At 61.1% G+C, this 113,719-nt stretch carries 103 protein-coding genes and 17 pseudogenes (2 of these 120 only partly in view); 74 read left to right on the top strand and 46 right to left on the bottom strand.

All coding sequences use genetic code 11. The annotated features are described in order from the left end of the window. On the top strand, positions 1-554 hold the 3' portion of the coding sequence (locus B0G76_RS26635) for a tyrosine-type recombinase/integrase (protein ID WP_120295145.1). The gene continues 433 nt to the left of window position 1, outside the view; the window shows 554 of its 987 coding nt (coding positions 434-987); its start codon lies off the left edge, out of view; the stop codon is at positions 552-554. A 439-nt stretch (positions 555-993) separates the two neighbouring features. On the opposite strand, the gene B0G76_RS26630 is transcribed toward B0G76_RS26635, so the two are convergent. Both B0G76_RS26630 and B0G76_RS26625 read right to left on the bottom strand, forming a co-directional pair. Next, positions 994-2,199, bottom strand: a complete 1,206-nt coding sequence (locus tag B0G76_RS26630) for an IS91 family transposase (protein WP_120295144.1) — start codon at positions 2,197-2,199, stop codon at positions 994-996. 8 nt (positions 2,200-2,207) lie between these two features. Next, the gene (locus tag B0G76_RS26625; RefSeq protein ID WP_120295143.1) at positions 2,208-3,086 is read right to left on the bottom strand and encodes a site-specific integrase; all 879 of its coding nucleotides are present in this window, start codon (positions 3,084-3,086) and stop codon (positions 2,208-2,210) included. 198 nt (positions 3,087-3,284) lie between these two features. On the opposite strand from B0G76_RS26625, the pseudogene B0G76_RS26620 reads away from it, so the two are divergent. Next, positions 3,285-3,761 (top strand): annotated as a pseudogene (locus tag B0G76_RS26620) (transposase); the annotation flags it as partial. Between the two features lie 40 nt (positions 3,762-3,801). On the opposite strand, the pseudogene B0G76_RS26615 reads toward B0G76_RS26620, so the two are convergent. The 3 genes and pseudogenes from B0G76_RS26615 to B0G76_RS26605 all read right to left on the bottom strand — a co-directional run. Next, a pseudogene (locus B0G76_RS26615) lies at positions 3,802-3,938 on the bottom strand (IS110 family transposase); the annotation flags it as partial. Positions 3,939-4,119: 181 nt separating this feature from the next. Then, entirely contained in the window at positions 4,120-4,512 is a 393-nt protein-coding gene (locus B0G76_RS26610) for a cupin domain-containing protein (RefSeq protein ID WP_120295142.1), read from the bottom strand. 2 nt (positions 4,513-4,514) lie between these two features. Next, the gene (locus B0G76_RS26605; RefSeq protein WP_120295141.1) at positions 4,515-5,105 is read right to left on the bottom strand and encodes a LysE family translocator; all 591 of its coding nucleotides are present in this window, start codon (positions 5,103-5,105) and stop codon (positions 4,515-4,517) included. A gap of 101 nt (positions 5,106-5,206) precedes the next feature. Here B0G76_RS26605 and B0G76_RS26600 point away from each other — a divergent pair, with 101 nt between their 5' ends. Further along, a complete protein-coding gene (locus B0G76_RS26600; protein WP_120295140.1) occupies positions 5,207-6,097 on the top strand; it encodes a LysR substrate-binding domain-containing protein in 891 nt (296 codons plus the stop codon). Between the two features lie 37 nt (positions 6,098-6,134). Here B0G76_RS26600 and B0G76_RS44930 read toward each other — a convergent pair. Continuing rightward, a pseudogene (locus B0G76_RS44930) lies at positions 6,135-6,248 on the bottom strand (LysR family transcriptional regulator); the annotation flags it as partial. Between the two features lie 34 nt (positions 6,249-6,282). On the opposite strand from B0G76_RS44930, the gene B0G76_RS26590 reads away from it, so the two are divergent. Continuing rightward, positions 6,283-6,741, top strand: coding sequence for a TrbI/VirB10 family protein (locus B0G76_RS26590; protein ID WP_120295139.1), 459 nt, complete (start codon positions 6,283-6,285; stop codon positions 6,739-6,741). Here the strand turns inward: B0G76_RS26590 and B0G76_RS26585 are convergent. Beyond that, entirely contained in the window at positions 6,735-7,100 is a 366-nt protein-coding gene (locus tag B0G76_RS26585) for a helix-turn-helix domain-containing protein (RefSeq protein ID WP_120295138.1), read from the bottom strand. The genes B0G76_RS26590 and B0G76_RS26585 overlap by 7 nt on opposite strands. A gap of 85 nt (positions 7,101-7,185) precedes the next feature. On the opposite strand from B0G76_RS26585, the gene B0G76_RS26580 reads away from it, so the two are divergent. Together B0G76_RS26580 and B0G76_RS26575 are read left to right on the top strand one after the other, a co-directional pair. Then, a complete protein-coding gene (locus B0G76_RS26580) occupies positions 7,186-7,920 on the top strand; it encodes an SDR family NAD(P)-dependent oxidoreductase (protein ID WP_120296830.1) in 735 nt (244 codons plus the stop codon). A gap of 72 nt (positions 7,921-7,992) precedes the next feature. Next, positions 7,993-8,592, top strand: coding sequence for an NADPH-dependent F420 reductase (locus tag B0G76_RS26575; RefSeq protein WP_120295137.1), 600 nt, complete (start codon positions 7,993-7,995; stop codon positions 8,590-8,592). 243 nt (positions 8,593-8,835) lie between these two features. Here B0G76_RS26575 and B0G76_RS26570 read toward each other — a convergent pair. Then, positions 8,836-9,415: pseudogene (locus tag B0G76_RS26570) on the bottom strand (TetR/AcrR family transcriptional regulator). Between the two features lie 17 nt (positions 9,416-9,432). On the opposite strand from B0G76_RS26570, the gene B0G76_RS26565 reads away from it, so the two are divergent. The 5 genes and pseudogenes from B0G76_RS26565 to B0G76_RS44145 form a co-directional block, all read left to right on the top strand. After that, positions 9,433-10,170: an NADPH-dependent F420 reductase gene (locus B0G76_RS26565; protein WP_120295136.1), complete on the top strand. Its 738-nt coding sequence runs from the start codon at positions 9,433-9,435 to the stop codon at positions 10,168-10,170. Positions 10,171-10,223: 53 nt separating this feature from the next. Then, positions 10,224-11,165, top strand: coding sequence for an SDR family oxidoreductase (locus tag B0G76_RS26560; protein WP_120295135.1), 942 nt, complete (start codon positions 10,224-10,226; stop codon positions 11,163-11,165). A 202-nt stretch (positions 11,166-11,367) separates the two neighbouring features. Continuing rightward, positions 11,368-11,988, top strand: coding sequence for an NADPH-dependent F420 reductase (locus B0G76_RS26555; protein WP_120295134.1), 621 nt, complete (start codon positions 11,368-11,370; stop codon positions 11,986-11,988). A 171-nt stretch (positions 11,989-12,159) separates the two neighbouring features. Next, positions 12,160-12,342 (top strand): annotated as a pseudogene (locus B0G76_RS26550) (LysR family transcriptional regulator); the annotation flags it as partial. Then, positions 12,341-12,493, top strand: a pseudogene (locus B0G76_RS44145) (DDE transposase); the annotation flags it as partial. The pseudogenes B0G76_RS26550 and B0G76_RS44145, both read left to right, overlap by 2 nt. Positions 12,494-12,534: 41 nt before the next feature. Here B0G76_RS44145 and B0G76_RS26540 read toward each other — a convergent pair. Next, positions 12,535-13,308, bottom strand: a complete 774-nt coding sequence (locus tag B0G76_RS26540) for an SDR family oxidoreductase (RefSeq protein ID WP_120295133.1) — start codon at positions 13,306-13,308, stop codon at positions 12,535-12,537. 129 nt (positions 13,309-13,437) lie between these two features. Here B0G76_RS26540 and B0G76_RS26535 point away from each other — a divergent pair, with 129 nt between their 5' ends. Then, positions 13,438-14,022, top strand: coding sequence for a TetR/AcrR family transcriptional regulator (locus B0G76_RS26535; protein WP_259460741.1), 585 nt, complete (start codon positions 13,438-13,440; stop codon positions 14,020-14,022). A 116-nt stretch (positions 14,023-14,138) separates the two neighbouring features. On the opposite strand, the pseudogene B0G76_RS26530 reads toward B0G76_RS26535, so the two are convergent. Continuing rightward, positions 14,139-14,966: pseudogene (locus B0G76_RS26530) on the bottom strand (ISL3 family transposase); the annotation flags it as partial. A 51-nt stretch (positions 14,967-15,017) separates the two neighbouring features. Here B0G76_RS26530 and B0G76_RS26525 point away from each other — a divergent pair. After that, the gene (locus B0G76_RS26525; RefSeq protein ID WP_120295131.1) at positions 15,018-15,797 is read left to right on the top strand and encodes an IS6 family transposase; all 780 of its coding nucleotides are present in this window, start codon (positions 15,018-15,020) and stop codon (positions 15,795-15,797) included. 3 nt (positions 15,798-15,800) lie between these two features. Continuing rightward, the gene (locus tag B0G76_RS26520; protein WP_409076764.1) at positions 15,801-17,033 is read left to right on the top strand and encodes a Tn3 family transposase; all 1,233 of its coding nucleotides are present in this window, start codon (positions 15,801-15,803) and stop codon (positions 17,031-17,033) included. Between the two features lie 173 nt (positions 17,034-17,206). Here B0G76_RS26520 and B0G76_RS44140 read toward each other — a convergent pair whose 3' ends face one another. Next, on the bottom strand, positions 17,207-17,818 hold the full coding sequence (locus tag B0G76_RS44140; RefSeq protein WP_259460739.1) for a hypothetical protein: 612 nt from the start codon (positions 17,816-17,818) through the stop codon (positions 17,207-17,209). Next, positions 17,802-17,915, bottom strand: coding sequence for a Mu transposase C-terminal domain-containing protein (locus tag B0G76_RS44925; RefSeq protein ID WP_409076763.1), 114 nt, complete (start codon positions 17,913-17,915; stop codon positions 17,802-17,804). Before B0G76_RS44925 ends, B0G76_RS44140 begins: the two co-directional genes overlap by 17 nt. Before the next feature lie 664 nt (positions 17,916-18,579). On the opposite strand from B0G76_RS44925, the gene B0G76_RS26500 reads away from it, so the two are divergent. The 5 genes and pseudogenes from B0G76_RS26500 to B0G76_RS44135 form a co-directional block, all read left to right on the top strand. Then, positions 18,580-19,776 carry an IS4 family transposase gene (locus tag B0G76_RS26500; protein ID WP_120289567.1) on the top strand — a complete coding sequence of 399 codons (1,197 nt, stop codon included), beginning with the start codon at positions 18,580-18,582 and terminating at the stop codon, positions 19,774-19,776. Between the two features lie 693 nt (positions 19,777-20,469). Beyond that, complete coding sequence (locus B0G76_RS26495; RefSeq protein WP_183082232.1) at positions 20,470-21,168, top strand: fumarylacetoacetate hydrolase family protein; 699 nt, start codon at positions 20,470-20,472, stop codon at positions 21,166-21,168. A gap of 219 nt (positions 21,169-21,387) precedes the next feature. Further along, positions 21,388-21,837 (top strand): Rieske 2Fe-2S domain-containing protein, encoded by a 450-nt coding sequence (locus tag B0G76_RS26490; RefSeq protein ID WP_259460738.1) that lies wholly within the window; start codon positions 21,388-21,390, stop codon positions 21,835-21,837. A gap of 54 nt (positions 21,838-21,891) precedes the next feature. Continuing rightward, entirely contained in the window at positions 21,892-22,530 is a 639-nt protein-coding gene (gene maiA, locus B0G76_RS26485) for a maleylacetoacetate isomerase (RefSeq protein ID WP_120295127.1), read from the top strand. 983 nt (positions 22,531-23,513) lie between these two features. Next, positions 23,514-24,313, top strand: a pseudogene (locus tag B0G76_RS44135) (methyl-accepting chemotaxis protein); the annotation flags it as partial. A gap of 363 nt (positions 24,314-24,676) precedes the next feature. Here the strand turns inward: B0G76_RS44135 and B0G76_RS26470 are convergent. Continuing rightward, complete coding sequence (locus B0G76_RS26470; RefSeq protein ID WP_147394088.1) at positions 24,677-25,843, bottom strand: LysR family transcriptional regulator; 1,167 nt, start codon at positions 25,841-25,843, stop codon at positions 24,677-24,679. Here B0G76_RS26470 and B0G76_RS26465 point away from each other — a divergent pair. The 4 genes and pseudogenes from B0G76_RS26465 to B0G76_RS26450 all read left to right on the top strand — a co-directional run bounded on the left by B0G76_RS26465 (position 25,818) and on the right by B0G76_RS26450 (position 29,744). Beyond that, a complete protein-coding gene (locus B0G76_RS26465; protein ID WP_183082150.1) occupies positions 25,818-26,459 on the top strand; it encodes a dienelactone hydrolase family protein in 642 nt (213 codons plus the stop codon). The two genes, B0G76_RS26470 and B0G76_RS26465, sit on opposite strands and share 26 nt — an antisense overlap. A gap of 34 nt (positions 26,460-26,493) precedes the next feature. Continuing rightward, positions 26,494-27,066: a cupin domain-containing protein gene (locus B0G76_RS26460; protein ID WP_120295123.1), complete on the top strand. Its 573-nt coding sequence runs from the start codon at positions 26,494-26,496 to the stop codon at positions 27,064-27,066. A 70-nt stretch (positions 27,067-27,136) separates the two neighbouring features. Continuing rightward, positions 27,137-28,474, top strand: coding sequence for an MFS transporter (locus B0G76_RS26455; protein ID WP_120295122.1), 1,338 nt, complete (start codon positions 27,137-27,139; stop codon positions 28,472-28,474). 170 nt (positions 28,475-28,644) lie between these two features. Continuing rightward, positions 28,645-29,744 (top strand): annotated as a pseudogene (locus tag B0G76_RS26450) (porin). A 287-nt stretch (positions 29,745-30,031) separates the two neighbouring features. Here the strand turns inward: B0G76_RS26450 and B0G76_RS26445 are convergent. After that, complete coding sequence (locus tag B0G76_RS26445; RefSeq protein ID WP_120295121.1) at positions 30,032-30,709, bottom strand: TetR/AcrR family transcriptional regulator; 678 nt, start codon at positions 30,707-30,709, stop codon at positions 30,032-30,034. A gap of 312 nt (positions 30,710-31,021) precedes the next feature. Between B0G76_RS26445 and B0G76_RS26440 the strand changes: the two genes are divergently transcribed. The 14 genes from B0G76_RS26440 (at position 31,022) to B0G76_RS26370 (ending at position 46,338) form a co-directional block, all read left to right on the top strand. After that, positions 31,022-31,432, top strand: coding sequence for a Zn-ribbon domain-containing OB-fold protein (locus B0G76_RS26440; protein WP_183082149.1), 411 nt, complete (start codon positions 31,022-31,024; stop codon positions 31,430-31,432). After that, on the top strand, positions 31,429-32,601 hold the full coding sequence (locus B0G76_RS26435) for a thiolase family protein (protein ID WP_120295119.1): 1,173 nt from the start codon (positions 31,429-31,431) through the stop codon (positions 32,599-32,601). Before B0G76_RS26440 ends, B0G76_RS26435 begins: the two co-directional genes overlap by 4 nt. 3 nt (positions 32,602-32,604) lie before the next feature. Further along, positions 32,605-33,471 (top strand): xanthine dehydrogenase family protein subunit M, encoded by an 867-nt coding sequence (locus tag B0G76_RS26430; RefSeq protein ID WP_120295118.1) that lies wholly within the window; start codon positions 32,605-32,607, stop codon positions 33,469-33,471. 7 nt (positions 33,472-33,478) lie between these two features. Further along, positions 33,479-36,403 carry a molybdopterin-dependent oxidoreductase gene (locus B0G76_RS26425; RefSeq protein WP_120295117.1) on the top strand — a complete coding sequence of 975 codons (2,925 nt, stop codon included), beginning with the start codon at positions 33,479-33,481 and terminating at the stop codon, positions 36,401-36,403. Positions 36,404-36,412: 9 nt separating this feature from the next. After that, positions 36,413-37,675 carry a CaiB/BaiF CoA-transferase family protein gene (locus B0G76_RS26420; RefSeq protein WP_259460737.1) on the top strand — a complete coding sequence of 421 codons (1,263 nt, stop codon included), beginning with the start codon at positions 36,413-36,415 and terminating at the stop codon, positions 37,673-37,675. 14 nt (positions 37,676-37,689) lie between these two features. Further along, positions 37,690-39,255, top strand: a complete 1,566-nt coding sequence (locus B0G76_RS26415) for an alpha/beta fold hydrolase (protein WP_183082148.1) — start codon at positions 37,690-37,692, stop codon at positions 39,253-39,255. Then, entirely contained in the window at positions 39,243-39,896 is a 654-nt protein-coding gene (locus B0G76_RS26410; RefSeq protein WP_120295114.1) for an SRPBCC family protein, read from the top strand. The genes B0G76_RS26415 and B0G76_RS26410 overlap by 13 nt, the downstream gene beginning before the upstream one ends. A 149-nt stretch (positions 39,897-40,045) precedes the next feature. After that, a complete protein-coding gene (locus B0G76_RS26405) occupies positions 40,046-41,332 on the top strand; it encodes an MFS transporter (protein WP_120295113.1) in 1,287 nt (428 codons plus the stop codon). Between the two features lie 158 nt (positions 41,333-41,490). After that, positions 41,491-42,636 carry a porin gene (locus B0G76_RS26400; RefSeq protein ID WP_120295112.1) on the top strand — a complete coding sequence of 382 codons (1,146 nt, stop codon included), beginning with the start codon at positions 41,491-41,493 and terminating at the stop codon, positions 42,634-42,636. Positions 42,637-42,664: 28 nt separating this feature from the next. Then, positions 42,665-43,048, top strand: a complete 384-nt coding sequence (locus tag B0G76_RS26395) for a BON domain-containing protein (RefSeq protein ID WP_120295111.1) — start codon at positions 42,665-42,667, stop codon at positions 43,046-43,048. Positions 43,049-43,163: 115 nt separating this feature from the next. Further along, the gene (locus B0G76_RS26390; RefSeq protein ID WP_120295110.1) at positions 43,164-44,195 is read left to right on the top strand and encodes an XdhC family protein; all 1,032 of its coding nucleotides are present in this window, start codon (positions 43,164-43,166) and stop codon (positions 44,193-44,195) included. A gap of 571 nt (positions 44,196-44,766) precedes the next feature. Then, entirely contained in the window at positions 44,767-45,405 is a 639-nt protein-coding gene (locus B0G76_RS26385; RefSeq protein WP_120295109.1) for an FMN-binding negative transcriptional regulator, read from the top strand. Between the two features lie 11 nt (positions 45,406-45,416). Then, complete coding sequence (locus tag B0G76_RS26380; protein ID WP_120295108.1) at positions 45,417-45,635, top strand: hypothetical protein; 219 nt, start codon at positions 45,417-45,419, stop codon at positions 45,633-45,635. Between the two features lie 313 nt (positions 45,636-45,948). Further along, positions 45,949-46,338, top strand: coding sequence for a cupin domain-containing protein (locus B0G76_RS26370; protein WP_120295107.1), 390 nt, complete (start codon positions 45,949-45,951; stop codon positions 46,336-46,338). 316 nt (positions 46,339-46,654) lie between these two features. Here B0G76_RS26370 and B0G76_RS26365 read toward each other — a convergent pair whose 3' ends face one another. Then, entirely contained in the window at positions 46,655-47,017 is a 363-nt protein-coding gene (locus B0G76_RS26365; RefSeq protein ID WP_120296827.1) for a BON domain-containing protein, read from the bottom strand. A 236-nt stretch (positions 47,018-47,253) separates the two neighbouring features. Between B0G76_RS26365 and B0G76_RS26360 the strand changes: the two genes are divergently transcribed. Further along, positions 47,254-48,513, top strand: a complete 1,260-nt coding sequence (locus tag B0G76_RS26360) for an MFS transporter (RefSeq protein WP_183082147.1) — start codon at positions 47,254-47,256, stop codon at positions 48,511-48,513. A gap of 202 nt (positions 48,514-48,715) precedes the next feature. After that, positions 48,716-49,510 (top strand): IclR family transcriptional regulator, encoded by a 795-nt coding sequence (locus B0G76_RS26355; RefSeq protein ID WP_120295105.1) that lies wholly within the window; start codon positions 48,716-48,718, stop codon positions 49,508-49,510. Positions 49,511-49,550: 40 nt separating this feature from the next. On the opposite strand, the gene B0G76_RS26350 is transcribed toward B0G76_RS26355, so the two are convergent. After that, positions 49,551-50,120, bottom strand: a complete 570-nt coding sequence (locus tag B0G76_RS26350; protein ID WP_259460736.1) for an acyl-CoA dehydrogenase C-terminal domain-containing protein — start codon at positions 50,118-50,120, stop codon at positions 49,551-49,553. Between the two features lie 168 nt (positions 50,121-50,288). Next, positions 50,289-50,504: an energy transducer TonB gene (locus tag B0G76_RS44130; protein ID WP_259460870.1), complete on the bottom strand. Its 216-nt coding sequence runs from the start codon at positions 50,502-50,504 to the stop codon at positions 50,289-50,291. On the opposite strand from B0G76_RS44130, the gene B0G76_RS44125 reads away from it, so the two are divergent. Next, the gene (locus B0G76_RS44125) at positions 50,473-50,640 is read left to right on the top strand and encodes a hypothetical protein (RefSeq protein ID WP_259460891.1); all 168 of its coding nucleotides are present in this window, start codon (positions 50,473-50,475) and stop codon (positions 50,638-50,640) included. The genes B0G76_RS44130 and B0G76_RS44125 overlap by 32 nt on opposite strands. 363 nt (positions 50,641-51,003) lie before the next feature. Here the strand turns inward: B0G76_RS44125 and B0G76_RS26335 are convergent, their stop codons facing one another. The 4 genes from B0G76_RS26335 to B0G76_RS26320 all read right to left on the bottom strand — a co-directional run bounded on the left by B0G76_RS26335 (position 51,004) and on the right by B0G76_RS26320 (position 55,074). Then, complete coding sequence (locus B0G76_RS26335; protein WP_120295102.1) at positions 51,004-51,402, bottom strand: biopolymer transporter ExbD; 399 nt, start codon at positions 51,400-51,402, stop codon at positions 51,004-51,006. Then, positions 51,399-52,043, bottom strand: a complete 645-nt coding sequence (locus B0G76_RS26330) for a MotA/TolQ/ExbB proton channel family protein (RefSeq protein ID WP_120295101.1) — start codon at positions 52,041-52,043, stop codon at positions 51,399-51,401. Before B0G76_RS26330 ends, B0G76_RS26335 begins: the two co-directional genes overlap by 4 nt. 21 nt (positions 52,044-52,064) lie before the next feature. Further along, complete coding sequence (locus B0G76_RS26325) at positions 52,065-54,413, bottom strand: TonB-dependent receptor (RefSeq protein ID WP_120295100.1); 2,349 nt, start codon at positions 54,411-54,413, stop codon at positions 52,065-52,067. A gap of 199 nt (positions 54,414-54,612) precedes the next feature. Further along, on the bottom strand, positions 54,613-55,074 hold the full coding sequence (locus tag B0G76_RS26320; RefSeq protein ID WP_120295099.1) for a Fur family transcriptional regulator: 462 nt from the start codon (positions 55,072-55,074) through the stop codon (positions 54,613-54,615). Between the two features lie 88 nt (positions 55,075-55,162). Here B0G76_RS26320 and zigA point away from each other — a divergent pair, with 88 nt between their 5' ends. From zigA to B0G76_RS26290, 6 genes are all read left to right on the top strand, one after another. Further along, on the top strand, positions 55,163-56,389 hold the full coding sequence (gene zigA / locus B0G76_RS26315; RefSeq protein WP_120295098.1) for a zinc metallochaperone GTPase ZigA: 1,227 nt from the start codon (positions 55,163-55,165) through the stop codon (positions 56,387-56,389). A gap of 171 nt (positions 56,390-56,560) precedes the next feature. Further along, positions 56,561-57,583, top strand: coding sequence for a GTP-binding protein (locus B0G76_RS26310; protein ID WP_120295097.1), 1,023 nt, complete (start codon positions 56,561-56,563; stop codon positions 57,581-57,583). Between the two features lie 257 nt (positions 57,584-57,840). Beyond that, on the top strand, positions 57,841-58,782 hold the full coding sequence (locus B0G76_RS26305; protein WP_259460735.1) for a metal ABC transporter solute-binding protein, Zn/Mn family: 942 nt from the start codon (positions 57,841-57,843) through the stop codon (positions 58,780-58,782). A gap of 5 nt (positions 58,783-58,787) precedes the next feature. Continuing rightward, positions 58,788-59,609 (top strand): metal ABC transporter ATP-binding protein, encoded by an 822-nt coding sequence (locus B0G76_RS26300; RefSeq protein ID WP_220700777.1) that lies wholly within the window; start codon positions 58,788-58,790, stop codon positions 59,607-59,609. Between the two features lie 3 nt (positions 59,610-59,612). Then, positions 59,613-60,527: a metal ABC transporter permease gene (locus B0G76_RS26295; RefSeq protein ID WP_259460734.1), complete on the top strand. Its 915-nt coding sequence runs from the start codon at positions 59,613-59,615 to the stop codon at positions 60,525-60,527. 2 nt (positions 60,528-60,529) lie between these two features. Continuing rightward, positions 60,530-61,366: a metal ABC transporter permease gene (locus B0G76_RS26290; protein ID WP_120295093.1), complete on the top strand. Its 837-nt coding sequence runs from the start codon at positions 60,530-60,532 to the stop codon at positions 61,364-61,366. Positions 61,367-61,668: 302 nt separating this feature from the next. Here the strand turns inward: B0G76_RS26290 and B0G76_RS26285 are convergent, their stop codons facing one another. Further along, on the bottom strand, positions 61,669-62,025 hold the full coding sequence (locus B0G76_RS26285) for a hypothetical protein (protein WP_120295092.1): 357 nt from the start codon (positions 62,023-62,025) through the stop codon (positions 61,669-61,671). 548 nt (positions 62,026-62,573) lie between these two features. Further along, a pseudogene (locus B0G76_RS26280) lies at positions 62,574-62,777 on the bottom strand (IS3 family transposase); the annotation flags it as partial. A gap of 23 nt (positions 62,778-62,800) precedes the next feature. Here B0G76_RS26280 and B0G76_RS26275 point away from each other — a divergent pair. From B0G76_RS26275 to B0G76_RS44120, 3 genes and pseudogenes are all read left to right on the top strand, one after another. Further along, a complete protein-coding gene (locus B0G76_RS26275; protein WP_120295091.1) occupies positions 62,801-63,070 on the top strand; it encodes a DUF5372 family protein in 270 nt (89 codons plus the stop codon). Positions 63,071-63,355: 285 nt separating this feature from the next. Beyond that, positions 63,356-63,634, top strand: a pseudogene (locus B0G76_RS26270) (IS6 family transposase); the annotation flags it as partial. A 585-nt stretch (positions 63,635-64,219) separates the two neighbouring features. Further along, positions 64,220-64,786 (top strand): annotated as a pseudogene (locus tag B0G76_RS44120) (reverse transcriptase domain-containing protein); the annotation flags it as partial. On the opposite strand, the gene B0G76_RS26260 reads toward B0G76_RS44120, so the two are convergent. Then, positions 64,682-66,493 carry a recombinase family protein gene (locus B0G76_RS26260; protein WP_259460733.1) on the bottom strand — a complete coding sequence of 604 codons (1,812 nt, stop codon included), beginning with the start codon at positions 66,491-66,493 and terminating at the stop codon, positions 64,682-64,684. The pseudogene B0G76_RS44120 and the gene B0G76_RS26260 sit on opposite strands and share 105 nt — an antisense overlap. Continuing rightward, positions 66,490-66,675 (bottom strand): hypothetical protein, encoded by a 186-nt coding sequence (locus B0G76_RS42545; RefSeq protein ID WP_147394087.1) that lies wholly within the window; start codon positions 66,673-66,675, stop codon positions 66,490-66,492. Before B0G76_RS42545 ends, B0G76_RS26260 begins: the two co-directional genes overlap by 4 nt. 137 nt (positions 66,676-66,812) lie before the next feature. Between B0G76_RS42545 and B0G76_RS44115 the strand changes: the two are divergent. The 4 genes and pseudogenes from B0G76_RS44115 to B0G76_RS26240 form a co-directional block, all read left to right on the top strand. Beyond that, a pseudogene (locus B0G76_RS44115) lies at positions 66,813-67,082 on the top strand (reverse transcriptase domain-containing protein); the annotation flags it as partial. A gap of 36 nt (positions 67,083-67,118) precedes the next feature. Beyond that, positions 67,119-67,775, top strand: coding sequence for a group II intron maturase-specific domain-containing protein (locus B0G76_RS26250; protein ID WP_259460869.1), 657 nt, complete (start codon positions 67,119-67,121; stop codon positions 67,773-67,775). A gap of 114 nt (positions 67,776-67,889) precedes the next feature. Further along, positions 67,890-68,069, top strand: a pseudogene (locus B0G76_RS26245) (DDE-type integrase/transposase/recombinase); the annotation flags it as partial. A gap of 75 nt (positions 68,070-68,144) precedes the next feature. Further along, on the top strand, positions 68,145-68,408 hold the full coding sequence (locus B0G76_RS26240) for a hypothetical protein (RefSeq protein WP_147394086.1): 264 nt from the start codon (positions 68,145-68,147) through the stop codon (positions 68,406-68,408). Between the two features lie 794 nt (positions 68,409-69,202). Here the strand turns inward: B0G76_RS26240 and B0G76_RS26235 are convergent. Then, the gene (locus tag B0G76_RS26235) at positions 69,203-69,904 is read right to left on the bottom strand and encodes a YoaK family protein (protein ID WP_120295087.1); all 702 of its coding nucleotides are present in this window, start codon (positions 69,902-69,904) and stop codon (positions 69,203-69,205) included. A gap of 385 nt (positions 69,905-70,289) precedes the next feature. Here B0G76_RS26235 and B0G76_RS26230 point away from each other — a divergent pair. Then, a pseudogene (locus B0G76_RS26230) lies at positions 70,290-70,541 on the top strand (IS6 family transposase); the annotation flags it as partial. 276 nt (positions 70,542-70,817) lie between these two features. On the opposite strand, the gene B0G76_RS26220 reads toward B0G76_RS26230, so the two are convergent. From B0G76_RS26220 to B0G76_RS26160, 13 genes are all read right to left on the bottom strand, one after another. Continuing rightward, positions 70,818-71,285 carry a hypothetical protein gene (locus B0G76_RS26220; protein ID WP_259460732.1) on the bottom strand — a complete coding sequence of 156 codons (468 nt, stop codon included), beginning with the start codon at positions 71,283-71,285 and terminating at the stop codon, positions 70,818-70,820. Between the two features lie 105 nt (positions 71,286-71,390). Beyond that, the gene (locus tag B0G76_RS26215; protein WP_120295085.1) at positions 71,391-72,608 is read right to left on the bottom strand and encodes a hypothetical protein; all 1,218 of its coding nucleotides are present in this window, start codon (positions 72,606-72,608) and stop codon (positions 71,391-71,393) included. 15 nt (positions 72,609-72,623) lie between these two features. Beyond that, positions 72,624-73,460 carry a hypothetical protein gene (locus tag B0G76_RS26210; RefSeq protein ID WP_259460731.1) on the bottom strand — a complete coding sequence of 279 codons (837 nt, stop codon included), beginning with the start codon at positions 73,458-73,460 and terminating at the stop codon, positions 72,624-72,626. Between the two features lie 179 nt (positions 73,461-73,639). Then, positions 73,640-73,960 carry a type II toxin-antitoxin system RelE/ParE family toxin gene (locus B0G76_RS26205; protein ID WP_120295083.1) on the bottom strand — a complete coding sequence of 107 codons (321 nt, stop codon included), beginning with the start codon at positions 73,958-73,960 and terminating at the stop codon, positions 73,640-73,642. Next, positions 73,957-74,226, bottom strand: coding sequence for a type II toxin-antitoxin system ParD family antitoxin (locus B0G76_RS26200; protein WP_120295082.1), 270 nt, complete (start codon positions 74,224-74,226; stop codon positions 73,957-73,959). Before B0G76_RS26200 ends, B0G76_RS26205 begins: the two co-directional genes overlap by 4 nt. A gap of 171 nt (positions 74,227-74,397) precedes the next feature. Further along, entirely contained in the window at positions 74,398-74,583 is a 186-nt protein-coding gene (locus B0G76_RS26195) for a hypothetical protein (RefSeq protein ID WP_183082146.1), read from the bottom strand. A gap of 111 nt (positions 74,584-74,694) precedes the next feature. Further along, complete coding sequence (locus B0G76_RS26190; RefSeq protein WP_120295081.1) at positions 74,695-74,949, bottom strand: hypothetical protein; 255 nt, start codon at positions 74,947-74,949, stop codon at positions 74,695-74,697. A 72-nt stretch (positions 74,950-75,021) separates the two neighbouring features. Beyond that, a complete protein-coding gene (locus B0G76_RS26185) occupies positions 75,022-75,729 on the bottom strand; it encodes an ABC transporter ATP-binding protein (RefSeq protein ID WP_120295080.1) in 708 nt (235 codons plus the stop codon). Beyond that, positions 75,716-76,480, bottom strand: a complete 765-nt coding sequence (locus B0G76_RS26180; RefSeq protein WP_120295079.1) for an ABC transporter ATP-binding protein — start codon at positions 76,478-76,480, stop codon at positions 75,716-75,718. Before B0G76_RS26180 ends, B0G76_RS26185 begins: the two co-directional genes overlap by 14 nt. Further along, on the bottom strand, positions 76,473-77,483 hold the full coding sequence (locus tag B0G76_RS26175) for a branched-chain amino acid ABC transporter permease (RefSeq protein WP_120295078.1): 1,011 nt from the start codon (positions 77,481-77,483) through the stop codon (positions 76,473-76,475). The genes B0G76_RS26180 and B0G76_RS26175 overlap by 8 nt, the downstream gene beginning before the upstream one ends. Positions 77,484-77,491: 8 nt before the next feature. Next, a complete protein-coding gene (locus tag B0G76_RS26170) occupies positions 77,492-78,355 on the bottom strand; it encodes a branched-chain amino acid ABC transporter permease (RefSeq protein WP_409076762.1) in 864 nt (287 codons plus the stop codon). 356 nt (positions 78,356-78,711) lie between these two features. Then, positions 78,712-79,803: a porin gene (locus tag B0G76_RS26165; protein WP_120295076.1), complete on the bottom strand. Its 1,092-nt coding sequence runs from the start codon at positions 79,801-79,803 to the stop codon at positions 78,712-78,714. A gap of 483 nt (positions 79,804-80,286) precedes the next feature. Continuing rightward, complete coding sequence (locus B0G76_RS26160; protein ID WP_120295075.1) at positions 80,287-81,198, bottom strand: LysR family transcriptional regulator; 912 nt, start codon at positions 81,196-81,198, stop codon at positions 80,287-80,289. 137 nt (positions 81,199-81,335) lie between these two features. On the opposite strand from B0G76_RS26160, the gene B0G76_RS26155 reads away from it, so the two are divergent. Beyond that, positions 81,336-82,433, top strand: a complete 1,098-nt coding sequence (locus B0G76_RS26155) for a tartrate dehydrogenase (RefSeq protein ID WP_120296823.1) — start codon at positions 81,336-81,338, stop codon at positions 82,431-82,433. A 91-nt stretch (positions 82,434-82,524) separates the two neighbouring features. Next, on the top strand, positions 82,525-83,820 hold the full coding sequence (locus B0G76_RS26150; protein WP_120295074.1) for an MFS transporter: 1,296 nt from the start codon (positions 82,525-82,527) through the stop codon (positions 83,818-83,820). Positions 83,821-83,959: 139 nt separating this feature from the next. Here B0G76_RS26150 and B0G76_RS26145 read toward each other — a convergent pair whose 3' ends face one another. Further along, on the bottom strand, positions 83,960-84,244 hold the full coding sequence (locus tag B0G76_RS26145) for a hypothetical protein (protein WP_120295073.1): 285 nt from the start codon (positions 84,242-84,244) through the stop codon (positions 83,960-83,962). A 312-nt stretch (positions 84,245-84,556) separates the two neighbouring features. On the opposite strand from B0G76_RS26145, the gene B0G76_RS26140 reads away from it, so the two are divergent. Further along, positions 84,557-85,687, top strand: a complete 1,131-nt coding sequence (locus B0G76_RS26140; RefSeq protein WP_120295072.1) for a VIT1/CCC1 transporter family protein — start codon at positions 84,557-84,559, stop codon at positions 85,685-85,687. Between the two features lie 75 nt (positions 85,688-85,762). Here B0G76_RS26140 and B0G76_RS26135 read toward each other — a convergent pair whose 3' ends face one another. Beyond that, entirely contained in the window at positions 85,763-86,089 is a 327-nt protein-coding gene (locus B0G76_RS26135; RefSeq protein WP_120295071.1) for a hypothetical protein, read from the bottom strand. 779 nt (positions 86,090-86,868) lie between these two features. Here B0G76_RS26135 and B0G76_RS26130 point away from each other — a divergent pair. From B0G76_RS26130 to B0G76_RS26115, 4 genes are all read left to right on the top strand, one after another. Next, positions 86,869-88,047, top strand: a complete 1,179-nt coding sequence (locus tag B0G76_RS26130) for a glycine betaine/L-proline ABC transporter ATP-binding protein (protein ID WP_120295070.1) — start codon at positions 86,869-86,871, stop codon at positions 88,045-88,047. After that, positions 88,040-88,942, top strand: coding sequence for a choline ABC transporter permease subunit (gene choW, locus B0G76_RS26125; RefSeq protein WP_120295069.1), 903 nt, complete (start codon positions 88,040-88,042; stop codon positions 88,940-88,942). The genes B0G76_RS26130 and choW overlap by 8 nt, the downstream gene beginning before the upstream one ends. 7 nt (positions 88,943-88,949) lie before the next feature. Further along, positions 88,950-89,948 carry a GlxA family transcriptional regulator gene (locus tag B0G76_RS26120; RefSeq protein WP_120295068.1) on the top strand — a complete coding sequence of 333 codons (999 nt, stop codon included), beginning with the start codon at positions 88,950-88,952 and terminating at the stop codon, positions 89,946-89,948. Positions 89,949-90,070: 122 nt separating this feature from the next. Further along, complete coding sequence (locus B0G76_RS26115) at positions 90,071-91,006, top strand: choline ABC transporter substrate-binding protein (protein WP_120295067.1); 936 nt, start codon at positions 90,071-90,073, stop codon at positions 91,004-91,006. A 127-nt stretch (positions 91,007-91,133) separates the two neighbouring features. On the opposite strand, the gene B0G76_RS26110 is transcribed toward B0G76_RS26115, so the two are convergent. Next, positions 91,134-92,216, bottom strand: coding sequence for a GlxA family transcriptional regulator (locus tag B0G76_RS26110; protein ID WP_120295066.1), 1,083 nt, complete (start codon positions 92,214-92,216; stop codon positions 91,134-91,136). 303 nt (positions 92,217-92,519) lie between these two features. On the opposite strand from B0G76_RS26110, the gene B0G76_RS26100 reads away from it, so the two are divergent. The 7 genes and pseudogenes from B0G76_RS26100 (at position 92,520) to B0G76_RS26070 (ending at position 101,175) form a co-directional block, all read left to right on the top strand. Then, a complete protein-coding gene (locus B0G76_RS26100) occupies positions 92,520-93,914 on the top strand; it encodes an L-serine ammonia-lyase (protein ID WP_120295064.1) in 1,395 nt (464 codons plus the stop codon). A gap of 73 nt (positions 93,915-93,987) precedes the next feature. After that, positions 93,988-95,232: a sarcosine oxidase subunit beta family protein gene (locus tag B0G76_RS26095; RefSeq protein WP_120295063.1), complete on the top strand. Its 1,245-nt coding sequence runs from the start codon at positions 93,988-93,990 to the stop codon at positions 95,230-95,232. A 37-nt stretch (positions 95,233-95,269) separates the two neighbouring features. Next, positions 95,270-95,596, top strand: coding sequence for a sarcosine oxidase subunit delta (locus B0G76_RS26090; protein WP_120295062.1), 327 nt, complete (start codon positions 95,270-95,272; stop codon positions 95,594-95,596). Next, a complete protein-coding gene (locus B0G76_RS26085; protein WP_120295061.1) occupies positions 95,593-98,595 on the top strand; it encodes a sarcosine oxidase subunit alpha family protein in 3,003 nt (1,000 codons plus the stop codon). The genes B0G76_RS26090 and B0G76_RS26085 overlap by 4 nt, the downstream gene beginning before the upstream one ends. Continuing rightward, positions 98,585-99,241 (top strand): sarcosine oxidase subunit gamma, encoded by a 657-nt coding sequence (locus tag B0G76_RS26080; protein WP_120295060.1) that lies wholly within the window; start codon positions 98,585-98,587, stop codon positions 99,239-99,241. The genes B0G76_RS26085 and B0G76_RS26080 overlap by 11 nt, the downstream gene beginning before the upstream one ends. Positions 99,242-99,305: 64 nt before the next feature. Beyond that, on the top strand, positions 99,306-99,569 hold the full coding sequence (locus B0G76_RS44105; RefSeq protein ID WP_120296821.1) for a hypothetical protein: 264 nt from the start codon (positions 99,306-99,308) through the stop codon (positions 99,567-99,569). A 186-nt stretch (positions 99,570-99,755) separates the two neighbouring features. Further along, positions 99,756-101,175 (top strand): annotated as a pseudogene (locus B0G76_RS26070) (MFS transporter). Between the two features lie 15 nt (positions 101,176-101,190). Here the strand turns inward: B0G76_RS26070 and betA are convergent. The 3 genes and pseudogenes from betA to betI form a co-directional block, all read right to left on the bottom strand. Beyond that, positions 101,191-102,877 (bottom strand): annotated as a pseudogene (gene betA, locus B0G76_RS26065) (choline dehydrogenase). Positions 102,878-102,889: 12 nt separating this feature from the next. Continuing rightward, positions 102,890-104,359: a betaine-aldehyde dehydrogenase gene (gene betB, locus B0G76_RS26060; protein WP_120295059.1), complete on the bottom strand. Its 1,470-nt coding sequence runs from the start codon at positions 104,357-104,359 to the stop codon at positions 102,890-102,892. A 30-nt stretch (positions 104,360-104,389) separates the two neighbouring features. Beyond that, positions 104,390-104,977: a transcriptional regulator BetI gene (betI, locus tag B0G76_RS26055; protein ID WP_120296819.1), complete on the bottom strand. Its 588-nt coding sequence runs from the start codon at positions 104,975-104,977 to the stop codon at positions 104,390-104,392. 252 nt (positions 104,978-105,229) lie between these two features. On the opposite strand from betI, the gene fdhA reads away from it, so the two are divergent. Then, entirely contained in the window at positions 105,230-106,429 is a 1,200-nt protein-coding gene (gene fdhA, locus B0G76_RS26050) for a formaldehyde dehydrogenase, glutathione-independent (RefSeq protein WP_120295058.1), read from the top strand. A gap of 81 nt (positions 106,430-106,510) precedes the next feature. Here the strand turns inward: fdhA and B0G76_RS26045 are convergent, their stop codons facing one another. Beyond that, positions 106,511-107,509 (bottom strand): GlxA family transcriptional regulator, encoded by a 999-nt coding sequence (locus B0G76_RS26045; RefSeq protein ID WP_120295057.1) that lies wholly within the window; start codon positions 107,507-107,509, stop codon positions 106,511-106,513. Between the two features lie 430 nt (positions 107,510-107,939). Here B0G76_RS26045 and B0G76_RS26040 point away from each other — a divergent pair, with 430 nt between their 5' ends. The 5 genes in view from B0G76_RS26040 to B0G76_RS26020 are tightly spaced (at most 44 nt apart) and all read left to right on the top strand, a layout consistent with a single transcriptional unit that may run on beyond the window. Next, positions 107,940-109,214: a serine hydroxymethyltransferase gene (locus B0G76_RS26040; protein ID WP_120295056.1), complete on the top strand. Its 1,275-nt coding sequence runs from the start codon at positions 107,940-107,942 to the stop codon at positions 109,212-109,214. An 18-nt stretch (positions 109,215-109,232) separates the two neighbouring features. Next, a complete protein-coding gene (locus B0G76_RS26035; RefSeq protein ID WP_120295055.1) occupies positions 109,233-110,204 on the top strand; it encodes a dipeptidase in 972 nt (323 codons plus the stop codon). A 44-nt stretch (positions 110,205-110,248) separates the two neighbouring features. Then, a complete protein-coding gene (locus B0G76_RS26030) occupies positions 110,249-110,785 on the top strand; it encodes a DUF5943 domain-containing protein (protein WP_120295054.1) in 537 nt (178 codons plus the stop codon). A gap of 40 nt (positions 110,786-110,825) precedes the next feature. Continuing rightward, complete coding sequence (locus B0G76_RS26025) at positions 110,826-112,889, top strand: NADH:flavin oxidoreductase (protein WP_120295053.1); 2,064 nt, start codon at positions 110,826-110,828, stop codon at positions 112,887-112,889. Between the two features lie 2 nt (positions 112,890-112,891). Beyond that, positions 112,892-113,719 carry the start of a (Fe-S)-binding protein gene (locus B0G76_RS26020; protein WP_120295052.1) on the top strand. 1,086 nt of this gene lie beyond the right edge of the window, so 828 of the gene's 1,914 nt are visible here — the first part of the coding sequence; its start codon is at positions 112,892-112,894; the stop codon falls past the right edge of the window.

Genomic DNA, 113,719 nt, shown 5'->3' with positions numbered 1-113,719 from the left:
GTGACTACGCGATGCTACTGGTCGCGGTGCAAACCGGTTTGCGAATCTCAGAGGTGATCGGCCTGCTACGGACTGACGTTCACCTCGGCGCTGGCGCACATGTCGCCTGTCAGGGTAAGGGCCGAAAGGATCGCATCACACCCTTGAGCGTCCCTGTGGCTAACGTGCTGCGCGTATGGCTTGCCGAGTGTGAAGCCAATCCAGCTGCGCGGTTGTTCCCAACGCGCACCGGTACACCTCTCAGCCGAGACGCGATTGAGCGCCGTATCACTCTCCATGCAGCTAAAGCATCCACTGCGTGTGCGACTTTGGCAAACAAGAACGTTACTTTCCATGTGCTTCGACATACGGCTGCGATGCGGCTTCTGGAAGCGGGAGTCGATCCCACGATAATCGCTCTATGGCTAGGCCATGAATATGTCGACACCACTACCTACCTTCATGCACATCTAGGCATCAAGGAGCAAGCTCTCGCCCGGGCCCGAATGCCGAACGCGAACCCGGCCCGGTATCGTCCCTCCGATCCACTTCTCACCTTCCTGGAATCGCTCTGATTATGCCGATTCCTACGCCGCGTTCACCGCCAGCACCGCCGCATTGCGGCTGCACACCGGCGTAATCCGGAGGTCGGCATAAGGCAGAGATTTTTTTGGTTGGCGGTCGCGGCAACCAGCGCATCGACATGTCGTCGAACCTGATCCGCGACCGGTAATCAAAAAAATGTTTGTGCTAAACCGCTCCACAGGCGGTGGCCGCTATGGGCATTGAATGACCGCCGCGGTAATTTGTGATGTCTTGCAGGGGCGATCACACACGGACTTCCGGCGAGAGTGGGAAGCATCACGTGTAAAGGACGCGGGAATGTGCGCGTGAACCGGCAAATCATCCGCCATTTTGGAGTACGCTGGTGCGCGAGCAGATCGAAGGCACGAGTGCAGCCGCGTTGACCTCGTCAGGAAAGGCGAACGTGTACGGAAACAGGTGCGGTGGCAACTAGCGCGCATGGGTGGGACCTGGCGGGGCTCGTGGAAGGCTGCCGGGTATGTCTTCGATGCGGAGCATGTGTCCCTTGCCACATACGGGACAGTCGCGCAGTGACTTGCCGGTGAGTCGCTGGTAGCGGTCACGGTAGTCTTCCCGGGGCTCGGCTGCGGCAGCGGCGGGAGCCTCGACACCGAGCAGCTGCCTGCAGGTGGCGAGCTTGTCGGCACGGTGGCAGTTGGCGAGCCACCCGTAGCTGCGAATGCGCTTGAAGCCGTCAGGCAGCACATGCAGCAGGAAACGACGGATGAACTCGTCGGCCGTGAGCGTCATGGTCCTTTGTCTGGGCTCGTGCCGGTAGTCCTTCCAGCGGAACTGCACGGTGTGCCCGTCGAAGGCGAGCAGCCGGTTGTTGGAGATGGCGACGCGGTGGGTGTAGCGGCCCAGGTAATCGAGCACGTGTTCGGCACCGCCAAAGGGTGGCTTGGCGTAGACCACCCACTCCGCCCGTGCCGCGGGTGCAAGCCAGGTTGCGAATTCGACGGGATCGCTCAGGGATTCGAACTGACCGTGCAGGCGCAGCCCGCCGGCGTCGTAAGCGCGGCGCAGCTGTTCGAGAAACAGGCGGCGAAAGAGCCGTGACAGGACCCGCACGGACAGGAAGAAGCCGGGACGGCAGGCGATCCAGCGCTCGCCGTCCGGGGAGATGCCGCCGCCCGGCACAACGCAATGCACATGAGGGTGATGCTGCAGATTCTGTCCCCACGTATGCAGGATCGTGAGGAAGCCGATCTCGGCGCCTAGGTGCTTCGGATCGGCGGCGATCGTGCGCAACGTTTCGGCGCTGGCGCGAAACAGCAGATCGTAGAGCGTCCTCTTGTTCTGGAACGCGAGAGCGGCGATGGATTCCGGAAGTGTGAAGACGACATGGAAATACTCGGTCGAGGGGAGGAGCTCCGCATGCCGGCGTTCGAGCCATTGCGCGCGGGCGAGTGACTGGCACTTCGGACAGTGCCGGTTACGACATGAGTCGTAACTGATGCGCTGATGGCCGCATGCATCGCACTGCTCGAGATGGGCACCAAGCGATGCGGTACGACACAGCTCGATGGCACTCATCACGCGTCGCTGCACACGACTGAGCCCCTCGGCATGGGATAGCCGGAAACTGGGCCCACACTGGCGGAAAATGTCCGCCACTTCGAGCGCCGGCCGCATGACTGCGCTCAGAAGTACTCGGGCGCAGGTGGCGGGGATGGAACGGGTGCAGGGTGCGGCAGCAGGTCGAAGGGACTGGTGGTGGCGCACACGGTGCTGGTGGCCACCTTCAGGTACCGGGACGTTGTCGATAGGGATCTATGGCCCATCAGCAGCTGGATCCGGCGCACGTCAGTACCGGCTTCCAGCAGATGCGTGGCGAACGCGTGTCGCAAAGAATGGGGTGTCACGGGTTTGGTGATGCCGCTGCGCTTGCGTGCAAGCTCGCATGCGTCGCCCACGGCATGGCGGGTGATGGGCCGCCCCGGAATGCTGCCTGGAAAGAGCCATTCCTTCGGATGGGCGTCCTGCCAGTACAGCCTCAGGATCTCGAGTAGCCTCGTCGAGAGCATTACATAGCGATCCTTACGGTTCTTCCCCTGGTTCACACGAATAACCATGCGCTTGCTGTCGATATCGGTGACCTTCAGATGCACGACTTCCGACACCCGCAGTCCGGCGGCGTACGCGGTCATCAGGATGGTGCGGTGCTTGAGACTGGCGACCGACTCGAAGAAGGTGGTGATCTCCTCCAGGCTGAGGACGACGGGCAGTCGGAACGGCTTCCTGGGCAGGGGAAAGTCCTCGTCACTCCAGTCGCGCTTGAGCGTCACGCGGTAAAGAAAGCGCAGTGCACCGATCGTTGCGCCGAGACTGGCGGGTGCCAGCTTGCGCTCTTCGAGGAGGTAGACGAGCCAGGCCCGGATCTCGTCGGGACCCAGCAGTTCGGGCGAGCGGCGGAAGTGCCGGGCGAAACTGCGTACCTGAATCAGATAGGACTTCTGGGTATTATCCGCAAGGTTGCGGATCTGCATGTCATGCAGCATGCGTTGGCGCAGTGGTGTCATGGCGAGCCTCCTGGAAGCAGTGGGTGGAATGCCCAACCGGGCGTTCACATACTGCTCCTGGCGACACCGCTCACCACCTCGCTGGGGTTCAGCGTCAGACAACCCTCTTCATCAAACGTCAGCCATAGACCTGTGCCCACCTCCCCCTACCGCGTCAGCGGTTTAGTACAATGGAACTTAGGCCGATATCGGCCTAAGTTCCACAAGATGGGCAACGTGCTCAATGCGCTGCCGAAATCGCAACAGGCACGCGCGAAGGCCGATATGCAGGGCATCTGGATGGCGGCCACGCGCGCCGAAGCATATGCGGCGTTCGACCGGTTCGTGTCGATCTATGCGGCAAAATATCCGAAGGCGACGGAAACGCTGAAGAAGGACCGGGAGAGCCTGTTAGCCTTTTACGAATTCCCAGCCGAACATTGGCAGCATTTGCGGACCACGAATGCGATCGAGTCGACGTTCGCGACCGTGCGCCACCGGACGACGCGTACGCGCAACTGCGTGTCGCGACCGACCTTCCTGGGTCTGGCATTCAAACTGATCGAGGAAGCCGAGAAAACCTGGCGCCGCATCAACGGCCCTGAACAGATCAAGCTGTTGCGGGAAGGCATTGCCTTCAGGGACGGCGAACCGGTGCAAGACGATCAACCCGGTCAGCAGAAACTCGCCGCCTGACGTCGCCGGCTATCAACCGCTCATACACCAGACTTGACCGTATCTCGCGATGATGGCCTTTACCTACGTCAACGCCAACGAAGACGTCGACGGAGTTATGTTGTTGGTTTTCTTGCATCGAAGTGTTTATGCAGATTGAGCTGGTTGGCCTGCAACATCGGTGGCAAGTCTCGGCATCCACGTTACGGACGGCCTCAAGATATCCTGGCCGAGCCCCTATTAGCGATCACCAGCCACCCACCAGGCCCGGTGACAACACCCCCCGGATCATGACTGCGACTGGGGGCGAGAATCATGCCGGGCCTGGCTGGCCAAATCCTCAATTATCGAGGAGTGAAGATAGTAACGGGGAGTGAATTCAGAGTGATCCGCGTAACTGCTCTTCGATCGTCCTCGTCGAGGGTGATTCCACGTGCCCCGTATGCTTTGTCTGCACGGGCTCGATCAGCACGATCCAGCATTCGTCGTCTGCGACTGGATTGTGCAGCGTGCCGCGCGGCACCACGTGCATCGAGCCCGCGGGCAGATCGACGACACGCCCGCCCTCATATTCGATCTTCAGATGTCCGCGTACGACGAAGAACAGCTCGTCCTCGTGCTCGTGGTCGTGCCACACGAACTGCCCACGCACTTTCGCGACCTTCACGTACTGATCGTTGACCTGAGCGACGACTTTCGGCGACCAATAGTCGGACACGTCGACGAACGCAGCTTCAAGGTCGAACGATTCGGCAAACGGATGGGACGACATGCTTATCTCCAGATTGGAATAAGAGAGGCGGCGAGCAGCGCGCCCATCGCGAGATTGAGAATGCGCCAGTGGCGCGGCGTTCGAAAGAACCGCGCTAGCAGCACGCCGAGCGCGCACCAAAACGCGAGCGACGCGCACGCAGCAACGCCAAACGCGGTCCCGAGCAGCATCGCGAGTCGGCCCGGATTGCTCGCGTGCAGCGCGAACGACGCCGCCGCGCCGACCGTCATCGCCCAGCCTTTCGGGTTGAGCCAGAGCAGCAGCAAGCCGTTGACGAGCGTAACCGGGCGCGCGGGACCGTTGGCTGCGCTTGGCGGCCCGCTGCGCACGACGCGCCACGCGAGCCACAACAGGTACGCCGAGCCGAGCGCCTTGACCGCCGTTTGCAGCGACGGCAGCGCGAGCAGCAGACCGGCCAGCCCAAGCGCGGCGACCGCAGCGAGCGAGGCGAGGCCCATTGCGATGCCGAGCATCAGCGGAATCGAGCGTACGAAGCCGAAGCGTGCGCCCGAAGCGGTGGCGAGCGTGGTTGCGCCACCTGGCGTCGCGGTCGAGACGGCGACGAAAAGCAGAAGCGGCAGGAGCGAGGTCATCGGCGCACATCCGGGTGAGTGAGATCTGCACTGTACGGATCGCCAACACATCGTGAAAGGTAATAATATTGATGCGATCCATTATGCGGAATAATGCATAGATGAGCCGAAACCTCGACCTCGATCTGATCCGTACCTTCGTTGCCGTCGCCGATAACGGCAGCATGACGGTCGCTGCGAATCTGCTGCACATGACGCAAGGCGCCGTGAGCCAGCAGGTGAAGCGTCTCGAAGACGTACTGGATTGCCTTCTATTCGTGCGCAAGACGCGCAAGCTGGAGCTTTCGCGCCAGGGCGAGCAGTTTCTTGTGAATGCGCGCAAGCTGCTGCGGCTGAACGACGAAATCTGGGCCGACATGATCGACCGGCCGCTGCGCGGCGCCCTGCGTGTGGGTGTGCCATACGATCTCGTGATGCGGCTCGCGCCGGCGCTGAAGGCATTCGCCGAGGCGCATCCACACGTCGACATTTCGCTGGTATGCGCGGCGTCACCGGAACTGCGCAAAGCGGTCGATAGCGGTCGTGTGGACGTGTCGTTGGTCGAATCCGTCGCGAGCGAAGCCGAAGGCGACGTGGTCCGCATCGAGCCGCTGGTGTGGGTCAACGGGCGCGGCAGCGACGCGTGGCGGAAGCGGCCATTGCCGCTGTCGATGGTGGACGAGCGTTGTGCGTTCCGACCGGTGGTGCTCGGCGCGCTCGCGAACGAGGGCATCGCGTGGCGCACGGTGTTCGAGAGCGGCAATATCGAGGCAACCGCTGCGACGGTACGCGCGGGCCTCGCGGTCACGACCTGGCTCGTCTCCACGGTGCCGGCCGATCTGGAAACGCTCATGCCTCAAGCAACCGGCCTGCCCACGCTGCCCCCGTTCGCAATCTGCCTGCGATTGCCCGCGACGGCTCAACCGGCGGCGCAGGAATTCGCGCGCCACGTACGCGAATCGATGTCGAACGACGCAGGTACTCGACACACGCGACGGGCGAACATTGCGTGACGTACCGCGTTCGAAGTGCCTTCCGGACGTCGCGGCTCTACAAGCGCTGGGGCAGCGCAGCCGCAAAAAAATCGGTGACCCGGCGCACGCGCGCGGGCACGAAACGACGCCTCGGCCAGACTATACTCACATCGCGGGCGTCCCGGATGTTCGTTTGAATCCGTCTCGTCAAGAAGGGGCGGTGAATTCGAAGTTCAACAACGTGCCGTTCTTGCAGGTGCCAGCTATCGCAGCCGCAAGCGACGAACGGCGAAAACTACAGCTCGCAACAGATCGTCGCCAGCTCGCTCGGCCTGCAGCTCGGCCAGCTCGGGATGCAGCTCGCGCAACGCGGGCTCGACATTCAGCCGACGCTTGAAATCCGTCCGGGCTACCGCTTCAACATCATGGTCACGAAGGACGTAGTTACCGGCTACGGCTGCGCGTCTTGCTCTGCCTGTCGGCCGGGATCGAGCCGGCCGCCCACTTCGGGAGCTGCTGGGCGAGGAAGCGGGTCTGCTCGTTTTCACACGAAAACAGGAGGCCTGACGAGATCGCTGCCACAAAACATGGGCCAGAGCTCCCAAACCGGGCATCCTGACAGTTTGATCGGACGTATTCGACCTGCCGCGCTCCCACGACTGCGGGGGCGTCCGTCTCAGTAGGGCAAAGCGTCGCGCTTGGCGAAGATGCTTGCTATTTCCGCCGAGTTCTCGGTTCCCCAGGTACACAGCGGGACGATCGCGTCGGCCAGGCTGCGACCGAGCGGGGTCAGCGCGTAGTCCACACGCGGCGGCACCTCCTTGTAGTCGGTCCGCGCCAGCACGCGATCGGCCTCCAGATCCTTCAATTGCTGGATCAGCACCTTGTCGCTGACGCCCTGGGTCAAGCGCTTGAGCTCGCCGTAGCGCTTCGGGCCGTCGCGCAGGAAAAACAGGACCAGCGGTTTCCACTTGCCCGAGATGATGCGGAGCGTAGCGTTGAGCCCGCAGCCGGTATCGCAGATTTGAGAGGGCGTCGTCATATTCTAGTACTCACCAAAAAGTGCATACTTGTCCTAAGGTAATCGAGACTGGATACTTGTGCAACCCCAACCAAGGATGCACGACATGACCAGACTGAATGGAAAGACCGCCGTGATCACCGGTGGTGCTACCGGCATCGGCTTCGCCGCGGCAAAGCGCTTCATCGACGAGGGCGCCTTCGTCTTCATCTTCGGCCGCCGGCAGGAAGCGCTCGACGCCGCTGTGGCCGACCTCGGGCCCAATGCCCGCGCGGTGAAGGGCTCGGTCTCCGATCTTGCCGACCTCGACCGACTCTACTCGGCGGTGAAGGCCGAGCGCGGAACCCTCGACATCGTCTTCGCCAATGCCGGGGCGGGCAGCCAGCTTCCGCTCGGCAAGATTACCGCCGAGCACATTGACGAAATCTTCGACACCAATGTGAAAGGTTCGATCTTCACGGTCCAGAAGGCGCTGCCGCTGATGGGCCAGGGCGGTTCGATCATCCTGACCGGATCGAGCGCCGGCACCACGGGCGCCCCGGCGTTCAGCGCCTACAGCGCGAGCAAGGCGGCAGTGCGCAACCTCGCGCGGACCTGGGCGGAGGACCTGAAGGGCACCGGCATCCGGGTAAACGTGCTGTCGCCCGGGCCGACGGCGACCGAACTCGCGAAGGAAGCGCTGGGCGAGGAGGGCATGAAGGCCTTCGCCTCGATGAATCCGCTCCAGCGCATGGCTGATCCGGCGGAGCTCGGGGCGGCGGCTGCCTTTCTCGCGTCGCCGGACAGCAGTTTCATGACCGCCAGCGAAGTCGCCGTTGACGGCGGCCTTGCGCAAATCTGACGCGCTACGCCCGGCCGGTCACTCCATTCAATATTTGGAGCCCGTAGGGCGTGGGAAACCGAAGGAGAATATATGAGCTACGCAATTATCGGCTTCGGCAAGATCGGCCACGCTCTGGCCAAGGCATTTGCCCGCAACGGCATCGAAGTATCCGTTGCAACCACGCGCGACCCGGAAAGCTTTGCATCCGATGCGGCCGCGATCGGACTCGAGATCATTCCCAAAAAACTGGCGGACGCCGTCAAGGCGGACATCATCTTTTTGGCTGTCCGTTTCGAGTCGCACCCGGATGTCGCGAAGTCGCTCCCCACCTGGCAGGGGAAGACCATCATCGATGTGACCAATGCCTATGGCGTGCCCCCTGAGGAACTGGGAGGACAGCCTTCCTCCAAGGTCATCGCGCTGGCCTTCACTGGCGGTAGACTGGTTAAGGGCTTCAATCATTTGGCCGCCGCGGTCCTTGCCCAGGACCCGGCCGTACATGGTGGCAGGAGAGTCGTGTTCCTGGCGAGCGACGATGACGGCGCCGCAGCGGAGATTGGTGCGCTTGCGGAAAATCTCGGTTTCTCGCCGATCAAACTTGGCGGGCTTTCGGAAGGCGGACTGCTTGTGCAGGCGCGCGGAAATAGCTGGGGTCAACTGATCTTTAAGGACTTGGTCAAGTTCGACTAATGAATCCTGATCGCAAATTTCGATGTGATCCTGCCTATTTGGCAAAACTGGGCGTCGTGGACAAAGGGCAGCCACGGTTTGATTGAAGCGAGGGCGACGCGGGCGGTCGAGGTCTGCTTCCGCCCCATAGCGAACTATGCCGGTGAACTGATCACCGCCGGCCGGATGATCATCCGGCGTCGGTTCTGCTGATCATCCAGGTCGGTTTCTGCATCGGCAATAGCCATCTGAAGCCGATCTGATTCAACACGTTGTCTTCTTGACATCGTTGCTAGGCCGATTTGTCAGGATGGCGCCCGTAATAACGTGAACCAGATGATCGGCCCGTGGCGCGAATGAGGGCAGGTCGACGAGCCAGCCGAGCGCCGCCATCAGGCCGAACAGGTCGTCCCCCATTGATATCGGTGCGCGCCATACCTTCGGCCTGAACACGGAGCAGTAGCCGCGCGCTCGCTGAGTGCACCGCTGCGCATGAAGCATAAAGAGCGGAGTCCGGGTTTGTGTGGGCGGCCGCCATCAAGGCGACAACACCCCTATAGCTCTGGGCGAATGCCACCCATTCGCGAAACCAAGATACGAGCGCTTCGTCAGGTGGCTGTGACCTTTCGAGTTCGTCTGCCTCCTGCGTCAGTGCGTCCAGATTCGTACACAGCAACGCTTCGAACAAGGCTTCTCGCGTCGGAAAGTGACGAAGCAGCGTGGCCAACCCGACATCAGCCCGACGGGCGATATCGCGCATCGACGCATCGGCACCATGCTCGGTGACGACCTCACGCGCGACCGCGAGGATGTGGCTGTAATTTTTTTTTGCGTCGGCTCGCATGGGTTGCCTCTTGACAAATGGATCGCTGGTCCATATATTTGGATCACCGATCCATATGGTACAGCAAGCCGTACGATTTGGAGAGTACGAGCACCACCCAACTCACGAAGAGACTGCGCATGAGCACTATCAGCATCATCGGATCAGGCGGCATGGCTGCTGCGATCGGCGGCCTTGCCGTCGAGGCCGGACACACGGTCGAGGTGATGAGTCGCGACGCCGCGAAGGCACGGGCGCTGGCCGAGCAGCTCGGAGCTGGCGCGACGACAGGGACGTTCGGCGCCGCCCCGGCCGGGGACATCGTCATCCTGGCGGTTCCCTACTCAGCCGTTCTCGACGCGGTCAAGCAGTACGGCGAAGAGCTGGCAGGCAAGCTACTCGTCGACATCACCAACCCCATCAGATCCGACTTCACGGGCTTCTTAACCCCTGAGGACACTTTCGGCGCGCAGGAGATCGCGAAGGTCGCCCCTGCCGATGCAGATATCGTCAAGGCGTTCAACACCCAGTCCTCCCACGTCCTGGCTGCCGGTCCAGTCGAGGGCCACCCATTGGACGTGTTTCTTGCCGGGGACGGTGCACAGGCGAAGGCACGCGTATCGGCGTTCATCGACAGCCTCGGACTGCGCCCGATGGATGCCGGGCAGCTGGTCATGGCGCGGACGCTGGAGCACGCCTGCATGCTGTGGCTGGGCCTCATGACCCACTCCGTCAAACACACCAACTTCTCGCTCGGCATCCGCCTGCTCGGCTGAACGCACCGCTACCACCACTTCTCGCACCACATCAACTTACAGGGAGCAGCAACGTGCACGTTTTCGTCACTGGCGGGACCGGCCATTCCGGTCCGTACATCATCTCCGAGCTCATCGCCGCCGGCCACGAGGTCAGCGCCCTGGCCCGGTCGGACGCGGCCGCGGCTGCGGTCTCCGCGCTCGGCGCGAAGGTCCGTCGCGGCAGCCTCGAGGATCTCGACGGGCTCAAGATGGCCGCCGCGGACTCCGACGGCGTCATCCACGTCGCGCATAGGCAAGACCTGCTGCCCACCGGCGGGATCGCCGCCGTCGCCGCCGCGGAGGTCCCGATCATGCTCGCGTACGGTGAGGCCTTGGCGGGAACCGGAAAGCCGCTGGTCGTGTCGGGGAGCATCGGCTCGCCCGGGTGGGAAAACCTGGGCCGGCCAGCCACCGAGGAGGACCCGACCCTTCCCGGCGGCGATGAGTACAAGGGCACCCTGCGGGTTCGTAACGTCGTGGAAACCACCGTAATCGGCCTCGCCGAGCGGGGCGTGCGGTCTTCGATCGTTCGGATTCCTCCCATCATGCACAGCACGACCGACAATGCCGGCTTCCTCCCGTTGTTGATCGGGCTCGCGAAGGAGAAGGGCGTCATCGGCTACCCCGGAGACAGCGCGAACCTGTGGTCGGCCGTGCACGTCCGCGACCTCGCCTCCTTGTTCCGCCTGGCGCTGGAGAAGGGGCCGGCTGGCAAATATTGGCATGCGGTCGGCGACGAGGGTATCTCGTTCCGCGAGATCGCCGAGGCCATTGGCAGCCGTCTGGGCCTGCCCGCCGTGAGCATTCCTGCGGACGTCCTGATGCTGCCGGGATACTTTGGGTTCCTCGCGAATTTGGTCACGCTGGACCTCCCGGCGTCCAACCTCATCACCCGCCAGACCCTCGGCTGGGAACCCGCTCAGCCCAGCCTGCTCGCCGATTTGGACAACGGCCATTACTTCCCTGCCGGCTGATGAACTGACGGCAGAGAGCCGGGTCGCAACGAGTCCGGCGGACAGCAATGTCGCGATGCCGTGGTCCGTTCGCCCCAAGACTCTTTCGAACTGGGCATGCCCTGAGGGAAGCCGCACGCGGCTTGGCACACACGGAATATCAACCGGGGGACGCCCCGTTTAAGGACTACCAGCAATACCCCAACTCACGAGGAAACTGCACATGAGCACCATCAGCATCATCGGATCAGGAAGCATGGCCGCGGCGATCGGCGGCCGTGTCGCCAAGGCTGGACACACCGTCGAGGTGGTCAGCCGCGACCCCGCCAAGGCGCGGGCGCTGGCCGACCACCTCGCAGCCGGAGCGACCACAGGGACGTATGGCGCCGTGCCGGCGGGCAACATCGTCATCCTCGCTGTGCCGTACTCTAGTGCGGCGGCGGCGGTGGCCGATTACGGGAACGCGCTCGACGGCAAGGTAATCATCGACATCACCAACCCGGTCGCCCCCGACCTCTCGGGCCTCGTCACCCCCCACGGCAGTTCTGGTGCGCAGGAGACCGCCAAGGGCGTCCCCGCCGGCGCGCATGTCGTGAAGGCGTTCAACACCATCTTCGGTCACGTACTTGCCAAGGGTGGACGCCTCGACGCGTTCATCGCAGCCGACGATCCGGAGGCCAAGGCGCGCGTCTCAACTTTCCTCGAAAGTCTCGGGCTGCGTCCGTTCGATGTCGGCGGTCTGCAGATGGCCCAGACGCTGGAGGCGCTTGGCCTGATGATGATCGGCCTGGCCCGAAACGGCGCCGGCACCTGGGACCTCGCCTTGAACATCGATCTTGGCTGAATCACCGACGCCACGTCCTCACCGGCAGGTCCACAACACCACTGGGAGCAAGTCATCTCCAAGGCTGTGATCGCAATTTGATTGACCGAGGCGGAGGGCATTTCCTCCGAACGAGTGCCTGACAAACGACTTTCTCTGATCGACGGCGCGACAGTGTGACTGGAAATCAGGATGGACATACGCCACCTACGCTGTTTCATTGCGGTCGCCGAAGAATTGCATTTCGCGCGAGCCGCGGAGTGACTGCACATTGAGCAGTCTCCGCTATCGCGGGCGATCAAGGAGTTGGAAGAAGACCTCGGCGTTCAGCTCTTTGTGCGTACTACGCGCGGCACTCGCCTGACTCGTGCGGGCATTGGCCAAGCTCCCCGCCGTTCTCAAACGGCTGCGTGAGCACCTCAAGCGGCTCATCAACGTAAAACGGCCCGACCGCAAATGCGATCGGGCCGTCAAGTCCCGTCCTGCTCGTTATGCCGTTCGATATCTTCGGAAAGACCTTAACTGAACGGCGTTACAGCCCCTATGAGTCAATTTCGCAACAGCTTCTTAAAGCCGGGCACCGCCCGTCGCGTCGATCACCTGCCCCGTAGTCCAGCGGGCCTCATTCGATGCGAGGAAGGCGATGACGTCAGCCACATCGGCAGGTTGACCCACTCGCGAAAAGACCGACATGGCCTCTGCGCCGGCGCGCGCCTCCGGCACTGTGATCCACGCCGCATTCATGTCGGTCTCCGTCACACCTGGCATGACCGCATTCACCGTGATGCCGCGTGGACCGAACTCAGGGGCAAGCGCCAGCGTCAGGGTTTCAAGGGCACCTTTCGACGCGGCGTAGGCGGGATGCGTCGGAGCCGCGACACGCGTAAAACCCGTCGAAACGTTGATGATTCGTCCATTGTCGCGGATGTGATCTGCTACAGCCTGGATCAGGAAGAACGGTGCCTTGAAGTTGATCGTCATGATCTCGTCGAAGACGGACTCACCGGTCTGAGACAGGGGAATCGCTGGTGCCACGCCGGCATTGTTGACGAGAATGTCAAGCCGGGGGGCGCCCGTGGCGGCGATCGCGGCTGCCTTGAACTGCTCCCAGAGACTGTCCGTGGCTTCTTTCCCGCGACTCAGGTCCGCTTTGATCGCGACGGCTTTCGATCCGAGAGCCTCGATCTCACGGACGGTGGCGTGTGCCGCATCCGCGTTGCCGCCGTAGTGCACGCCGATGAACGCAGCGCCTTCTCTTGCCAAAGCCAGCGCTACAGCACGACCGATACCACGTGAGCTTCCCGTCACCAGGGCCGATTTGTTTGAAAGTTTCGCGGACATCGACCACTCCTTTTCGACTACGTTGAATAGTGATCGCTATAATAATGACGCTGAAAAACCCCTGTCAACGATTTTTATAGGACTTGATATAAAATGAGCGGCCCCCCGCGGAAACGAGGCAGACCGAGGTTGCTGGACCGCGAAGTGGGGCTCGATGTCGCCGCGCGGCTGTTCTGGGAGCATGGATATGAGGGCACATCGATCGCCGACCTGACCGAAGCCATGGGTGTCCCAGCGCCGTCCGTCTACGCGACGTACGGGTCGAAGGAGGACCTATACAGACAGGCGCTCGACCATATCAGCGCGCGTGAGAACAAGCAGTGTCTGGAAGCGCTGCACGGAAAGATGCCGGCCTACGATGCGATAGCGTTCTACCTGCACGACGCCGCGACCCGCTTTACCGTCCCGGGAAGGCCGCGCGGCTGCATGATTTCGACTGCTATTCTTCAACACGGTGAAAAGAGCCAGTCTGTCGCCCAGACGGTCGCCGCGCGGCGGGAGATCGGGATACAGACCATCAAGGCACGCTTCGATCGTGCCGTCTCCGAGGGCGAGCTTGCGCCTGATACCGACACCGAAGTACTCGCACGCTTTTATGGCGCAGTAGTGCAAGGCATGTCAGCGCAAGCCTGTGATGGAGCAAGCAGAGAAACCCTGAAGCGGCTGGCTGATGTTGCATTGTCGGCATGGCCCCGGCCTCTGGCTCATCGCTAGAACCCGGCTCCGTGAGTGCGTGATCTGCTGTAGAAATCCTGGACAGAAACTTCGCCATGTGCGCCAGACATATTTGGTGGAGCCCATCAGCCACTTAATTTTCAAGAGCGACAGAATTCGCGCAACTGCTCTCGGTACATCCAGGCGTGGGCGGTGCGGTTGGTCGGGTACTGGCTGATCAGCGCCTCGAGATCGGTCAGTTGAGCGAGATTCAGCTTGTCAGCATCCTTGAGCAGCAACCAGCGCATGCCCTTCAGTGCGGGATCGGTCTTCTGCTGCGCGCGGCGCACGGCATCGAGGGCTTTGGACGCGTGGGCAACCACATGAAACTTGCCGAACGTCACGCGCGCATCGGGCAGATGCTCGTCCACGCCCTTGATGAAGGCGGGCGACATATCGATGCTCACCGACCGGATCTGGCCGGGCGTGCCGTTGTGTTCTTCGAGGTGGTTGGCAAAGCGTTCGATTACCCCCGCATCCTTGCCTGGCGTGACGAAGACCACGCGCCGCTCGTCCATGTCAGCGACCAGCGAAACATAGTCGTGGCCCCGTCGGCACGAGGTTTCGTCGATAGCCACCGCGGTGACGTCGGACAAGTCAGTCGCGGCCACCGCGAGATCCACGTAACGATCACAGATCGCCTTCACGCGATGCCACGACAGGTTCACCAGACGAGCCACCGCCGCAAATGTCATCTCCCGGCACAGCGTCAGTACAAGCGCTTCAAACAGCAGTGTAAAGCCATCGAGCTTGCCGATCCACTCAGGTTGCACGAGTCGCACCGAGCCGTCCGGCAAGCGCACGCGTGGCACCCGGACCTCCAGATATCACTCGTGCTGGAAGAAATTCAGGTGCCGCAGCCGCTTGATTTGCGTGTCGTGCACCGGATGCTCGCCGGCTACACCGGGATAGGCAAACCGGCTGCCTGCGACGAAGGGTTCTGTTGCAGTAAGGGGCCAGGTTAAAATTGAGCAGCAAATTTTTTGAGCTGTTCGATGAAGAAGACGAAGACATCGCGATCTGCGCTTGCCCCGGGCCTGGCGAAGGTCCTGAAGCGGCTTCACTACCCGCTTGAAGTGATTTTGCTGTGCGTACGATGGTACGTGGCCTATTCGTTAAGTTTGCGCAATCTTGAGGAGATGATGGACGAACGAGGTATCGCGGTTGATCATTCGACGGTGTACCGCTGGGTAATGAAGCTATTTAGAGAACGACAATTACCTTGGCCGGCGGCCATCGTAATTGACAATCTACAGCTATTGCCGCTATTCGAAAAGACGTTCCGCAAGCACAAGCGTCCGGTAGGGAAAAGCTGGCGAATGGACGAGAGCTATATCAAGATCAAGGGCGAATGGAAATATCTTTATCGGGCAGTGGACAAGGCGGGCGACACGGTCGACTTCCTGCTCAGGGCGAGGCGGGACAAGGTTGGCGCTCGGCGATTCTTTGAAAAAGCGATCGCCCGCAATGGTGCGCCAGAAACCGTGACCATCGACAAAAGCGGCTCCAATCTGGCCGCGTTGAATGCGGTGAATGCCGATCGCGAGACGCCGATCAAGGTGCGCCAGATCAAGTACCTGAACAACATCGTCGAAGAGGACCGTCGGGCTATCAAACGCCGGACCCGGCCGATGCTGGGGTTCAAGGATTTTCACTGTGCGAGGATCATTCTCGGCGGCATCGAGGTAATGCATATGATCAGCAAAGGACAGATGAAATGTACGGGCAAAGCCCCGTTGTCTGCTTCCCAGATGTTTTACTCCCTTGCCTCATAAGCAATACTGACCATATCGACATTTGTCGCCTCGTCACGCTTGCTGCAACAGAGCCGCTACGCTTCGCTTGTGAGTTGCGCACGCAACTATCTTCGCGTTGAAACGGTGCACTCGGCCAATGACGCGATCAGCAATGCGACTGCGGAGCTGCCCGCCTTTCACCTCTTCAACATCGGCGACCAGATCCATTCAAGCAGTGATGGCCAGCGCTTCGAGACCCAGTTCGATACCTTCCAGGCTCGCCATTCGCCCAAATACTTCGGCCTCGACAAGGGTATCAGCGCCAACACCGCCGTCGCCAACCACGTGCTGTTCAACCTGACCGTCTTCGGCGCTCACGAACACGAGAGCCATTACGTGTTCGACCTGCTCTACAACAACACCTCCGACATCCGCCCGCAGCTGCATTCCACCGACACGCACGGCACCAATCAGGTGAACTACTGGACCCTGTATGCATTCGGCTATCAGTTCGCGCCGCGCTATCGCGACTTCCACAAGAAACTTGCCGGCCTCGTCGGCCGTCATGCACCGGGTCACTACGGCAAGTGGCTTGTCAAACCCTCGCGCAGATCCAATGACGAGCTGATCATCCGTGAATGGCCCGCCGTCCAGCGGATCATGGCCTCGCTCGGGCAGAAGCAGGTCTCGCAGGCCACCATCGTGCGCAAGCTCTCGAGCTACAAGCGCCAGAACCAGACGAAAAAGGCGCTCTGGGAGCTCGACAACCTCTACCGTACACGCCACATCCTGCAGTTCATCAACGATGTCGGCCTGCGCCAGTCAATACAGAAGGCCCTCAACCGGGGCGAAGCGTATCACCGGCTGCGCCGCGCCGTCGCCTTCGTCAACGGCGGCAACCCGCGCGTGCACACCGAGGCCGAGCAGCAACTGTGGAACGAGTGCGCGCGCCTCATCGCCAACGCCATCATCCACTACGACAGGACCTTGCTCTCGCGCGTGCACGAGCAAAAACGGGTCACAGGCGACGAGGCCGCGATGACCTTCATCGCCGGCATGTCGCCGGTCGCCTGGCGGCACGTCAACTTCTTCGGTGCGATGGACTTCGGTGCCGCGACCACGCCCGTCGATATCGATGCGCTCGCCTCCCGTTACGCCGATCCCGAGTACTGGGCCCGCATGCTGCAGGCGGCAGCCGAAGAGGACGACACGGACGGCAGATATTCCGCCTTCACGATGTCCAGTACGCCATCCCACAGTCCATGGAAGCCTTGACCGGTAAGGGTTTGAGGGGGATTTTTCATATTTCGGGGGATGGGCGAAAATAGCCCGTATCGAGCTGGTCTATTCGGCGATTGGGTGCCCTCAGGGGCGTGGGAAGGTGGAGCGGCTGTTCGGAACGCTGAATACCAAACTGCTTCCGGACCTGTCAGGAAGGCATCGAATTTTCACAGGAAGGTTTCAGACAGAAGCGGGATCTCAATGTCGCCCCTACCGTCGGCGTATAACAGACCGAGCGAGATCGGGCGAGCGCGGCATAGACTTTTGCGTCCGACTTGTCGCGTTGCCCCATTCTTCGAGCGGCGTTTCGGCGATGTCCCATCGAGCTTGGCGCCGGGCGGAAAGCGTCTTCCCGACACCGGCGGGGCCATGACAAACACCGATATAGCGGTGCTTGCGAACAGCGTCGGCAAACCCTGAAAACGCCGATGGTCGCGAGTGACGATGAAGGTTCCGGTCCGCTCGCCATCAAGCGCGCTCATCACGTTGTCCTCGACATAAGTGCGAAGACGCGGCCGCGCCGGTAATGGCGTTTCCGATTTCGGCTTTGAGGGAACCGATATCTGGGCGGGCGGAGCTGGAAGCAGATCTGCGACGCGCCCTCGCTTCTGCTCGATCTCTTGGCGCAGCCTACGGCGATGGGCGGAGCGGACGGCCTGCACGTCTTTCAGGGTTACGCTCCGATTTTCATGTTCAGTGTTGACGGCGCGGCAGACGAAGGTGTTGCTGTGAAAGACCCGTATTTCACCCTTATGGCTGGGGTCATACCAAATGGTCACGGGCCTCGCCTACATAGGCCGCAAGCGTTGGATCGAGGAAGCTCAGCTCCTCGAAGTGGATTCCGTCGCGACGCACCACGCGCGGCCAGGCGACCATGACCAACAATGTGTCAATCGCGTCCAGGTCATCCGGAAAACGGGAGTCCAACCCTCGTCGCACCATGCATGGACTGGAACGACACCGATCGCGCCGTGGGTTCCACACACGAGACCGGATCGCGGTTATTTATTTTCAGAATAGTATCGACTAAATAATCCTGCTTGAGATGTCACGTTTCTGGAAACATACTCGTCCGGTCGTGGCACACCTACGCCGCAAGACGGGCAAGGAAGCGGATGCCGTGCTGGTGCGCAGGGGGCAAACCGGGCAGGGGCAGGCCGCGCCGGCCCGCGGGGAGGTACCGCTGTGCTGTTACACGCATAGTCACGCCGTCAGCGATCGCGGCGACTTCGAATGCAGGACCGGTATCCCACTCACGCCCGGCGCTGCCGGCTGGCGATTCATGCCGGGCCGGCGGGGCCGAATGTTCGCGCTGACCTGCGACGGCACCAGCCATGCTGTCGGGGATGGTCCGGCTGCCCCCTGCAGGCCCGATTCTCACGCTGCTGGACGGTGTCCTGTGAGCCCGGCAGGCTGCCTGGCGGCTCGCGCCCGGGGCAACCAGGGTGGGCTGCTGCGAGGGGGCTAGGCCCAATACTGTTAACAAGCTCAAATTTGTGTTAACTTTCAAGCCTCTGAACCAACAAGAAGAGCTTGAAGGATGGCAAGAACGGAAGCAACGCTGCCAGGCGGGGCGCGGCTCGCGGACTATCTGGCGGTGGGGTATCTGGCGCTGAACTGCTCCCTGGGACAGGTCAAGGAGGCGCTCACGAAGTGCGGCGTGCAGACGCGCGTGCGCCGCGACATGCCGCGTGAAGTGCTGGTGTATTTCGTGATGGCGATGTGCCTGTATCCGCGCGTGGCCTATGAGGAAGTGTTTCGTCTGGTGATCGAGGGACTGCGGCGCATCTACGGCGACCAGGTACGCGACGCGCAGGTCAGCAAGGCGGCGATCTCGCAGGGTCGCGCACGCCTGGGATGGCAGGTGATGCGCGAGCTGTTCGCCCGGCAGGCGGCGCAACACCCACGAACCGCAGGCGGCGACTATGCGGGCTATCGGGTCATGAGCGTGGACGGCTCCACGCTGGATGTGCCCGATGAGAAGGCCAATGCGCAAGCGTTCGGATATGCGCAGGGAGGGCGCGGTGAGGCCGCGTATCCGCAGATTCGCTTCGTAGCGCTGGCCGAATGTGCGACGCACGCGCTGTGTGAGGTCCAGATGGGCGGGGTATGCGAGCACAGCGAACAGGCGCTCACACGCCAGCTGTTTCCGGCATTCTCGGACGACATGCTGGTGCTGGCCGATCGCCTGTTCTATGGCTATGACATGTGGCGCGACGCGGTGGCCACCGGAGCGAAGCTGCTGTGGCGCGTGAAGTCGAATTTGCGGCTGCCGTGCGAAGTGCCGCTGGCAGATGGTTCGTACCTGAGCACTGTCTATGCCAGTGACACCGACAGGCGACACCAGCGCAACGGCATGCAGGTGCGGGTCATCGAGTATCGCCTGGAAGGTGTGCCTGATGCCGAGCCGCAGTATCGCCTGATCACCAATCTGCTGGACGCAGCGGTGGCGCCTGCCATAGAACTCGCGGCGCTGTACCACCGGCGCTGGAAAATAGAAGAGATGTTTGACGAGATCAAGACACATCTGTGCGACGGCAAGAAGGTGCTGCGTAGCAAGACGCCTGATCTGGTCCGTCAGGAGTTCTATGCGTTAATGCTTACCCACGCGGCGATCCGTCGACTGATGTATGAGGCTGCCCAGGACAGCGGGCAGCACCCGGAAGACTTATCGTTCGTTCATGCCGTACGCGTGTTGAACCGACGCCTGCCCGAGGCGGCGGCCGTTCCCCCCTGAGCAGTGGCAAAGTTGGAGGCTCAGCTTACTGCGGGAAATCGCCAGTGGGCGTGCCGTGCAAAGCCGCGGCAAGCGTAATCCCCGCGGCGTGAAGCGAAAGATGTCGAACTTCCGGATACGCCGACGATCGGAGCCGCTGAATCAGCGAATTTCACCGAAAGCGGTCATCAAGTGAACAGTATTGGGGCTAGGCCGAAGAGTTTGCAAATCACCAAGAGCCAGATAGAGGAGTCCTGATGAATGCAAGAAACGACTTCGGCAGGTCCATTGCCGATCTTGAGTCACGCAATCGGGCGACATGATCACGGCGATAACCTCGTTCGTGAAGAGCGCAGCACCGATGCTCGCGTCGGGCGTCGCGTGGCCGCTGTACCAGCCTGGGACGGCGACCTGCGTGCGCTGGGGGCGAGGCTGGCGTGCAGGTCGAAGCGATCGGAATGGTCGCGAAATTCTCGCAACTCAGTGTCTGGGACTCCATCCTGGGATGCTGACCGCGCTCCCTCGCGCAGCTTTCGCAAAACGCGGCGGCCGGCGGGGCAGACATGGACGACGCGCGCCGATGATCGTTTCCGGAGCGAAGTTCAGCTCCACACCGGCGCGGTGCTTTCTGGTTTCCTTAACCCGGTCCGTGCTGCTGATGCAGTGGCTGAACGAGAGGATATGTTTTGATCTTTACTGGAGAAGTCAATGGAAATCGAATATGCAGTAAGTCCCGCGCCGATCCATACGCTGGCCATCGCGGACCGGCCCGAAACGTTCCCGGTCAACCGGGTTTTCTGCGTCGGGCGCAACTATGCCGCGCACGCGCGCGAGATGGGCAAAGACCCCGAACGTGACCCGCCGTTCTTTTTCATGAAGCCAGCGAACGCGGCCGTCCAGGCAGGTGAGGTTGAGATCAGTATCCCGTATCCGCCCGGAACGGCGAACTTCCACCACGAGATCGAGCTGGTGGTCGCCATCGGCAAGGGCGGCGCCGACATCCCGGTCGGGCGGGCGCTCGAACATGTGTACGGATATGCGGTTGGCTTGGACATGACGCGCCGCGACCTCCAGCTGGAGGCACGCGACAAGGGTCGTCCCTGGGAATTCGGGAAGTCGTTCCCGAAGTCCGCACCCATCGGCCGGATTCACCGGGCGGCGGATCTGGGGGTTTTCTCTTCGGCCGCGATCACGCTGACCGTCAACGGACAGCCGCGCCAGTCCTCGGATATCTCGAAGCTCATCTGGTCGGTGGCGGAGAGCATCGCGTATCTGTCGCGATACGACACGCTCGAGGCGGGCGACATCATCATGACAGGCACGCCGGAAGGGGTGAACTCCGTGCAGGCGGGCGACGTGATGCGGGGTGCCATTGATCGCCTTGGCGGGATTGTGGTGCGGGTCGGGCAATAAGGGGGCCTCACAATAGGACCGAAGATGGGCTTCGATCCTGCCGCAATCATGCTGTCGCGATGGAGGGGCGGAGGCCCAGGCCGCCTTCCAGCGTCCGGTGGGGCGCCCGGACCCCATGTGACGAAAAGTGCGCGCATTCATCGTTGCGATCGCGGGCGCCGGGCCCAGCGCCGCGAAGCCGGTATGCCCCGTCGGAGAGACGATTGCAGCCGCAACACCGTGGCCGAACATTTGTTCATCGTCTGGCGGGCCGCCGATGGAGCCGATTGCGACGGGCAGACGGGCGGCACGAATTCACGTTGTGCGCCAGCGTGCCCACCATTTCACCTGTCTGAGGCGCCCACGATGCCGAAGTGGATAAAACTGATTGAGGTAGCAGATATTCCGCAGAACGGCGTCGTGGCCGTGGAGGCCGACAGCCAGGGGTTTGCGGTCTTCAGCGTTGACCACAAGATGTGCGTCACGGACAACATCTGTACGCATGGACGGACGCGGTTCTGCGATGGCTATCCCGACATCCATGCAATCGAGTGCCCCTCTTTTATGAGCTTTTATGAGGGGGGATTCAATGGGCGCGACGGCAACGCGTTGTGCGAGCCGCTCACGGACGATCTGCGCATCCGGCCGACCAATGTGAAGGGTGAGACTCTCTTCGTGGCTGCCGGATGACGGAGCCCGGATCGCCAGGCGCTGACCTGCGGATATCTAACCTGACCAATCGATATGAAACTTTACAGCTACTTCCGCAGTTCGTCTGCGTATCGCGTGCGCATCGCATGCAACCTCAAGAACCTGCCGTACGAATATGTCGCGATTCACCTGAACCGCAATGGCGGCGAACAGTATTCGGACAGCTTCCTCAAGGTCAATGCGCAGCAAACCGTGCCGGTGTTGCAGGACGAGACGGTCGTGCTGTCGCAGTCCCTTGCGATCATTGAGTACCTGGACGAACGCTTTCCCGCCCGGCTGCTGCTGCCAGACTCCGTTGAGGGGCGCGCGCGCGTCAGGTCGCTGTCGCATTACATCGCCTGCGAGATTCATCCGCTCAACAACCTGCGTGTCCTGAAGTTCCTCACTGGTCCGCTCGGGCTGTCCGAAGAACGGAAGCTGTCCTGGATCCGTCACTGGCTGGAGACGGGCCTCACCGCGCTCGAGCGGGAACTCGCCACGGAGCGCGGGGGGTTCTGTTATGGCGATACGCCAACGATGGCTGATTGCTGCCTAGTGCCCCAACTCTACAATGCGCGGCGCTTCGGCGTCGATGTGGCCCGCTTCCCGGTGCTTCAGGCTATCGATGAACGCTGTCATTGGAACGAAGCATTCCAGACCGCACATCCTAACAGACAACCCGACTCTGAATAGACGCGCCGTCTGGACCTGGATCTTTGTGTGTGCGGTGTGGCGATACGCCTCGCAGGCTTCACCTGAGGAGCCAGGTTCCCGGGTGCCCCAGCGCGTCACACGTGCGGCGGCAACGCGATTGCGTGGACGGAACCTAGTGCATTTTTCCACCTGATCGGGAGCGGCCAACCATGGGTATCGGCCAATTTTCGACGCGCCTGTGATTCACCGTATAGTTGGAATGGACAGGTCCGTGAGACCGGCAAGCCTGGATCAGAGCGTGCGTGATGGAAGACGCGATGCGCCTTGCCGGCGCGGGGACGGGCGGTAGCGCGGCCGTGGCACAAGCTTATCCACCACCCGATGAGCGTCGGATTCTCGGTCAAAGGGAAAACGCGCATGAAGAACGCATGCGGGTCGTTAAGGAAGTGGCGGGGCTGATCGCCGGCGGTCGTCTTCGACTTGCAGGTGCCTGCGCAATCCGGTTTGAAGGCGGATCCATCGCGCGCACAACCGGAAAGGACCGTACCGTAGCGGGCGACGACATGTCAGGTAGCGTGCGGTCCTCTCATCCTTGGCGCGATCGCGTCATCTGTCATGAAGGAAGCGAAGTGCAGAAAACTGCTTTTACAATTCGGCTCAAGCTGATACTGGCGTTCGGCATGTGCGCAGGGCTCATGTTTGCTGTCGGGCTGGTGGGAACAGTTGGGCTGTGGCACGGGGAGATGATCACGCCCGCGTCATACCGCCCGTTGCTGGGCGGCCTGATCGCGTTGGCGTCGGTGGGGTGCGCCGTGACAATCTACAGCGGTGTTCGCCTGCATCGCGTGGTATGCGGTGGCCTGGACCGCATGAGCGGGAGATTTGAAACGATCGCAACAACACTCGATCTGTCAATGCGGTCGAAGAGTCCGCGCATGGACGAGTTTGCTCGCGCGGCCATCGCCTTCGACAGGTTGATGCGTCGTGTCGAGGAAACCATGTCCCTCGTACACCGGTCGATGGGCATGGTTACCACGGCCACGCGCGAAATCGCCGCGGGAAATCTTGACCTGTCCGCTCGCACGGAGGAACGGGCTTCATCCCTGGAGGAAACGGCGTCGAGCATGACGCAAATCACCGAAACGGTGAAGCAGAACGCCGACAATGCGCGTGAGGCGGACGCTCTGGCCACAAAAGCCACGGACATGGCGGATACGGGTAACGATGCCGTTCTGGCCATGGTGGGCATCATTGAGCAGATCAGCGGCAGCTCGAACCGGATCTCCGAGATCACGGGGGTGATTGAAGGGATCGCGTTCCAGACCAACATTCTTGCACTGAATGCCGCGGTGGAGGCCGCTCGCGCTGGCGAGCAGGGTCGGGGTTTTGCGGTGGTGGCGAGCGAAGCCCGTAGTCTGGCGCAACGATCTGCCACGGCCGCAAAAAGGATATCAAGGACCTGATTGCCTCATCGGTTGCCACGATTCAGGATAGCTCGCGACAGGCCGCTGAAGTCAGCTCGGTCATGGGTGAGATCAAGCGTGTGGCCCGGCACGTTTCGGACTTCGTGAGGGAAATCGCCGTGGCCTCGGAAGAGCAGAGTCGCCGCATCGACCAGGCCCATCTGGCTGTTATCCAGATGGACCTGGTCACGCAGCAGAATGCAGCGCTGGTCGAGCAGGTAGCCGCAGCGTCCCAGTCGCTCGAGGAGCAGGCCACTCAACTCAATGGCGCCGTGTCGGCATTCAAACTTACCGCGACTTCTGACAGTGGCGACCCGGTGCGTGCCGGGGAAGCGGTCGCCACAATGGACGCGTCCTGACCTGTAGGCCACTTCTGGGATTTCTTTACAACTGCCTCCGTTCCTCCTGGCCGGGGAAAGCAAGGCGGATCGCCCTTCCGGGTGGCAAGGTGCGGATTCTTTCCGACAGCTTCGGGTTGTCCGTGCGTCCGTGCTGCAGAAGTTGCGCGAGCGCTGAACGCGTCAGTTGCGCCGGGGCACCGTCTTCCATCCTGTCGGGGGCGGAAGAGGCCGGCGTTTGGCGCCGGACACGTCGAACCATCTCACGCGGGTTCCAATGTTTCGTGGAAGCGGGTTGGACATGCTACTGCCGTGGGGTCGCCCGGGTACGAACTGAAGTGACGACGTCATCCGGGTACCGTCTGCGTGTCGAGGCCCCCGTGCTCACTCAGGAGCGTGACCGAATCCGCTGAACCCGGACGCAAAGATGGGCTGCATCGCGCGCGGCAGCAGTTCGCGCAGCCAGCGTGCGGCCATGTCGTCGTGCAGCCGCTCGTGCCACAGCAGCTCAATGGTCGGTCTGGGTAGACGCACGGGCGACGGAAAGATCTTCACCGGCGCGACACCGAGCATCACTTCGGCCAGCGGTCGTGGAATGGTGGCGATCATCTCGCTCGATGCGATGATGAATGGCAGTGCCAGGAAATGCGGTATCCGTGCACCGATCTGATGGACCAGGCCGAGACGCTGCAGCGTCGACTCGACCACGTAGTGCCCCGTTCCCTGTGCCTGCGCGACCGCATGGCGCTCCCTCTTGAAGTCAGTCCGCGACAGCTTGCGTCCGATGCGCGGATGGTCCGCACTGACGATGCAGACGTATTCGCTTCTGAATAGCGGCTTGTGAAGCAGGCTCGCGTGAAGCGCGGGATTGAATTCGACCGCGAGATCGGCCGTGCCGTCACGTAGCGCCGACAGCACCGATTCGGTTGGCAGCTCGATCGCCCTGAAGTTGACGAACGGCGCTTCTTTCCGGCAGATATCAATGATGCGGGGCAGGATGATCGCGGCGGCGATGTCGGTCATGACGATCGTGAACTCCTTGCGGCTCGTGTGGGCATCGAACTGGTCGCGCATCTCGAGTCCCTGTTCGAGCGCGATGAGTGCCTGCGCGATCCGGTTGGCCAGCGTTTGCGCGAGTGGCGTCGGCATCACCCCGCCGGCACACCGGACGAACAGCCGGTCATTGAAGTGCTCGCGCAATGCGCGCAACGCGTGGCTGACGGTCGGCTGCGAGACACCGAGCTTCTCTGCGGCGCGGGACACGTTCCGGTGCTCCCAGATGGCACGGAACACGAGGAGCAGGTTCAGGTCCAGCGACGGACGATCATTCATTCTGCGAATAGTAATGACTAAGGTATCAGCATTGTGCCATGAAGCCTTTCCGATGACACTCCTCTTCAACGAGACAAGGACAGGTATCCCCATGAACAGCAGCGAACTCCAGCGGCTTACGCTTATCGGCGGCGGATCATGCCGCCTTCTTTGGCCGGATCCGGTCACCCAGGCTGAACCAGCCCTGGTCGTCATGCTGACGGCGATCGCCGGTATCAACGACTACATCGTCGGCCGCGCGAAGGATCTGGCCACGGTCGGCTACACGGTCGCGATGCTCGACTACTTTGGCCGCGAAGGCGCGGTCCCGGACATTTCCACGCCGCAGATGATCGGTGAGGCTGTCGCGGCGCTGGACGACCGGCGCGTGCTCGCGGATCTCGCTGAAATCCTGGAATGGGCGCGCAGTGCGGGCTTCCCGTTGTCAAAGACCGGTCTGCTCGGTTTCTGTATCGGCGGGACCTACGCCGCACTGGCGGCCGCACAGCACGCGGTGGGTTGCGGGGTCGACTACTACGGCCGGCTTGACTACGCATCGCGCACCGCGCGTAAGCCCGTTGCACCGGTGGATGTCGCGGCGTCCCTGAAAGCACCGCTGCTGTGCCACTACGGCGACTGGGACCGCCTCGTGAGCCGCGAGGAAATTGACGGATTTGTCAGCCAGCTGCGCGCGGCCCAGAAACCGTACGAGCTTTTCATCTATCAGGGCGCGCCGCATGCGTTCGACGAGTGGTTTCGGCCCGCTGTTTTCCGGCCGGCCGCGTCGAGCGCCGCCTGGCAGCGCACCAGGACTTTCCTGAACTGGCATCTGCGCGGACACGCTAACGCGCACTAGCCGACCCTTCTCATTTTCATTTACGGAGACAAACATGAGCCAGGACAACGCAGTCAAACACGAGACTTCGCCGGTGACCGAAGTGGTCGACCGGACCGAGTGGGCGCAGATGATGACGGACGACGAGTATTACCCGTTTCTCGTCAAGAAGAACCTGCGCCCTGCCATCTGGCGCTGGGAGGATGTGACGGAGCGTCTTGACGTGGTGATGAAGGATCCGCTGCGTAACGCCGATCGCCGTTTCATCTCGCTGGTTCACGGCGATACCGGCGAAGCGGGTGGCGTGTTCCCGTCGATCTTTCTGGGCATCCAGGGGATCAATCCGGGCGAGCACATCGTCGCGCACCGTCACAACTCGTACGCGCTGTATCACATCATGCAGGGCGAGGGCTACTCGATCCTCGACGGCAAGCGCTTTGACTGGAAGCGTGGCGACACGTTCGCCTGCCCGCCGATGGCCAGCCACGAACACATCAACACGGGCGCCGAGCCCGCGATCCAGTACGTGATCCAGGACATGCCGGCGCGCGCGATGGAACGCAACCTGATCTGGGAAGAGCCAATGGGCCATGTCTTCCATATGGTAGAGGGAAACCGCCCGCATTAACCGTGACGTAATGGCAGTAACGGCACCTTCCTGGAGGTGCCGTTTTCATATTACAAGGAGGAGACGCCGCATGTCCGAACAGAAAGTGGGCATCGGCGCGGCGATTGACGTCGCGCCGTTCGGTCCCTCGCAGCAATTCATCGTCGTCATGTGTGCGCTGATCGCGCTGCTCGACGGCTTCGACACCCAGGCGATTGCGTTCGTGGCGCCGGTCATCGCCAGCCACTGGGCCCTGCCAGGCGCGTCGTTCGGCAGGGTGTTCGGCGCCGGTCTCGCGGGCCTGATGGTGGGCGCCCTGCTCCTTGGTCCGGTGGCGGACCGGCTCGGACGGCGAACCGTGATTCTCACCTCGGTCAGCCTTTTCGGCCTGTTCTCGATTGCAACCGTCTTCGCCGGTTCGCTCAACGCGCTGTTGCTGCCGCGATTCCTGACCGGCTTGGGCCTGGGCGGCGCCATGCCGAACATCATCGCGCTGACGGCTGAATATGCGCCCGCCCGCCTGCGGGCCACCACCGTCAGTGTGATGTTCTGCGGCTTCCCGATGGGCGCGGTGCTGGGCGGGTTTGCGGCGGCCCGGACGATTCCGCTGTGGGGCTGGCAGTCGGTCTTCGTGATGGGCGGCGTGCTGCCGCTCCTCATGGTGCCCGTCCTGGCCATCTTCCTGCCCGAGTCCCTCCGGTTCCTCTCGGACCGTGCGCATCTGCGCGGCCACGGCGAGCAGGTCCTGCGCCGGGTCCTGGGTCCCCGGCGGGCCGCCCGGGTTGACATGGATGCGGAAGTCGCACCGCCCGCGACTCGCATTCCGGTAGCAGGCCTGTTCACCGAGCATAGGGCGGGCGGGACGCTGCTGCTCTGGGTGACGTGCTTCATGAACCTGCTGATGCTGTATTTCCTCGCGAACTGGCTGCCGACCCTGCTGAAGCAGGGCGGTATTTCGCTCGACAGGGCCATCATCTCGACAGCCCTGCTGAACCTGGGCGGCGTGGTCAGCGCGCTGGTGATTGACCGGTGGCGGCCAGGACCGGTGTTGGCCGCGGCGTACGTGATGGCCGCGATCTGCACTTACGGCATCGGCCAGATGACGCAGGCGCCGTTTGCACTGCTGATGACGATGGTCTTTATTGTCGGCTTCTGTGTGATCGGCGGACAGATCAGCTTGAATGCGCTGGCCGCCAACCTCTATCCGACCGCCATACGGGCGACGGGGGTCGGCTGGGCCCTGGGATTCGGGCGCATCGGTTCCATCATCGGTCCCGTGGTCGGCGGGCTGCTCATTGCGTCCGGACTCGATCTCACTTCCCTCTTTGCCGTGTCAGCGCTGCCCGGCCTGATTGCCGCGGTCGCGGTATGGCTGCTGACCGCCCTGCGAGCACCGCGGGTACCGCATGCGCAGGTTGGCGCAACCTGATCGACCCGTGGGCGCCAGTTGTGCACCAGGGCCCGACGGGCTGGGACTGCTCCCAGCCCGCGCCACGATTTCCATTGGTCCCGTGACGGCTGCAGGAGGAAGTCGTCCGGATCGCTGTTGCTGCATGACACTACAAGAAACGTATTCAAACAGAGGCAAAGGTGGAGACGATGAAGAAATACGGATTGGGCCGGGCGATGCTGCTTTGCGCCGCAGCGGGCACGGCACACGCGCAGAGCAGCGTGACACTTTATGGCCTGCTCGATACGGGGGTCGAATTTCTGACACATGCGAACGCGAAAGGCGACCGGGTGGTCCGGATGCCGGCCATTACGGGTGTGTATCCGTCGCGATGGGGACTGAAGGGTGCCGAGGATCTGGGCGGGGGGCTGAAGGCGACGTTTGTGTTGGAAAGCGGTTTCGGCGTGGACAATGGCAGTTCGCTGCAGGGCGGCCGACTCTTCGGTCGCCAGGCCTGGGTCGGGCTCGCCGGCCGCTACGGCACCCTGTCGTTCGGGCGGCAGTACACGATGACCACTTGGGCGCTGGCCGACAATGACATCCTGGGTCCGGACATCTATGGGATCGGATCGCTTGACTCGTACATTCCGAACGCACGTGCCGACAACAGCGTTGCGTACAAGGTCACGATGGGTCAGTTCACGGCGGGCGCGGCTTACTCGTTTGGCCGCGACGCGGCGGGGACCGGCAACTCGCCGGGACAGAAGTGGACCTGCGCGGGTTCGGTCGCGGGCGACTTCCGACAGTGTACGGACTGGTCCGCGCTCCTGAAGTACGACGCAGGTTCCTTCGGGGTCGCAGCGTCCTATGAAGAACAGCGAGGCGGCACGAATGCCGCCTTCAACTTCTTCGATGGCGTGGCGCCCGCACCCTTCACGGGCAGCGGGGGCAAGGACGCCCGCGCGCAGGCCAACGCGTACGTGAAGCTCTTTGGCGTCAAGCTCGACGCCGGCTGGCTCGGCCGGCACGTATCGACCGGTTCAGCCAGCGTGGCCAGTGTGCACTCCAACCTGTTCTTTGCCGGCGCGCAGTATTTCATCACACCATTTGTCGAGCTGGACGGCGAGGCCTTTCGCATCATCAACGACCAGCACGACAGCCGGGCGACGATGGCGACTCTGCGCAGGGTTCCTACCTGGCCAACAGCAGGCATGCGAGTTACAGCGTCAGCTCGGGCGGCCCCGGCGCCACGCCCGGACCCGGGATGAGCCAGACCGGCATCACGCTGGGCATGTTCCATCAGTTCTGAGTGCCGCTGTACGAGTCGTGCTTCGACTTGAGGGGCTTTGTGCTCTGATCGCGGCGCGCCTACAGTTGCACCAGTCATACAACCTCCCACAACAAAATCCGGTCTTACGATACCTCAACATCGAAGCCGAGGCTGCGGCAGAATCCGGTTTTGCCCTCTCCGCATCCGGGCGCGAAATGATTCTTGCGCACGTCGGCGATGCGCTGGTCGCTTGCTGTTTCGACAGGTATCGCGTAAGGGCGGAGCGCCGACTCGTTCACAATGGTGCATGTGCCGCGACGCGTTATTCAATGCGCGTGATAGCGCATCAGGAACGTGGAGACTGCGCTGCCGATGATCCTTTCAACGTCTTCGTCGGAGATCGCATGATCGATCCGCATTAGACGGGGAAAGTAAAGCGTTTCTCCCAACATGCCGATGAATTCGGCGCGTGCGAGCCGCACGTCGGCAATCTTCAGGCGGCCTTCTTCGACCCGCTTTGTCAACCAGGCGTCCGTTACGTCGCTGAAGAGATCTTTCGCGCGCTGGAAGCGAAGTGCCATGTCGGGAAAGCTGCGCACTTGAGCAATGACGAGCCGCACTGCGGCAATCATGCTGGGCTCGGAAACGAGCTCGTTGTATGCGCGGGCAATCTCACGCAAGCCCGACTCGACCTCCGGCGGCACGGCGTGATCCTTCCAGCGTGCGAACATCTGATGGAAGAGATGGTCCATCGCATCGCTGAAGAGGATCTCCTTACCGGGAAAGTGCTTGTACAGGGTCGCATATGACACTGCCGCGCGATCGCCGATGGAATCCATCGTGGCCGCGTCGTATCCGTTTTCCAGAAACGTTGCAATTGCGACCTCCAGTATCAGAGCGCGCTTTTCCCTGCTAACACGCTGCTGATACCCCTGTACGCCGTCCGGCGCGTGATTCTCCGCCCGCGAGAGGGACGTCTTCTTTCCTGCCTTCACTATTGCCACTTATAAGCTCCAAAACTATCGGTCTGCAAGGCATTCTGCCCGCCGTTGGCGAAACTCGCCAGCAAGCGAGACCGCCGACGATTTTTCGGAATCAGATGGATGAGCAGACTTCGCGGCTCACGCTCTGCACTGACCGGTTGCCGATGCATCGGCAACAGCATATAGCGACGGCGCTCCCGACCAGCAGGCGGCATGTCGATTCTCTCTGAAGGCAACCGCGAGCACCGGGTTTGCCCTACCTTCCAGGCTGCCGTTTGCTAGTATAGTGTATTACACACTACACCATGAAAGCGAACAGGAGTGGGAGTCAGCGTGAACGGTTTCAGACGATTAGGGACAGCCTCAGTTGTAAGAGGCGGGAAGGGCTGGTCATTACTAGGGGCGAAGTGCTCCGATTGCGAAACGCCGATCTATCCGGTACTCACCGTGTGCCCACAATGCGGCGGTCGTGACTTCGTCGCGTCGCCATTGCCGGCGATCGGCACCCTTTACTGCCACAGCGTGGTGCATATGGGACCAAGAGGCGTCGACACGCCCTACACCGTCGGGTATGTGGACCTGAGCGATGGTCTGCGGGTTTTCGGGCGCATCGAAATGCAGGTTGGCGCCGTACAGACGGGACAGCAGCTCGAATTGCGAGTGCAGCCAGTAAACAAGCAAGCGAGCCAATTCATCTATTTCTTTACCGCACCCGGTGAAGTTTCCCAGCAGGCAAATTCATGAGCGTGACGAGCGGTTTGAGGAGTGTGAGCGTCGTTGGCACAGGCATGATTCGTTTTGGACGTTTCCCGGAAGTGAGTCTTTCCCAACTCGCCGCGCCAGTGGTCATCGAGGCACTTGATGAAGCCGGAATCGATCGACGAGGCATCGGCGCTGTCTATTGCGGTACGGTATCCGGTGGTCCGTTGGCTGCCCAACGCATCGCACGGGAGACGGGGCTGACCGGCATCGAAGCGGCGAATTTCGAAAACGCCTGCTCGTCGTCAGCGAGCGCATTTCGGCACGCCTACCTCGCGATTGCCGCAGGTGCGGTGGATTGTGCAGTCGTGGTTGGAGCAGAGCAATTGACTCGTCTCGGAGGCGGGCCACTTGACCTGGGCGATGAGGATGTCGAGGCGGCGAACGGATTGACGATGCCGGCGCTGTATGCAATGCGCGCACAGCGCTACATGCATGAATTCGATTTATCAGCCCGCGATCTCGCGCAGATCGCTGTCAAGGCCAGGGCGAACGGAGCGCTCAACCCCTACGCACAGATCCGCAGCACCATCTCAGTGGATGAAGTGCTCAGCAGCCGGCAGGTGGCCTCGCCGCTGACTTTGCATCAGTGCTGCCCGCTCGGCGACGGCGCAGCCGCGGTGGTGCTCGCAGCCTCCGACCTTCCCATTGCGAATCGGCAAGGCGCCGTGAAGATTCTTGCGTCCCATCTGACGTCGGGCCGTTATATGCAGGGAGGGAGGGATATGACGACTCCCGAAGTCACGATGCGTTGCGCGAGCGAAACCTACGAATCCTGCGGTATCGGCCCTTCCGACATCGATCTCGTCGAGTGTCACGACGCCTTCACCATCGCCGAATTGCTGTACTACGAAGCACTGGGTTTTGCCGCCCACGGAGACGGGGCGGGTTTGATCAGAGACGGTCAAACGGCGCTGAACGGACGGATCCCGTTCAACCCGTCCGGCGGTCTGCTCTGCAGGGGCCATCCGCTTGGAGCGTCAGGGATCGCGCAGATCGTCGAAATAACACGCCAGCTGCAGGGTCGCTGCGGCGCGCGGCAGGTCGCGCAAGACAAGCCACGCGGTCCACGAATCGGGCTGGCGCACATCACCGGTGGAGGTGCCTACGGCTTCGATCACGGTGCGTGCGCGATACACATTCTTGGAAGGTGAGAAATGAAGTCAGCACCCTTTACCTGGCACCGTCCGGAAAGCGTGGCGCGTGCCGTTGAGCTACTCTCCACGCTGAACAACGCACGCATCGTCGCTGGCGGACAGACGCTGATGCCGATGTTGGCCATGCGCTACGCGTATGTGGACCACCTGGTCGACGTGAACGCGATACCTGGCCTCGACGGGATAACGTTGGAAGGCGACGAGGTCTGCGTCGGCGCATTGGTTCGCCAGCGGGATATCGAGCAATCTCCTTTGATTCAACAATACGCACCGCTGATGGTGGAGGCCTATCGATTGGTCGGCCATATTCAGACGCGCAATCGAGGCACTTTTGTCGGAAGCGTTTGCAATCTCGATCCGGCCTCGGAGCAGCCCGCTCTTGCCGAAATCTTCAATGCGACCATCGTCGCCGTGGGACCCGGTGGAGTGCGGCGCATCCCATTTCAAGAATTCGCGCGCGGCTTCATGACTACTTCGATCGAGCCGGACGAAATGGTGACGCAAATTCGCCTTCGTATCTGGAATCAGCCACACGGATATGCGTTCGAGGAATTCGCGCGCAGACATGGGGACTTCGCAATCGTCGGCGCCGCGGCCATGGTGTCGGTCGACGTAAATCACACAATCACGCGCGCTGATGCAGTCCTGTGCGGGATGGGCAGCAAACCTTGTCGTCTGCAGCTCGACGACATCCTCCAGGGACAGCAGCCCAGCGCCGGTCTGGCAAAGGCAGCAGCCAGCAGAGCAAGCTGGATTGACGCCCTTAGCGACACGAGCGCCAGTGCCGCATATCGGAAACGTCTCGCGTGGACCGTGACCGAGCGTGCGCTTGGGCGCGCGTTCGCTCGCGCCTTGAACGCAAGCTGAGGTCATCATGGATCAGAGAATCGAGTTCGTAGAACAGAGAAGGATTGCCTTCGAACTGAACGGACAGGCAATGACCTGCGACATCGACCCCAGAGCGACGCTCGGCGATTTTCTTCGTCACCAGCTTGGCAAGACAGGGACGCATTACGGCTGCGAGCATGGTGTTTGCGGGGCATGCACGGTACTGGTGGATGGACGTTCCATGCGCTCCTGCCTTCAGCTTTGTGGTCAGGTCGACGGGCGGACGGTCACAACTGTAGAGGGGCTGGCGAATACCGACGGCTCGCTCGGCATCCTGCAGCAGGCGTTTCAGGATCGCCATGCATTGCAGTGCGGATACTGCACCCCAGGCATGTTGACTACGCTAACGGAGTTTCTGCTAGCCAACCCCGACCCGTCCGAGGCCGAAGTTCGCGATGCGATCAGCGGGAACATCTGCCGCTGCACGGGCTACCAGGCCATAGTCGAAGCGGCGCTACTCGCGGCCGCCCGAATGCGCGGCGAGCCCGATCCCGTTTTCGGACTGGTTACCGCACACTCAAAAGACAGCGATCCCCCCTCGGATTCGACCGTGGGTGCGCGATATGTCGGCAAACCCGTCAAGCGCACCGAAGACCCCACGCTGCTCAAAGGCGAGGGGCAATTCGTCGACGATATCCACCTTCCCGGAACATTGCATTGCTGTTTCGTGCGATCGTCTCACGCGCACGCCCGCATCAAGCACATCGATGCGGAAGCAGCAAAGGCCGTACCGGGCGTACACCATGTCTGGACATTCGCTGACCTGGATGAAGCACATCGGCGGCCAATTCCGGTCTTGGCACCAACGCACATGCTGAATGAGCCGCGCATGTGGTCGCCGTTGGCCGCGGACGAGGTGTGCTACGTCGGCGAGGCGATTGCCGTTGTCATTGCGGAAAGCCGGTACATCGCCGAAGACGCCGCTAACCTGGTGCAGATCGATTACGAGGTACTGCCGGTCGCCAGCGACATCAGGAAGATATACGACCCGAATGCGCCATGGGCTCACAGCGACGTTCCCACAAACCTCCTCCTCGACATGCCGTTTGCTTTCGGCGAAGTCGACTCGGCCTTCGCGCGCGCCGCGCACGTGGTCAAGCGCGAGATATCCCATCATCGCGGAACTGCGCACCCGATGGAGTGCCGCGCGACCCTCGCGCGGCTAGATGCCGGTACCGGTGATCTGACCGTCTGGAATTCAGGCCAGGCGCCGCACCTCGAGAGACGTCTTCTCGCGCAAGCGCTCGGCTACGACGAAGCGAAGATCCGGGTCATCATGCCGGACGTCGGAGGGGCTTTCGGTCCCAAGGGTATCGTTTATCCGGAAGAGTTGGTCGTGGCCTCGGCAGCACTCAAGCTGGGTGTGCCGGTCAAGTGGACCGAAGATCGGCGCGAGCACTTCCTGTGCATTACGCAGGAGCGTGATCAATTGTGGAATCTCGAGATGGCGCTCGACAAGGACGGAAAGATCCTCGGCGTGCGCGGCTCCGTGGTCCACGATAACGGTGCGTACGTGCCTTGGGGTATTGTCGTGCCGATTATCGCGGTGACCTCGTCGCTGGGTCCGTACGTCGTCCCGGCATTCGACGTGAAGCTGAAAGTGGCGTGCACGAACATGGTGCCCACCACGCCGGTGCGTGGCGCGGGGCGGCCCAAAGCGGTATTCGCGATGGAGCGGATGCTCGATGCGGCAGCCGACCAGCTCGGCCTCGCCCGTCTGGAAATTCGACGCCGCAATTTCGTGCAGCCGGACCAGATGCCGTACAAAACTGGCCTGATATTCCGCGACGGTGCGCCGATGGTGTATGACTCCGGCGACTATCCGGAGACTCAGGAAAAGGCGGTCGAGCTTGCCGATCTGGATGCGTTTCGCGCCCGTCAGGAGGACGCGCACGCGCAGCAACGGTATCTCGGGATTGGCTTTGCCAACTATGTCGAGGGTTGCGGCCTCGGCCCTTATGAAGGGGCGGAAGTCACGTTGCAAAACGACGGACGCATACACCTGGACGTCGGTGGTGCCGGTGCGCAAGGACAAGGAATGAAAACCATCTTTGCCCAGATCGCTGCCGATCAGCTCGGCGTCGAGATGGATGCCATTACGGTAGTCGTCGGCGATACGAGCAAGCTCGCAATGGGCATCGGGACATTCGCGAGCCGGATCACCGTCAACGCCGGAAATGCCATTCACATCGCATGCGGCAAGCTCGCTGGAAAAATCAGGGGGCTCGCCGCACACGCCCTTCGTGTTCCGCTGGATCAGATCGAGATCGCACGTGGCACCGCACGCGTGCGAGGCCAGCCGGAAAAGGCGTTGCCGCTTGGGCAAATCGCTCGAATGTCTTATGGGATTCCCGGGTTCACGCTACCTGACGGGCTGGATGCGGGCATGACCGTCACGCATTATTTCTCCCCGAAAGCCAGCGTCTACGCCAACGGGACGGCGTTCGCGGAAGTCGAGGTGGATATCGGGACTGGCTACGTAAAGGTCTTGCGCTATGGCGTTGCACACGATTGCGGGACCGTGATCAATCCGATGCTCGTCGAGGGGCAAGTGATTGGCGCTATTTCCCATGGGATCGGAAATACGCTGCTCGAGCGCCACGGCTACGACGAGAATGCCCAGCCGCTTGCGACGAATTTTGCCGAGTTTCTGCTGCCTACCGCACTCGACATGCCATCCCACATAGAGATGGCGCATCTTGTTTCCCCCTCGCCGAACAACCCTCTCGGCGTCAAAGGGGCCGGGGAAGGCGGGACGATTCCTGCATCCGCGGCGATCGTCAGTGCCATTGAGGATGCGCTGAGCCGATGGTCAATTCGTTTTGACGAAACACCCGTGCTGCCTGAAATGATCTTTGATAGTCTGCATGCCGCCGGCGCGTACAGCGACGTCGCCCTCGACACACCTTGAACGAAGAACTTGCTGGATAACGATATGGACTCTGGAAAAACTGGTCCGCTGAGCGGTGTGAGGGTTCTAGACCTCACGCAGTTCCTGTCGGGCCCCTTCGGAACGCAAATCCTCGGTGACCTCGGCGCTGAGATCGTCAAAATCGAGCCGCCGGGGGGCGAACTCGCGCGGGGCGTGCCCCCCCATTTCGTCGAGGGGGACAGCGCCTACTATCTCGCGGTCAATCGCAACAAGAAGAGTGTTGTCATTGACCTCAAGACGGAGAAGGGAGCCGAACTCGTTCGGGAGTTGGCCACGCATTTCGATGTCCTTGTAGAAAACAATCGCCCGGGTGTGATGGAGCGGCTCGGACTTGGTGACGCGGAGCTTCGCGCGCGCAATCCGCGGCTCGTCTATTGCAGTATCAGCGGGTTCGGACAGACGGGCCCGGACAGGGATCTACCCGCTTACGACATGATCGTGCAGGCGATGTCGGGGGGTATGAGTCTGACCGGGGAGTCCGGCAGGGCGCCCGTTCGCGCCGGCATTCCGATTGGCGATCTGGCGGCCGGCATGTATGGCGCGATGGGCATTCTTGCTGCGCTGGTCGAGCGCCAAACTTCCGGCGAAGGACGGTTCGTCGATGTGTCGATGCTCGACGCACAAATCGCGATGCTTTGTTATCAAGGTGCCTATTACCTGCTGTCGGGCGAAGTGCCGGAACCGCAGGGACGAGGCCACGATTCGATACCGACCTACCGCGCGTTCGAATGTGGCGACGGTGTTTCACTGGTCGTGACCGCCAACACGGAACGCATGTGGGCGGACCTGTGCAAGGCCGTCGGTTTGCCACACCTCGTACACGACCCGCGATTCAAGGATTCGGCCACACGGCTCGTGAACAAGGTGGCGCTATGGGAAATACTGGAGGCGCGCTTCCGTGACGAACCGGCGCAGAGTTGGCTCGATTCGCTGAATGCGGCTTCGATTCCGGCCGCTCTGGTCAAGACAGTTGATAAAGCACTGAATGCCTCTCAGGTCGCGCATCGAGACATGGTCGTCGAGCTTCGCAGTCGAGCAGGATCTCATGTGCGCGTGCCCGGCAATCCAATCAAGTTTGATGACCCGGGGCATGCCGAAGCGAGTTACCCACCCCATCTGGGGGAGCACACGAACGTCGTGCTCGGGGAGTACGTCGGCCTCGATGCCGACGCACTGAGGACACTTCAGAATCAGGGGGTTGTTCGGCAGTTTGTACCAGGCATGCCATCACCCGGCGTGAAATCGCGATGAACGAGGAGTTCGGCATGCATGAAAATCTTCTGCTGAAGATGAAGGGTAATGTTCTGCATATCGCCCTGAACAGCGCTGACGGCAAGAACGAGTTGGATGACTCGATGATGCGAGCGCTCACGCAGGTGATCGGCTATCCGCCCGAGAGCACCGTGGCCATCGTTTTGTCCGGGGAGGGCGAGAACTTCTGCGCAGGGCGGGCCGCATCGCCACCGCCGGCGCTTTCCCCAACGGAAGATCCACGCCCCGCAATCAAGGCACGGGGTGCGGCGCCCATTCTCGCACTCTATGAGGCAATCCGTTCGAGTGGGGTACCTGTTGCCTGTTTCGTCAAAGGGCTCGCTTCGGGTATAGGTTGCGCAATCGTTGCAGCGAGCGACCATGCGGTCGCCGACGTGCGTAGCCAGTTCGAGGCTGATGAACTGGCGAAGCAGTTTGCTCCTGCACTGCTGATGTCCGTTCTCGTCGCGCGTGTCCATGTCAAAGCGATTTCGCGTCTGGTTCTAACGGGCCAGCCCATCGACGCGGCGACCGCTCTGGACTATGGGCTGATCGGCGAAATTGTCGCTCCTTGGGAACTGGACAAAGCGCTGGACGATTTCATCGCCTTCATGAACAGCCGGGCTCCACAGGCATTACGCGGAGTCAAGACCTTCCTGCGCGAGTCGCCCGGTCTGCCTTCGCCAAAGCTTGCCACGCTTGCCGCCGACGTTCTGGCGGAATCGATTGCGGCGCGCCTCGACGTGACAGCGCCGTTCGTGCCGTCCCACGAGAAGCGGTTTCTGACCGTCGACGGCGAACGCATTGCCTATATTGACGTCGGCAATGGGCCCGCGGTCGTTTTGCTGCACAGTCTCGGCACATCGAGCGCGCTGTGGGACGACATTCTGCCCGCACTCACCGCGAAATATAGAGTCGTGGCGATAGATGCCCGAGGTCATGGCGACTCGACGAAGCGAAGCATGTGGAATGCGGACGCTGTCGCCAACGACGTCGTCGCAGTGGCGGAGGCCATTGGTCTCGATTGTTTTGGCCTGGTGGGTATCTCGATGGGAGGACTGACTGCGGTACGCGTTGCCGCGAAGTTGGGTCGACGCGTTGCTGTCATGGTCTTGTCGAGCGCTTACGCAGGCGTTTCAGGACCCGCGGTGGAAAAGCGGCTCGCCGCAGCCGAAGGAATGTTGAAAAAACTGCCTATGCATCTCTTTGCACGCATGTACGTGGAGCAGACCCTCCACAGGAACACCGCCTATGCGAAACGGGAACGGCTTGCCCAGCAGATTGCGGCGGTGGCTTCAACGGATTACCTGGAAATATTGCGCGCCATTTCCACGGATGACGTGTCCGGTCTTTTGCGCGACATCGAGGTGCCGACGCTCGTGCTGAACGCCGAACTCGACATGAGCATACCCAGAGCCGTATCGGCGAAGTTGGCGCAAGGAATCCCGGACGCGAAGGAGCGAACGCTGGGCGCTGCCGCGCACCTCGCATGTGTCGACACGCCCGATGCGTACGCGGAAGTTTTGTTAGGCCTGTTTGCGAAATACACGGATGAAGGTGGGGAAGTATGGAAATCGTAAATCGCTTTTCGGTCGACTCGACTATCGCGAACACCTGGAAGGCACTACTCGACGTGCCGCTGGTCGCGTCCTGCTTTCCCGGTGCGACGCTGACGGACACACTCGGCAAAGATTCGTATAAGGGGATGATTCGCGTCAGGCTGGGTCCAATCGCGATGGAATTCGCCGGCACGGTCACATTGAACGCCCCGTTGGGAGACGGGTATGCGGCGACCGTCGAAGCGACATGGCAGGAGACCAAGAACCGGGGATCGGCCACTACGGTGAGCACGTTTTCTCTATCGCGACTCAGTGACGCCGCCGGCACTCAGATCGACGTCCGCACCACTGTGCAGATGGCGGGGCAGGTGGCGCAGTATGGCCGCGGGGTTGGAATCATCAACGCCGTATCGGAACAAATGGTCCGTCAATTCACGGCAAATTTGCTGAAGAAACTCGCGGATCGTCCGGCTGCAACAGAGGCGTCGCTAGTCGACGCGGAGGCGTTCGCTTCAACATCCACGGGAGAAAGAGAACCCGTGGCGGCAACACGCAGCGACAACACTGCGGACTCAACGAACGAGATTTCCGTGCTCGGCTTGTTGTGGGCAACGGTGGTTGCGAAGTGCAGGCAGTGGTTGGCCAGGCCGCATTCATCATAGTTTCTTGCGTTGCTGTTTCTTTTCAATTGGGTCAGGTTGGCAAAAGGCAGCAGCTTCTAGTGAGCCGTGCGATGCCCGGCACACGATGGCATCGAAGTGTTGGCGAGTGCTTGCATAAGTATAAGTAGTACAACGAAGGAGATGAGCAGATGGAGACGAACACGACTCCGTTCGAGTCGACAGACCGCGGGAGCAATGTCGGTGCTTCTGGCGTGGGCAAGGCAGCCTGGATTGTGCTTGCGTCCGCGTATATGGGGTGGATGTTCGATGCGATGGATCTCTACCTTTTCACCATGGTCATGGTGCCGGCCCTTCACGACCTGCTCGGGGCTTCACAAGGCAGCGTCCTGCAGATGGGGGGGCTCATTGTCGGCGCGAAACTGGTTTGCTGGGGCATCGGCGGCATTCTGTTTGGCGTCTTGGCAGACCGAATTGGGCGAGCTCGAGTGATGCTCGGCACGATGCTGATCTACTCGGTATTCACGGCAGCCGGTGCCTTCGCGCGGGACTGGCATCAACTCCTCGTGTTTCAGATGCTGGCGGGCTTTGGAATCGGGGGGGAATGGGCCGCTGGCGCCGCGCTTGTCGTGGAGACCTGGCCGGAAAAACACAGGGCGAAGGCTGTCCAGGTCATGCAAGTTGCCAATGTGGTAGGGCTGATTGCCGCCTCCGCGCTTGCGATCCTTCTGTCAGGTGCTGGATGGCGTTGGGTGCTTGGCATGGGGGCGGTACCGGCAGTCGCGAGCCTTGGCCTGCGGTTCATCACACCGGAATCGGCTAGTTGGGAGCAGTCGCATGCGGTCGCAATGCGTCACGCAGGTCCGGGAATGGGCTCGATATCCGAGATATTTGGCCGTCAGTTGCGTCGTCGAACCGTGGTGGGCACGCTCATTGCCTCGGCAATGATGATCGGTAGCTGGGGGGCATCCATCCTCTTTCCCACATTGCTGAGAGAGTTCTTCCCATCCGCCGGCAACGCGGAATTCACGAGGCAGACGGGCATCGCTTTCATGGCGACCAACGTCGGCGCGATACTTGGATTCGCTTCGATTCTACTCCTCGTGACTTTGATACCGCGTATTTCCAGACGGACCGTCTATGCGGTGTTTTGTGCAGGCGCCTGGATTGCAGGCGTTGCACTTTTTGGCGGCGCGAAAACACTGGGGACGTTTTATGTCGCGATGCTTGGATTCGGTTTTTTCGGATTGGGGGGATTTGGGATAGTCGCGCTGTACCTGACTGAGCTTTTTCCGCTCCATGTTCGCGCCACGGGCCAAGGCTTCGCCTGGAATATGGCACGTCTGTTCACCGCGCTTGGACCGTTGATCGTGTCGTCTGCGTCGGCACATCTGGGATTTCGTACGGTAGGAATCGCTCTCGCTACCGTATTCGGAATGGGACTGGCCGCTATATTTTTTGGCCCGGAGACTGGCTGAAAAGACGACGCGGAAGTTCGAAGCGCGCCACTCAACAAGCTTCGTCGATACCGGTTCGTGAATGCGCATGATCGTAGATCGGCAATTTGCACGCACTGCGACTCTTGTGATGACCACGCCGGACCCATCCGGCAAAGAAATACAACATTGGAGACAACATGAATTTGAAAGTGATAGGCGCCTCGACGCTCGTTGCGTGGGCGGTCGCGGCACACGCGCAGTCGTCGGTGACGCTATATGGCGCCGTCGATACCGGATTGCTGTATCAAAGCACGAATGCGCCGAATTTCCAGTCGAAAGTGAATCTCGGGCACGTGTACGAACTCAAGGACGCGGGGATTTTCACAAGCTTCTGGGGTATCAAGGGTGCCGAAGACATTGGAGGCAGCTACAAGGTCAACTTCAGGCTCCAGGGAGCATTCGCCAGCCCCAACGGGAAACTTGGACTGAGCGACACGCCGACCTCCACTGCGGTCTTCAACCAGCAGACGACGTTGGGCATCTCCGGTCCGTTCGGCTCGATCGACGCGGGCCGCCAGTTCGTGCCGATGATCTTTGCGATGGCCGACACCGACGTACGGGGCGCGCAATTCTTCGGCAGCATCCTCACCGCATGGCTCGGCTTGAACCAGGCTGCGGGCTGGCAAGGTACCAGCACGAACGGCGCGATCGGTGCATTGTACGACGCCAACGCCATTGTCTATCAGTCGCCGAAGTTCTACGGCGCATCGCTTGCGCTGGAATATGCGCCGGGTGGCGTCCCCGGGCAGTTCCAGGGCGGCACGCGCGAGTCGGCGGTGCTCAAGTATTCGAACTTTGGCCTGAACCTCTCGGCCGTGTACTACAACGGGCACGACACCAATCCGTTCACGACGACGGCTACTGGCGCGATCATTACGGCGCCGTCTACGGGTCGGGACAACAACCGCTTCTACTATCTGGGCGCGATGTACACGTTCCACGATTTGTCTGTGTCGACGTCGTACAGCATCGGCAAGAATCCGGCGAATGGCAGTCACGACGACTTCGAGATGATTTCCGGGGGGCTCGGCTACAGGTTCACCCCGTTCTTCAAGGTCACCTCGGGCTTCTATTACCTGAAGGACCGCAACGTTTCGTCCAATCAATCGAATTTGTTCGCGGTGGGCGCCGAATACAACTTGTCCAAGTCCACCATCGCCTACGCACAGGTTGGCCACGTCAACAACCGAGGCAACATGAGCCAGACGATCGCCTACGGCGCGCCGGTTCCCGAGGGTACCTCGAGCACCGCGGCGATGGTCGGCATCCGCCATGGCTTCTGATCCCACCACAAGAGAGCTGGAGTATTCAATGAAGACTAACAGGGCACTCAGGACCGCCGCCAGCGTATTGATCGCCTCGGCATCCGTATATGTCTGGGCGCAGGCAAGCGAAGGCGGATCGAGTGGCGCGTCGAGCGGAACCGCGAACGCGGCTTCAGGCGGCATGGAGGCGAAGGACATCTGGAAAGCCGATTTCGCGCTGCGCCGCAAGGTCTACGCCGCGATCGTGACGGACAAGGAGATCAATGCCGGCGACATCAGCGTGATTGTGAAGCGCGGCGCGGTGACGCTCGACGGGACGGTGGCGGACATCTCGCAAATCGACACGGCGACCGAGATCGCGAAAGGCGTTCCGGGCGTGAGATCCGTGATCAGCAAGCTGACAGTCAAAAAACCGTTCGGCAGTCAGTAAGCGGACGGACACCCGTGCGTGACGGTGGCGTCCTGCCAATGCCCGATCGATCGAGGCTCCCCATCCGGACACGAAGCGATTGCTTAACCACCAAACCAAAAAGGGAGAGGCCAGCATGAACAGTATCGACCTGGCGGTGCTGGACGCGGCCACGCGCTGGCTCGATCGCGGCCACCGTATGCTGCTCGTGACCGTGGTGAAGACCTGGGGTTCGTCACCGCGCCCACAGGGCGCGATGCTTGTCCTGCGCGACGACGGTCATGCGGTGGGCTCTGTATCGGGCGGCTGCATCGAAGACGACCTCATCGACCGGGTGCGTCGTTACGGCGTCGCCCAACGGACACCCGAAGTGGTCGAGTACGGGATCAGTGCCGAGGAGGCTCGTCGCTTCGGGCTGCCGTGCGGAGGCACGATGCAACTCGTGCTTGAGCCAATTACGCAGCAAAGCGGCGTTTACGCGTTGTACGAGGCGCTCGGACGCCGCGAGCTGGTGGCGCGCACGCTCGACATGGCAACGGGCGCAGTCACGCTCGGGCCTGCGTCTGCGACCGAAGGTGTGTACTTCGACGAGATACAACTGACGACGGTCCACGGGCCGCGTTACCGGATGCTCGTGATTGGCGCTGGACAGTTGTCGCGCTACTTGTGCCAGATTGCAGTGGGACTCGACTATCAAGTCACGGTATGCGATCCGCGCGAGGAATACATGGACACGTGGGATGTGTCCGGCACGAAGCTCGTGCGTACGATGCCCGACGATACGGTCCTCGAGATGAATCTCGACGAGCGCAGTGCGGTGATCGCACTCACGCACGATCCGAAGCTCGACGATCTCGCGCTGATGGAAGCGCTGAAGACATCCGCGTTTTACGTCGGTGCGCTTGGCTCGCGGCGCAACAACGCTGCGCGGCGAGAGCGGCTCAAGGAATTCAATCTAAGCGACGCACAGCTTGCGCGACTACGCGGTCCGGCGGGGATTTATATCGGCAGCCGCACGCCGCCGGAAATCGCGATATCAATCCTCGCAGAAGTGACGGCGACGAAGAACGGCGTGCCGATACCGGTGAACCTCCAGGTCGAGCACGCGAAGGCGACAAGAGACGCTGCGATTGGCGCGCCGGTAGATGCATTGGTTGTGTCGCGGTAAGGCGGGCAGGGCGAGCGAGTTCCGTTCGCGACTGCGCGACATCGCACTACGTGCACGCGCAACTGTGTGTCGCGACCGAAAAGGGGCGACCTCACCACGTGCGCACGCCGGATAGCACCTCGTTCCGTTAACGGATTGGCATTGATTGATCAGATCTTTCTCTGCTTCGCTTGTGGCAGAAAGCAAGCGCACCGATGGTCATCGATTGGAAACGGGCAATTCTGTCTAACGGAATGTTTGTTTGATTCAATGGAATGCCATCGGTATATTTTTGGACAGCTGAGCAACGGAGCGGACAGGGTGTGCAAACGATCCACATTTCTCGCGCGGGCGGGCCCAAGGTACTGCAGACGATTACCTGCCCGCAGCCACAACCGGGACCGGGCGACATGGGACCGTCAAACGGTTGCTTGACCGCCTCGTAAGCGAACTCCTTCGGCGTGCGCAGGATTTCCGCCGAGGCGTGCTCGTAGCTGAGCTCACGTACCAGCAATTGTGCGATTGATGACCTTTGGGAAACCGAAAGTTCGAAACAGTACCGTTCAACACCTCAACACTTCTTGGAACCAGCATGTACGTACCCGCCCACTTCAATGAGTCTCGCACCGAGATCGTGCACGCGCGCATCGCGGAATATCCGTTCGGTACCCTGATCACGCACGGGGAAAATGGGCTGGACGCCAACCACCTTCCGTTCGAACTGGCATCGGGGGAGGGCGAACTGGGCGTGCTGCACACGCATGTCGCGCGGGCCAATCCGGTATGGCAGGACGTCGCGAACGGCGACGAGGTGCTCGTGGTCTTTCGGGCAGGAGATGCCTACATCTCCCCAAACTGGTACCCGAGCAAACACGAGTTCCACAAGCAATTGCCGACCTGGAACTACATCGTCGTCCACGCGTACGGACGCGTCACCGTTCAGGATAGCGAGCGATATGTGCGCGGCCTCGTTGGCCGGTTGACCAGCACGCACGAGGCCTCGGAACCTGAGCCCTGGATGATGGCCGACGCCCCAAGGGAGTTCGTCGATACCCTGCTCAAGTCTATCGTCGGCCTGCAGATCGACATCACGCGACTGGTCGGCAAAACCAAGCTGAGCCAGAATAAGGAACCAAGGGACATTCGGGGCGCCGGCGAAGCGCTCCGAGCGCGCGAGAACCATCAGATCGCCAACGCGATGCTCGCCCACGTGGCGGGGAAACTGGAGTAGGCGTTCCAGCCATGGACGAAGGACTGGCAGGTTTCAAATTTTGGCCAGAGTCTTGGCCAAAGTCGACGGGCCGCGCGCTCGCACTTCAGCGACAAATGCAGTTGCTGCAGCCGTGTGAAAAGGTCGTCACGTTGAACGCTGATCATTCTACGTTTTTTTTGATGCCTGGCGAACTCGCCGAAGTCCTGGATGGGCTTGCCAGACAACCAACGCCCGGTCTGAGTCAGTGAAAATTGCGGTCTTCCTGGCCCGAACTTTGAGCGCGCGGCGCGCGCAAGTCCTTGGTTTGCCGCGGTTACGCGGGCCGGGGGCCTCAGTTACTGGGTACAGGCGGGGCTAATGTTCAGCAGGCGGAAGGCTTTTTCCTGAACGGGTGTGGGCCGCGCTGCTGTTCGGCGTGGGCGCGTGCGCGTCACTCGCGCTGTGGTGCACGCTCGGCGTCCTTCTCGCCCGGCTCTTGCGGACGCCGCTTCACTGGCGCACGCTCAATTTCGCGATGAGCGCGCTGCTCGCCGCATCCGTCATTCCGACCTGGAGATAAGCATGTCTTCCAATCCGTTTGCCGAATCGTTCAACCTTGAAGCCGCATTCGCCGACGTGTCCGAATATTGGTCGCCGAATGTTGTCGCGCAGGTCAATGATCAGTACGTGAAGGTCGCCAAAGTGCGCGGCCAGCTCGTATGGCACAACCACGCGCACGAGGACGAATTGTTCTTCGTCGTGCGCGGGCATCTAAAGATCGAATATGAAGGGCGCGTTGTCGATCTGCCCACGGGCTCGATGCATGTGGTGCCGCGCGGCACGCCGCACAATCCGGTCGCCACCGACGAATGCTGGATCGTGCTGATCGAGCCCGTGCAGACGAAGCACACGGGCGACGTCGAGTCGCCGTTGACGAGGACCATCGACGAGCAGCTACGCGGATCACGCTGAGTTCGTTCCTCCCGCGAGGCCTAAACCCGGCCGATTTCGGACATTGACCGGACATTGCCGGGATTGGCCGCTACAGGATCGTCTGGCGACGTTCGTCCGGCGCTAACGTGCTTTATTTCCATTTTCTTAAGCGGCCCCAGATAGCGTGAAATCGCGCCAGGCGGACCGTTTCAAATACCAGGACGATAGCAGGACAGCATCAGAACGGTTCAGAACCAAAAGCAGAACGAAAGGCAGCGCCGCAGATTGGCTCGTGCGGCGCCGCCCATCGCAACCCGTCTTCATTGATCAATCGCGAATCAATCGCGAGCCGCGATCAACCCCCACCGCCGCCTTGCGTGCCGAGCGTTAGCTTGTTGTTCACGGATGTCACGCCTGCAACGCCCTTGGCCACTTCCTCCGCTTGCGGGATCTGCGCGCCATCGGGCACAGTTCCAGTCAACGTCACTGCGCCGCTACGGGCCCGGACGAACACGTTCGACACTTCAAAACCCGGCGCTTTCCCCAACGCCTTGCGCACGGCCAGACCCAACTTGCGGTCCGTGCTCTTCATCGCTTTCGAATTCGGAGCCGCCATGGTGCCTGACGCCATCGCGTCGCTCGACTGGGCATAGGCGCTGGACGCAGTCGCCACACACAATGCGATGCCGAGCGCCTTCAATAGATTGACTGTTTTCACGTTTTCTCCATTCCTCGAAAAGTTGATTTCGCATCGTTGCATGCAAAAAACACGCGCCTGCATGCGCTTTCGCGCCCGCATGGAGCACCCTGTCTTGTAGAAGAGTGACGTTGTGAAGCTCCCAGCGCGCTTAAACAATACTCCAGCAAACGCATGAGTGTTGAAAAAACTGACCCAGCCGCCCGTCGCACGATTCGCCTATCATGGCTGCTTCGATCACAAAAGGTGCAGCGCAGATGTCTGATGGCGTACAGCAACAACTACACGAACCAGGCACGGATAGCGTTGCATCGTCGATTGATTACGGCTGGTGGGCCCTGACATTCAGCTACGTGCTCAGCCAGTTTTTCCGCAGCTATATCGCGGTAATCTCCACCCAGCTGATCGGCGATTTCCATTTCTCGCCGCAAATGTTCGGCTGGTTCGCGGGCTCGTTCTTTCTCGTATTCGCCATCGCGCAACTGCCGGTTGGCATCATGTTCGACCGCTATGGCGTGCGTGGACCCACCGCGCTTTTGATGGGCATCGGCGCCGCGTGCGCCGGCATCCTGTCGATGACCACAAGCGCAACCGTTGCACTCGCCGCCCAAGCCGGCATCGGGCTGGGTTGCGCGCCCATCTTCATGGGGCTGCTCAATTACGTACTTCGTACCGGCCACGGCACGCGCAATGTGCGCGCGATCACGACGGCAAGTGCGATCGGCATGGCGGGTGCCTTGCTGGCCGCGTTGCCGTTGAGCCGGGCCACGGCGAGCTTCGGCTGGCGTCCGGTCATGGTCACCGCTGCGCTCGCCATGTTATGCGCCACGCTTGGCGTCTTATGCTTCGTGCGCCGGCGCGATGCGGCCGCGCATGAAAAAAGCCTCGCTGCGCCGCAACACGCGGCAGGCGCGGTGAAACGGTGCACCCGTTTCTGGACTTTGATGCCGGCCTGCCTCGCGCTTTCGGTCGGCAGCACATTTCGTACCTCATGGGGCGGCCCGTATCTCGCCGACGTCTACGGTTTCGACGTCCTCGCTCGCGGCAATGCGATGACCGTCACCAGCGTGATCGGCATCGCCGCGTCGTTCTGTATTCCTGTGGCCGTGCGGTTCTGCGCGCCCAAGCTGATTTCGTTGCTGTGGCTGATCGCCGGTGTGCTGGCGGCACTCGCGCTCGCGCTCAGTCCGGACGGCAACTGGGTGGTCAGTGTCGCGTTGATCTGCGTGTTGTTCTCCGTCGGCTCGATCCATCCGCTCGTGATGTCGCAAGCACGTGCCATCATCTCGCCGCGCCGGCTTGGGATCGGTTTGGGTCTGCTCAATAGTCTGGTGTTTCTCGGCGTGGCGCTGACCAGCAGTTGTTTCGGCTGGATCGCGGGCGCTGCAAAACAGGCGCATTTTTCGCACGCGGGGATCTACTCCGCGCTGTTCGCCGTGACCGTCGTGCCGCTGGCGATCGGCGCGGCCGTTTATTTTTTCAGCCCGGTGGTGGCAGCGCCGCAAGAAGAGGTCTGAAAGACTGTTAGCGTTTGTCTATAATTCGCCAGCCCGGATCACCCTCGGTCTGGCCCACGGTTTGTCATTCAGATGGTGCCGTTTCGCAGGAGCGCGTTTCATTTTGAGCAAAACCCATCACAGCCCGAACGATAATCCGGCCGGCGGCCCGAGCAGCGGAGAGGTTGCGCAACCACCTGTTGCATCCGCCAGGGCAAATCCAGTGCTCGCGAGCCGGACGGCGCACGAGGCGCACAAGGACGACCGGCATTTCGTCACCGCACTCGCGCGTGGGCTCGAGGTACTTGCGTGTTTTCGCTCGGGCGACAAAGCGCTGAGCAATCAGGAACTCGCGTTACGTTGCAAGCTGCCGAAGTCGACCGTATCGCGCCTGACTCATACGCTCACGTTGCTCGGCTATCTGATTCATTTGAACGAGAGCGGCAAATACCGGCTTGGCACGGCTTCGCTAGCGTTGGGCAGCGCGATGCTGGCGCGGCTCGACGTACGCAAGATCGCCCGGCCGGTGATGCAGGAATTGGCCGACATCACTGGCGCGACCGTGTCTCTGGGTACGCGCGACCGGCTCTCGATGATCTACGTGGAAAATTGCCGGGGCTCGGTTGCGCTCGCGGTGACGCTGGAAGTCGGTTCGCGCATTCCGGTTGCTACGTCGGCGATTGGGCGCGCGTGGCTCGCGGCGATCCCTGAGCACGATCGTCTCAGCTTCATGGAACAGGTGCGTGAACTCGATCACGTATCCTGGCCGAAAACCCGCCGCGGCATCGAGAACGCGCTCGAAGATTACCGCACGCTCGGCGTCGCGACGTCGTTCGGAGACTGGCAGAAAGACGTCAACGGTATTGCGCGCGCTTTCCAGCCGGGTGGCGAATTGCCGGTCATGGCGATCAATGTCGGCGGCGCCTCATTCAAGCTCTCGAAAGAATTCCTGCTCGAAGAAGTGCGGCCGCGCCTGATCGACGTGGTGACCCAGCTGGAGAGCGCGCTATCGCATTGAGTGAGCGACAGCGTTCTGAATCACTGGGCCGCAGCAGCGCCTAGAACCACTGAGGCGCCATGCTGAGCGTCGTATCGTCGAGATCGCGCAGCGTGGCAAGCATCAGCGATACGCGCGGCAATTCCCAACGGAAGAACCACCGGCACGCATGCAGTTTGCCGCGATAGAAATCACCGTCGGCCTCGCTTTTCACCTTGGGTAGCGCAGTGCTCGCAACGATCGCCTGCCGCAACCATGTCCACGCAAGAACGATATGGCCGAATGCTTCGAGAAACGCATTCGCGTTGGCGAGCGCGCGTTCGCTTTCGCTCGCCAGCGTGGGCAATAACGCTTCGACGGTCGCGGTTAACTCGCTCCACGCCTTGCTGAGCGAATCGGCATGCGCTTGCAGCGCCGGATGAACCCGAGCCGATTCGACGCTGCGCTGTATTTCACGTCCCAACAGCTTGAGCGCGGCACCCTGTTTCATCACAATTTTGCGGCCGAGCAGATCGAGCGCCTGGACACCGTGAGCAAGGTCATGCTCGACGATCGCCGACGCGTCGAGCCGGCCGGAATGAAATAGGTTCGCAACATTGTGAATGGACCTAAACCATGTGGAGCAAGACACGTTTCCGCTCGCATGCTTTCGGTCCCTGCGGACGCCCAGTTTGCTGTCCGTAACTGTCTACTCGCTATACGTGGCCATCACGGCGCTTGCCGCGCGCGAATGCCGCCTCTTGATGAGATCCGAGGCCGGCGATCTTCCGCTTCTATCGGACTGGAGCGCGCTCCAGAGCTAGCCCACGTTAAAGTGCACGCGAACGTCCTGTTGGGTTTCAACGGGGTGTCCGTCCCGTATCGCCGGAAAGAAACGCCAGTTTCGCAGCGTCTCAACGAGAATCTGATTCAGACGCGGATACCGGGTGGGCTTGATAAGTTCGACAGCGACAGATCCGTCGGCATGAATGACGAGGTGAGCTATGGCAATCGCCTGGTATGCCTGCTCGCGCAATTCGTCTGGAACCGAGGGCAGCGGCTGCGCGATGGCACGCGCCGGCGAGTTGCCGGGCGTCGATCCTGTGGAGGCTCGCTCCGTGCTTGTCGCACTCTGGTCGGGCGACGGGGGTGCTTCCGGCGTCGCCGTTTGAGCGAACTCCGGAGCTCGTGTAAGCACCGGCTGGGACTTCGGCGCAGGCGTGGGCGTGCGAATCGGTAGCGTCTGAGTGCGCGCGGGTTTGACTGACGGTTGTTTCAGGGGAGAGGTCTTTTGCGGCTCAACGGACTTCTGTGGTGAACGTTTTATTACTGCGTTTGGAGTTGGAGCGGGAGCCGGTATGTCAACGATGCTCATCTCCAACGGCTGTTCCAGTTTCCGTTCGGGTACCGGCCCTGTAAGCAGGCTCCGTCCCAGCACGACAAGAAGGATTCCCCATGCAAGTGCGCCCAGCGCCGCAGCAATCGTGACCCTCACTTTCCGGTTGTCACCGGCCTTGATTAGAAGCGGCCAGGTTCTATTCACGATGAACCGCAACAAGAAAATGCTCTGCACCGGCGCGACGGGCCGCCAGCATCGCCTGCACGACCACGCCATGTCCCGCTGCATCGTCGGCGGCGATGATGACGTCATGGTCCGGGCGCAGGGTGCGCCTGATAGCGGGTTCTACCTGATCGGGACGAACGGCTTCGTGGTTGACGAAAATCCCGTTGCTTCGGTCGATACTCACAGTCGGCGGACCGTCCGCGGACATTTGCTGAGCATGACCCGACGGCAGGTTCACCTTCACGGCGTCCAGTCGTTGCATGGCGAGCGATGCCAGCATGAAAGTCGCCAGCAGAAAGAACATGACGTCGATCATCGGGATGATTTCAATGCGACCACGCTTCGCGGCGCGAGAGCGACGAAACTTCACGGCGCGGCACCTTGTCCTTCCGAAGCGAGGCGGATCTCGCTGATACGCTCGTTTGCAAACGACTCGAGTTCGTCCATCAGTCGTTCAAGGCGCCGTGAAAAGTAGTTGAAAGCGAACAGCGAGAACAACGCGACAACTAGGCCAACCGCGGTTGCTACCAGCGACTGGGCGACCCCACCCGTGACACCGCCCGGATTGACGAGGCCGTTTCCGCCAAACAGCTGGAATGAATGCATCATGCCCACGATCGTGCCCAGCAATCCAAGGAGCGGTGCTGCCGTTACGATCGTCTCCAGCACCCAGAAGCCCTTGCTCATGTCCTGCTCGATTGTCGCCGCGAGCGTTTCGGTCTTCGCTTCGCGATACCAGATAGGCGCAACTGGACGGTCCGCAAGCGGGACGCTTAAGCGCCTGAAAACATGTCGCGCTGGCAGCGAATCCAACCCCTCGATGAGGGGACCGGAGGACCCGCCTGCGGCGGCCAGGGTCCGCGCACCTGTATCGGGCATACGGGCAAAGCGCAGAAATACATACGCGCGGTCGACCACAATCGTGATCGCGAGGATGGCAAGCACACTTAGTGGATAGATCACCCACCCACCAAGCTGCACAGCATCCAGAAAAGTCGTCCAGTCTTTCATTTCAGCATCCGTTGGTCATGATCAGAACTTCTTGGTAATGCCCGCATACACAGCGATGTGCGGTCCGTACTGGGGTGCGCCCACGCCGATACCCGAGCCGTCGCGCAGTTCATACACACGGTTGAATGCGTTGACCAGCAACAGGCGGCCATCAAACTTGCCGATCAGCGGGTTGTTAAAATTAAAGTGCTGGATGACGCCGAGGTTAACCTGCGTGTACACAGGCAGGCGATCGGTATTCGCGAATCCGCTGCGAAGACCGCTTCCGACGATGCCGTCAAACGTGAAGGTGGTCTGGCCTAGCTCGTAGGTGCCACCGAATGACGCGGAAACGCGCTGGTCGTGGTCCAGATACACCCAGTGGCTGCTGATGTACGCGAGTTCGTCGGCACCGAAATTGAATTGTGCCGAATTAATGTCTTTACCCTGCGCACGACTGAAGGCGACGTTCACGTAGGCGGACACGTTATCCTGCCTGTAGTTCGCGGTAAATTCGACGCCGTACACGCGGCCGTACTGATAATTGAATGGCGTAAATATCAGTGCGGTGCCGAACTGGCCTTCATCGAGCAGGTTGCTTGACTTCTTGTAGTAGGCGTCCAGACCAATGGTGAGGGCCGAGGTCAACCGCTGCGTCACGCCCAGGTCGAAGTAGTGGCTGCGCTCGGGTTGCACCGGATCGTTCTGCCCCGAGACCTGGGCCGTGGTGCCCGCATAACGGGCAATGTCCGAGTTCGACACCAGTTCGAAGGCCGGTGGCGTGAAGTAGCGGGCGTAACCCGCGTGAATAGTGGTCGACGGCGTCAGCGCGTACACCAGGCCAATGCGCGGACTCAGTTGGCTCGCACTGACGTACTCATCCATCCTGTCGTAGCGCAGGCCATAGTTGATCGTCAGCTTGCTGGTGAGCTTCCATTCATCCTGCAGGTAGGCGCTGTATAGATAGCCGGTCTTGGTGTTCGAATCAGGGATGCTGACCGGCTGATCGGAGGACTGGTTGCCGTTGGCGTCGACCGGGAAGACGGTGAGATTGTTGTCAAAGACCGCGTGTTCCTGCTGGGCGAAGACGCCCGCGCGAATTGTGTGCTTTTCGTTGAGCCGATATGTGGTGTCCAGTTGCACCCCGTTCGCGCTGTCGCTATGGAAGTCGTTCGACGCTACGCCGTTAAACAGCAGATCGCCGATCGGGTCAGGGTTGAACTGAGTGCGCGAATACCGGGTGACGAAAGCCAGCTGATAGTCCAGCGCCCCGCCGTTGGTTCCTTGCAACACTACCGCAGCAAACTGGTTCAGTTCCGATTGCGTTTCGTTGAGCTGGCCCGAATCGAAACTATTGGCCCCGTTGAGCGTAAACGACGGGGTCAGCCCGGGTGTATTGGGGATCTCGAACTGATTGCTGGTTGTACCAAACATCAGGCTTACGCGTGTAAGCGGGTTAATGATGTACGACATGTAGCCGAACGCATTCCCCTGACGCGTGTGGTCGTGTATGGGGCTGGCGCTCGACGTAGGGTTTTCGATCCCCAGATTGTTCTCGCCGACTGACCCGCTAAAGTAATAGCTGAATGGCCCCTGGCTGCCAAAGACGTCGCCGGTTGTGCGGATCGTCTGGTGGCTGCCGCCGAAGACATCGATCGAGCCACCGCTGCCCTCATCGCCCGATTTGGTGCGGATATCGACGATGCCCGCGGTCCGGTACCCGTATTGTGCGGGCAGGGCGCCGGTGAGGAAGTTCATCTGGTCAATAATTCGCGTGTCAAGCGATTGTCCAAAACCGCTGATTGGTTCGGGAATGATGATGCCGTTGATACGGTACTGCAGGTTTGCATGATCGCCGCGTACGTGCAACTGGCCGTACGAGTCACTTGCCACGCCAGGTGCCTGCAACAGGACCTGGTTAAGCGGGGTGTTCTGGCCGGCTGGCAGGTTGTTGATGTCACTCTGACTGAAGCGATAGACGCTGCTGCCAGTTTCGGGCAGCAGGTCGTTGCGCGCCCGGTTCAGACGCTGGGCGTTGACCTGCACATCAAGCGTGTCACTCTTTGCGAGTGCGATTGACACCGAGCTTTCCTGCCCCGATGTGGTTGTCGCGACGCTGCTGCCGCTGGCAAAACCGGGCGCGGTGACGACAATCGCATAGGTACCTGGCGTGACGTGGTCGAGCGTGAAATGACCGTTGGCATCGGTCTGCGCCGCCCCTACCGCTTTGCCACTCGCGTCCTGAAGGGTGACGGTCGCTTTGCCGACGGCCTTGCCTGAACTGTCAGCGATTGCACCGGTTATCGAACTGTCGGCCGGCGCCGCGTATGCGTGAGCCGCAAAAGCAAACAGCAGCAGCGCAGCCTGCGTGAGGTGATGGCGATTTCTCATTTTGTCAGTTATTTGTTAGGCATGCGAATGATGAGTTCGCCACCTGGTGCAGAATTTCGTATGAGGGCGATTTCACGCTGGCGTAAAGCGGCAGCTGCCCGCTATTGCCGTTGCGGCAATGCACGGAAGTGTCGTCCGGGACGGAGTTTGTCAAGCGACAGCAATGTTATATCATTGCATTGAAGAATAAAACCAATTGTTACTTTTTTCTTGCCGAAGGTTTCGTCACGTGGAGCTGGTTGCAGTCCTCACAGATGCCCTTGATCTCGGTTTGCTGTCCCTGCACCTCGAAATGAGCGGTCAGTGCCGTGTCGAGCAGCGCTTGTTGCAGCTCGGTATTGTGCAATGGGCGAACGGAATGGCAGTGCATACAGACCGCGAAGATCTCGTGTTGGCCCTGATTCTCCCCGGTCAGTCGGAACGTACTCGTTGTCGAGACGTGGCGGACCAGGCCTTCACGAATCAGGAACTGCAAGGCGCGGTAGATGGTGGGTGGCGCCGCATGAGGGGACTGTCTGTTGAGGTCCTCAAGCAACTGGTAAGCCGTGGCCGATCCGCCACGCGCGGCGAGCAGGCCGAGCACGCGTCGGCGCATTGGCGTGAACCGTCGGGTTCTCGCTGCAGGCATCTGGTCGCCTGTCGGTGATTGCGGATTGGGCATTGAATGCTCCACCTGAAAGTGCTAAAAATCCAACCTGCTATGCGTGTAATAATATAACATAACAGTCAAGATAACAGCCTGAGTAACCATGAACAAGCTTCCGGTCACTGTCCTTTCGGGATTTCTCGGTGCAGGCAAGACGACGCTGCTCAATCACGTGCTCAATAACCGCGAGGGCAGACGCGTGGCCGTCATCGTCAACGACATGTCCGAGGTGAGCATCGATGCGCGCCTGATACGCGACGGTGGTGCGCAGCTGTCGCGCTCCGAGGAGCGGCTGGTCGAAATGAGCAACGGCTGTATCTGCTGCACCCTGCGGGAGGATCTGCTGGTCGAGATACGGAAACTGGCCGGTGAAGGGCGGTTCGACTATCTGCTGATTGAGTCGACGGGCATATCGGAACCGCTTCCGGTTGCCGAGACGTTCACGTTCCGTGATGAGACGGGCCTGAGCCTGTCCGACGTGGCGCGACTGGACACCATGGTAACCGTCGTGGACGCGTACAACTTCGTGCGTGACTACAGTTCACACGACCGCCTGCATGAGCGCGGCGAAACGATGGGAGAGGAAGACGGGCGCACCGTCGTGGATCTCATCACCGAACAGATTGAATTCGCCGACGTGATCCTCCTCAACAAGACCGATCTCGTCATGCCGGACGAATTGACACAATTGAAGGGTGTACTGCGTAGCCTTAATAGTCGGGCGGAAATCGTGACCTCGTCCTTCGGGCAGGTGCCGCTCGGGACGGTTATGGGCACAGGGCGCTTTGACTTCGAAGCCGCTTCCCAGGCTCCCGGATGGCTTAAGGAAATGCGCGGCGAACGGATTCCCGAAAGCGATGAATACGGCATCACGAGTTTCGCGTATCGGGCGCGCAGACCGTTCCATCCCGAGCGGTTCTGGAACTGGATACAGGCGGAATGGCTGGGCGTCGTGCGGTCAAAAGGTTATTTCTGGCTCGCTTCGCGCCATGACCTCGTTGGCAACTGGTCGCAGGCGGGAGCGATTTCGCGGCACGCTCTGGCTGGCAGATGGTGGGCCGCGGTGCCTCGAGGCCGCTGGCCTCAGGATGCCGAAAGCCAGGCAATGATCGCGCAGCGCTGGTCCGCACCATTTGGTGATCGCCAGCAGGAACTGGTGCTCATCGGCACCGGCATCGATGAAGCTGCTTTGCGTGCGGGGTTTGATGCGTGTCTTCTGACGAACGCTGAGATGGGCTCGGGCCCGGCGGTCTGGGAACACTATGTGGATCCGTTTCCCGCGTGGTCAATGGAAGGTCCGATCGCAACCAGCCAGGTGGACGGTGACTGATCCGGGGCCCGGATCCATGACGCGACGTTTCCCACGCGGGAGTGCGAAGCTTGAGCCGCACACGGCGCATTCTCCACGTCGCCGTCGCCTGGCGGCGACGCTGTCGATACTGCCTGAACGTCCTGGTCTTCACAGGAGGCACACCCTCTACCTTTTCGGAGAGACACGATCGTGAGTTCGCCTGATGCACATTCCAACCGTATCCCCACTACGATTCTTACCGGCTTCCTTGGAAGCGGCAAGACTACACTGCTCAATCGTGTTCTGACCGAGCATCACGGCGGACGCATCGCCGTGATCGAAAACGAATTCGGTGAAGCCGGCATCGACAACGAACTGCTTGTGCAGGACGGCAAAGAGCAGATCGTCGAGATGAACAATGGCTGCATCTGCTGCACGGTACGCGGCGATCTCGTGCGGATTCTGGCGTCGCTAGCCGAGCGACGTGACGCAGGCGAGCTCGATTTCGACCGGGTCATCATCGAGACGACCGGACTTGCCGATCCCGCTCCCGTAGCGCAGACCTTCTTCGTCGACCAAGCGGTGCAGGAGAAGTACCTGCTCGACGCTATCGTCACGGTAGTCGATGCCAGACACGGGAGTGCGCAGCTCGACGAACATCATGAAGCGCAGGAACAGGTCGGTTTCGCAGACCGTATCCTCCTGTCGAAGACCGACCTGGTCACAGCCGACCATGTAGAGGCCATTACCGCCCGCCTTCGTCAGATGAACGCGCGCGCGCCCATTGAGCGTTCAGATTTCGGCAGGACGGATATCAACAAACTGCTCGATATCCGCAGTTTCGATCTCGATGCGATTCTTGAGATCGAACCAGATTTTCTTGAAGACGTGCAGCACGAACATGACGATGACGTGTCGTCGTTTGTTTACCGCTCGGCTGTCCCGCTCGATACGGACCGGCTCGAGGACTTTTTTAGCTCGATCGTGGAGATATACGGCACTGCAATGCTGCGTTACAAGGGCGTGCTGAATCTGGCCAGCGTGGACAACCGCATGGTTTTTCAGGGCGTGCACATGATCTTCGCCGCTACCGTCGGCAAACCCTGGCGCGACGACGAAGTGCGGGAAACGAAAATTGTATTTATCGGCAAACACCTGCCAGCCGACCTCTTCAAAACCGGGCTGGACAATTGCACAACCGGCTCTAGCGTCAAATCATCTGGCGATGCATGAGCTTTCAAAATCGTTCATTTTCGAAGCCGCACATACGCAATGCCGATTGCCCGATCGGATCGAGTGCGCGGCGGTTGTCCGAACCGTGGCCGGCCCGCAGACCCATCAGCTGACAGGGCGAGACGGGCGAAATTTATAGAAGGCCTTTCTTCTGTTTTCAATGACCGCGACAGGGTATTCAAATGACAGATTTCAACGTGTTGCCTCGCAACCCGATTAACGTGCGCTCGCGATCCACTGCACGACGGTACGCATCCTTGCCCCGGCCAGTCTGGCGTGGCGCCTGGCTTGCCCTTTTCGCGACGTTCGTACTGACGGCCTTGCCCTGTGGGAACGCCGTTGCGGCATCGTCGGCATCGGGCGTGATCAACACGATCGGTATCGAAAACGAATATGCCGATGTGATCTCGCAGATTGGCGGCAAGTATGTTCAAGTCACGGCAATCGAAACCGATCCGAATACTGACCCGCATACGTTCGAGGCCAACCCCAAGGTCGCATCGCAGATCGCCTCGGCCGATCTGATCGTCAAGAATGGCGTTGGTTATGACGCCTGGGCCGACAAGATCATTGCGGCCTCGCCGAACGGCAAACGCAAGGTCATCGACGTGCAACATCTGCTCGGCTTGCCGGATAGCACACGAAATCCGCACCTCTGGTACGACCCGAAGACCATGCCGGCCGTGGCGAAAGCGATTGCCGCCGACCTGGCCGCGCTGCAACCCGCGCAGGCTGAATATTTCCAGAACAATGCGAAGAAGTTTGACGCGTCGCTCAAGCCCTGGTTGAAGGAGATCGAGTCGTTCAAGGCACATTACGGCAAGACGTCCGTCGCGGTCACCGAGCCGGTGGGAGACTACATGCTTCAGGCAGCCGGCACGGACATCGCCACGCCCTTTAGCCTCGAGGCCGCAATCATGAACGGCACGGACCCGTCGCCGCAGGACGTGAGCACGCAGAACAAGCTGTTCACGGACCACAGGGTCAAGGTATTCGTCTACAACCAGCAGGTCACGGACGCGCTTACGCAGTCGTTCCTCAAGCTCGCTAGGGAGAATGGCATCCCGGTCGTAGGCGTTTACGAAACGATGCCGACCTCGGGCTTCAACTACCAGTCGTGGATGCTGGCTGAGGTCACCGCCTTGCGCCGTGCAGTGGCCGACAAGACCTCGACCGAAACGCTGCACGCGGGGAAATGAGCGGTATGCAAAAGCTACGCGAGGTGCTTGCTGTTGACCGGGTGAGTGTCTCGTTTCCGGGACACAGCGTCCTTCATGACGTCGAGTTCAAACTGGACGCGGGCGAGTTCTGCGGCTTGATCGGCGCGAACGGTTCGGGCAAGACGACGTTGCTGCGAACCGTCCTCGGTTTTCAGAAGACCGCGGCCGGCAGTGTCAGGATCAACGGGCAATCGGGCCTCGGGTCGTCAGGCTACGTGCCGCAGAAAATCATGCTCGACCCGTATCTTCCTCTACGTGGGCGGGACATGGTCGCCCTGGGCCTTGACGGCCAGAGGCTGGGGCTGCCCATGCCGTCGAAAAAGCGCCGGGCGGCGGTCGACGAAATGCTCGAGGCGGTGGATGCAGAACACTTCGCGGACCGGCGGATCGGTGAGCTCTCCGGTGGCCAGCAACAGCGGATCCTGATCGCGCATGCCTTGATCCGGCGACCCAGATTGCTGCTGCTCGATGAGCCGCTTGCGAATCTCGATATCGGCAGCGTTGCCAGCATTGTCGCCCTGCTGCGACGTCTGTCGATCGAACAGGGAATCACGGTGCTGCTGTCCGCACACGACATGAATCCCTTGCTGCCCGTGATGGATCGCATCGTCTATCTCGCCCATGGGCGCGCCGTCAGCGGCCGGGCGGACGAAGTCGTGCGAAGCGAGGTCCTGACCCGGCTGTACGGCTACCACATCGATGTCATCCGCGTTCATGGCAGGGTGCTCGTGATCGCCGCGGACAGCGCGGACGAGATACGCGCGGCACGTGAGCGGGAACCCGCTCACGCGTTGCAGATCCCGTAAACCATGATGGATTTTTCGTCTGCAATGATCTTCGCGTCTGGGTTTTTCACGAACGAGCCGGTCCGCACCGCCATGGTGGTCGGTGGCGGGGCCGCGCTCGTATCTGGCGTAGTCGGCGTGTTCACGGTCATGCGAGGCCAGTCTTTTGCTGGCCACGCGCTCGCCGATGTCAGTAGCGCGGGTGGCGCAGCCTCATTTCTCCTGGGGATCAATCCGCTGCTCGGCTTTCTGATCATGGCTCTTCTCGCCGCGGGCGGAATGGAAATGGTCCACGTGCGACGCGCCCGCGAACGTGACCTTGTAACGGGGGTGGTGCTGGGCGCAGGACTCGGCCTGGCCGCCCTGCTGCTGTACATGGACGTCACGTCGGGCAGTACGACAGGGGCGGCCATCACAATCATGTTTGGCTCGATGTTCGCCATTCCTGCCTCCATTGTTCCTCTTGCTCTTGTGGTCGGCGCCGGTGCACTCGTCACGATGGGGATGATTTATCGACCGCTACTCCTCAGTTCACTCGACCCCGACCTCGCTGCGGTGCGAGGGGTGCAGACACGTCTGATCGGGCTGCTGCACCTGCTGGTTCTGGCACTGGCCGTGTCGCTTACGGCGATTACCGTTGGTGCAATCCTGTCCACGGCGCTGCTGATCGGGCCGGCTGCAATTGCGCTGCGTCTGGCGAAGCGGCCCGCATGGGCGGTGCTCATTGCGGCGCTGATAGGCGTGGGCGCCACATGGGGCGGCATACTTCTCGCGTATGACAGTTATTACTGGACACCGGGCCATGGCTGGCCGGTGAGCTTTTTTGTGGCCACACTGATTTTCCTGATGTATGTCGCGACGGGTCGCACCGGACGTGGCCGGGAGACCGGTTCGGGCGCTCGCGCATTGATCCGGGACCAACGGCTGGATGAGGTCTGACGATGTTCTCCAGTTTCATGATCAACACGTGGGTCGTCGCGACCATCATTGCGGTCGTTGCCGGTTGTGTCGGCTTCTTTGTCGTGGTTCGGGGGGCAACGTTTGCCGCGCACACGTTGCCGCTTGGAACCTTTCCTGGCGCTGCGGCCGCAAGCCTTATCGGTGTCAACCCGCTGTTCGGTCTGATCGCCTTCTCCGTCATCGGCGTTATCGGGATCAGCCAGATCAGCCGCAGGGGGCGGCCTGAAGTTGCCACGGCACTTTGTCTCGTCACGCTGCTCGGGTTGGGGGCACTGTTCCTGAGCATGACAAGCGAGTACTCGCAGGAGGTTTATGCGCTGCTCTTTGGAGAAGTGCTGGGCGTCAGCAACAGTGATCTTGCCCCGATCGCGATCATGAGTGCTATGTCGGTCGCGCTTATCGCACTGATGTTTCGTCCGCTTCTGCTGACCGCCGTGTCACCTGAACTCGGGGAGGCCAGGGGCGTATCGAGCAAACGGATTGAGTTGTGGTTTCTGGCGATACTTGCGCTTTCAACATCGGTGGCGTTGCCCGTGGTGGGGGCGTTGCTGGTGTTCAGTCTGATGGTGGGTCCCGCGTCTGCCGCGCGCTCCCTGAGCGACCGCCCGGTTGTTGCCATGTTCCTGTCGGTGGGCATTTCGCTGGTCACGGTATGGGCCGCGATTGTTCTCTCGTACGAGTCGAACTGGCCCGTGGGATTTTTCGTCGGCGCGTTCGGTGCAATTTCCTATGCATTGGGGAGGCTTGTCGCCAGGGACGGCCGTCGGGGTTTGGCAAAGGTTGCTTCAGCCAGGCGCCAGGGGCCACACCTGCCGTAGCGGGGATAGGGCATCAGGTGAGTCGTGGATACGAGCAACCCACTCAGTATTCCGGCCGGGCCTGTTTCGCATTGTCGCAGCGAAGTGCCGGGTCACCTGCTGTGCGGCGTTGGTCGGCCTGAACCGAGGCAGCAGCATGAAGCATGCGTAAGCCTTTGGTGTAAGCAGAAGACGTCTTGCATAGACAGGCCGCTGCATGGTTGGGCTCTGCGTCCAGGTATGCAGGCGCACGCGAGCGGCAAATAGGCCCTGGCCGATCGGCGTTGATTAGCACAGTCGGCCGGCCAGGGCAGATTTTCAGATCAGACCGACTTTACCAGCTGGACGGAGCCATGGTCGTCGCAGTGGTCGCCGTGCGGATGATGGAGATGACCGTCGACGAGATAGTCGACGTGATCGCCGTGCGGCACCGCTTCATGGCCGCAGCCGGGACCGTGAATATGACCCGACTCATGGCCGCCGCAGTCAGGGGTACATTTATCCGGATTGGTCGCGCTCACTTCCAGCCGGTGTTCGTCTACATGATCACCATGCGGATGGTGCAGGTGACCGTCGTGGAGATAATCGACGTGATTGCCGTGCCTGATAGCAGTATGGCCGCAGTTGGCGCCATGCTGGTGGTCGTGGTGGGCATGATGCGGTTCGTTGCAAGTCGTCATAGGGATGCTCCTCAATTCGCCGGATACTGCGGGCGGGGCGGCGGTGTGCAAGTGTGGCCGACAACGTACCCGTCTTTGCGCACGTCGAGCGAAGTGCTTTCCGTCAACCATCGAATGATACGCACAGTACCTTTGATCATAATAGTCCACAAAGTACGAGTCGCGGCAAGGTCACGGGCATCCGGCTCGGTCTCGATGCGTTTTGCTGGTCAATGTTCTATCTGGCAGCTGCGATGTATTGTTGGCGCCGTATTTTCGCGGTTGAGGCTTCGTGACGGCGGTTATGCGCGGCGGAGTTTCTGCAGGGCAGGAGGCGTCCAGAACGGAAGCGGACCCTCGTACTGCGTTCGTCACTATCCGCTCACAAGATCGGAGCGGCGGATTGTTGCTGTAACCAACCGTACGCTCCAATATGGCCTCCGACGGGGCCATTCGTGATCACTTTCCGTGACGATTCTGGATATCTGCCGAGCTGTGACGTCGGTAGTACGCGTCAGCTCAACTGCGAGCGAAAGTGAGGTGTACTGTCAACAGCAGACACTCTTTTCTTAAGCCACCTGTTGTTGTTTGCTGAACGCTTCGGCAAACAACGCGGGCGGAACATTGCCTGGGCGCGAGTGGCGCCGTTGGCGGTTATAAAAGCTTTCGATGTACTCCTGAATTGCCGCCTTCGCGTCGGCACGCGTGGCGTAGCGATGGTGATGTATCAGTTCGTTTTTTAGACTGCCCCAGAAGCTTTCCATCGGAGCATTGGAGTTCGCAGACAACTGCGCCCGTGAGTGACGTTGAAAGCCGACGTTTTCAGGTAACTCATCCGTACCATCCCCTTCATTTGCAAGAATTCGAACTGGTCCTTCACGCCCAGAACTGGCATGAGGACAGGGTTTGGTTTCACGACGCGAATGGCCGACTGCGGGCGCTGCCCGCCAGCTGGACGAGCGTCGTCGGCGAGGACCCATTCAACGTGGTCGCCGCCGGACGCGCCTTGTTTCGTGTGGAAGAACTGCTTGAACTGGGGCGTTTGATCGCGACGCTGGAGCCATGACAGCGCAAGCACTGTAAAGCCAAATACGCCGAATGTGTAAATGCAATTACGCCTGACGTCGCCTTGTATTACGATCCGCTGTGCCAGAGATAATGCTATTTTTTCCGTATTAAATCGATGATATTTCAGAAATCGGCCTTGTATATTCGGACATTTTGTACATAATTGTATTTACACTGACTTGCCCGCCTTCCTTGGAGTTCGTGCATGGCGACAGACCGAGGTTTTGTTGCAATAGGCCGGTCCGCTATGATGTGCGGAACAATATAGACCACGGAAAGCTTGATGACGACGTTGAATCCGGCGGTGGCCCGAGTGCTCAAACGCCTCCATTACCCGCTTGATGTGATGCTGACGTGCGTGCGTTGGTACGTGGCCTATCCGCTGAGCCTGCGGCACATCGAGGAAATGATGGCTGAGCGCGGTATTTCGGTCGATCATTCGACGGTGCACCGCTGGGCCATCAAGCTGCTGCCGGTATTGGAGAAAGCGTTTCGCCGTCGAAAGCGCCCGGTTGGCAGGAGCTGGCGCATGGACGAGAGTGTGTCACGAACACAAGCGAAAGCTTGTGGTGCTGTACCGAAGATGGGAGTAGGCCTCCCGAAATCGGCTTGCAGGAGCGGGCTTCAGTGTGTCACGAACGCAGGCGTAAGCCTGCGATGCTGTACCAGAGATGGGAGTCGGCCTCCCGAAATCGGCTTGCAGGAGCAGATATCAAACCGCCCGGTGCGGCTGCGTTCAAAAGACGTGGTCGTGAGCGACTGTGGAAAAGACATCATGAAGATGTCAGGTACGTGTTGAGAAGATGAGCGCAAGCAAACCGTCCGATGACGCATCGTTAGCTCTAAAGAACTGTCAAAACCGGGGTCGTGAAGTAACTCTGGGATCAGTCGGGACGACACCTGTTTACGGACCCGATGGCAGTCGGTGTATAGGCGGCATGAGCTCAACACAGGCTCTGGTATGGAACGTGAGAACCTTGCTCTGGATGTGAAGGGAAAAGACAAATGGCAGACACCATGAGGATGAATACCAATGCCGGAGCGAGGGGCGGAGCCGCTTGTAGTAGTGACGAAGCCTTTGTAACGAAGGTGGAGCGAAGGGGCGGCGTTATCCGGTTGACGAAGGTCATCAACCCGTTCTGCGGGGATGAGTGACATGACATCAACAAAATCCTATTGCATTGCGAAGCGTGTGGTGTGGGAAGCATATCAACTGGTGAAAGCCAACCGTGGCGCTGCCGGCGTGGACGATGAAACCATCGCCATGTTCGAGCAGAATCTCTCGGGAAATCTGTACAAACTGTGGAACCGGATGTCATCGGGGTCGTACTTCCCGCCACCGGTGAAGCAGGTTGAAATTCCGAAGGCCAAGGGTGGCACGAGAAAGTTGGGAATTCCCACGGTGAGTGATCGTGTGGCGCAGACTGCAGTCAAGCTCCTCATTGAACCGATTCTTGATCCGTTATTCCATGCGGATTCGTATGGTTATCGGCCCGGGAAATCGGCCAGGCAGGCGGTCGCTATCACCCGACAAAGGTGCTGGAAGTACGACTGGCTGGTGGAGTTTGATATCAAGGCGGCCTTTGATCAAATCGATCATGGCCTCTTGCTAAAAGCGGTACGCAAGCACATCAAAGAGAACTGGATCCTGATGTACATCGAGCGGTGGCTGACTGCACCATTCGAAACTGCACAGGGTACTTGCTTGCAGCGGGATCGCGGTACCCCGCAAGGGGGAGTGGTTACGCCTCGTACAATGTTGCATACTATTCACTCCGTCGTCTGAATCCTTCGAATCCTCGCTGCCGAGAACCTGCGGCTGTGGGTCGATGCTGAACACAACGACGATTTCATCCTTGTGGATTTCGACGCGCTTGACCAGCCCCAATACGATCTTGCGCTTCATTTCGAGATCGATCGTATCCAGTTTCTCGGTGACAGCAGTTGCAAATTCCTCGAGCCGGTTGACGACCAGGAACAGCTCGCTTTGCACCACCGCATGGCGCCGGGATTCCTGGATCTGCCCGTCAATCTGTTCCAGCCGGTTCTTCAACTGTTGCATCTTCGGCTCGAAGTCCGTCTTGTCGATGATGCCGTCAGCATAGCTGTCGATCAGCCGGGACTTGCCTTTGTCCAGCTGAAGCCGCTGCTTTTCCAGGCTGGCCGTGTCGAAGCCGCCCTTTTCATCACGCTCCATCATGTTCAGTCGACGTTCATATTCGTTCTTCAGTCGCTCTGGATGTCTAAGCAATTCGACGACCTGTTGCCATACCAGATCATCGAGCCTATCCGTTCGCACCTGCAGATTGTCACAGATGCGGTGGCCACCGAAACGGTAGGCATCGGTTCCAACGCAGCGGTAATAGGCGTAGTCACGCTGATGTCCCTTGGCCGCAGCCTTGCTCACTTTCTTTGCGTAATAGGCGTAACGGCACTGGCCACAAACCGTCAACCCTTGCAGCAGGCGTAGCGGCGCACCATCACGCCTCTGGCGTGCCAGCTTGCGGTTCTCGGCAAGCTGTTCCTGAGCCGACTGGAACAGCGCCTCGCTGATGATGGCCGGCACCGCAATCTCAATCCAGTCCTGCGGGTCAGTGCGTGTTGTCGAGTGCTGCTTTCTGGGCACGTCGGCACTGTGGCGCTGGGCACGCACGCGTACCTGCAGGTGATCGCGCGACTGCGTCTTGCCGAACGCGGCCCGCCCCATGTACGCCGGGTTACGCAATATCCCCCACACTACGCTGCGGTCCCAGTATGGCTTGCCCGACGCCGTCACAGTACCCGATTCGGTAAGGCGGCGTACCACTTCCCCTATGCTCAGGCGCTCCATCCCCACCCACTGGAAGATCGCCCGGATCGTTGCAGCCTGGGGCAATTCGATAACGTACCGGGCCGGCGTTCCGTCGAGCTGCCGGCGAATGTAGCGGTAGCCGTAGGGTGCCCCGGACAGCACATTGACGCTGCCGCGTTTTGCGCCGTGAAGCTTGCCACGACGGTGACGCTCGGCGATCTTCGCCCGTTCGTATTCCGCAATCATGCCCTGCATCTGCAATAGCAGCGACTCTTCCGGCGTCGTACCGATTGCGTGATTGAGGAACACCACCTGGACGCCGCAGGCCGAGAACTCTTCCATCAGCAGCGCCTGGTGCGCATATTTGCGCGCCAGACGGTCTGGTGACAGGATGTATAGCTGATCGATCGCACCGAGCGCGGCACAGTCCCTGAGTCGCTCCAGCTGTGGCCTGATCAGCGTCGCGCCACTCACGCCGGCGTCGACGAAACACATGTCCTCGACGATCTGCGCGCCGTCAGCCGAAATGCGCTCCTTTAATGCCGCGATCTGGCTGTCGATGGTGCCGCGTTTGTTTTGCTGTTCCGAGGATACTCGCGCATAGAGCGCGACCATTGCGGCGGTGCTCATTGTTTCCCCCGCGTGGTAGCCGTGCGTTTACGTGGGGCGTGCTTCGCAACCGGCGCCTGCGCCGTGGTGCGCGCCTGTATCGGGCTGAGCTGCTCGTACGTCTTCTGCAACTGTTCGTGGGCGAAGCGGTTCGGCTCGAAAGCGAGACGCACGTGCCAGTGCTTGCGTCGTCCTCGTGTCATTGATGTCTCTCCCGGTCAGCGGGAGCAACGGTCTCAAGGACGAGCACTGCATCGACGTCAGGACATCCTCTGGACCACGGCGCCAGACACTCCCTTGAAATGCGTAGAGCCCATCTTACTCGCGAGTTTGCTATGTTGTTGGTGGCGTTATTTCACCGGTGGCAGCCAACATGACGCTCGATGGCCTCGAAGCGATGCTAGCGGAAAAGTTCCCGCGAGCGAAGCAGAGGGGACTGAAAATGAACATGGTGCGTTACGCGGACGATTTCATTATTAGCGGTCACTCGAAAGAGTGGCTGGAACATGAGGTCAAGCCGGCAGTCGCTGAATTTCTGTCGGAACGCGGGCTGGTCTTATCGCCAGAAAAGACCAGGATAACGCACATCAAGGACGGGTTTGATTTCCTCGGATGGAACATTCGCAAGTACAACGGCAAGCTCTTGATGAAACCGTCGAAAGCGAACGTCAAAGCACATCTTGACAAAGTCCGTGAAATCATCAGGGCCAACAAGACGGCTAAACAGGCGAGCCTGATAAGGCTGCTCAATCCTGTTTTACGAGGATGGGCGAATTACCACAGCCATGTAGTCGCCAAGAAAGCCTTCAATCGGGTTGATCACGAGGTCTGGTCAATGCTATGGCGATGGGCGGCAAGAAGGCACCCTAAAAAAGGCGCCCGATGGATAAAAGCCAAATACTTCAAGGCCAAGGGCCTCCGGGACTGGGTATTTGTCGCCACAGAACAAAAAGAGGATGGCACGACAAGAGAGGCCACCTTGCTGAAGGAATCGGACACGCCAATAAAACGGCATGTCAAGATCAAAGCGGGAGCCAATCCGCACGATCCGCAATGGGCGCCGTACTTCGAATCCCGATGGGGCCAGAAGATGCTGAACTCAGCGCGAGGTCGCCGTAAGCTGTACCGTGTATGGCTAAGGCAAGATGGCATGTGTTCCAACTGTCAGCAGCCCATCACAATGGACACCCGCTGGGATGTTACACATATTGTGAAGCAAACTGATGGCGGGACGGATGCAGCAAGCAACCTTCAAGTGCACCATCTCAATTGCCGTAGAAATCCGCAATACGCCGGAAGATGAAGTTGTACTACCGGGTGTCGACAGATGCCTTTGCAGAGGCTTGAGCCGTATGCTCCTAAAGGCGCACGTACGGTTCTTAGGGGGCAGCAGCGCAGCAATGCACTGCTGCTACCCGACCAGGACCATCGCCCCATCAAACGGATTGTCAAACCGATGATGGGCTTCAAGGATTTTCGTTGCGCCCGGATCATCCTGTCGGGCACCGAAGTGATGCATATGATCAGGAAGGGGCAGATGAAACCCGCTGGGATCCAGTTGACTGCTGCCGAGCAATTCTATTCGCTGGTCATCTAAGTAATCCTTATCATATCGGGACTTTCTCATCCTGCCATCCTTATCGCGGCAGAGCCATCGACCGAGCCGGGGTGTGTGGAAACATCTACAGAACCGCAATATGACGTGCGGCTCTTGCGCCACCTGGCGCGTTTAACTGTCACCGGCAGCAACACGGCAACAACGCGCCGTCAAACGGCTCGATTTGCAGACCACGGCGACTGGAAAGCACAGGACGGCAAGGTCTGCAGCAAGGGCAGCAAGATCCCCTACGCCTGCAACGAGGTGCGCATCAAGGGCGACGACCTGTACCTCAAGCGCGATAGCGGCGAGATCGTGCAATTTATCGAGGCGCATTAACCAGAATCGCGGATGACGTGACGGCCGGGGCCGGCCATTGTCTGGAGCGCTTTCGCGCTTGGGCAATCGCATCGTTGGTATCGGACCTGCATCGACGGCTCGTGGGCCACGAAAGCAGTGCCTGCCAAAGACCACCAAGGCGGCTCGATCCATGACGAGCACCGCAACAAACGGCTCGTACCGCCTGTCATTGCGATGGGTTCCGTCATGGACAAACGCATGGGTTCTTTTCGTCCCGGTCTCTGGATTCGGCCGTCAGGATGACTTTGGGCGTGGCTGCTGACGATCGCGTATCGCACCATGCAATCCGGCCGGCGCGTAATCGCTTCCCAAGGTCGTCGACGTCCCCACCGGCCCCGGCGTCGCACAGCGGTTCTCTTTTTATTGCGCTGCAGACGACCAAAGCCGCCGCGATTCTCTATGTCGGCAGAAACGGCAGCTTGCAACTGAACCGGTACGGAACGTTCGGTTGGGGCGAAAACACGTTTCTCGTCCGTACGTGTGATTCATTCAGAGTCAGCACGAAACACACACCCAGGATGTCAAATTCGACAACCCCATGATCGACGCGCTGCGCACAGTTAGCCGCGAGACGTACGACGGATCTAGAGAAAATAGTGGAGATGATCGAGGGCGTTGATTTTGACAGGATGCCTGATTGAGCCGGAAAGACCTCGTTCCAAACTGCAGACGCAGTGATACCTCTGAGGGCTCAGGTTTACCCACATGTCTGTGAATGAAGCTGCGATTTTCTGCTTGTAAACGAGAGGGTGCGATGCTAACTTTGGCTATCCTCATGCACGCGGCGCTTCCGACCCAGTCTTGGACCCCGGCCAGACAACCAGCTGGACCATCCGCATTAGCGCGCCCACGAGAAGCAGAACCGAAATCCATAGCGCCCCGCTGTGCAACACGCGGGTGGAAACGCCCCCGAGCACCGCGCCCGCGAAAAAACTGAAACCGGCCATTCCGAGCAGTGATGCATCCCGCAACGCTGTCCTGTCGTATCTTGGAATCAGGCCTTCCAGCAGCCTCTTCGCAGCCCGTCGCAGATTCCCGGTCGTCATGACCGACGTATAGGTCAGATTCTCGAGATGTGTAAACGACAAGGTCTGCAGCGTGGCGACGAACGAAATGCCCGGAATAAGCCAGACTTCCGAAGCCCCGACCAGACCACTCGATGCGATGGCCAGGAACACGATCTCGAGTAGCAGACAGATGAGCGCAGGACGCCGGATCGAACGCGCGACGGCGTCCAGGCGCAACAGGTGAACCACGAACACCGCGAACACGAACGCGACTAGTGGAGGGATGTGACGGGTCGCTTGCGCCCAGTTCCCGGCCGCGACTTCGATACCAAGCAGTGCCACATTCCCCGTCATTGTGTTAGCAAACACGCCCCCGTGACCGACATAGGTAAATGCGTCGAGAAATCCGCCGGACAATGTCAACAGCACCGCCACGCCCCGGCTTCGGCTAGCCGCATCCAGATTCATCGCATCTTCTCCGGTCTTGTCTGTTCCGCCGAATATACCAGCGGATGACCGGACCGCGGGGCAGCGCACCCACACAAGACGGACCGATGCCCACAGCATCGCCCCTCGTCTCTGTGAAACTGGTTTCGGCTGATTTTGCTCGCAAGGACTCCCCGAGAGTCAAGCTCGGTTATTTGTGGATGTCAGTCAATGTGTGTCATAGACGCTAGTTGCCCCGTTGGTTGTTGTTCAACCACATCCTGAAGGCGCTGTACCTTGAGTGCCAGTGGCACATGCTGCCGATCGACAGGAATCAGCAAGGGTCGACGCGAAATCCATCCGACGAGCGTTTACCGAATCTTTCGTGGCTCTGTCGAAGTAAGCCAGTCCGGTTAAGCTGGACTCCATGAAACCGGTCCATCTGCAGCTCGAAACATCGAACCTTCGAAAGGTTCTGAAGCGCCTTCACTACCCGCTGGATATCATGCTGGTGTGCGTGCGCTGGTATGCGGCCTACCCGCTAAGCCTGCATCAGCTCGAAGAAATGATGGCCAAACGGGGTGTAGCCGTCGATCACGCTACCGTGCATCGCTGGGCGCTGAAGATCCTGCCGGTGCTGGCCCGCGTGTTTCGCCAGCGCAGGCATCCGCTGGGGCGACCTCGACCTGCGCGGCCACCCGCGGCGCGAAGGGGCGCCTCGATGCGGCCCAGTCCGTCGCGGGCGGCGGCGACCGACTGCAGCGCGTCGAGCGTCGCCCCGCTGACGTGGTGGCGCGCCTCCACAGGATAGCGACCGGTTCGCCGGCGGCCGCCGCGCGATCGGTGGGCAGGTCCGGATGCTCGATGCGTACGCGGCTTTTCTAGATATGAGCATGGCTCAATCTGAAACGCTGCCTCGCTTCAAACCACGGCTGAAGTTTCGATGGTATCGGCATCAGTGTTCTCCTCTGTGCCAGCTTGCTGCGGTCAACCGCTCCACCGCCGCGTAATAACGCGCCTGCGAAGTCGCAGCATCGTCGTTCTGATTCGTCTTCAAAATATCAAACAGATGCTCTGCGACGACTGAGCCGATTGCGTGAACCGCGTCGTGTCGCGTAAGCCCTTCTTTCTCGAGGCGATCCATCGCCCGGACCACGGGCTCAAGGTTCAGGGCAATCTGGTTTTCGACGATCGCGTGTAGCGCAGCGTGTGCCGTGACGTTGGGAAGCTTGATCCGGGCGCCGCGGTGATACGTTTCGACAAGAGCAATTCGCTCCTGTTCGTCGAGTTCGAGCCATGATTCAGGTTCGGGTGCGCACCCGGGGTTGTACTCTTTCATGATGCAAGTCCTGTACAGACTTCTGTCTGTCGTAAAACTGCCGGCAACAACCGCATTACGCTTCAGTTCAGTCATCGGCGGCATAACGGGCGCTCATCCCACAGGCTCGGGCCCGCCCGTTGACGACAGCACGCCGGGCCACAGGTCTTGCGTGAGCCGCGCTCCCGGTGACCTGGATGCACCGCGACGTCATGCGACCCAATGATGCGCCAGCACCGTGGCGACAACCGAATGCCCTGGCTTGGCTGCGAACTGATTGCGCAACTGCCGGTTAAGCTCGTCGCGCGTCATGCCACTCGCGAGCGCCGCCTGTGAGAGCGAGGAATAGGCATCGAGTACATCGCCACTGGTGATTTCATAGCCAAAACCTGCGTCTATCCACTGCAGCGCCGCCGTACCACAAGTCATCGCAAACGCTGGCGCCTGTACGGCGAAATCGCGTGCGGCCCGCGTCAGGGTTCGCGGGTCGGCGGGGCCGTGCATCGCGAGCGACGCCGCCAGATCGAGAAGGCCGGCGTCCTTCGCGGCGGCGAACCATTTCCCCTCGGCGCCGGGACTGCTCGCGACCAGGTCGTGGAGAATGCTGCTGGAACCCTTGTCCGGATATTTTTTCGCGATGGCACGGAACGTCGCGAGATGCGTGGTGGCCTGATTGGCCTCGATCGCGTAGCGCCGATATGCCTCGTCCGTCATGCCCTTCGACAGAAGGATCGCTTCGCATTTGCGGGCGATGGCGGCAGTGGGCGCATTCAGCCCCCTCGACGCTTCCGCATAACGCAGTGCTTCAGCCGAACGATTTAATGCGATCAGTGCATCTACCCCGTACTGGCGATACCCCCACCAGTTCAGGCGCGCGCCATTCACAAGAGCGAGTAGTTCCTCATGGCGGCGGGCGGCATTCAGTGCGCTGAGGCAGGCGGTCGTACCCGCGAAATGCTCCCCCAGACCTGCAGCGCCCATCACACGCGCAGTCACCGGCAACAGCCGGTCGGCCCATGCGGACGCGATCGTGAGTGAGGCGCAAAGCTCGCCCCAGCGATCGCCCAGCTGTTCGATATACGGCATCCGGTCGTCCTGGAGCGCGTCAAACAGGCGTTCCAGCCAACGCGTGCGGACCGGAACCGGCACGTCCACCCCGGCGATGACCGGCACCAGCGCATCGATGGCGCGATTCACAGCGGTACCAATCGCCCCCGACGAACTGTCTACCTGCTCGAGCGCCGGCGAAAGCTTTTCGAGCAGGGCGACCGCGCCGTCGGCCGCGAGAACAGGATCTGCACGGGCGACCTGCCGGATTTCGGTCAGGGCCTCCTTCAGACGCTGGATCGGCAATGCGGATTTCCAGCCGAAGGCGCCACGCCGGAACCGCGCGGCGAACACCCATTTGTGAGAAGCGGTTCGTGACATGTTCTGTGGACCTTCTCAGCGCGTCTTCATGTAGGCAGCGTACAGCGCCCCGTTGAGCGCCTGCAGTTCGCGCCGGGTTTCCAGCAGTTCGTGATGCCGGCCCTGACGCTCCAGGCTGAGTAACCCGAGCATCACCTTCGCCGCCCGCTCGGGCGCATTCTGTCGCGAAGGCTCCGCCCGTTTGAACAGCGGCGCGAGGCCGGTCTTGTCCGTGAGTACCCACGCCGGAAACCATGCGAGATCGCCGAGGTCGCCAGCGCCCTCAAACGACATATCGAAGGCGCGCCGCAACCTGTTGACGCACGCGTCGTCAAGCCGGCTCAAAAGCTGGTCAAACCGGGATGGCGAAAGCCACGCAAGTTCCACCAGAAACGGCCAGGCGGCGTCCAGACCATCGAGCCGGTAACGTGCTTCCGTCATCCAGCACAGCGGCGCCGGAATCCGTCGCCAGGACGCGATGCGAGATATCGCATCAGAGGCCTCGGCCCACCTCGCAGCAAGCAGGAAGAGCGGCGCCGCGTGCGCATCTGCGTGCTCCGCACGGAAAGGCAGCGCAGCGGCGCGACCGGCCAGTTCTACCCAGAGCGGTGCGAGCCAGGTCGCCCCGCTCTGCCCCGGGAACGCGCGCGCGACTGCGGGCTGGACTTCGTGAGACAGCGCCTGGCAAGCCTGCAGGGCGGCTTCGTGACGGCAAAACGGTGCCGTCGATCGACCCTCGAGGGCATTGACCATCGACCCGAAATACACCTGGGCGACGTCGTCCGGATACTCGTTCGCAAGGGCCCGCAGCGCGCGCCGCGCGTCCGCCGCATCATACTGCTGCAACGCTGACAGGACATCGTTGCGCAGCATCACGTCGCGGCTGTCGTTGAAAATGTCGAGCTGCATCCGTCGGATTCAGAACAGTTTGCTGGTCAGGGTGACGAGATTAATCCATTTGACCGTGCTTCTCAATTTCCTGCCGTGCTCACCGACTGACCCGACGATTGCGCGCCGAGCGCCCGCGTCGGCGACACGGTGCGGGCGCGTCATCAGTGGTCGTGCTCCGTCGGGTCCGCGAAAGACGGTCCCCAGGCCTGTCCGCCGTAGAACACGCCAACGATTGACACCACCTCGTGATCCACAAGGTAAGCAATCACGGCGCGCTGCCGGTAGTGGGTCATGCGCAGGCCAGGCAACAGATCATCGCGCGCCACGCCGCGCTCAGGGAACGTCTGCAGGCGCAGGCAGAAACTCACGATGGCGTCGACATATTGGGCCGCCGTGATGGGCGAACCCGCTTCACGGATAAACCTTTCGATGTCCTCAAGCTGGTCCCGCGCTTCCGGGGCAAACTGCACCCGGTAGTTCATGCGGCGCCCGAACGCTTCCTCGCCAGGTGAGCGCGCACCTGCTCGGGCGTGAGCGCGCGCGCGGGCTCCGCGCGCAACGCTTCGGCCGCAGGCACCACCTCGTCACGCAACCAGGCCTCGATGGCCCTGTCGCGGGCCGCCAGGGTGCGTAGCCCGTCGCGGATCACCTCGCTTTCAGACGCGTATTCGCCGCTGGCGACCTTGGTGCGGATGAGCTCGGCCATCTCGTTGGGCAGGGTAATGCTGAACTGCTGTGTGGTACGCATGGCGCTCTCCAGGCTGACAGGATTTAATCCTACTCCGTCGACGGGGGTGCTGGCAAGGCGCGCCGGGCTTGCAGAGATGACGTAACGGCTGCGCGCGACGGGACGGGGCACAGCTTCATGGCCCGTCCGTCCGGCGCCGATCCCTTTCGAACGAAAAGCTGGATGCTTCTGTCACGGGCGCGCCTGATATCCGCTCACCGGGGCCAGCATCGAACCGGTACACCGCTTCGTCCCACAGTGGCAGGCATAGTCGGCGACCAGTTCGGGAGTCATCGCTTCATCGATCGTGAGTCCGTAGGCGATAGAAAGCTCGTCGCCCGGCATGACGTCCTTGGGGTAGTCGTACCTTTCGTGCAAAATCTGGCGCTTCGCTCCGAAAAGCAGTGACTTTTCAATAGTTTGCTAGATCCAGCTGGGCGTAACGGACGCGGAAACGGCAAGCCTTACTGGGCGCGACTCTCCGGGAGACTACCGCCAGATTTTGCACGGGAAGGACGAATACCCCTTGCCGGCCACTTCAATGCCAGCCTGATTGACGTCGGCGGCTGCCATCTGCATGCCTTCGAGCACCTCCTGGCCGTACTTCGCCGCGCCGCCGCTCAACGGGCCGGAGTAGCCGATATGCACCACCTGCTGCGCCATCGCGGCGCCCGCGCCCAGCATCGCAGTCGTGGTGACAACCGCATACAGGCCGGCGCGTGCGCACAAGCGTTTGATCGTCATACGTGTCTCCTTTGGGATTGTTCGAGTGAGCCGGCGCTTGGGGTTATGTGTCCGGCAGTGCGTCAATGTCATTCAGCCGCCGACATAAGCGCGCCGGATTGCCTCGTTGTTCATCAGACTCGCGTGATCGCCTTCGAGCACGATCCGGCCGTTCTCGATCACATAAGCGCGGTGCGCGATTTTCAGCGCCGCGAACGCGTTCTGTTCGGCGAGCAACACCGTTGTGCCCGCACGATTGATCTGCTGGATCACCTCGAACACCTGCTTGACCACCAGCGGCGCGAGTCCGAGCGAGGGTTCGTCGAGCAGCAGCACCTTGGGCCGGGCCATCATCGCGCGGCCGATCGCCACCATCTGCTGCTGCCCGCCGGACAGCGAGCCAGCCAGATGCTCCTTGCGTTCGGCAAGAAGCGGGAAGAGCGCAAACACCTGCTCGAGATTGCGCTGATTGCCGGCGTTGTCGCCGCGATGCACATAGGCACCGAGCGTGAGGTTCTTCAGCACTGACATGCCGGGGAACAGTTTGCGGCCCTCGGGACACTGAATTACGCCGCTGCGCACGATCTGCGCCGGCGTCATACCGAGCAGCTCGCGAGGGCCGAGGCGCAAGCTGCCGCTCGCGGCGCGCCGCAAGCCGCTCGTGGCGAGAAAGATCGAACTCTTGCCCGCGCCGTTGGCGCCGAGCAGCACGACGAGTTCGCCTTCGTCCGCGTGCAGCGTGATGCCGTCCAGCGCACGGAAACGGCCGTAATCGAGCGAGACGTTTTCAAACTTCAGCATGTTCGCTCCCCAGGTAGGCATCGATCACGGCCGGGTTCGCGCGGATCTCAGCCGGCGTGCCCTCGGCGATTTTCTTGCCGTAGTTCAGCACCATGATGCGGTCGGCAAGCTTCATGATCATGTTCATCTTGTGTTCGACAAGGCACACCGTTATGCCGTGCTTCACCAGCTTGCGGATCAGTTCGGCAAGGCCTTCGGTCTCTTCGGGATTCACGCCGCCCGCCGGTTCGTCGAGCAGCATCAGGCTTGGTTCAGTGGCGAGCGCGAGCGCTACGGCAGCGCGTTTGCGCTCTTCCTGCGAGATGTCGCCGGCCAGCCGTTCTGCGATCCCCGACAAGCCGACGAAGTCCAAGGCTTCGCGCGCTTTCTCGCGGCAGATGCGTTCCTCCTGCTTGAGCCGCGCTGAATGTGTCAGCACGTCCCACAGGCCGGAGCGTGTGCGCAACCGGTGTCCCACGATCAGGTTGTCGAGCACGCTGGCGCGGTCGAATAACGCGGTGGATTGAAAGGTACGCGCGACACCGAGGCGCGCCATCTGATCGGCGCTTAGCTTCGTCACGTCCTCGCTTTTGAAGCGGATGCGTCCGGAGCTCGGCAAATGGGTGCCGCTGATCAGATTGAAGAAGGTGGTCTTGCCGGCGCCGTTCGGTCCGATGATGGCGTTGATCTTGCCGGCTTCGATATGCGTACTGACGTCGTCCACCGCGACGAGACCGCCGAAGCGTTTGCTGAGCGAGTCGATTTCAAGCATGACGGTCTCCGCGCGTGGGTTGCGACTGACGCGCCACAACGCCGCTTTTCGGCGCTGCCGGTTTCGCGTGACGGTTTTTTCGTGCCATGTACAAACCGACGATCCCGTTCGGCAAAAAGATCACCAGCAGAATCAGGATCGGCCCGAACACGACGAAGCGGTACGCCTGCAGAAACTGCAGATACTGCGTAAGCCATGGAATAGCGAGCGCGCCGAGCAGCGGGCCGGCGAGGGTGCCGATGCCGCCCACCAGCATGTACATGGTCATGTCGAAGGTATGCTCGACACCGGCCAGATCCGGTCCGAGAAAGCGCACTGCGCCTGCATACAGACCGCCCGCGAACCCCGCATAGACGACCGACAGCACAAAGGCCAGCACCTTGTTGTGCATCAGGTTGATGCCGAGCGACTGCGCGAGGCCGTCGCTATTGCGGATCGCCATGAAGGTCCGGCCGAGCAGCGAGTTGACGATGCGATGCATCAGCCACACACCGAGCACCAGAAACGCGAACACGAGGTAATAGAGCGGCCGCGGATTGTCGAACAAAACGATGCCGAAGCCCGAAGGCGCCGGAACGCCCACGATGTCCGAGACGCCGTGCGTGAGACTGTCCCATTTCTCGATCACGAGAAACATGATGTAGCCGACGCACAGCGTGAAAATAGAAAAGTAGTGACCGCGCAGACGCAGCGACACGAGGCCGACCAGCACGCCCAGTATCGCGACGACAACGCCCGAGGCGATGAACGCGAGCCAGAACGGCACCTGATGATCCACCGTGAGAATGCCCACCGTATACGCGCCTACCGCCATGAAGCTGCCGTGCGCGAGATTGAACTGCCCCGTATAGCCGGTGATCAGATTCAACCCGACGGTTGCCAGTGCGAAGATGTACGCGGTGGACATCACGGTGAGCATGTAATCGTTAGTGGCCAGAAACGGGAACACCAGACCGAGCACGAACAGCAGCGTCCACCCCAGCTTGCCCTCGAATAATTTCATGACTGATTTCACGATGCGCGCAGTTCCCTGGTGAACAGCCCCTGAGGACGAACCGACAGAATCACCACCAGCAGCACGAAGGCGATGATGTCCTTGTAGTCGGTCGAAATGTAGAAGGCCCCGAAGCTCTCCGCCACGCCGATGATCAGCCCGCCCACGATCGCCCCCGGCACGCTGCCCATGCCGCCGAGAATGATGATCACGAAGGCCTTCAGGATCACCAGTTGGCCCATCGCCGGATAGACGAGGTTGATGGGTGCGTACAACGTGGCCGCCACGGCGGCGAGCAGGCCCGAGATGCCGAAGGTGAGCATCGTTACCTTGTTGGCGTCGATGCCCATCAGCGAGGCGCCTTCGCGGTCCTGCGCCATCGCGATGATGCTCGAGCCGATCACCGTGTATCGGAGAAAGAGTTGCAGCAGCACCACCAGGGCGAACGCGGCGCCGATGATCAGCAAGCGCTGCAGCGGCGCGGTCACGCCACCCAGGTCGACGATCCCGGCATAGGGCGTGGCCATACGATGAAAGTCCGCGCCCCAGATTGCTTGCGCCCCCGCTTCGAGAAAAAGCAGAAGGCCGATCGCGGCGATCATGGGATGCAATTCGGAAGATTTGCGCAGTGGCTGGAACACCAGCCGCTCGGCGAGGATCGCGAGTAGCGCGACCGCGAAGCCGGAGCCGATCATGGCGAGCCAGTAGTTCCAGCCGAGCCGGCTCATCAGGTAGAACGAAACGAACGCGCCAACCATGTAGAACGCGCCGTGAGCGAAGTTCGCCACTGCGAGAATGCCGTAGACCAGCGTGAGGCCGAGCGCGACGAGGCTGTAGATGCCACCCAGCGTCAACCCGTTGAGAACCTGCTGCAAAAACATATCCACGCTTTTACGCCCTCCAACAGAGGCGCGCTATGCAATGGTCACCCCTGGTTCAGGAGACGGATCGCCGCACGCCTGACTACGGACGGGACAACAGCCGCTCTCTCGAATCCGGCGACCGTTATCGACGCTTGTCGACGGTTTGAAACATGCACGCATTGGCGCAAACAACACAGGGAATGTGCGGCGGCGCGAGAGATATTTCGCACGAGCGTTCACTTTGCGTCAATAGGTTTTTCCATTTGATTGTTCTGCATTGCAGATTATTAGGGAAGTCACTAAAATCGGTTACTCGCTCGCATGACACGGCGCACCGCTCGCGCGGCACACCGGTGTCTCGCGTTCCGCACAGGCTAGAACATGTGCCGCATGCCGATGTTGACGCCGGCGGTTGTGCCGGTCGCTTCGTTCAGTGCGTTGTTGACGGACAGTCCGGTGTGCATCGCACCGTGGTTGGTGACGAAGCCGGCCTGCCCATACACCACAGTGGCCTTCGACAGCGAATACTCGAGCCCGGTGGATGCGAGTATCGAATTGTTCGACGAGTTGTTCCCGTCGCGCGTGACCCACACGCCCGCGTCGACGTTCAGCGCCGGTGTGATCCGATAGCTGGCGCCGCCTGAATAGACGCGATCGTTGAACGAACCCGCCACCTTATACTGCACGTACGAGGCCTTCACGGTCAGGCTGTTGAATACGTAACTGGCGCCGATCGCACGGCCATCGAATTCGACCACGCTCGGAATCGCGATCGATGCTGCGCTGCCGCCAGCGTTGCCGCTATAGAGCGCGGCATCGACGGTCAGCGAGCCGAGGTGATAGCGCAGGCTCGCCGAATACTGGCGGCCCGCCTGAAAATCTCCGGCTGTGCCGCCGAGCGCCATCATCGCGCTGGCTTGCAAGCCGGCAATTTCCGGCAATGTGTACGAAATGCCGTTCGGGTTGAACAGGCCGGTCACATAGACGTTATTGAGGTAGGTGATGAGACCGCTGCCGAAGTACGACATCTCGCGTGGATCGAAGTCATACACCGCGAGGAAGAAGGGCGAGAACTGCAAACCGGCCTTCACCGTGCCGTAGCGGCTTTCCACGCCGACCCACGCCTGGCGCCCGAATTCGTTCCCGTTCGAATTGCTGAACGCGCCGTTCGCGATGCTGATGCCGCTTTCGAGTTCGAAGATCGCGCGCATGCTGCCGCCGAGATCTTCGGCGCCACGCATGCCGAAGCGCGAACCCGAGAGCCCGCTGTCGGTGAACGAGTATTGATGGCCAGCGCTCTGGCCGGTGGTCGGATTAAGTGTTTTGCTGGTGTAGAGCAGGGAGCCGTCGACGATACCGTATAGCGTGACGCTGCTTTGCGCATGCGCGCCTTGCGCGGCGCTGAGTGCGCACGCACCTGCTAATCCGAGAATGGCTCCAACCCGACTGCGATGACTTGCCGGCATGCTTCGTGTCTCCTTGTTTTTTGAAATCGATTGAACTGGCGAAGTAATGCGTGTGCTGCAAGGTTCTGGCGATCTGTTGCGCGATGCGTTTTAAATGGACCGTAGTGACAATCGCGAGCCTTCGCAATCTGCTAAGGGATGCGAAATAATAGGTCTGCTGGTGGGCGCCTCGGGTCCGGTTGCCTGCTGGGTCGTCTCCTGATTCGCTGGGCGGCTCGGCGCTGCGATGAACTCGTTGATCGGGTGCTTGCGCACAGGATGCAGGCGCAATTTGGCACGACCGTTCGTTCTGTGTCAACGGGGGGAATCGCCTGTTTGGACTGCAATGCAGGCCAAAATAGGGAAAACACCTGGCGATGCAGGCGTGCTTGATTTGCGCCGTAAGGCCCGGTAATACAAGGGAATTGCCGGAATTATCCGGTTTGAATTACCGATCGGCCGTGTGATGCTGTAGTTCTGCATTGCAGAACTACAGCCGATGACTCATCGCGCGCCAAGCGTCTCTATCAGCATGTCGACGAATGCCTTGACCCGTGCCGTCATTTGCAACTGTTGCGGGTACACCGCGTAAATGTCGGCACCCGGCGTGCGGTATTCCGGCAGTACGTGAATCAGACGGCCGTCGGCGAGATACTCCGCGATATCCCATTCCGCCCGCATCAGAATGCCGTGGCCGTCCAGCGCCCACTTCACTGCGATCTCGCCGTCATTGGTGGTGAGGTTGCCCCGCACGCGAACTGTCTCGGTCTTTTCGGTCGAAGCGCGTCCGCTGGTTAGACGCCAAAGCCCGTAGCCATCGTCGCCCTGACGAATACCAATGCAGTTGTGTTGCGATAGCTCCGCCGGACTGCGTGGTGCGCGCCGTTTGGCGAAATACGCCGGCGACGCACACAGCAGCCGCCGGTTTGGCGCGACCCGGCGCGCAATCACGCGAGCATCCGGCGGTTCGCCGAAGCGCACGCACACGTCGAAGGCGTCGTCGCTGATCGGCGGCGGGTCGACGGAGAGCTGCAACTGCACGTCCACTTCGGGAAAGCGCCGCACAAACCGGGAAATCAGCGGCGCCACATGACTGCGGCCGAAGCCGAGGGTCGCATTCACGCGCAGCAGACCTTTCGGCGCCGCTTGCGAGCCGCCGAGCAATTGGGCCAGGTCGTCCATTTCGCTCAGGATGCGCCGAGCCCGGGTCAGATACAGTTCGCCCTCCGGCGTGAGGCTCATGCGCCGCGTGGTGCGATTGACGAGCGACACGCCCGCGCGCGACTCCATTTGCGCCAGATGCTTGCTCACCGCCGCGGTGCTCAACCCGAGTTCGCGCGCCGCTGCCGTCAGGCTGCCGCTGGCGGCGAGCGTGGAGAAGAAGGCGAGGTCGTCCGGCTGGATTGACGAGGTCATAATGCGTAGGCCAATGAGCAGAGTGTTGAGCCAGTCATTGTTAACTTCAGGTTAAGGATGCTTTGAGTCTAGCAGCGTTTTCGCGAGCGGTCTCCGCTCTAGGATGCAGCCATACGTTCAACATCATGGAGACGCCAGTGAAGACCTATCGCATCGCAACCATTCCCGGCGACGGCATCGGCAAGGAAGTCGTGCCCGCAGGCCAACAGGTGCTCGAAGCCATCGCGGCGCGAAGCGACGCCTTCCAGTTCGAGTTCGAGAATTTCGATTGGGGCGGCGATTTCTATCGTCAGCACGGCGTGATGATGCCGGCCGATGGGCTGGACGCCATCCGTAGCAAAGATGCGATTCTGTTCGGCTCGGCGGGCGATCCGCATATTCCCGATCACGTCACCCTTTGGGGTCTGCGCCTGAAGATCTGTCAGGGCTTCGATCAGTACGCGAACGTGCGTCCCACCCGCATCCTTCCCGGCATCGACGCCCCGTTAAAGCGCTGTGGGCCGGCGGATCTCGACTGGGTCATCGTTCGCGAGAACTCGGAAGGTGAGTATTCCGGCGTGGGCGGCCGCGCGCACCAGGGCCATCCGATCGAAGTGGCCACAGACGTTTCGATGATGACCCGCGCCGGTGTGGAGCGCATTCTTCGCTTCGCGTTCCGCCTCGCCCAGTCGCGGCCGCGCAAGCTGCTGACGGTGATCACCAAGAGCAATGCACAACGCCACGCCATGGTGATGTGGGACGAGATTGCGCTCGAAGTTTCGAAAGAGTTTCCCGACGTCAAATGGGACAAGGAACTCGTCGACGCCGCCACCGCGCGCATGGTCAATCGTCCCGCCACGCTCGACACGATCGTCGCGACGAACCTTCACGCGGACATTCTCAGCGATCTGGCCGCGGCGCTGGCCGGCAGCCTCGGTATCGCGCCGACCGCGAATCTCGACCCCGAGCGCCGCTATCCCTCGATGTTCGAGCCGATTCACGGCTCCGCATTCGACATTATGGGCAAGGGTCTCGCCAATCCGGTCGGCACGTTGTGGTCGGTTGTGATGATGCTCGAGCATCTTGGCGAGGCGGGCGCCGCGCAGCAATTGATGAACGCGATCGAACGCATCACGGCTGACCCGGCGCTGCACACCGGCGACCTTGGCGGCACGGCCACCACAGTGCAAGTAACCGACGCGGTGTGCGAGATCCTCGCAGCGGCGGAGCCGGCGGCAGCGTTCAAGGCAGCCTGAACTCGCGACACGTAATACGCGACACGCATTAAGACAACAACAAAGCGCCCGGACGAACGCGTCACGGGCGATTTGAAGAATGGAGACTGGCATGGCCAATGAATTGCAAGCCCGTGTAGTTCGCAAGCTGACGTGGCGCATTCTGCCCTTCGTCATGCTGCTTTACTTCGTCAGTTTTCTTGACCGTGTGAACGTTGGTTTTGCCGCGCTCACGATGAACAAGGACCTCGGGCTCTCACCAACCATGTTCGGGCTCGGCGGCGGCATCTTCTTTCTGGGGTACTTTCTGTTCGAAGTGCCCTCGAACCTCATTCTGAACAAGGTCGGTGCGCGCATCTGGATTGCACGCGTGATGGTGACGTGGGGGCTGGTGTCGGCGGCTTCCGCGTTTGTCGTTGGGCCGAACTCGTTCTATGTGCTGCGCTTTTTGCTCGGGGTGGCCGAAGCTGGTTTCTTTCCCGGCATCATTCTCTATCTCAGCCAGTGGTTTCCCGCGCGGCAGCGTGCCGTTGCAGCGGCGGCGTTCATGGCGGCCGCGCCTTTGTCGACGGCAATCGGCTCGCCTATTTCAGGCGCCATCATGCAGATGCCGGCGCTGTTCGGATTGAGAGACTGGCAATGGCTGTTCATCATCGAAGCGATTCCCGCTGTCGTTCTCGGCTTCGTGGTTTTGAAAGCGCTCACCGATTCGCCAGAAAAGGCGGCGTGGCTTGCCTCGGATGAGAAAGCATGGCTCATCGCGACGTTGCGCGAAGAACGGGCGGGACGTGAATCGCAGGCAGGCCACGCGGCAGGCGCGCTCGCCGCGCTGCGCGACCCGCGTGTGTGGATCATGTCGATCATTTACTTCGGCACGTCGGCGGGTCTTTATACGCTCGGGCTCTGGGCGCCGCTGATCATTCGTCAATTCGGCTTTACCGCGCTCGGCACGGGCGCATTGAATGCGATTCCCAGCGTGCTGGCCGTGATCGGCATGGTGATGTGGGCCCGCCATTCGGATCGCACGGGCGAGCGCACGTGGCATGTGGTGATTCCGTGTGTGGCGGCAGGCGTCGGGCTCGCATGGGCCGGCTTTGCGGATACCGTCGTGGCGGTGATATTCGCGCTGATCCTCGTGAACGTCGGCATTAGCGCGGCCAAGGCGCCGCTGTGGGCCATGCCGAGTACCTTTCTCTCAGGTGCCGGCGCGGCGGCCGGTATCGCGATGATCAACTCGATCGGCAATCTCGGCGGTTTCGTCGGCCCGTTTGCAATCGGCTGGTTGAAAAGCGTGACGGGGGGATATGCTGCGGGACTTTATGTGGTGGCGGCGAGTCTCGCGGTGTCCGCCATACTGGCGTTAGCTGTCGGCCAGCGAGGATATCGGGCAGCGCCGGCGCCGCAATGATCTCGCTGGTTGTCTGATGGGCTTTCTTGCGTGGCTTTCCGATTGACGATGTAGCCTCGCTACCGCGCCGATTTTGGTCCGCTGACTTGCTGCGGCTTAACGGACAGCGTGCGGAAGTGCGAGGCGTTATCGCGCGCATTCAATGCTTGAACAAGCCCGAGTTCTTGCCCGCGAAATGCATCGTTGAAGATTGCGAAAAGCTTGAAGCAGGCGCGCCGTAACCTGAGCTGTCGCTGTTACCCGACATCTTGTGCGAAGGCTGCTGATATTGCGTACCCGATTGATTGTTCTGCGTGTCGTGCATCGAGACGGCGGGTGCCGATGTTGTATCGTTCATCGGTGCGTTCGTCTGCTGGGCAAACGAAAGAGTCGGGATGGCGACGATCGACGCAACGAGCATGAGGTGTTTGAGTGCTTTCATCATGGTTCTCCAATAGAGTGACGGTGCCGCGTCGACCAATCCGGTCGATGCGTACTCACAGAATAAGAAGTTTTCCTTAATTTATCCTTATGGCGCTCAAACAACTTTATCCCGTATTTCGAGGCACGGAAAATAGAAGGCGATAGTGCCGGATAAGCTCACGTCTAAGCATGTCTTAAGGAAAATTGTGCTGAACCGAATGGGGATGAGAACAGTTGGCGTTCTCGCTAAAGACGCGCTTTAGGGGCTTTATGATTTTCGTTCCTGAATCGATTACGCTTCGTTGTTAGTGATTCGATATTCAGGCACCTCGCCATGGCATCCAGACATGAAGTCAAGCGGTACCGAGCCAATCTCTCCGATGAGCTCCATAGCGCCGCGCTCTATGAAACGCTCGCGAAAGTCGAGAAAGACGACACGCGCAAGCAGGTCTACAGCGACCTCGCGAAGTCGGAGCGCGATCATGCGCAGGTGTGGGCCGATAAGCTGAGAGCCAACGGCATCCAGCCGAAGGGCGCCGGTCAGGCGGTGAAAACGCGCCTGATGAAAGCACTGGTACGCCTGTTCGGGGCGGGGTTCGTGCTGCCCACGCTCGCTGCGGCCGAATACGCCGACCGTAACAAATGCCACGGGCAGCCGGATGCGGGCCGCATGTCGGCCGACGAGCATCATCACGCGGCGGTGGTCCAGACCCTGGCTCACGGCGGTGGCGATCCGGACCTGTCGCAAGGGGCTCGTATCGCCGCAGCGGAGTCGTGGCACAAGGGTGTTTCATCAGGCAACGATCTGCGCGCGGCGGTGCTCGGAGCGAACGACGGCCTCGTGTCGAACTTCTGCCTGATCATGGGCGTGGCCGGGGCGGGAACCGGCAACAAGGCAATCCTGCTCACCGGGCTCGCCGGACTGATCGCAGGCGCGTGTTCGATGGCATTGGGTGAATGGCTGTCGGTGACCAACGCGCGCGAACTGGCCAGCACCCAGATTGCTAAAGAAGCGGAAGAACTGGAGATGTCGCCGGAAGCCGAGGAGCACGAACTGGCGCTGATCTATCGCGCCAAAGGGCTGGACGCCGCTGAGGCCAAACGGGTGGCAGCGCAGATGATGCGCGACAAGGACAAGGCGCTCGATACCTTGACGCGCGAGGAACTCGGACTCGACCCCGCCGAGTTGGGCGGCAATCCGTGGTCCGCTGCGGGCGTCTCGTTTTGCCTGTTTTCGCTCGGCGCGATCTTTCCGGTGATGCCGTTCCTGTGGACGCACGGGCTTAACGCGATCGTGCAATGCATCGTACTGAGCACGCTTGCGCTCGCGTCGATTGGGGTCTTTACCTCGTTGTTCAACGGGCGCGGCGCGGGGTTCTCCGCCATGCGGCAGGTTGTAATCGGTCTGATTGCCGCGGGGTTTACGTTCGGCATCGGCAAGCTACTGGGCGTGTCGATCTCGTGACACGGATCGTGGCGTCGGCCGCCTCGGCCGATAGCGGCGCGACGTTTGCCTCACGGCGCCGCCGCTTCGCTTGCCTTAGTCCCCGTCCCAGCCACGGCGTTCGCGCCATTCGCGCTCGTGCTCCTCGTGCTCCTCGTGCTCATGGTGGCGCCACTGCCGTTCACGCCACTCCTGCCGTTCGTGCCATTCACGGGCGCGCCAGTCGTCGCCGTAGCCGTAATATCCCACCACCGGCGGAGGTGCGTAGACGACCGTCGGAGGCGCGATGTAGGCCGGCTGGGCAGGCACGAAGACGGGTCCGGGAATGCCAATGCCGATGCCCACGTGGACGTGGGCCGAAGCAACTGTGGCAGCCACCAATATCGCGCCGCCGAGAATCACTGATAATAGGTTCTTGCGCATGTTTTCTTTTCGCCCGGCGGTTGCAGGCGATGACAGTGAGGATGGTGCGCAGTGTAGGCAGGGCCGCGGTTTGCAGGTGCAAGAGGGACGCGAGATTGGTAACACGGAGTAACGGCGCAGCGCCTTAAGGTTGCCCTAATGATTCCCGTGGACCATGAGCCGGCTAGATCTCCGGTTTCGCTCCGCTGCATGCAACCAGCGGCGCTGTTTTTCGGCTCGAACCGGCAACCAAACGGCAACCAATAGCCAGGTCGCGCCGTTTCAAATTTTGCCGGCTGGTATCCACGATGGAACGGGGAACGCAATGAGCTTTTCTGCTGAGTTTGGGCGCTCGCGCGCCTGTGTTGCATGTATCCGTTCCTTGCCGGCCTCGCAATCTGGTATTTCGCGCGAGCGGACCGTCTGCTGCAGGTCGTCCGCGCGCGATAACAGGCGTCGACCATCGATCATCGGGTTCGGCTCGCCGGTGCGTCCTGGTGTCCGCTGAGCAACGGTGCGCTTGCTGCACCGCCGCAAGTTCACCTGCCGCGCCCCCAAAACCCCAGTTTTTCCGCCGAATCCTCCCAAACTTGCTCTGGCGCGACACGCCCGGCCGGCCACTCCAACACCCCGCAAACCCTTATCCGACAGGGCTTTGCCCACGATCTGCCAATATCCGCGCACCATCGGTGTCGTATTTCCACATGTGGTTGTCGCAAATAGTCGGCTAGGCGTACTTTTTTCTGGCAACTATGTATGCACAGCGCGGACGGACGTCCGCCATGCGAGGAGAGCATTCAATGAATTCCCCCAAGGTCGTGGTCGAAGGGCTGTGCAAGGTGTTCGGCACCAACCCGAAACAGGCGATCGGCATGCTGGCAGGCGGTGCGACGAAAGAAGAAGTGTTCGCGCGCACGGGTCAGATAGTCGGTGTCCACAACGTATCGTTCGAAGTGAAGGAAGGCGAGATCTTCGTGCTGATGGGCCTGTCCGGCTCCGGCAAGTCGACGCTGATTCGCCTGATCAACCGCCTCGTCGAGCCGACGGCCGGCAAGGTGCTGATCGACGGCCGCGACGTGGCCAGCGTGCCGCGCGCGGAACTGACGGCGCTGCGCCGCAAGGACATGAGCATGGTGTTTCAGTCCTTTGCGTTGATGCCGCAACGCACGGTGCTCTCCAACGCGGCGTTCGGATTGGAAGTGGCGGGTATCGGCAAGAAGGAGCGTGAGAAGCGCGCCATGACCGTGCTCGAACAGGTCGGCCTCGCGCCATTCGCGGAAAAGTTGCCGGCCCAGTTGTCCGGCGGCATGCAGCAACGCGTGGGGCTGGCGCGGGCGCTGGCGGTCAACCCGTCGCTGATGATCATGGACGAGGCGTTCTCCGCGCTCGATCCGCTCAAGCGCAAGGAAATGCAGAACGTGCTGCTCGATCTGCAACGCGAGCAGCAGCGCACCATTCTGTTCGTCTCGCACGATCTGGAAGAGGCGATGCGGATCGGCACCCGGATCGCGATCATGGAAGGCGGCAAGGTGGTGCAGGTCGGCACGCCGCAGCAAATCATCACCAATCCCGCCGACGACTATGTGCGCGCGTTCTTCGAAGGCATCGACACCAGCCGCTATCTGACAGCCGGCGACCTGATGCAGACGGACGCGGTGCCGCTCATGCAGCATTCGCCGCAGATCGACGCATCGAGCGTGGCCGCGACGCTCAACGGCAGCGCCGATTACGCGTTCGTGCTCGACGCCGAGCGCAAGATTCGCGGCTTCGTGTGCCGCGATGCGATGGGCAGCGCGTCGCCCAAGCTCAATCACATCGAATGCATTCGCCGTACTACGCCACTGGACGACGTCGTCGAACGCGTGGTGGCGAGCCGCGCGCCGCTGCCGGTCGTCGAAGCGGACGGCTCCTACTGCGGTTCGGTCAACAAGACGAACGTGCTGAACGTTCTCACGCGCCATCGAGGTTCCCATGTCTGAAGTCATTCCACTTGGCGCCTGGGTCGATCACGGCGTTCACTATCTGCTCGACCACGACGCAAAGACCTTCGATTCCATCGGCAAGGTCATCGAGAGTTTTGCCGCCATGATCGAGCATGGCCTGCAAGCGGTGCCGATGTGGGCGTTGGTGGCGTTTTTCGTCGGCGTCGGTTTGTGGCGGGTGGGTTGGCGTTTCGCGCTCTTCACGTTGCTGGCCATGTTGCTGATCTACGGCACCGGCTTCTGGGATCAGATGGTGATCACGCTCGGCCTCACGCTCTCGTCGACCTTGATCAGCCTGCTGCTTGGCGTGCCGCTCGGCATCTGGACCGCGAAGAGCCGCACCGTCGAAATGATGGTGCGCCCCGTGCTCGACCTGATGCAGACCATGCCTGCATTCGTCTACCTGATTCCGGCGGCCATGCTGTTCGGTCTCGGCCGCGTGCCGGGGATTCTTTCCACGGTGATCTTCGCGATGCCGCCTGCTGTGCGCCTCACGTCGCTCGGCATCAAGCATGTGAATCGCGAGATTGTCGAAGCCGGGCAGGCATTCGGCTGCACGCCCTTGCAGTTGCTCTACAAGGTGCAGTTTCCGAACGCGCTGCCGTCGATCATGACCGGCGTGAACCAGACCATCATGATGGCGCTCTCGATGGTGATCATCGCCTCGATGGTGGGCGCGGGCGGTCTCGGCAACGATGTGCTGGCGAGTATTCAGCGGCTCGATATCGGCCTCGGTTTCGAAAGCGGACTTTCGGTGGTGATGCTTGCGATCATTCTCGACCGCATCACGGAGAGCTTCGGCCGCTCGCCGGGCACGGCGCGGGCACCGCTGCTGTCAGGTCTGCGCAGCGTTATGAAGGTGCGCCGCGCGCCGACTGCGCAGCACAGCTGAGCCGCCCATGAAGCGCGACGCGTTTCCCCCCGTCGAGGCCGCATCCGATTCGCCGCTGTCCGGGCTCGCGCACTTCGGCTTTCTGACGCTGCCGAATTTTTCGATGATCGCTTTTACGAGCGCGGTCGAAGTGCTGCGGATGGCCAACTACGTGGGCCGCGCGCAGCACTACACCTGGTCGGTGATTACGCCGGACGGCGAGCCGGCGCGCGCGAGCAACGGCATTACGGTGAAGCCGACCTCGACGCTGGCCGAAGCGGGCATGCCGGACGTGCTGATCGTTTGCGCCGGCTGGCATGTGCGAAATTACGTGGACGATACGGTCATCGCTTTGCTGCAGGACGTGGCGTCGAAAGGCATTCCGCTCGGCGGCATTTGTACCGGACCGTATGCGCTGCTGGCGGCCAACCTGCTCGACGGCTATCGCTGTACCGTGCATTGGGAAGACATGTCGCCCTTGCACAAAAGCTATCCAGATGTGCGTTTCGCCGATGAACTGTTCGTGATCGACCGTGACCGGATGACGTGCACCGGCGGCACCGCGCCGCTCGATCTGATGCTGAACCTGGTCAGCATGCGTCTCGGCCATGCGGTCGCGGCGCAAGTGTCCGAGCAGTTCATCGTCGAGCGGATTCGCGGTTCGACCGATTATCAGCATATTCCTGTCGACGCGCGGGTGGGTTTCTCGCGTGCGGAATTGATCGAAGTCGTGCGCCTGATGGAAGCGAATATCGAAGAACCATTGTCGCTCGATGAACTCGCGCGGCTCGTGCATCTGTCGCAACGTCATTTGCAGCGGATGTTCAAGATGTTTTTAAGCGTATCGCCAACGCACTATTACCTGACCCTGCGTTTGCGCCGCGCGCGCGAACTGTTGCGCAATACGGACGCGTCGATCGCGCGGGTAACGGCTGTGTGCGGTTTTCATTCGCCGTGTCATTTCAGTAAGGCTTATCGCGCGCAGTTTGGTCACGCGCCGAGCGTCGAGCGGCGGCTTTCTGCGTGAATGAGTTGACGTAAATGAGTTGACGTAAATAAGTTGGCATCAGCGAAGTCGGTGTAAAAAATCGTGCCTTATAAATCCGCTCTGTAAAACCAGTCAAGCTTCAATCACCCTGAGGGAATGCCATGAAACATGTGTGGGCTGCGTCGTTGTGCGCACTGTCGGTGTCGTCTGTCTTTGCCGTGGAACCGGCCACCTGCCGGGACGTCCGGTTCGCCGACGTCGGCTGGACGGATATCGCGGCAACTACCGGTCTCGCCTCGACGGTGCTCGAAGGGCTCGGCTACAAGCCGACCAAAACCATCGCCTCGGTGCCGATCACCTTCGCGGGCGTGAAGAGCAAGCAGATCGATGTGTTCCTCGGCTACTGGTCGCCGACCATGGATCCGATGATCGATCCGTTCAGGAAAGCAGGACAGCTTACCGTGCTGCCCACGCCGAACCTGACCGGGGCGAAATACACGCTGGCCGTGCCGGACTACGCGTATCAGGCAGGCATCAAAAACTTCACCGACATCGCGAAGAACTACGACAAGCTCGACGGCAAGATCTATGGCATCGAGCCGGGTAACGACGGCAATGCGCTGATCAAGAAGATGATCGACAGCAACCAGTACGGCCTGGGTAAGTTCAAGCTGGTGGAGTCGAGCGAGGCGGGCATGCTGGTCGAAGTGAATCGCGCGATCCGCGACAAGAAGCCGATTGTGTTTCTCGGGTGGGAACCGCATCCGATGAACGTGCAGATGAAGATCGACTATCTGTCAGGCGGCGACGACGTGTTCGGCCCCAACTACGGCGAAGCCAGAGTGCTGACGGTCACGCCGACCGATTACTCGACACGTTGCCCGAACGTCGCGAAGCTGGTGTCGAATCTGCACTTCACGACCGATATCGAGAACCACGTGATGCTGCCGATCATGAACAAGACGGATCCGAACAAGGCGGCAAAGGATTGGCTGAAGGCGAATCCGGGTGTGCTCGACAAGTGGCTTGCGGGCGTGAAGACCTTCGATGGGAAGGACGGGTTGCCGGCGGTGAAGGCTTATGTCGCGGGGAAGTGAGGGTGAGGGTTGAGGGTTGAGGCTTGAGGGTTTAGCTTTCGCGCCGTTCCGGCGGCGCGAAAGCAGGTTGCTGCGATAGCTGACCTGTCATTTCGGCGGGCAAACTCGGTCACAACAAACGCCGCCTTCAGATCGCCTGAGCCCGTCCCGGGAAGGTTTCGTCATAACCCGAGCCCTTATCGACTTCCGCCGCCGTTCCGCGTTGCTCGCGGTACATCATCGGCGGTAAGCCAAACTGCTTGCGGAATTCTCGCCCCAGATGCGAGGCATCGGAAAAGCCGCAACTCGACGCGATATCCGCCACCGTCTTATCCGAACTCGTCAGCAGCCACGCCGCCGTGCGCAAACGCACCTGCTTCGCATACGCCTGCGGCGCTTTACCGGTTTGCGCCTTGAAGAGTCGCTCAAGCTGACGCGGCGACAAATCGAGCTTGCGCGCCAGTTCGTCGAGCGATAACGAACGCCCCACATGCTGTTCCATCAGTAGAATCGCGCGCTTCACCTTCGGATGCGCGGCGGGCGCCAATCCCGGCGGATGCGGCTGCGGCGCATTGCCTTTCTGCATATCGTCGACCAGCAGAATCCGCAGCGCCTTTTGCACCGTGGCCGTTTCAAAGTGGCGCAGCAAAATCGCCGCGGCCACGTCGATCGACGCGCGTCCACCCGAGCACGTAATGCGTCGACGGTCGATCACAAAGAGCCGGTCCGCCACCAGCGCCTCCTCATTGACCGCCGGAAAGCGCTCGATGAAATCCCAGTAGTGAAACCAGCTTACGCAGATACGGTGGCCTTCCAGCACGCCCGCGCGCATCAGCGAAAACACGCCGGTGCACATGCCGACCAGTGTTGCGTTGGCGGCGGCGGCGCGGCGGATGAAGGCCAGCGTCGCGTCGTTCGCGGCCGGCCCGGAATGCAGCAGGCCGCCCACCACCACGACGTAATCGAACGGCTCGGCGTTGTCGAAGGTCTCCCACGGCGTGATCTGGATCCCGCAACTCGCGCGCACGGGAGCGAGGGTTTCCCCTATCACGCTCCACGAACAGCGCACAGGCTTGCTGAAGTCGCCTTCATCCGCGGACAGGCGTAGCAGGTCGACGAAACCCGAGAACGCCGTCAGCGTGAAGTTCGGCAGCAGGATGATGCCGAAGCGGATGCGCTGCTTCGAGGGGCCGTCGATTGATGGCAGGGGACGCGGTTCAGCGGAATTCATGCATGCAGCCGGCAAGGGGAAAGAGTTGAATCAAGCATAGCACCAGGGGAAAAGCGACCCATTCAGCGCCGCCCTCAGCATCGCCAGCCGCAACCTCGGCGCCTGTCGCAAATGCGTCAGAAGTCATCGCAAAACCGCCGCCGTGCTTGGCCAGCGACCCGCTTGACGCCACTATCCCACTGTCATGCCGTTTTTATTCTATCGGTCAAATTTGACGTGCGGTGCAATAGGGACTAGTTCAAGCCAACCCGGTAACCCGGCTAATCCGGCTTGATTTTGGTCTCGCAACGTATAAGGCACGCCATGAACGTCAGCGTCTTCGATCTCTTCAAGATCGGCATCGGTCCCTCCAGCTCGCACACCGTCGGGCCGATGATCGCTGCGTGCCGCTTCGCCTCGCATATCGAGGACGCCAATCTGCTTGGCTTCGTGCGCCGCGTCAAGATCGAACTGTTCGGCTCGCTCGGCGCGACCGGCAAGGGTCACGGCACGGACAAGGCGGTGCTGCTCGGCCTGGAAGGCAATCTGCCCGATCTGATCGACCCGGACATCATCGAACCGCGCCTGCAGGCGATTCGCGAATCGAAACTACTGGTTCTGCTCGGCAAGCACCCGGTCAAATTCGACGAGCGTGAACATCTCGGCTTTTTCCGCAAGCTGATGCCGGGCGCACCGGGCTCGAGCATCGTGCACCCGAACGGCATGCGTTTTCAGGCCTTCGACGAAAACGGCCAACTGCTGGTGGAGAAAGAATATTACTCGATTGGCGGCGGCTTTGTGATCAATCGCGAAGGCGACCGTGTGAACGGCCTGCGCGCCGGTGCGGACGTGCCTTATCCGTTTCGGACCGGCGACGATCTGATGCGTGTGTGCCGCGAAACGGGTTTGTCGATTGCGGAGATTACGCTGCGCAACGAATGCGCGTCGCGGTCCGAGCAGGAGGTGCGCGACGGGTTGCTGACGATCTGGCGCGTCATGTCCGCTTGCGTCGAACGCGGCTGCAAGGAGCGGGGCGAATTGCCCGGCCCCATGCACGTCAAGCGCCGCGCCGCCGACTTGTGCGCCCAATTGCGTTCGCATTCGGAAGAGTCGTTGCGCGATCCGCTGTCGATGCTCGACTGGGTCAATCTCTACGCGATGGCCGTGAACGAAGAAAACGCCGCGGGCGGGCGCGTCGTCACGGCGCCGACCAACGGCGCGGCCGGCGTGATTCCCGCGGTGCTGCATTACTACGTGAAGTTCATGCATGCATCGAACGACGAGGGCATCGTCAGGTTCCTGCTGACGGCTGCGGCGATCGGCATCATCTACAAGGAAACCGCTTCGATCTCGGGCGCCGAAGTGGGCTGCCAGGGCGAGGTGGGCGTGGCCTGTTCAATGGCCGCGGCGGCGCTCGCCGCCGTGATGGGCGGCACGCCGACGCAAGTGGAAAACGCCGCTGAAATCGGTATGGAACACAACCTCGGCATGACCTGCGACCCGGTTGGCGGCCTCGTGCAGATTCCCTGCATCGAACGTAACGCGATGGGCGCGATCAAGGCGCTGAACGCCGCACGCATGGCGATGAAGGGCGACGGCCAGCACTACGTCTCGCTCGACAACGTGATCAAGACCATGCGCGAAACCGGCGCGGATATGAAGACCAAATACAAGGAGACGTCGCGCGGCGGCCTCGCCGTGAACGTCATCGAGTGTTGAACTGAAAAAGAGTTGAAGTTGAGAAGAAGCAGTCAGGAAGCAACGCGTAACAACAGGACCCAAAGGACCAACAATGAGCCGCTATTCGATATTCAGCCTGGTGCGCAACGGGATGTCGTATCACGAAAACTGGGAACGTCAGTGGAAAAGCCCGGAGCCCAAGCGTGAATACGACGTCGTGATCGTCGGCGGCGGCGGGCATGGTCTCGCCACTGCCTACTACCTGGCCAAGGAACATGGCGTGCGCAATATCGCCGTGCTGGAAAAAGGCTGGATCGGCGGCGGCAATACGGCGCGCAATACGACGATCGTGCGCTCGAATTATCTGTGGGACGAATCGGCCGCGCTCTACGAAAAGGCGATGAAGCTGTGGGAAGGTCTCTCGCAAGACCTGAACTACAACGTCATGTTCAGCCAGCGCGGCGTGATGAACCTCGCGCACACGTTGCAGGACGTGCGCGACACCGAGCGTCGCGTGAATGCCAACCGGCTGAACGGGGTGGATGCCGAATTCCTCACGCCGGAGCAGATCAAGGAAATCGAGCCGACCATCAATCTGAATAGCCGCTATCCCGTGCTCGGCGCGTCGATTCAGCGTCGGGGCGGCGTGGCCCGGCATGATGCGGTGGCGTGGGGCTTCGCACGCGGCGCGGATCAACATGGTGTCGACATCGTGCAGAACTGCCAGGTAACCGGGATTCGACGTGACGGCAGCCAGGTCGTCGGCGTGGATACCACCAAGGGGTTCATCAAGGCGAAGAAGGTTGCGGTAGTGGCAGCGGGCAACACCTCCACGCTCGCCGATATGGCCGGCATCCGCTTGCCATTGGAGAGCCATCCGTTGCAGGCGTTGGTGTCGGAGCCGATCAAGCCGGTCGTCAATACGGTGGTGATGTCGAATGCCGTGCATGCCTACATCAGCCAGTCCGACAAGGGCGATCTGGTGATCGGCGCGGGTGTCGATCAATACACGGGCTTCGGTCAACGCGGCAGTTTCCACATCATCGAAGGCACCCTTGAAGCGATCGTCGAGATGTTCCCGGTGTTTTCGCGCGTGCGGATGAACCGCCAATGGGGCGGCATTGTCGACGTGTCGCCAGATGCGTGCCCGATTATCAGCAAGACCGACGTGAAGGGGCTTTATTTCAACTGCGGTTGGGGCACCGGCGGGTTTAAGGCGACGCCGGGTTCGGGGTGGGCTTATGCGCACACGATCGCGAAGGACGAGCCGCATCCGCTGAATGCGCCGTTCTCGCTGGACCGTTTCTACACCGGTCACCTGATCGACGAGCACGGCGCGGCCGCCGTTGCTCACTAACGCTGACGCACCACAACGAATTGCGAGGGAGAACCAGATGCTGATGATCGAATGCCCGTGGTGCGGGCCACGCGCCGAAACCGAATTTTCTTGCGGCGGCGAAGCGGACATTGCACGTCCGCTCGACACCGAAAAGCTCACCGACAAGGAATGGGGCGACTACCTGTTCATGCGCAAGAATCCGCGCGGCGTGCATCGCGAACAATGGATGCACACGCAAGGATGCCGCCGCTGGTTCAAGGCGCAACGCGACACGGTGAGCTACGAGGTCCAGGGCTACGAGACCTTCGAACGTCCGCTGCTCGCCATGGACAGCAACGAGGCTAACGCACAAGGCAAGGCACAAGAGGGTAAGGCACCATGAGCCAGAAAGACCGACTCCCCAGCGGTGGGCGCATCAACCGCGCGATCGTACTGAACTTTACGTTCAACGGGCGCAAGTATCAGGGCTATCAGGGCGACACGCTCGCATCCGCGTTGCTGGCGAACGGTGAGCATTTCGTGGCGCGCAGCTGGAAATACCACCGCCCGCGCGGCATCGTGACGGCGGGTGTGGAAGAGCCGAATGCGATCGTGCAACTCGAAACCGGCGCGTACACGGTGCCGAACGCGCGTGCGACGGAAGTGGAGTTGTACCAGGGACTCGTCGCGACCAGCGTGAACGCGAAGCCGAGCATCGAGAAAGACCGCATGGCGATCAACCAGAAGTTCGCGCGCTTCATTCCAGCGGGCTTCTACTACAAGACTTTTATGTGGCCGCGCAAGTTCTGGCCGAAGTACGAAGAAGTGATCCGCGATGCGGCCGGTCTCGGCAAAGCGCCCGAGCAAACCGATGCGGACCGCTACGACAAGTGCTTTGCGCATTGCGACGTGCTGGTGGTCGGCGGTGGCCCGACGGGTCTGGCGGCCGCGCATGCGGCGGCCTTGTCGGGCGCACGCGTGACGCTGATCGACGATCAGCCGGAACTCGGCGGCTCGCTGCTGTCGTGCCGCACGGAGATCGACGGCAAACCGGCGTTGCAATGGGTCCAGAAGATCGAGGACGAACTGCGGCAGATGCCTGACGTGAAGATCCTGTGCCGCAGCACGGCATTCGGTTACCAGGACCACAATCTCATTACCGTCACGCAGCGGCTCACTGAGCATCTGCCGGTATCGCAGAGAAAGGGCACGCGCGAACTGTTGTGGAAGATCCGCGCGAAGCGCGTGATTCTCGCAACGGGCGCGCATGAACGGCCCATCGTGTTCGGCAACAACGATCTGCCGGGCGTGATGCTGGCGTCGGCTGTGTCGACGTATCTGCATCGCTACGCGGTGCTGCCGGGCCGCAATGCCGTGGTGTTCACGAATAACGACGACGGATATCAATGCGCGCTCGATCTGAAAGCGGCCGGCGCCCAGGTGACGGTCGTCGATCCGCGCGCGGCCGAATCGAAAGGCACGCTGCCTGCGCTCGCACGCCGCTACGGCGTCAAGGTGATGAACGGTGTGGCCATTACGGCCGCGCATGGCAAGCTGCGCGTGTCTTCTGTAGACATAGCGTCATATTCGAACGGACAGGTCGGTGCGAAGCAGAGCGCGCTGCCCTGTGATCTGCTCGCGCTGTCCGGCGGCTGGAGCCCGGTACTGCACCTGTTCGCGCAATCGGGCGGCAAGGCGCACTGGCATGACGACAAAGCCTGTTTCGTGCCGGGCAAGGCGATGCAGGCGGAGACGAGCGTTGGCGCGTGTGCCGGCGACTTCACACTGGGCCAGGGCATTCGCTTCGCCGTCGACGCCGGTGTCGAGGCGGCGCGTGCCGCTGGGCACATCGTTGCGCGGCCGACTCCGGTGCAGGTGGCTGAGATTACCGAAGCGAAGATGCAACCGCTGTGGCTCGTCGGCGGCCGCGAACTCGCGACGCGTGGGCCGAAGCAGTTCGTCGACTTCCAGAACGACGTGTCGGCGGCCGATATTTTTCTCGCGGCACGCGAAGGATTTGAATCCGTCGAGCACGTGAAGCGCTACACGGCGATGGGCTTCGGCACCGATCAGGGCAAGCTCGGCAACATCAACGGCATGGCGATTCTCGCGCAGGCACTCGGCAAGACGATTCCCGAGACTGGCACCACGACGTTCCGTCCCAACTACACGCCGGTTACGTTCGGCACGTTTGCAGGCCGCGAGCTGGGTGAGTTTCTCGATCCGGTGCGCAAGACGGCCGTACACGAATGGCACGTGGAAAACGGCGCGGCCTTTGAGGACGTCGGCAACTGGAAGCGCCCCTGGTACTTCCCGAAAGCGGGCGAAGACATGCATGCGGCGGTGGCGCGCGAGTCGCTGGCGGTGCGAACGAGCGTCGGTATTCTCGACGCCTCGACGCTCGGCAAGATCGACATTCAGGGTCCCGATTCCGCGAAGCTGCTGAACTGGGTCTACACGAATCCGTGGAGCAAGCTGGAAGTCGGCAAGTGCCGCTATGGCCTGATGCTCGACGAAAACGGCATGATTTTCGACGACGGCGTGACCGTGCGTCTCGCCGACCAGCACTACATGATGACCACCACCACGGGCGGCGCGGCGCGTGTGCTCACATGGCTCGAACGCTGGCTGCAAACCGAGTGGCCGGACATGCGCGTGCGGCTGGCTTCCGTGACGGATCACTGGGCAACCTTCGCCGTGGTCGGTCCGAATAGCCGCAAAGTTTTGCAGAAGGTCTGCCAGGACATCGACTTTGCCAACGCGGCGTTCCCATTCATGAGCTATCGCGAAGGTACCGTGGCGGGCGCAGCGTCGCGCGTGATGCGGATCAGCTTCTCCGGCGAGCTGGCGTATGAAGTGAACGTGCCCGCGAACGTGGGGCGCGCGGTGTGGGAGGCGCTGATGGCCGCGGGCGCGGAATTCGACATCACGCCGTACGGCACGGAAACCATGCACGTGCTGCGTGCCGAGAAGGGCTACATCATCGTCGGCCAGGATACGGACGGCTCGATGACGCCGTATGACGTCGGTATGGGAGGGCTGGTTGCGAAGTCGAAGGACTTTCTCGGCAAGCGTTCGTTGACGCGTTCGGACACCGCGAAGGTGGGGCGTAAGCAGCTAGTTGGACTGCTGTCTGACGATCCGTCGTTCGTGATCCCCGAAGGCTCGCAGATCGTCGCCGGTCCGTTCCAGGGCGATACCGCGCCGATGCTCGGCCACGTTACGTCGAGCTATTACAGCCCGATCCTGAAGCGTTCGATTGCCATGGCGGTGGTGAAGGGCGGTCTCGACAAGATCGGCGAAACAGTCACGATTCCGCTGGCGAGCGGCAAGCAGATTGCAGCCAAGGTCACCAGTTCGGTGTTCTACGACAGCGAAGGAGCACGTCAACATGTGGAATGAAACTAGAGGGGCGGTGTCGGCGGTGGATCGCGCTGTCGGCCAGCAAACCGGCGTGTGGCAGGAGTCGCCGCTGGTGGGTACGGATGCATTGCTGAAGAAGCATCAGGCGACGGTGTCGGCGGCGTTCCGGCTGAGCGAGCGGCCGTTTCTGGAACTCGTGAACGTGCGTGGCGATACACGCGACGCCGCGTTCGTGAGCGCGGTGGAAAGCGTGATCGGCTGCCGGCCGCCGGAGAAGGCGAACACCCTTGTGCGCGGCAGCGGCTACGACATGCTGTGGCTCGGTCCGGACGAGTGGCTGGTGCGCTCGGCCATGGCACACGACGCAACTCGCACCGCGCCGTTGCAGGCGAAGCTCGGCGCGGCATTTGCGGGCGTGTTCGCTTCGGCGGTGGATATCGGTAGCGGCTATACGGTGCTCGAAATCAGTGGCACGCGCACGCGTGACGTGCTGGCGCGCGGTTGTCCGCTCGATCTGCACCCGAAACTGTTCGGTGAAGGGCAGTGCGCGCAGAGCCACTATTTCAAGGCATCGATGACGCTCTTGCCTACTGGCGCGGACAGTTTCGATATCGTCGTGCGCCGCAGTTTTGCGGACTATTTCGTCAAGATGATGCTTGATGCGGCCGAGCCGCTAATGTCGTGACATGCGGCGGGCGGTGCCTTGCTTGCTGAGGCACCGCTCGCGGCTCTACCGGCCGCCGACTGACATGACGTCGACACGTCTAGCCACCGCGCGTCTCACCGAGCGCGCGTGCCAACAGGGCGATGCCCATGCCGCGCTCGCGCTGCTCGATCAGAGCATCTTGTTGCAGCATCGGCGCATTGCGCTGATTCGCTATCTCCTCGCGCAGCAGTTGGGTGCACCGCTGCAGTCGCGGCATCATGAATACGTTGAGAAGATTGCTGCGAGGTTGAGTGCGGATGCGCTCGCGCGCGTTGTTGGTGCTGCGCGTGCGCGGCTTCGGGCGTGAGGATCGGTTTCGCGTTGATGCCGCTTCGGTATCGAAGCGCGCCGCGCGCGCGCGCATTGACGGAATGACGCCCCCATTCCATCCCAATGACGCATTCCTTCTATGTGGCCGAATTATGTCGGCGTCTACTGAAATGCACTGATCGGAACGTCTTCGCGGCAGCCGCCGCATCAACGAGGGGATGACATGTCTACTGCTTTTCAGCTTCGCGCGAGCGCAGCCGCCAGACTCGAGCGCCTGCCGTTCTCTGGATATCACCGGACCCTCTTCATCATCATCGCGATCGCATTCTTTTTCGACTCGGTCGATCTTGGCACGATGACCTTCGTACTCGGTTCGATCAAGACCGAATTCCATTTGTCGACCGCGACGGCGGGGCTGGTTGCGAGCGCGAGCTTCTTCGGCATGGTGATCGGTGCAGCCGTCGCCGGATTGTTAGCCGATCGCTTCGGGCGGCGTCCTGTTTTTCAGTGGAGCATGGTGCTGTGGGGGCTCGCGTCGTATCTATGCTCGACCGCGCAAAGCGTCGAGGGGCTTATCTTCTATCGCGTGCTGCTGGGCTTCGGCATGGGCATGGAGTTTCCGATTGCGCAGACACTCCTGTCCGAATTCGTGCCGGCAACGTCGCGCGGACGACTGATCGCGCTGATGGATGGCTTCTGGCCGCTCGGTTTCATCATGGCGGGCGTGGTGTCGTATTTCGTGTTGCCTGCGTTCGGCTGGCGCATGGAGTTCGCGCTGCTGGCGATTCCTGCCGTGTTCGTGCTGATCGTGCGCCGCGTCGTGCCGGAATCGCCGCGCTGGCTGGAACATCGCGGACGCCTCGCCGAAGCGGACAAGATCCTTGTCGAAGTCGAAGCGAAGGTCATGAAAGCAGCCAGCCTGAGCCAGTTGCGCGCGCCGGTGATGTTGCAGGAACCGCCGGCCGCGAAGGGTACGAGTGCGTTTTCGCGAGATATGGAGCATGGCCTACCGGCGTCGCACGATCATGATGTGGACGCTGTGGTTCTTCGCGTTGCTCGGGTTCTATGGGCTTACATCGTGGCTCGGTGCGTTGATGCAGCAAGCGGGCTTCGCGGTGACGAAGTCGGTGCTGTACACGGTCTTGATTTCGCTCGGTGGGATTCCGGGCTTCATCTGCGCGGCGTGGCTGGTCGAACGCTGGGGACGTAAGCCGACCTGTATCGCGTCGCTGGCCGGCAGCGCGGTGATGGCCTATGTCTACGGACAAACCGCGCTGCACGCGCAAACGCCGACGCTCCTGATCTGCGCCGGGCTCGCGATGCAGTTTTTTATGTTTGCGATGTGGGCGGTGCTTTACACCTATACGCCTGAACTTTATGGCACGGGCGCGCGCGCGACAGGGTCAGGCTTTGCGTCGGCGATTGGCCGTGTGGGATCCTTGATCGGCCCTTACGTGGTCGGTGTCGTGCTGCCGATGTTTGGGCAAGGCGGCGTGTTTTCGCTCGGCGCAATGTGTTTTGTGATCGCGGCCGCGGCAGTGTGGATCATGGGGATCGAGACGCGTGGGCAGGCGCTGGAGACCTTGGTGTCCGAAGCTGTGGAATCGGATGCGCAGGGGGTGTTGAGCCCTGCGCGTGAGTGACTGTTTCGGCGCGGATTAAACCGCCACCGTTTCACGTTTCCTCGATGCGACGCCGTTCGCCACAAAATACGGCGTCTCCACCCGCGCCAGCGCCTCCCGTCCGCGAATCCGGTCGGCGATCTTCTCCGCCATCATGATCGTCGGCGCGTTCAGATTGCCGGTTTGTGATCTGCGGCATGATCGACGCATCGACCACGCGCAGCGCATCGAGCCCGTGAACGCGGCCTTCGTTATCCACCACAGCCATATCGTCATAGCCCATCTTGCACGAGCACGACGGATGAAACGCCGTCTCCGCACGCATCCGCACGAACGCATCGAGTTGCTCGTCCGTGGTCAATTCCGCGCCCGGGTTCAGCTCGCGGCCGCGATAACGATCGAGCGCGGGCTGCCGCATGATCTCGCGCGTAATGCGGATACCGTCGCGGAATTCGCGCCAGTCGAGCGGATCCGCCATGTAGTTGAACAGGATGCTCGGATGCGCCGCAGGATCGAGTGAGGTGAGCTTCACACGGCCACGGCTTGGCGAGCGCATCGAACCGACATGCGCCTGGAAGCCGTGCATCTTGATCGCGTTCGAACCGTTGTAGTTGATCGCGACGGGCAGAAAGTGATACTGGATGTTCGGCCACTGGTCCTCATCGCGCGTACGGATAAAGCCGCCCGCTTCGAACTGATTGCTCGCGCCAATACCCGTGCCGTTGAGCATCCACTCCAGTCCGATTGCAGGCTGATTCCACCATTGCAACGCGGGATACAGCGAAACCGGCTCCTTGCATTCGTACTGGATATACATCTCCAGGTGGTCCTGCAGGTTTTCGCCGACGCCGGGCAGATCGTGCACGAGCGGCACGTCGAGCTCACGCAGCCACGTCGAGCGGCCCACGCCTGAGCGTTGCAGCAATTGCGGCGACGCAATCGCGCCGCTGCACACCAGCACTTCGCGGCGCGCATGCGCAGTCACCGCCTTGCCGTGATGCAGATACGCAACGCCAATCGCGCGCTTGCCCGAGAACAGCACGCGATCGGTCATGGCATGCGTCACGATGGTCAGATTCGGACGCGTCTTCGCGCGATCCAGATAGCCGCGTGCAGTGCTCGCACGTCTGCCGTTCGCCGTGACCGTGCGATCCATCGGGCCGAAGCCTTCCTGCTGATAGCCGTTGAGGTCGTCGGTACGCGGGAAACCTGCCTGCACGCCGGCCTCGACCATCGCGGCAAACAACGGATTGTTGCCAGGCTTGCTCGTCGTCACATGAACCGGTCCATCGCCCCCGTGATACGCATTCGCACCGACATCGCGTGTTTCGGCTTTGCGGAAATACGGCAGGCAATCCAGATAGGTCCAGTTTTCCAGCCCGGAGCGTCCTGCCCAGCCGTCGTAATCAAGCGCATTGCCGCGGATGTAGCACATGCCATTGATCAACGACGAACCGCCGAGCCCCTTGCCGCGTCCGCACTCCATGCGGCGGTTGTTCATATGCGGCTCGGGATCGGTTTCGTACGCCCAGTTATAGCGCCGCCCCTGCAACGGATAGGCGAGCGCCGCGGGCATCTGCGTGCGAAAATCGAAACGGTAATCGGGGCCGCCTGCTTCGAGGAGCAGCACGGTCACGTTTGCGTCTTCGGTCAGGCGCGAAGCGAGCACGTTGCCCGCCGAACCCGCGCCGACGATGATGTAGTCGTATTCGTTCGAAGCCATTGCCACCCCTCCTTAGAACACCGGTTGATAGGGGCCGAGTTCGACCTGCACGGATTTGATGCGCGTGTAGTGTTCGAGCGTGGTAATGCCGTTCTCGCGGCCGACGCCCGATTGCTTGTAGCCGCCCACCGGCATTTCCGCAGGCGACTCACCCCACGTATTGATCCAGCAAATACCCGCTTCAAGGCGATGAATCACGCGATGCGCGCGCGCCAGGTTCTCGGTCACCACACCCGCAGCGAGACCATAAGCGGTGTTATTGGCACGCGAGATTGCTTCGTCTTCGTCGTCGAAAGCGAGAATGCTCATGACCGGGCCGAAGATTTCTTCGCGCACGATACGCATGTCGTCATGGCAGCCGGTGAAAACCGTCGGCTCGACATACTGGCCGTTGCGGAAGTGGCCTTCGGTCAGCCGCTTGCCGCCGGCAATCAACCGCGCGCCTTCCTGAACGCCGCTTTCGATGTAGCCGAGCACTTTCTGCAATTGCGCGGCGCTCACCAGCGGGCCGAAATTGGTGTTGGCATCAGTGGGCACGCCAATGCGAATCCGTTTGACGCGCTCCAGCACAAGTGTCTCGAACCTTTCCAGCACGCTGTGCTGCACGAAGACCCGCGTGCCGTTCGTACAAACCTGACCGGAGCTGAAAAAGTTGGCGCTCATCGCGATGTCGGCGGCGCGTTCGAGGTTGGCATCGTCGAAGACGAGCAGGGGAGACTTGCCGCCCAACTCCATTGTCACTTCTTTCAGCGACGATGCGCCTGCCAGCGACATGACCTTCTTGCCCGTTTCAACGCCGCCGGTGAACGAAATCTTTTCGATGTCGGGATGCGCGGCGAGCATCGCGCCAACGCGTCCATCGCCTTGCACGACATTGAACACACCGGCGGGTACACCGGCTTCGGTATAAATCTCGGCGAGTTTCAACGCGGACAGCGGCGTGATTTCGCTCGGCTTGAAGATCATCGCATTACCGGCCGCCAACGCGGGCGCCGATTTCCAGCACGCGATCTGGATCGGGTAGTTCCACGCGCCGATCCCTGCGCATACGCCCAGCGGCTCACGTCGCGTATAAACAAACGACGAGGGCCGCAACGGAATCTGTTGTCCTTCAATCGCGGTCGCAAGCCCGGCGTAATACTCGATCACGTCCGCGCCGGTGACGATGTCGACCGCACGGGTCTCCGCGATCGCCTTGCCGGTGTCGCGTGTTTCGAGCGCGGCGAGTTCGTCATTGCGCTCACGCAGGATTTCGACGGCGCGGCGCAAGATGCGCGAGCGCTGCATGGCCGTGAGCGCGGCCCATTCGCGTTGACCGTCGCGCGCGGATTGCACCGCGCGATCGACGTCGGCCGCCGAGGCCTGTTGCACGATCGCGAGTGTTTCGCCGGTGGCGGGGTCGAGCGTGTCGAAAGTCTCGCCACCGGTTGCATCGACATAGGCGCCGCCGATATAGAGACGTTGCGTTGCGAATACCGCCATGACTTGCTCCTTTCTATAAATGTCGCCGGTCTAGTTGCGTGTTTCCAGCACCAGATCGATGTATTCGTTCGCCACGCGCAGCGCAGCCTTCGTATCGAAGGGCTCACCGGACAACGCGCCGCGCAACCACAGTCCGTCGATCAATGCGGCGAGCCCGCTCGCCGCGCGGCGCGCCGCGGCACGCGGCAGTGCTTCCGAAAAATCCGCGCACAGGTTCGAGTTCAGCCGGCGCGTGTTCACATACTGAAGCCGCCGAAATTGTGGCTTGTGCATGCTCTCGGACCAGAATGCGAGCCACGTTTTCATGACCGGGCTGCTGGTCTGCTCGGCGTCGAAATTCGCCGCGACGACCGCGCGCAGTTTCGAGCGGGGATCCGCTTTCGCTGCACGGCGCCGTCTCGACGTGGCTTGCCAGAGATCGCGCAGCACGTGGCGCATGGTGGCTTCGAGCAAGCCGTCTTTGTCGCCGAAATAGTGGCTCACGATGCCGGTCGAAATGCTCGCGCGCTGCGCGACCGAAGCGAGCGTGGCGCCGCCCAGGCCGGTCTGGTCGATGGTGAGAAGGGTTGCGTCGATCAGCTGGGCGCGGCGGATTTCGCGCATTCCAAGTTTAGGCATGGTGCTGGAGGCGGCAGGCGCTGGCAGGCCGCCCAAGTGTTCGATGGGCCATGTTAGTTTTTTTATATTGAACGGTCAATTAATAAAAAACGAAAGGAATCAACGTGGGCGCGGGTTGCACCCCGCGTGTCGGTTCCGGCCAAACCGGTGTCGTGTTCAGTACATGTCCTTTGTTTCAGCGGGCGCTACGCTCGTTGAACGGCGTGCTGCATCGAGTCGGGTGCGCCGCTCACAAGACATGGAGACAGGCAAATGAGCAGCAATCGCGGCGTCGTGTATCTAGGGCAGGGCAAGGTGGAAGTGCAGTCGATCGACTTTCCGAAGATGGTCGATCCGCGTGGCCGGTCAATCGGCCACGGCGTGATCCTGAAGGTGGTCAGCACGAATATTTGCGGCTCCGATCAGCACATGGTGCGCGGCCGCACGACCGCCGAGGTCGGTCTTGTACTCGGCCACGAGATCACCGGCGAGGTGATCGAGGTGGGCCGCGACGTTGAAACCTTGAAGATCGGCGACCTCGTGTCGGTGCCCTTCAACGTTGCTTGCGGTCGCTGCCCGACCTGCAAGGCGCAGCACACCGGCGTGTGCCTGAACGTGAATCCGTCGCGGGCCGGCGGCGCTTATGGCTACGTCGACATGGGGGGCTGGATCGGTGGCCAGGCCGAATACGTGCTGGTGCCGTACGCGGACTTCAATCTGCTGAAATTCCCCGACCACGCCCAGGCGATGTCGAAAATCCGTGACCTCACGTGTTTGTCCGACATTCTGCCGACGGGTTACCACGGCGCGGTGATGGCGGGCGTGAAACCTGGCGCTACCGTCTACATTGCCGGCGCAGGGCCGGTGGGCATGGCCGCGGCCGCTTCCGCTCGCCTGCTGGGTGCGGCCTGCACGATCGTCGGCGATATGAACGAGGCGCGTCTCGCGCATGCGCGCAAGATGGGTTTCCAGACCATCGATCTGTCGAAGGACGCCACGCTCGGCGAGCAGATCGAGCAGATTCTCGGCAAACCCGAAGTGGATTGCGCGGTGGACTGCGTCGGCTTCGAGGCTCACGGCCACGGCAGCAGCGGCTCGCATGAAGAAGCGCCGGCCACCGTGCTTAATTCGCTGATGGAAATCACCCGTGCCGCGGGCGCGATCGGCATTCCGGGCCTTTACGTGACGGACGATCCGGGCGCCGCTGATGCCGCCGCTCGCAAAGGCAGCCTGAGCATCCGCTTCGGTCTCGGCTGGGCCAAGTCACACTCGTTTCATACGGGACAGACGCCGGTGATGAAATACAACCACAATCTCATGCAGGCGATCTTGTGGGATCGGTTGCCGATTGCGGACATCGTGAACGTGACGGTTGTCTCGCTCGACGAGGCCCCCGAAGGTTACCGGCAATTCGACGGCGGCGCGCCGAGGAAGTTTGTGATCGACCCGCACGGGCTGTTGAAAGCCGCTTGAAGCACGAGGGGCCGCATTCGCGGCCCTCGAAGTATTGGTGCTGACAGTTAGTTAAAGCATGAATTGAGCGGCGATCGCTGCTCACGCCGCCATCACAGGCGCGACGGAAGCCAGCGACGGCGCCTGCCTGCGCCTCTCGCGTGTAGGCGCGGTGCCGAACGCGTCGCGATAGCTCTTCGAAAAGTGACAAGCCGACTGGAACCCGCAAGCCATCGTGATATGCATGATCGACATGTCGGTCTGCAGCAGCAACTCGCGGGCGCGCCGCAAGCGCAGCGTCAGATAGTAATGCGTGGGCGTCATGCCCAGATGCTCGCGGAACAGGCGCTGCAATTGCCGTTGCGACATGCCGGCGAGCCGCGCGAGCTCTTCGCGTGAAAGCGGCTCTTCGATGTTGTTCTCCATCAGCGCGATCACTTCGAAGAGCGATTTGTTGGCCGAACCGAGCCGCGCCACCAGCGGCATTTTCTGCTGGGCGCTCGTATCGCGCACGTGTTCGACGATGAACTGCTCGGCGATCTGCGTGACCCGTGCCGTGCCGACGCGCGGCGCGATCAGGTTGAGCATCATATCGAGCGGCGCGACGCCGCCCGTGCATGTGACGCGATCGCGATCGATCACGAACAGTTCTTTCAGAAAGCGCGTGTCGGGAAACTCTTCCTTGAGCGCCGACATGTTCTCCCAGTGAATCGCACACGCGTAACCGGCCAGCAAGCCGGCGCGCGTCAGCGCATAGGTGCCGGTGCACAGGCTGCCGAGCACGCAACCCATGCGAGCGAAGCGGCGCAACGCCGAGAGATGGGCCGGGGTGGTGGCGCGCTGCACGTCGATGCCGCCGACCACGAACACGATATCCGGCTGACCCACGCATTCAACGGGACCGGTATCGACCGCGAGACCGTTGCTTGCCGTCACCGGGCCGCCTTCCGGGCTTACGATCGACCAGCGGTAAAGCGTTTGTCCTGTCAGGTAGTTCGCCATGCGGAGGACTTCGATTGCGTTGGTGAACGCGATCATCGTGAAGTTCGGAACCGGCATGAATGCGAAATGCGACAGTGACGCCGTGCGATCGGTGGACATGGGGGAAAATGATCCTTCGAATCTGTAATGTCGCGTCGTCGTGGGGAGCGGCGACCCCTCTAATTTTGAGGACTAGCGCAACTAGCGTGCCATCAGGCTAAACCCTCGGTCGCGCGCCAATAAGATTGGATCGCTAAACAAATGGCACCAGAACGGCGCCATCACCGCCCACACACGCACCCGAACCGCGCACAACGATCAGCTGCAGTGCAGCATGAGCGCGAACGGCTAACGATCGTTCGTAAGCTGCCATGGCGACTTGTCGAAAAAGGACGCGGATGGCGGAAAAGGCAAAGAACACGTCTGAATTCGTAAATTGGCGCGTGAGGCGAACGTCAAGAATAGACGCAATGCAGACCGGTAGCGGTAGGGCTTTGCAGCCAGGTTCAAAGCCGCTCCGGCCCTCCGCCAACCACCTCACGGACCTTCCATGTCGAACCCGAATCCTTTCTTTGAAGAATCGCTCGCCACGCGTGATGCAGCAGTGCGCGGCGCCATTTTGAAAGAGCTGGAGCGCCAGCAGTCGCAAGTCGAATTGATCGCGTCGGAAAACATCGTGTCGCGCGCGGTGCTCGAAGCGCAGGGTTCGGTGCTGACCAACAAATACGCGGAAGGGTATCCGGGCAAACGCTATTACGGCGGCTGTGAATACGCCGACGTGGTCGAAACGCTGGCCCTCGATCGCATCAAGCATTTGTTCAACGCGAAATTCGCCAACGTGCAGCCGCATTCCGGGGCGCAAGCCAACGGTGCGGTGATGCTGGCGCTGGTTAAGCCTGGCGACACGGTGCTCGGCATGTCGCTCGACGCGGGCGGCCACCTGACCCACGGCGCCAAGCCGGCGATGTCGGGCAAATGGTTCAACGCGGTGCAATACGGTGTTAATCGCGACACGATGCTGATCGATTACGAGCAGATCGAGGAACTCGCGCAGCAGCACAAACCGGCGCTGCTGATCGCCGGCTTCTCGGCCTATCCGCGCGCGTTGGACTTCGCCCGGTTGCGTGCGATCGCCGACGGCGTGGGCGCGAAGCTAATGGTGGACATGGCGCACATTGCCGGGGTGATCGCGGCCGGGCGTCACCAGAATCCGGTCGAGCACGCTCACGTTGTGACGTCGACCACGCACAAGACGCTGCGCGGTCCGCGTGGCGGCTTTGTGCTGACGAATGACGAAGACATCGCCAAGAAGATCAACTCGGCGGTGTTCCCCGGCTTGCAGGGCGGCCCGCTGATGCACGTGATCGCCGGCAAGGCGGTGGCGTTCGGCGAAGCGCTGCAACCGGGCTTCAAGACCTACATCGACAACGTGCTGGCTAACGCGCAGGCACTGGGCGAAGTGCTGAAAGCGGGCGGCGTCGATCTGGTGACGGGCGGCACGGACAACCATCTGCTGCTGGTCGATCTGCGCCCGAAGGGCCTCAAAGGCAATCAGGTCGAGCAGGCGCTGGAACGCGCGGGCATCACCTGCAATAAGAACGGCATTCCTTTCGACACCGAAAAGCCGACGGTGACGTCGGGCGTTCGCCTCGGCACGCCGGCGGGCACCACACGCGGCTTCGGCGCGAGCGAGTTCCGCGAAATCGGGCGGTTGATCGTCGAGGTGCTCGACGCGCTGCGCGATCATCCGGAAGGCGATGCCGCAACCGAACAACGCGTGCGCCGCGAGATTTTTGCGCTGTGCGAACGCTTTTCCATCTACTAAGCACGCCTGGAGCACACGATGAGCACTTTGCACGACAACAGCATCATCATCGACGGTCTGAACATTTCGAAGTTCGAACGATCGGTGTTCGAAGACATGCGCAAGGGCGGCGTGACCGCGGTGAACTGCACCGTGTCGGTCTGGGAAAGCTTCCAGAAGACCGTCGACAATATCGCCGAAATGAAGCAGCAGATCCGCGAATACAGCGAAATCCTGACGCTCGTGCGCACTACCGACGACATCCTGCGCGCGAAGAAAGAGAACAAGACCGGCATCATTTTCGGTTTCCAGAACGCACATGCATTCGAGGATAACCTCGGCTATATCGAAGCCTTCAAGGACCTCGGCGTGAACGTGGTTCAGCTTTGCTACAACACGCAGAATCTAGTCGGCACGGGCTGCTATGAACGCGACGGTGGGCTGTCGGGCTATGGCCGCGAAGTGATCCAGGAGATGAACCGCGTCGGCATCATGGTCGATCTCTCGCATGTGGGCGGCAAGACGTCATCTGAAGCGATCGCGGCGTCGAACAAGCCGGTGTGCTACTCGCATTGCTGCCCGTCGGGGCTCAAGGAGCATCCGCGCAACAAGAGCGACGAGCAACTGAAAGAGATCGCCGATGCGGGCGGTTTCGTCGGCGTGACGATGTTCGCGCCGTTCCTCAAGCGCGGTCCGGACGCGACGGTCGAAGACTATATCGAAGCGATCGAATACGTGGTGAATCTGATTGGCGAAGACCAGGTCGGCATCGGCACGGACTTCACGCAAGGCTATAGCACCGAGTTCTTCGACTGGATCACGCACGACAAGGGTCGTTATCGCCAACTGACGAACTTCGGCAAAGTGGTGAATCCGGAAGGCATTCGCACGATCGGCGAGTTTCCCAACCTGACGGCGGCGATGGAACGCGCCGGCTGGAGCGAGACGCGCATCAGGAAGATCATGGGTGAAAACTGGGTACGGGTGTTCGGCGAAGTGTGGAAAGTTTGAATTCCCATTCGCTGAACATGAATCTATAAAAACGGAGTCTCCCCATGCAACCCCAACTGCCTATCGACGTCGATCCGAATACCGGCGTCTGGACCACCGACGCGCTGCCGATGCTCTACGTGCCGCGTCACTTCTTCACGAACAATCACACTGCTGTCGAAGAAGCGCTCGGTCGCGATGCCTATGCCGAAATTCTCTATAAGGCCGGCTACAAATCCGCGTATTTCTGGTGCGACAAGGAAGCGAAACAGCACGGCATTGCCGGTATGGCGGTGTTCGAGCATTACCTGAAGCGTCTGTCGCAACGCGGCTGGGGCATCTTCACGATCGCAGAAGCCGATCCGTCCAGCTCGCGTGCCCGCATTGAATTGCACCATTCGTCGTTCGTGCTCGCGCAGCCGGGCAAGGAAGGCAAGCTGTGCTACATGTTCGCCGGCTGGTTTGCGGGCGCGATGGATTGGGTGAACGACACCGCGCCGGATTCCGCTCGTAAGGGTCCGCCGTCCCATTCGAAAGAAGCGCAATGCGCGGCTGAAGGCCACGACCATTGCGTGTTCGAAGTATCGCCGCTCGCGTCGTAAATACAACGCATATAGCCTATCCATTCCGAGGTCGATCGCGATGCGTTACCCGAACCTTTTCAAGCCTCTCACGCTGAACCAGCTGACTTTACGCAACCGCATTGTCAGCACCGCACACGCGGAGGTGTATGCGGAACCGGGCGGTCTGCCCGGTGACCGTTATATCCGTTACTACGAAGAGAAGGCCAAGGGCGGCGTCGGCCTTGCCGTGTGCGGTGGCTCGAGCCCGGTGTCGATCGATAGCCCGCAAGGCTGGTGGAAGTCGGTGAACCTGTCGACCGACAAGATCATCGATCCGCTCGCGCGGCTCGCCGAAGCGATGCATCGGCACGGCGCGAAGATCATGATCCAGGCCACGCACATGGGGCGCCGCTCGGCCTTTCACGGCGAGCACTGGCCGCATCTGATGTCACCGTCGGGCGTGCGTGAGCCGGTTCACCGCGGCAACGCGAAGATCATCGAAGTGGAAGAGATTCGCCGCATCATTTCGGATTTCGCCGCCGCGGCGAAGCGCGTGAAGGATGCCGGCATGGACGGCATCGAGATTTCGGCGGCGCACCAGCATCTGATCGATCAGTTCTGGAGCCCGCGCACGAATTTCCGCACCGACGAATGGGGCGGCTCGCTCGAAAACCGCCTGCGTTTCGGTACGGAAGTGTTGAAGGCCGTGCGTGAAGCGGTGGGCGCGGACTTCTGTATCGGTCTGCGCATGTGCGGCGACGAATTCCATGAAGACGGCCTCGATCACGAACAACTGAAAGAGATCGCCCAGGCGATGAGCGAAACCGGCCTGATCGATTACCTTGGCGTGATCGGTTCCGGCGCGGATACGCACAACACGCTGGCGAACTGCATGCCGCCAATGGCGCTGCCGCCCGAGCCGTTCGTACATCTTGCGGCGGGTATCAAGTCGGTGGTGAAGCTCCCGGTCATGCATGCGCAAAGCATTCGCGACGCAGGCCAGGCCGAGCGTCTGCTCGCGAGCGGTATGGTCGATCTGGTCGGCATGACGCGCGCGCAGATCGCCGATCCGCATATGGTCATCAAGATTCGCGACGGCCGCGAAGACGAGATCAAGCAATGCGTCGGCGCGAACTATTGCATCGACCGCCAGTACAACGGGCTGGACGTGCTGTGCGTGCAGAACGCCGCAACGTCACGCGAAGAAACCATGCCGCACGTGATCGCGAAGACACGTGGACCGAAGCGCAAGGTGGTCGTGGTCGGCGCGGGTCCGGCCGGGCTGGAAGCGGCGCGGGTGGCGAAGTCGCGCGGCCACGACGTGGTGCTGTTCGAGAAGAACGACTACGTTGGCGGTCAGATCATGCTGGCCGCGCAAGCGCCGCAGCGCGAGCAGATGGCGGGCATCGTGCGCTGGTTCGATATGGAGACGAAGCGTCTCGGCGTCGATCGACGTCTCGGCGTTGCCGCCGACGAGAAAACCATCATGGCCGAGAAGCCGGACATCGTCGTGCTGGCCACGGGCGGCTCGTCGTTCACGTCGCAAGTGGCGGCGTGGGGCGTCGAAGAAGGGCTCGCGGTCAGTTCATGGGACGTCCTGTCGGGCAAGGTCGAACCGGGCAAGAACGTGCTGGTGTATGACGGCGTCAGCACGCACGCCGGCGCGGGCGTCGCAGATTTTATGTCGAGCCGCGGCTCGAACGTCGAGATCGTGACGCCCGACGTGAAGGTTGCCGACGACGTAGGCGGCACCACGTTCCCGATCTTCTATCGCCGCCTCTACGCGCAAGGCGTAATTCACACGCCGAACTACTGGCTCGACAAAGTCTACGAGGAAGACGGCAAGAAGATCGCCGTGATTCGCAACGAGTACACGGAAGAGCAGGAAGAACGCGTGGTCGATCAGGTGGTGATCGAGAACGGCAGCACACCGAACGATCAGCTTTACTGGACGCTCAAGCCCGAGTCGGTGAATCGCGGCCAAGTGGACGTGCACAAGCTCTTCGCGTCCGAGCCGCAACCGTCGCTCAGCGAAGAACTCGGTAACGGCCGCTTCCTGCTGTTTCGCGTGGGCGATTGTATTTCCATGCACAACATTCACGGCGCGATTTACGACGCGCTGCGCCTTTGCAAGGATTTCTGACGATGAGCCCCGTGTTTGTCATCACCGTTCTGCTGTGGTTGTCGGTGGCGGGTCTCGCGTTCGCGCTCGTCAAACGCGCTGCATACTGGCGCGAAGGCCGCGCCACGGCGGCGGGTGCGTACGGCTGGGCCAATCTGCTGGCAATTCCGAAGCGCTATTTCGTCGACCTGCACCATGTGGTCGCGCGTGACCCGTACATCGCGAAGACGCACGTGGCGACGGCGGGCGGTGCGATCCTCGCAATGGCGCTGGTGTTCGTCAACTACGGTCTCGCGATCTACTCGCCTTGGTTGGACAAGCTGATCTTTCTTGCCGCGCTGGTGATGCTGGTCGGCGCGGTGTTCGTCTGGCGTCGGCGGCATGGGGCGAAGGCCGCGCCGGCACGGCTCTCGCGCGGGCCCTGGGATCATCTGCCTCTGCTGCTTGGGTCGTTCGCGCTCGGTTTGGCGCTGTTCATCGCGCTGCCTGCCGCGGCGATGTCAGGTGCGCTAGCCATCATCGTCGCGCTGCTGATCGCGGTGGGCGCGTTCACGATGACGTTCGGTGCGGCGCGCGGTGGTCCGATGAAGCATGCGCTCGCGGGTCTGCTGCACCTCGCGTTTCATCCGCGTCAGGAGCGCTTTGCCGAACGTAACGACAACGATGTCGTGCCACCGACCGCGCTGAAGGCGCCGCTGCTCGATGCGAAGGAATACGGCGTCGGCAAACCGGTGGAGTTTCGCTGGAACCAGTTGCTGAGCTTCGACGCCTGCGTGCAGTGCGGCAAGTGCGAAGCGGCGTGCCCCGCGTTTGCCGCCGGGCAACCGCTCAATCCGAAGAAGCTGATTCAG

Source organism: Paraburkholderia sp. BL23I1N1 (assembly GCF_003610295.1).
GTDB lineage: Bacteria > Pseudomonadota > Gammaproteobacteria > Burkholderiales > Burkholderiaceae > Paraburkholderia.
The sequence above is the reverse complement of the archived record's forward strand: the minus strand, read 5'-3'. Positions and strand labels throughout refer to the sequence as shown.

What these genes read in the sequence shown, in the direction of transcription:
- B0G76_RS26185 (WP_120295080.1), bottom strand. Translation starts at nt 75,729, where the DNA reads ATGCTGAAGTTTGAAAACGTCTCGCTCGATTACGGCCGTTTCCGTGCG.
- B0G76_RS26300 (WP_220700777.1), top strand. Translation starts at nt 58,788, where the DNA reads ATGCAAAAGCTACGCGAGGTGCTTGCTGTTGACCGGGTGAGTGTCTCG.
- B0G76_RS26390 (WP_120295110.1), top strand. Translation starts at nt 43,164, where the DNA reads ATGAACAGTATCGACCTGGCGGTGCTGGACGCGGCCACGCGCTGGCTC.
- choW (WP_120295069.1), top strand. Translation starts at nt 88,040, where the DNA reads ATGTCTGAAGTCATTCCACTTGGCGCCTGGGTCGATCACGGCGTTCAC.
- B0G76_RS26210 (WP_259460731.1), bottom strand. Translation starts at nt 73,460, where the DNA reads ATGCTGCGCAACGATGTCCTGTCAGCGTTGCAGCAGTATGATGCGGCG.
- B0G76_RS26320 (WP_120295099.1), bottom strand. Translation starts at nt 55,074, where the DNA reads ATGCCCAATCCGCAATCACCGACAGGCGACCAGATGCCTGCAGCGAGA.
- B0G76_RS26425 (WP_120295117.1), top strand. Translation starts at nt 33,479, where the DNA reads ATGGATCAGAGAATCGAGTTCGTAGAACAGAGAAGGATTGCCTTCGAA.
- betI (WP_120296819.1), bottom strand. Translation starts at nt 104,977, where the DNA reads ATGCCTAAACTTGGAATGCGCGAAATCCGCCGCGCCCAGCTGATCGAC.
- B0G76_RS26380 (WP_120295108.1), top strand. Translation starts at nt 45,417, where the DNA reads ATGGACGAAGGACTGGCAGGTTTCAAATTTTGGCCAGAGTCTTGGCCA.
- B0G76_RS26085 (WP_120295061.1), top strand. Translation starts at nt 95,593, where the DNA reads ATGAGCCAGAAAGACCGACTCCCCAGCGGTGGGCGCATCAACCGCGCG.
- B0G76_RS26235 (WP_120295087.1), bottom strand. Translation starts at nt 69,904, where the DNA reads ATGAATCTGGATGCGGCTAGCCGAAGCCGGGGCGTGGCGGTGCTGTTG.
- B0G76_RS26150 (WP_120295074.1), top strand. Translation starts at nt 82,525, where the DNA reads ATGGCCAATGAATTGCAAGCCCGTGTAGTTCGCAAGCTGACGTGGCGC.
- B0G76_RS26040 (WP_120295056.1), top strand. Translation starts at nt 107,940, where the DNA reads ATGTCGAACCCGAATCCTTTCTTTGAAGAATCGCTCGCCACGCGTGAT.
- B0G76_RS26600 (WP_120295140.1), top strand. Translation starts at nt 5,207, where the DNA reads ATGAGCCGAAACCTCGACCTCGATCTGATCCGTACCTTCGTTGCCGTC.
- B0G76_RS26295 (WP_259460734.1), top strand. Translation starts at nt 59,613, where the DNA reads ATGATGGATTTTTCGTCTGCAATGATCTTCGCGTCTGGGTTTTTCACG.
- fdhA (WP_120295058.1), top strand. Translation starts at nt 105,230, where the DNA reads ATGAGCAGCAATCGCGGCGTCGTGTATCTAGGGCAGGGCAAGGTGGAA.
- B0G76_RS42545 (WP_147394087.1), bottom strand. Translation starts at nt 66,675, where the DNA reads ATGACACGAGGACGACGCAAGCACTGGCACGTGCGTCTCGCTTTCGAG.
- B0G76_RS26090 (WP_120295062.1), top strand. Translation starts at nt 95,270, where the DNA reads ATGCTGATGATCGAATGCCCGTGGTGCGGGCCACGCGCCGAAACCGAA.
- B0G76_RS26605 (WP_120295141.1), bottom strand. Translation starts at nt 5,105, where the DNA reads ATGACCTCGCTCCTGCCGCTTCTGCTTTTCGTCGCCGTCTCGACCGCG.
- B0G76_RS26400 (WP_120295112.1), top strand. Translation starts at nt 41,491, where the DNA reads ATGAATTTGAAAGTGATAGGCGCCTCGACGCTCGTTGCGTGGGCGGTC.
- B0G76_RS26460 (WP_120295123.1), top strand. Translation starts at nt 26,494, where the DNA reads ATGAGCCAGGACAACGCAGTCAAACACGAGACTTCGCCGGTGACCGAA.
- B0G76_RS26140 (WP_120295072.1), top strand. Translation starts at nt 84,557, where the DNA reads ATGGCATCCAGACATGAAGTCAAGCGGTACCGAGCCAATCTCTCCGAT.
- B0G76_RS26630 (WP_120295144.1), bottom strand. Translation starts at nt 2,199, where the DNA reads ATGCGGCCGGCGCTCGAAGTGGCGGACATTTTCCGCCAGTGTGGGCCC.
- B0G76_RS26585 (WP_120295138.1), bottom strand. Translation starts at nt 7,100, where the DNA reads ATGACGACGCCCTCTCAAATCTGCGATACCGGCTGCGGGCTCAACGCT.
- B0G76_RS26115 (WP_120295067.1), top strand. Translation starts at nt 90,071, where the DNA reads ATGAAACATGTGTGGGCTGCGTCGTTGTGCGCACTGTCGGTGTCGTCT.
- B0G76_RS26260 (WP_259460733.1), bottom strand. Translation starts at nt 66,493, where the DNA reads ATGAGCACCGCCGCAATGGTCGCGCTCTATGCGCGAGTATCCTCGGAA.
- B0G76_RS26410 (WP_120295114.1), top strand. Translation starts at nt 39,243, where the DNA reads ATGGAAATCGTAAATCGCTTTTCGGTCGACTCGACTATCGCGAACACC.
- B0G76_RS26435 (WP_120295119.1), top strand. Translation starts at nt 31,429, where the DNA reads ATGAGCGTGACGAGCGGTTTGAGGAGTGTGAGCGTCGTTGGCACAGGC.
- B0G76_RS26025 (WP_120295053.1), top strand. Translation starts at nt 110,826, where the DNA reads ATGCGTTACCCGAACCTTTTCAAGCCTCTCACGCTGAACCAGCTGACT.
- B0G76_RS26035 (WP_120295055.1), top strand. Translation starts at nt 109,233, where the DNA reads ATGAGCACTTTGCACGACAACAGCATCATCATCGACGGTCTGAACATT.
- B0G76_RS26575 (WP_120295137.1), top strand. Translation starts at nt 7,993, where the DNA reads ATGAGCTACGCAATTATCGGCTTCGGCAAGATCGGCCACGCTCTGGCC.
- B0G76_RS26325 (WP_120295100.1), bottom strand. Translation starts at nt 54,413, where the DNA reads ATGAGAAATCGCCATCACCTCACGCAGGCTGCGCTGCTGCTGTTTGCT.
- B0G76_RS26290 (WP_120295093.1), top strand. Translation starts at nt 60,530, where the DNA reads ATGTTCTCCAGTTTCATGATCAACACGTGGGTCGTCGCGACCATCATT.
- B0G76_RS26385 (WP_120295109.1), top strand. Translation starts at nt 44,767, where the DNA reads ATGTACGTACCCGCCCACTTCAATGAGTCTCGCACCGAGATCGTGCAC.
- B0G76_RS26580 (WP_120296830.1), top strand. Translation starts at nt 7,186, where the DNA reads ATGACCAGACTGAATGGAAAGACCGCCGTGATCACCGGTGGTGCTACC.
- B0G76_RS26220 (WP_259460732.1), bottom strand. Translation starts at nt 71,285, where the DNA reads ATGCCGCCGATGACTGAACTGAAGCGTAATGCGGTTGTTGCCGGCAGT.
- B0G76_RS26200 (WP_120295082.1), bottom strand. Translation starts at nt 74,226, where the DNA reads ATGCGTACCACACAGCAGTTCAGCATTACCCTGCCCAACGAGATGGCC.
- B0G76_RS44925 (WP_409076763.1), bottom strand. Translation starts at nt 17,915, where the DNA reads ATGGTCGCCTGGCCGCGCGTGGTGCGTCGCGACGGAATCCACTTCGAG.
- B0G76_RS26045 (WP_120295057.1), bottom strand. Translation starts at nt 107,509, where the DNA reads ATGTCCACCGATCGCACGGCGTCACTGTCGCATTTCGCATTCATGCCG.
- B0G76_RS26250 (WP_259460869.1), top strand. Translation starts at nt 67,119, where the DNA reads ATGAAACCGTCGAAAGCGAACGTCAAAGCACATCTTGACAAAGTCCGT.
- B0G76_RS26405 (WP_120295113.1), top strand. Translation starts at nt 40,046, where the DNA reads ATGGAGACGAACACGACTCCGTTCGAGTCGACAGACCGCGGGAGCAAT.
- B0G76_RS26180 (WP_120295079.1), bottom strand. Translation starts at nt 76,480, where the DNA reads ATGCTTGAAATCGACTCGCTCAGCAAACGCTTCGGCGGTCTCGTCGCG.
- B0G76_RS26145 (WP_120295073.1), bottom strand. Translation starts at nt 84,244, where the DNA reads ATGATGAAAGCACTCAAACACCTCATGCTCGTTGCGTCGATCGTCGCC.
- zigA (WP_120295098.1), top strand. Translation starts at nt 55,163, where the DNA reads ATGAACAAGCTTCCGGTCACTGTCCTTTCGGGATTTCTCGGTGCAGGC.
- B0G76_RS26100 (WP_120295064.1), top strand. Translation starts at nt 92,520, where the DNA reads ATGAACGTCAGCGTCTTCGATCTCTTCAAGATCGGCATCGGTCCCTCC.
- B0G76_RS26205 (WP_120295083.1), bottom strand. Translation starts at nt 73,960, where the DNA reads ATGAACTACCGGGTGCAGTTTGCCCCGGAAGCGCGGGACCAGCTTGAG.
- maiA (WP_120295127.1), top strand. Translation starts at nt 21,892, where the DNA reads ATGAAACTTTACAGCTACTTCCGCAGTTCGTCTGCGTATCGCGTGCGC.
- B0G76_RS26130 (WP_120295070.1), top strand. Translation starts at nt 86,869, where the DNA reads ATGAATTCCCCCAAGGTCGTGGTCGAAGGGCTGTGCAAGGTGTTCGGC.
- B0G76_RS26170 (WP_409076762.1), bottom strand. Translation starts at nt 78,355, where the DNA reads ATGTTTTTGCAGCAGGTTCTCAACGGGTTGACGCTGGGTGGCATCTAC.
- B0G76_RS26190 (WP_120295081.1), bottom strand. Translation starts at nt 74,949, where the DNA reads ATGACGATCAAACGCTTGTGCGCACGCGCCGGCCTGTATGCGGTTGTC.
- B0G76_RS26160 (WP_120295075.1), bottom strand. Translation starts at nt 81,198, where the DNA reads ATGACCTCGTCAATCCAGCCGGACGACCTCGCCTTCTTCTCCACGCTC.
- B0G76_RS26610 (WP_120295142.1), bottom strand. Translation starts at nt 4,512, where the DNA reads ATGTCGTCCCATCCGTTTGCCGAATCGTTCGACCTTGAAGCTGCGTTC.
- B0G76_RS26330 (WP_120295101.1), bottom strand. Translation starts at nt 52,043, where the DNA reads ATGAAAGACTGGACGACTTTTCTGGATGCTGTGCAGCTTGGTGGGTGG.
- B0G76_RS26080 (WP_120295060.1), top strand. Translation starts at nt 98,585, where the DNA reads ATGTGGAATGAAACTAGAGGGGCGGTGTCGGCGGTGGATCGCGCTGTC.
- B0G76_RS26415 (WP_183082148.1), top strand. Translation starts at nt 37,690, where the DNA reads ATGCATGAAAATCTTCTGCTGAAGATGAAGGGTAATGTTCTGCATATC.
- B0G76_RS26120 (WP_120295068.1), top strand. Translation starts at nt 88,950, where the DNA reads ATGAAGCGCGACGCGTTTCCCCCCGTCGAGGCCGCATCCGATTCGCCG.
- betB (WP_120295059.1), bottom strand. Translation starts at nt 104,359, where the DNA reads ATGGCGGTATTCGCAACGCAACGTCTCTATATCGGCGGCGCCTATGTC.
- B0G76_RS26395 (WP_120295111.1), top strand. Translation starts at nt 42,665, where the DNA reads ATGAAGACTAACAGGGCACTCAGGACCGCCGCCAGCGTATTGATCGCC.
- B0G76_RS26175 (WP_120295078.1), bottom strand. Translation starts at nt 77,483, where the DNA reads ATGAAATTATTCGAGGGCAAGCTGGGGTGGACGCTGCTGTTCGTGCTC.
- B0G76_RS26565 (WP_120295136.1), top strand. Translation starts at nt 9,433, where the DNA reads ATGGATCGCTGGTCCATATATTTGGATCACCGATCCATATGGTACAGC.
- B0G76_RS26525 (WP_120295131.1), top strand. Translation starts at nt 15,018, where the DNA reads ATGAAGAAGACGAAGACATCGCGATCTGCGCTTGCCCCGGGCCTGGCG.
- B0G76_RS26625 (WP_120295143.1), bottom strand. Translation starts at nt 3,086, where the DNA reads ATGACACCACTGCGCCAACGCATGCTGCATGACATGCAGATCCGCAAC.
- B0G76_RS26500 (WP_120289567.1), top strand. Translation starts at nt 18,580, where the DNA reads ATGGCAAGAACGGAAGCAACGCTGCCAGGCGGGGCGCGGCTCGCGGAC.
- B0G76_RS26165 (WP_120295076.1), bottom strand. Translation starts at nt 79,803, where the DNA reads ATGCCGGCAAGTCATCGCAGTCGGGTTGGAGCCATTCTCGGATTAGCA.
- B0G76_RS26215 (WP_120295085.1), bottom strand. Translation starts at nt 72,608, where the DNA reads ATGTCACGAACCGCTTCTCACAAATGGGTGTTCGCCGCGCGGTTCCGG.
- B0G76_RS26110 (WP_120295066.1), bottom strand. Translation starts at nt 92,216, where the DNA reads ATGAATTCCGCTGAACCGCGTCCCCTGCCATCAATCGACGGCCCCTCG.
- B0G76_RS26360 (WP_183082147.1), top strand. Translation starts at nt 47,254, where the DNA reads ATGTCTGATGGCGTACAGCAACAACTACACGAACCAGGCACGGATAGC.
- B0G76_RS44105 (WP_120296821.1), top strand. Translation starts at nt 99,306, where the DNA reads ATGACGTCGACACGTCTAGCCACCGCGCGTCTCACCGAGCGCGCGTGC.
- B0G76_RS26095 (WP_120295063.1), top strand. Translation starts at nt 93,988, where the DNA reads ATGAGCCGCTATTCGATATTCAGCCTGGTGCGCAACGGGATGTCGTAT.
- B0G76_RS26135 (WP_120295071.1), bottom strand. Translation starts at nt 86,089, where the DNA reads ATGCGCAAGAACCTATTATCAGTGATTCTCGGCGGCGCGATATTGGTG.
- B0G76_RS26455 (WP_120295122.1), top strand. Translation starts at nt 27,137, where the DNA reads ATGTCCGAACAGAAAGTGGGCATCGGCGCGGCGATTGACGTCGCGCCG.
- B0G76_RS26555 (WP_120295134.1), top strand. Translation starts at nt 11,368, where the DNA reads ATGAGCACCATCAGCATCATCGGATCAGGAAGCATGGCCGCGGCGATC.
- B0G76_RS26465 (WP_183082150.1), top strand. Translation starts at nt 25,818, where the DNA reads ATGCTGACGGCGATCGCCGGTATCAACGACTACATCGTCGGCCGCGCG.
- B0G76_RS26030 (WP_120295054.1), top strand. Translation starts at nt 110,249, where the DNA reads ATGCAACCCCAACTGCCTATCGACGTCGATCCGAATACCGGCGTCTGG.
- B0G76_RS44125 (WP_259460891.1), top strand. Translation starts at nt 50,473, where the DNA reads ATGGCAATCGCCTGGTATGCCTGCTCGCGCAATTCGTCTGGAACCGAG.
- B0G76_RS26430 (WP_120295118.1), top strand. Translation starts at nt 32,605, where the DNA reads ATGAAGTCAGCACCCTTTACCTGGCACCGTCCGGAAAGCGTGGCGCGT.
- B0G76_RS26285 (WP_120295092.1), bottom strand. Translation starts at nt 62,025, where the DNA reads ATGACGACTTGCAACGAACCGCATCATGCCCACCACGACCACCAGCAT.
- B0G76_RS26540 (WP_120295133.1), bottom strand. Translation starts at nt 13,308, where the DNA reads ATGTCCGCGAAACTTTCAAACAAATCGGCCCTGGTGACGGGAAGCTCA.
- B0G76_RS26370 (WP_120295107.1), top strand. Translation starts at nt 45,949, where the DNA reads ATGTCTTCCAATCCGTTTGCCGAATCGTTCAACCTTGAAGCCGCATTC.